88 protein-coding genes, 8 tRNA genes and 1 pseudogene (1 of these 97 running past the window's edge) are annotated in these 97609 nt (G+C 43.5%); 62 read left to right on the forward strand and 35 right to left on the reverse strand.

Annotated elements, in window-relative coordinates:
- Positions 1 to 1124: the 3' portion of an acyl-CoA dehydrogenase family protein gene (locus tag LOZ91_RS05695; protein ID WP_244782787.1), read on the forward strand. Its footprint begins 58 nt before the window's first position; only the last 1124 of its 1182 coding nucleotides appear in the window; its start codon lies beyond the left edge, outside the window; its stop codon occupies positions 1122 to 1124.
- Positions 1125 to 1189: 65 nt separating this feature from the next.
- Here LOZ91_RS05695 and LOZ91_RS05700 read toward each other — a convergent pair whose 3' ends face one another.
- The 4 genes from LOZ91_RS05700 to msuE form a co-directional block, all read right to left on the reverse strand.
- The gene (locus LOZ91_RS05700) at positions 1190 to 2605 is read right to left on the reverse strand and encodes a deoxyribodipyrimidine photo-lyase (RefSeq protein ID WP_244782788.1); all 1416 of its coding nucleotides are present in this window, start codon (positions 2603 to 2605) and stop codon (positions 1190 to 1192) included.
- Between the two features lie 120 nt (positions 2606 to 2725).
- Positions 2726 to 3346 (reverse strand): riboflavin synthase subunit alpha, encoded by a 621-nt coding sequence (locus tag LOZ91_RS05705; protein ID WP_100329499.1) that lies wholly within the window; start codon positions 3344 to 3346, stop codon positions 2726 to 2728.
- 182 nt (positions 3347 to 3528) lie between these two features.
- Positions 3529 to 4641: a dimethylsulfone monooxygenase SfnG gene (gene sfnG, locus LOZ91_RS05710; RefSeq protein ID WP_244782789.1), complete on the reverse strand. Its 1113-nt coding sequence runs from the start codon at positions 4639 to 4641 to the stop codon at positions 3529 to 3531.
- Positions 4642 to 4670: 29 nt separating this feature from the next.
- Positions 4671 to 5405: an FMN reductase gene (gene msuE / locus LOZ91_RS05715; protein WP_005095088.1), complete on the reverse strand. Its 735-nt coding sequence runs from the start codon at positions 5403 to 5405 to the stop codon at positions 4671 to 4673.
- Positions 5406 to 5782: 377 nt separating this feature from the next.
- Between msuE and LOZ91_RS05720 the strand changes: the two genes are divergently transcribed.
- Positions 5783 to 6433, forward strand: a complete 651-nt coding sequence (locus LOZ91_RS05720; RefSeq protein WP_004281370.1) for a response regulator transcription factor — start codon at positions 5783 to 5785, stop codon at positions 6431 to 6433.
- An 80-nt stretch (positions 6434 to 6513) separates the two neighbouring features.
- Here LOZ91_RS05720 and LOZ91_RS05725 read toward each other — a convergent pair whose 3' ends face one another.
- Both LOZ91_RS05725 and LOZ91_RS05730 read right to left on the reverse strand, forming a co-directional pair.
- Positions 6514 to 7275 (reverse strand): hypothetical protein, encoded by a 762-nt coding sequence (locus LOZ91_RS05725; RefSeq protein ID WP_005173201.1) that lies wholly within the window; start codon positions 7273 to 7275, stop codon positions 6514 to 6516.
- Between the two features lie 410 nt (positions 7276 to 7685).
- Positions 7686 to 11177: a PAS domain-containing hybrid sensor histidine kinase/response regulator gene (locus LOZ91_RS05730; RefSeq protein WP_100356969.1), complete on the reverse strand. Its 3492-nt coding sequence runs from the start codon at positions 11175 to 11177 to the stop codon at positions 7686 to 7688.
- A gap of 181 nt (positions 11178 to 11358) precedes the next feature.
- On the opposite strand from LOZ91_RS05730, the gene LOZ91_RS05735 reads away from it, so the two are divergent.
- The 4 genes from LOZ91_RS05735 (at position 11359) to betT (ending at position 16488) form a co-directional block, all read left to right on the forward strand.
- Entirely contained in the window at positions 11359 to 11691 is a 333-nt protein-coding gene (locus LOZ91_RS05735) for a DUF485 domain-containing protein (protein ID WP_159516474.1), read from the forward strand.
- 1 nt (position 11692) lies between these two features.
- Complete coding sequence (locus LOZ91_RS05740; protein ID WP_244782790.1) at positions 11693 to 13399, forward strand: cation acetate symporter; 1707 nt, start codon at positions 11693 to 11695, stop codon at positions 13397 to 13399.
- 229 nt (positions 13400 to 13628) lie between these two features.
- Positions 13629 to 14342 carry an ion channel gene (locus LOZ91_RS05745; RefSeq protein WP_005095099.1) on the forward strand — a complete coding sequence of 238 codons (714 nt, stop codon included), beginning with the start codon at positions 13629 to 13631 and terminating at the stop codon, positions 14340 to 14342.
- A gap of 175 nt (positions 14343 to 14517) precedes the next feature.
- Positions 14518 to 16488 (forward strand): choline BCCT transporter BetT, encoded by a 1971-nt coding sequence (gene betT, locus LOZ91_RS05750; protein ID WP_244782791.1) that lies wholly within the window; start codon positions 14518 to 14520, stop codon positions 16486 to 16488.
- 82 nt (positions 16489 to 16570) lie between these two features.
- On the opposite strand, the gene omp33-36 is transcribed toward betT, so the two are convergent.
- A complete protein-coding gene (omp33-36, locus tag LOZ91_RS05755; RefSeq protein WP_348519895.1) occupies positions 16571 to 17482 on the reverse strand; it encodes a porin Omp33-36 in 912 nt (303 codons plus the stop codon).
- Positions 17483 to 18596: 1114 nt separating this feature from the next.
- On the opposite strand from omp33-36, the gene LOZ91_RS05760 reads away from it, so the two are divergent.
- Positions 18597 to 20303, forward strand: a complete 1707-nt coding sequence (locus LOZ91_RS05760; protein ID WP_244782793.1) for a GGDEF domain-containing protein — start codon at positions 18597 to 18599, stop codon at positions 20301 to 20303.
- A gap of 392 nt (positions 20304 to 20695) precedes the next feature.
- On the opposite strand, the gene uvrA is transcribed toward LOZ91_RS05760, so the two are convergent.
- The 3 genes from uvrA to tenA all read right to left on the reverse strand — a co-directional run bounded on the left by uvrA (position 20696) and on the right by tenA (position 25186).
- Complete coding sequence (gene uvrA / locus LOZ91_RS05765; RefSeq protein WP_244782794.1) at positions 20696 to 23527, reverse strand: excinuclease ABC subunit UvrA; 2832 nt, start codon at positions 23525 to 23527, stop codon at positions 20696 to 20698.
- A gap of 181 nt (positions 23528 to 23708) precedes the next feature.
- Entirely contained in the window at positions 23709 to 24077 is a 369-nt protein-coding gene (locus LOZ91_RS05770; protein WP_005095110.1) for a hypothetical protein, read from the reverse strand.
- A gap of 437 nt (positions 24078 to 24514) precedes the next feature.
- On the reverse strand, positions 24515 to 25186 hold the full coding sequence (gene tenA / locus LOZ91_RS05775; protein WP_244782795.1) for a thiaminase II: 672 nt from the start codon (positions 25184 to 25186) through the stop codon (positions 24515 to 24517).
- A 222-nt stretch (positions 25187 to 25408) separates the two neighbouring features.
- Between tenA and LOZ91_RS05780 the strand changes: the two genes are divergently transcribed.
- The 7 genes from LOZ91_RS05780 to LOZ91_RS05810 all read left to right on the forward strand — a co-directional run bounded on the left by LOZ91_RS05780 (position 25409) and on the right by LOZ91_RS05810 (position 34102).
- Positions 25409 to 26497 carry a DUF475 domain-containing protein gene (locus LOZ91_RS05780; RefSeq protein WP_004647275.1) on the forward strand — a complete coding sequence of 363 codons (1089 nt, stop codon included), beginning with the start codon at positions 25409 to 25411 and terminating at the stop codon, positions 26495 to 26497.
- A 153-nt stretch (positions 26498 to 26650) separates the two neighbouring features.
- The gene (locus LOZ91_RS05785) at positions 26651 to 28015 is read left to right on the forward strand and encodes an MFS transporter (RefSeq protein ID WP_034608840.1); all 1365 of its coding nucleotides are present in this window, start codon (positions 26651 to 26653) and stop codon (positions 28013 to 28015) included.
- 51 nt (positions 28016 to 28066) lie between these two features.
- Positions 28067 to 28657: a single-stranded DNA-binding protein gene (gene ssb / locus LOZ91_RS05790; RefSeq protein WP_005095120.1), complete on the forward strand. Its 591-nt coding sequence runs from the start codon at positions 28067 to 28069 to the stop codon at positions 28655 to 28657.
- A 218-nt stretch (positions 28658 to 28875) separates the two neighbouring features.
- Positions 28876 to 30051 (forward strand): site-specific integrase, encoded by a 1176-nt coding sequence (locus LOZ91_RS05795; protein WP_005095121.1) that lies wholly within the window; start codon positions 28876 to 28878, stop codon positions 30049 to 30051.
- Positions 30032 to 31633, forward strand: coding sequence for a site-specific integrase (locus LOZ91_RS05800; protein WP_005095123.1), 1602 nt, complete (start codon positions 30032 to 30034; stop codon positions 31631 to 31633). Before LOZ91_RS05795 ends, LOZ91_RS05800 begins: the two co-directional genes overlap by 20 nt.
- Positions 31630 to 33633, forward strand: coding sequence for an integrase (locus LOZ91_RS05805; RefSeq protein WP_244782796.1), 2004 nt, complete (start codon positions 31630 to 31632; stop codon positions 33631 to 33633). The genes LOZ91_RS05800 and LOZ91_RS05805 overlap by 4 nt, the downstream gene beginning before the upstream one ends.
- Positions 33626 to 34102 (forward strand): protein kinase, encoded by a 477-nt coding sequence (locus LOZ91_RS05810; protein WP_244782797.1) that lies wholly within the window; start codon positions 33626 to 33628, stop codon positions 34100 to 34102. The genes LOZ91_RS05805 and LOZ91_RS05810 overlap by 8 nt, the downstream gene beginning before the upstream one ends.
- Positions 34103 to 34110: 8 nt before the next feature.
- Here LOZ91_RS05810 and LOZ91_RS05815 read toward each other — a convergent pair whose 3' ends face one another.
- Complete coding sequence (locus LOZ91_RS05815; RefSeq protein ID WP_244782798.1) at positions 34111 to 34590, reverse strand: hypothetical protein; 480 nt, start codon at positions 34588 to 34590, stop codon at positions 34111 to 34113.
- A gap of 102 nt (positions 34591 to 34692) precedes the next feature.
- On the opposite strand from LOZ91_RS05815, the gene LOZ91_RS05820 reads away from it, so the two are divergent.
- The 4 genes from LOZ91_RS05820 to LOZ91_RS05835 all read left to right on the forward strand — a co-directional run bounded on the left by LOZ91_RS05820 (position 34693) and on the right by LOZ91_RS05835 (position 37834).
- Positions 34693 to 34905 carry a helix-turn-helix transcriptional regulator gene (locus LOZ91_RS05820; RefSeq protein WP_244782799.1) on the forward strand — a complete coding sequence of 71 codons (213 nt, stop codon included), beginning with the start codon at positions 34693 to 34695 and terminating at the stop codon, positions 34903 to 34905.
- A 162-nt stretch (positions 34906 to 35067) separates the two neighbouring features.
- Positions 35068 to 35535, forward strand: a complete 468-nt coding sequence (locus LOZ91_RS05825) for a hypothetical protein (RefSeq protein ID WP_244782800.1) — start codon at positions 35068 to 35070, stop codon at positions 35533 to 35535.
- Positions 35532 to 36758, forward strand: coding sequence for an ImmA/IrrE family metallo-endopeptidase (locus LOZ91_RS05830; RefSeq protein WP_244782801.1), 1227 nt, complete (start codon positions 35532 to 35534; stop codon positions 36756 to 36758). Before LOZ91_RS05825 ends, LOZ91_RS05830 begins: the two co-directional genes overlap by 4 nt.
- A 44-nt stretch (positions 36759 to 36802) precedes the next feature.
- Positions 36803 to 37834 (forward strand): beta family protein, encoded by a 1032-nt coding sequence (locus LOZ91_RS05835; protein WP_244782802.1) that lies wholly within the window; start codon positions 36803 to 36805, stop codon positions 37832 to 37834.
- Here LOZ91_RS05835 and LOZ91_RS05840 read toward each other — a convergent pair.
- Positions 37779 to 38384, reverse strand: coding sequence for a sce7726 family protein (locus tag LOZ91_RS05840; protein WP_244782803.1), 606 nt, complete (start codon positions 38382 to 38384; stop codon positions 37779 to 37781). The two genes, LOZ91_RS05835 and LOZ91_RS05840, sit on opposite strands and share 56 nt — an antisense overlap.
- A 504-nt stretch (positions 38385 to 38888) precedes the next feature.
- On the opposite strand from LOZ91_RS05840, the gene LOZ91_RS05845 reads away from it, so the two are divergent.
- Positions 38889 to 39605, forward strand: a complete 717-nt coding sequence (locus LOZ91_RS05845) for an XRE family transcriptional regulator (protein WP_244782804.1) — start codon at positions 38889 to 38891, stop codon at positions 39603 to 39605.
- Positions 39606 to 40939: 1334 nt separating this feature from the next.
- A complete protein-coding gene (gene ahpC, locus LOZ91_RS05850) occupies positions 40940 to 41503 on the forward strand; it encodes an alkyl hydroperoxide reductase subunit C (protein WP_005095146.1) in 564 nt (187 codons plus the stop codon).
- 80 nt (positions 41504 to 41583) lie between these two features.
- Here the strand turns inward: ahpC and LOZ91_RS05855 are convergent, their stop codons facing one another.
- On the reverse strand, positions 41584 to 42507 hold the full coding sequence (locus LOZ91_RS05855; RefSeq protein WP_244782805.1) for a LysR substrate-binding domain-containing protein: 924 nt from the start codon (positions 42505 to 42507) through the stop codon (positions 41584 to 41586).
- 143 nt (positions 42508 to 42650) lie between these two features.
- A complete protein-coding gene (gene ycaC / locus LOZ91_RS05860; protein ID WP_005095149.1) occupies positions 42651 to 43277 on the reverse strand; it encodes an isochorismate family cysteine hydrolase YcaC in 627 nt (208 codons plus the stop codon).
- A gap of 308 nt (positions 43278 to 43585) precedes the next feature.
- On the opposite strand from ycaC, the gene LOZ91_RS05865 reads away from it, so the two are divergent.
- The 3 genes from LOZ91_RS05865 (at position 43586) to LOZ91_RS05875 (ending at position 47038) form a co-directional block, all read left to right on the forward strand.
- Positions 43586 to 44464 carry a pirin family protein gene (locus tag LOZ91_RS05865; protein ID WP_005095152.1) on the forward strand — a complete coding sequence of 293 codons (879 nt, stop codon included), beginning with the start codon at positions 43586 to 43588 and terminating at the stop codon, positions 44462 to 44464.
- A 414-nt stretch (positions 44465 to 44878) separates the two neighbouring features.
- Positions 44879 to 46186, forward strand: coding sequence for an FAD-dependent oxidoreductase (locus LOZ91_RS05870; protein WP_005173177.1), 1308 nt, complete (start codon positions 44879 to 44881; stop codon positions 46184 to 46186).
- A gap of 3 nt (positions 46187 to 46189) precedes the next feature.
- The gene (locus tag LOZ91_RS05875; protein ID WP_244782806.1) at positions 46190 to 47038 is read left to right on the forward strand and encodes a class I SAM-dependent methyltransferase; all 849 of its coding nucleotides are present in this window, start codon (positions 46190 to 46192) and stop codon (positions 47036 to 47038) included.
- An 89-nt stretch (positions 47039 to 47127) separates the two neighbouring features.
- Here LOZ91_RS05875 and LOZ91_RS05880 read toward each other — a convergent pair.
- The 3 genes from LOZ91_RS05880 to LOZ91_RS05890 all read right to left on the reverse strand — a co-directional run bounded on the left by LOZ91_RS05880 (position 47128) and on the right by LOZ91_RS05890 (position 48091).
- Positions 47128 to 47203, reverse strand: a tRNA-Thr gene (locus tag LOZ91_RS05880).
- A gap of 203 nt (positions 47204 to 47406) precedes the next feature.
- On the reverse strand, positions 47407 to 47634 hold the full coding sequence (locus LOZ91_RS05885; protein WP_179999596.1) for a hypothetical protein: 228 nt from the start codon (positions 47632 to 47634) through the stop codon (positions 47407 to 47409).
- Between the two features lie 366 nt (positions 47635 to 48000).
- Positions 48001 to 48091 (reverse strand) — tRNA-Ser (locus LOZ91_RS05890).
- Between the two features lie 121 nt (positions 48092 to 48212).
- Between LOZ91_RS05890 and LOZ91_RS05895 the strand changes: the two genes are divergently transcribed.
- Positions 48213 to 50093, forward strand: a complete 1881-nt coding sequence (locus LOZ91_RS05895; RefSeq protein ID WP_005095159.1) for a potassium transporter Kup — start codon at positions 48213 to 48215, stop codon at positions 50091 to 50093.
- Between the two features lie 78 nt (positions 50094 to 50171).
- Here LOZ91_RS05895 and LOZ91_RS05900 read toward each other — a convergent pair whose 3' ends face one another.
- Complete coding sequence (locus tag LOZ91_RS05900) at positions 50172 to 50750, reverse strand: hypothetical protein (protein ID WP_005173169.1); 579 nt, start codon at positions 50748 to 50750, stop codon at positions 50172 to 50174.
- 265 nt (positions 50751 to 51015) lie between these two features.
- On the opposite strand from LOZ91_RS05900, the gene LOZ91_RS05905 reads away from it, so the two are divergent.
- Both LOZ91_RS05905 and LOZ91_RS05910 read left to right on the forward strand, forming a co-directional pair.
- Positions 51016 to 52098, forward strand: coding sequence for a DNA/RNA non-specific endonuclease (locus tag LOZ91_RS05905; RefSeq protein ID WP_100329482.1), 1083 nt, complete (start codon positions 51016 to 51018; stop codon positions 52096 to 52098).
- A gap of 77 nt (positions 52099 to 52175) precedes the next feature.
- A complete protein-coding gene (locus LOZ91_RS05910) occupies positions 52176 to 52421 on the forward strand; it encodes a hypothetical protein (RefSeq protein WP_005095167.1) in 246 nt (81 codons plus the stop codon).
- A gap of 101 nt (positions 52422 to 52522) precedes the next feature.
- On the opposite strand, the gene LOZ91_RS05915 is transcribed toward LOZ91_RS05910, so the two are convergent.
- A complete protein-coding gene (locus LOZ91_RS05915) occupies positions 52523 to 53542 on the reverse strand; it encodes an AraC family transcriptional regulator (RefSeq protein WP_180190832.1) in 1020 nt (339 codons plus the stop codon).
- A 110-nt stretch (positions 53543 to 53652) separates the two neighbouring features.
- Between LOZ91_RS05915 and LOZ91_RS05920 the strand changes: the two genes are divergently transcribed.
- Positions 53653 to 54297 carry a hypothetical protein gene (locus tag LOZ91_RS05920; RefSeq protein WP_074383899.1) on the forward strand — a complete coding sequence of 215 codons (645 nt, stop codon included), beginning with the start codon at positions 53653 to 53655 and terminating at the stop codon, positions 54295 to 54297.
- Positions 54298 to 54893: 596 nt separating this feature from the next.
- Here LOZ91_RS05920 and hisF read toward each other — a convergent pair.
- Positions 54894 to 55652, reverse strand: a complete 759-nt coding sequence (hisF, locus tag LOZ91_RS05925) for an imidazole glycerol phosphate synthase subunit HisF (protein WP_005095173.1) — start codon at positions 55650 to 55652, stop codon at positions 54894 to 54896.
- Positions 55653 to 55765: 113 nt separating this feature from the next.
- Here hisF and LOZ91_RS05930 point away from each other — a divergent pair, with 113 nt between their 5' ends.
- From LOZ91_RS05930 to LOZ91_RS05940, 3 genes are read left to right on the forward strand one after another with little or no spacing between them, the layout of a single operon-like run.
- Positions 55766 to 56713 (forward strand): homoserine kinase, encoded by a 948-nt coding sequence (locus LOZ91_RS05930; protein WP_100356954.1) that lies wholly within the window; start codon positions 55766 to 55768, stop codon positions 56711 to 56713.
- A 36-nt stretch (positions 56714 to 56749) separates the two neighbouring features.
- Complete coding sequence (locus LOZ91_RS05935; RefSeq protein ID WP_100329475.1) at positions 56750 to 57376, forward strand: DUF1294 domain-containing protein; 627 nt, start codon at positions 56750 to 56752, stop codon at positions 57374 to 57376.
- 20 nt (positions 57377 to 57396) lie between these two features.
- Positions 57397 to 57792 (forward strand): hypothetical protein, encoded by a 396-nt coding sequence (locus LOZ91_RS05940; protein WP_005095179.1) that lies wholly within the window; start codon positions 57397 to 57399, stop codon positions 57790 to 57792.
- A 357-nt stretch (positions 57793 to 58149) separates the two neighbouring features.
- On the opposite strand, the gene LOZ91_RS05945 is transcribed toward LOZ91_RS05940, so the two are convergent.
- Positions 58150 to 58509 carry a helix-turn-helix domain-containing protein gene (locus LOZ91_RS05945; RefSeq protein WP_005095181.1) on the reverse strand — a complete coding sequence of 120 codons (360 nt, stop codon included), beginning with the start codon at positions 58507 to 58509 and terminating at the stop codon, positions 58150 to 58152.
- Between the two features lie 96 nt (positions 58510 to 58605).
- On the opposite strand from LOZ91_RS05945, the gene LOZ91_RS05950 reads away from it, so the two are divergent.
- On the forward strand, positions 58606 to 59937 hold the full coding sequence (locus tag LOZ91_RS05950; protein ID WP_244782807.1) for an APC family permease: 1332 nt from the start codon (positions 58606 to 58608) through the stop codon (positions 59935 to 59937).
- Between the two features lie 40 nt (positions 59938 to 59977).
- On the forward strand, positions 59978 to 61384 hold the full coding sequence (locus LOZ91_RS05955) for an FAD-binding oxidoreductase (protein WP_100329473.1): 1407 nt from the start codon (positions 59978 to 59980) through the stop codon (positions 61382 to 61384).
- Positions 61385 to 61452: 68 nt separating this feature from the next.
- Here the strand turns inward: LOZ91_RS05955 and LOZ91_RS05960 are convergent, their stop codons facing one another.
- From LOZ91_RS05960 to hisB, 7 genes are all read right to left on the reverse strand, one after another.
- Entirely contained in the window at positions 61453 to 62370 is a 918-nt protein-coding gene (locus tag LOZ91_RS05960; protein WP_244782808.1) for a DMT family transporter, read from the reverse strand.
- Positions 62371 to 62435: 65 nt separating this feature from the next.
- Positions 62436 to 63170, reverse strand: coding sequence for a 1-(5-phosphoribosyl)-5-[(5-phosphoribosylamino)methylideneamino]imidazole-4-carboxamide isomerase (gene hisA / locus LOZ91_RS05965; protein ID WP_005095189.1), 735 nt, complete (start codon positions 63168 to 63170; stop codon positions 62436 to 62438).
- A 145-nt stretch (positions 63171 to 63315) separates the two neighbouring features.
- The gene (locus LOZ91_RS05970) at positions 63316 to 63480 is read right to left on the reverse strand and encodes a hypothetical protein (RefSeq protein ID WP_171063336.1); all 165 of its coding nucleotides are present in this window, start codon (positions 63478 to 63480) and stop codon (positions 63316 to 63318) included.
- A gap of 8 nt (positions 63481 to 63488) precedes the next feature.
- Positions 63489 to 64148 carry a 3'-5' exonuclease gene (locus LOZ91_RS05975; RefSeq protein ID WP_244782809.1) on the reverse strand — a complete coding sequence of 220 codons (660 nt, stop codon included), beginning with the start codon at positions 64146 to 64148 and terminating at the stop codon, positions 63489 to 63491.
- A gap of 103 nt (positions 64149 to 64251) precedes the next feature.
- A complete protein-coding gene (locus LOZ91_RS05980; protein ID WP_005173134.1) occupies positions 64252 to 64785 on the reverse strand; it encodes a DUF805 domain-containing protein in 534 nt (177 codons plus the stop codon).
- A 161-nt stretch (positions 64786 to 64946) separates the two neighbouring features.
- Positions 64947 to 65564, reverse strand: coding sequence for an imidazole glycerol phosphate synthase subunit HisH (gene hisH / locus LOZ91_RS05985; RefSeq protein WP_086044210.1), 618 nt, complete (start codon positions 65562 to 65564; stop codon positions 64947 to 64949).
- Positions 65564 to 66157, reverse strand: a complete 594-nt coding sequence (hisB, locus tag LOZ91_RS05990) for an imidazoleglycerol-phosphate dehydratase HisB (protein ID WP_180085651.1) — start codon at positions 66155 to 66157, stop codon at positions 65564 to 65566. The genes hisH and hisB overlap by 1 nt, the downstream gene beginning before the upstream one ends.
- 96 nt (positions 66158 to 66253) lie before the next feature.
- On the opposite strand from hisB, the gene LOZ91_RS05995 reads away from it, so the two are divergent.
- The 7 genes from LOZ91_RS05995 (at position 66254) to tehB (ending at position 70274) form a co-directional block, all read left to right on the forward strand.
- Positions 66254 to 66631: a GNAT family N-acetyltransferase gene (locus LOZ91_RS05995; protein WP_004278652.1), complete on the forward strand. Its 378-nt coding sequence runs from the start codon at positions 66254 to 66256 to the stop codon at positions 66629 to 66631.
- A gap of 203 nt (positions 66632 to 66834) precedes the next feature.
- Positions 66835 to 66910: transfer RNA gene (locus tag LOZ91_RS06000), tRNA-Phe, on the forward strand.
- Positions 66911 to 67047: 137 nt separating this feature from the next.
- Positions 67048 to 67123 (forward strand) — tRNA-Phe (locus LOZ91_RS06005).
- Between the two features lie 236 nt (positions 67124 to 67359).
- A complete protein-coding gene (locus tag LOZ91_RS06010; RefSeq protein WP_244782810.1) occupies positions 67360 to 67863 on the forward strand; it encodes a hypothetical protein in 504 nt (167 codons plus the stop codon).
- 198 nt (positions 67864 to 68061) lie between these two features.
- A complete protein-coding gene (locus tag LOZ91_RS06015; RefSeq protein ID WP_244782811.1) occupies positions 68062 to 68811 on the forward strand; it encodes a hypothetical protein in 750 nt (249 codons plus the stop codon).
- Positions 68812 to 68921: 110 nt separating this feature from the next.
- Positions 68922 to 69194: a hypothetical protein gene (locus LOZ91_RS06020; protein WP_159138357.1), complete on the forward strand. Its 273-nt coding sequence runs from the start codon at positions 68922 to 68924 to the stop codon at positions 69192 to 69194.
- Positions 69195 to 69407: 213 nt separating this feature from the next.
- Positions 69408 to 70274, forward strand: a complete 867-nt coding sequence (tehB, locus tag LOZ91_RS06025) for an SAM-dependent methyltransferase TehB (protein ID WP_244782812.1) — start codon at positions 69408 to 69410, stop codon at positions 70272 to 70274.
- 95 nt (positions 70275 to 70369) lie between these two features.
- On the opposite strand, the gene LOZ91_RS06030 is transcribed toward tehB, so the two are convergent.
- The 4 genes and pseudogenes from LOZ91_RS06030 to fadB all read right to left on the reverse strand — a co-directional run bounded on the left by LOZ91_RS06030 (position 70370) and on the right by fadB (position 74939).
- A complete protein-coding gene (locus LOZ91_RS06030; protein ID WP_100329468.1) occupies positions 70370 to 70795 on the reverse strand; it encodes a hypothetical protein in 426 nt (141 codons plus the stop codon).
- 150 nt (positions 70796 to 70945) lie between these two features.
- Positions 70946 to 71545, reverse strand: a pseudogene (locus LOZ91_RS06035) (ImmA/IrrE family metallo-endopeptidase); the annotation flags it as partial.
- Positions 71546 to 71603: 58 nt separating this feature from the next.
- Complete coding sequence (fadA, locus tag LOZ91_RS06040; RefSeq protein WP_005095215.1) at positions 71604 to 72776, reverse strand: acetyl-CoA C-acyltransferase FadA; 1173 nt, start codon at positions 72774 to 72776, stop codon at positions 71604 to 71606.
- A gap of 12 nt (positions 72777 to 72788) precedes the next feature.
- On the reverse strand, positions 72789 to 74939 hold the full coding sequence (gene fadB / locus LOZ91_RS06045) for a fatty acid oxidation complex subunit alpha FadB (protein WP_244782814.1): 2151 nt from the start codon (positions 74937 to 74939) through the stop codon (positions 72789 to 72791).
- Between the two features lie 583 nt (positions 74940 to 75522).
- On the opposite strand from fadB, the gene LOZ91_RS06050 reads away from it, so the two are divergent.
- On the forward strand, positions 75523 to 75951 hold the full coding sequence (locus LOZ91_RS06050; RefSeq protein ID WP_244782815.1) for a PH domain-containing protein: 429 nt from the start codon (positions 75523 to 75525) through the stop codon (positions 75949 to 75951).
- Position 75952: 1 nt separating this feature from the next.
- On the opposite strand, the gene LOZ91_RS06055 is transcribed toward LOZ91_RS06050, so the two are convergent.
- Entirely contained in the window at positions 75953 to 77014 is a 1062-nt protein-coding gene (locus LOZ91_RS06055) for an AAA family ATPase (protein ID WP_244782816.1), read from the reverse strand.
- 224 nt (positions 77015 to 77238) lie between these two features.
- On the opposite strand from LOZ91_RS06055, the gene uvrC reads away from it, so the two are divergent.
- From uvrC to pgsA, 3 genes are all read left to right on the forward strand, one after another.
- The gene (gene uvrC, locus LOZ91_RS06060) at positions 77239 to 79038 is read left to right on the forward strand and encodes an excinuclease ABC subunit UvrC (RefSeq protein ID WP_005173083.1); all 1800 of its coding nucleotides are present in this window, start codon (positions 77239 to 77241) and stop codon (positions 79036 to 79038) included.
- Between the two features lie 115 nt (positions 79039 to 79153).
- Positions 79154 to 79948, forward strand: a complete 795-nt coding sequence (locus tag LOZ91_RS06065; protein WP_005095227.1) for a thioesterase family protein — start codon at positions 79154 to 79156, stop codon at positions 79946 to 79948.
- Positions 79949 to 80055: 107 nt separating this feature from the next.
- Complete coding sequence (pgsA, locus tag LOZ91_RS06070) at positions 80056 to 80643, forward strand: CDP-diacylglycerol--glycerol-3-phosphate 3-phosphatidyltransferase (protein WP_005095228.1); 588 nt, start codon at positions 80056 to 80058, stop codon at positions 80641 to 80643.
- A 599-nt stretch (positions 80644 to 81242) separates the two neighbouring features.
- Here pgsA and LOZ91_RS06075 read toward each other — a convergent pair.
- Positions 81243 to 81512 (reverse strand): oxidative damage protection protein, encoded by a 270-nt coding sequence (locus tag LOZ91_RS06075; protein WP_005095230.1) that lies wholly within the window; start codon positions 81510 to 81512, stop codon positions 81243 to 81245.
- Positions 81513 to 81541: 29 nt separating this feature from the next.
- A complete protein-coding gene (argH, locus tag LOZ91_RS06080) occupies positions 81542 to 82972 on the reverse strand; it encodes an argininosuccinate lyase (protein WP_171294103.1) in 1431 nt (476 codons plus the stop codon).
- Between argH and LOZ91_RS06085 the strand changes: the two genes are divergently transcribed.
- From LOZ91_RS06085 to LOZ91_RS06175, 19 genes are all read left to right on the forward strand, one after another.
- The gene (locus tag LOZ91_RS06085; protein ID WP_159516454.1) at positions 82963 to 84117 is read left to right on the forward strand and encodes a histidine kinase; all 1155 of its coding nucleotides are present in this window, start codon (positions 82963 to 82965) and stop codon (positions 84115 to 84117) included. The genes argH and LOZ91_RS06085 overlap by 10 nt on opposite strands.
- Positions 84118 to 84186: 69 nt before the next feature.
- Entirely contained in the window at positions 84187 to 84927 is a 741-nt protein-coding gene (locus LOZ91_RS06090; RefSeq protein WP_005095238.1) for a LytTR family DNA-binding domain-containing protein, read from the forward strand.
- A gap of 107 nt (positions 84928 to 85034) precedes the next feature.
- A complete protein-coding gene (gene hemC, locus LOZ91_RS06095) occupies positions 85035 to 85958 on the forward strand; it encodes a hydroxymethylbilane synthase (protein ID WP_244782817.1) in 924 nt (307 codons plus the stop codon).
- Positions 85958 to 86737, forward strand: a complete 780-nt coding sequence (locus LOZ91_RS06100; RefSeq protein ID WP_180050161.1) for a uroporphyrinogen-III synthase — start codon at positions 85958 to 85960, stop codon at positions 86735 to 86737. The genes hemC and LOZ91_RS06100 overlap by 1 nt, the downstream gene beginning before the upstream one ends.
- Positions 86734 to 87570 carry a hypothetical protein gene (locus LOZ91_RS06105; RefSeq protein WP_179999623.1) on the forward strand — a complete coding sequence of 279 codons (837 nt, stop codon included), beginning with the start codon at positions 86734 to 86736 and terminating at the stop codon, positions 87568 to 87570. Before LOZ91_RS06100 ends, LOZ91_RS06105 begins: the two co-directional genes overlap by 4 nt.
- 6 nt (positions 87571 to 87576) lie before the next feature.
- A complete protein-coding gene (locus LOZ91_RS06110; protein ID WP_005095249.1) occupies positions 87577 to 88770 on the forward strand; it encodes a heme biosynthesis protein HemY in 1194 nt (397 codons plus the stop codon).
- A gap of 8 nt (positions 88771 to 88778) precedes the next feature.
- Positions 88779 to 89207 (forward strand): thioesterase family protein, encoded by a 429-nt coding sequence (locus LOZ91_RS06115; RefSeq protein WP_005173055.1) that lies wholly within the window; start codon positions 88779 to 88781, stop codon positions 89205 to 89207.
- Positions 89208 to 89349: 142 nt separating this feature from the next.
- A complete protein-coding gene (locus LOZ91_RS06120; RefSeq protein WP_167381258.1) occupies positions 89350 to 89676 on the forward strand; it encodes an H-NS histone family protein in 327 nt (108 codons plus the stop codon).
- Positions 89677 to 89857: 181 nt separating this feature from the next.
- On the forward strand, positions 89858 to 90601 hold the full coding sequence (gene gspN / locus LOZ91_RS06125; protein ID WP_005095254.1) for a type II secretion system protein N: 744 nt from the start codon (positions 89858 to 89860) through the stop codon (positions 90599 to 90601).
- Positions 90601 to 91464, forward strand: a complete 864-nt coding sequence (locus LOZ91_RS06130) for a type II secretion system protein N (RefSeq protein ID WP_244782818.1) — start codon at positions 90601 to 90603, stop codon at positions 91462 to 91464. The genes gspN and LOZ91_RS06130 overlap by 1 nt, the downstream gene beginning before the upstream one ends.
- A 38-nt stretch (positions 91465 to 91502) precedes the next feature.
- The gene (gene gspD / locus LOZ91_RS06135; protein WP_180071880.1) at positions 91503 to 93755 is read left to right on the forward strand and encodes a type II secretion system secretin GspD; all 2253 of its coding nucleotides are present in this window, start codon (positions 91503 to 91505) and stop codon (positions 93753 to 93755) included.
- Positions 93756 to 93817: 62 nt separating this feature from the next.
- Entirely contained in the window at positions 93818 to 94477 is a 660-nt protein-coding gene (locus LOZ91_RS06140; RefSeq protein WP_005095259.1) for an FHA domain-containing protein, read from the forward strand.
- A gap of 78 nt (positions 94478 to 94555) precedes the next feature.
- Positions 94556 to 95224: a phosphoglycolate phosphatase gene (gene gph, locus LOZ91_RS06145; RefSeq protein WP_100329455.1), complete on the forward strand. Its 669-nt coding sequence runs from the start codon at positions 94556 to 94558 to the stop codon at positions 95222 to 95224.
- 108 nt (positions 95225 to 95332) lie between these two features.
- Positions 95333 to 96826 carry an anthranilate synthase component I gene (gene trpE / locus LOZ91_RS06150; protein WP_180190847.1) on the forward strand — a complete coding sequence of 498 codons (1494 nt, stop codon included), beginning with the start codon at positions 95333 to 95335 and terminating at the stop codon, positions 96824 to 96826.
- Between the two features lie 98 nt (positions 96827 to 96924).
- Positions 96925 to 97000: transfer RNA gene (locus LOZ91_RS06155), tRNA-Thr, on the forward strand.
- Positions 97001 to 97054: 54 nt separating this feature from the next.
- Positions 97055 to 97138: transfer RNA gene (locus LOZ91_RS06160), tRNA-Tyr, on the forward strand.
- 38 nt (positions 97139 to 97176) lie between these two features.
- A tRNA-Gly gene (locus LOZ91_RS06165) sits at positions 97177 to 97252 on the forward strand.
- Positions 97253 to 97269: 17 nt separating this feature from the next.
- Positions 97270 to 97344, forward strand: a tRNA-Thr gene (locus tag LOZ91_RS06170).
- A gap of 150 nt (positions 97345 to 97494) precedes the next feature.
- Positions 97495 to 97609 (forward strand): GTP-binding protein (locus LOZ91_RS06175; RefSeq protein ID WP_244782822.1); only part of this gene is annotated, 115 nt, incomplete at its 3' end.

Genomic DNA, 97609 nt, shown 5'->3' on the forward strand with positions numbered 1-97609 from the left:
CAGAACAATTTGCCCAAACTGCCGCAGTGCGAGACAAGCAGGGCGGTAATCCCAAGCATGAACGAGACCTGATCCGTAACAGTGGTCTGCTCGGCTTGTCTATTCCTGTTGCCTATGGTGGACAGGGGGCAGACTGGCGGACAATTTTTAAAACCATTCAGACCCTGGCGCAGGTCGATAGCTCTCTGGCGCATGTTTATGGATTTCATCATTTATTGATTGCCACCGTACAGCTATTCTCCCAACCTGAGCAATATGGCAAATGGTTTGCACAGACTGCACAAAATAATCTGTTCTGGGGCAATACTCTCAATCCGCTGGATCGTCGTACCACGGCAATTCAAGTCTCAGAGCATGAATATATTTTCCATGGTGATAAAAGCTTTTGTTCTGGTTCGATCGATTCGGATATGTTGCTGTGTTCAGGTTATAACGAAGCCGGAAAATTGCTGATTGGCGTGATTCCTACCCAGCGACAGGGGGTGAGCTTTCTAGGCGACTGGAACAATATGGGCCAGCGCCAGACTGACAGCGGCACCAGTCATTTTGAACAGGTCAACATTCACCGGGATGAATTGCTGCTCAATCCGGGGCCACTGAGTACGCCGTATTCCAGTTTACGTCCATTGATTGCGCAGCTGATATTTGTGCATATGTTTCTCGGTGTCGCCGAAGGGGCTTTTGAAGTTGCCAAACAGACCGTACAAACCCAAAAAGCCTGGTCAAAATCCTTGGCTGAACATGCAGTGAATGATCCTTTTACCCAAAAGCATTTTGCCGAGTTTTATGTGCAGCTGGAAAGCGTGCGTTTATTGGCAGATCAAGCCATTCAGACCTTGCAGAAAGCTTGGAATATCGGCCCTGATCTGACTGCCGAGCAGCGTGGTGAAGTCTCGATTGCGATTGCCACCGCCAAAATTGCCGCCACCAATAGCTCTTTATATATCACCCAGAATATTTTTCAGGTCATGGGTGCACGAGCAACGACTGCACAACTGAATCTGGACCGGTTCTGGCGTAATGTTCGGACTCAAACCTTGCATGATCCGGTGGATTATAAATATCAGGAAGTGGGAGAATGGGTGCTGACCGGAAAAGTGCCTGATCCAAGTTTTTATTCCTAATCCCAATATTAAAACAGCCTCTATATGAGAAGCTGTTTTATTATTTTTAAGATGATGGGTCTTTTTTAAAGCTGCTTAAAAGCCTCAATTGCCCGGACACGGGAAGATTTTAAATCCACAAGCGGTTTTGGATAGTTCAGTTCACGGTCAGGGTTTTTGGCATAGGGTTCATGAATGCTTTTGGCATCCAGATGCGCCAGTTCAGGCACCCACTGACGGATATAATCCCCATTCGGGTCGAACTTCTGTGACTGGCTGACCGGATTGAAAATCCGGAAATAAGGCACCGCATCCATACCCGTCGAAGCACACCATTGCCATCCGCCATTATTGGCTGCCAGATCACCATCAATCAGCTGCTGCATGAACCAGCTTTCTCCCAAACGCCAATCGATCAGCAGGTTTTTGCACAGGAACATTGCGGTAATCATGCGCACCCGATTATGCATCCAGCCGGTGGCCAGTAGCTGCCGCATCCCGGCATCTACAATCGGGATCCCGGTTTGGCCCTGTTGCCAGGCTGCCAAATCTTCAGGTGCATGCCGCCACTGGATTTTATCGGTATTTTCTTTAAACGGGCGATGTCTGGAAACGCGGGGAAAATCGAACAGGGTATGCTGATAAAACTCACGCCACAGCAGTTCATCCAGCCAGGTTTGTTGACCGAGATCATCGATCTGGAAATAGCCATGATGTTGTTTAAACAGCGCCTGAATGCACTGGCGGATCGAGAGAATGCCGATATTTAAATAAGGCGAGAGTTGACTGGTGCCATTAAGCGCTGGAATATCACGATCTGTTTGATAGCTGCTTAAGCGGTCTTCGATAAAATCATCCAGCATCTGTAGGGCATGAGTTTCATCTACGGGCCAAAGTTTTTCAGAATTTTCTATTGAATAGCGACCCGCAAACTTTTCCAGATCAAAATGTGTCAGCTCTGCAGGCAATTCGAGCAAGTCCTGAGACGCAATCACAGGATAAGCAGAAGGCACATCGAGAATCAGCCGCTCATAGCATTTTTTCTTAAAGGCACTATAGACTTGATAGGGTTGATTGGACTGATTGCGGATACTCGCCAATGGAAAGAGGGTACGATCATGATACAGCTCGACCCGAATCTGCTGCTGTTCCAGTCGTTGCTGAACCTTGAAATCACGCTGTAGTTCATTGACCCCAACTTCAATATGCGCATGCACGCTATCAATCTGCAAGTTTTGGCAGAGTGCTAACATCTCATCAGCAAGATTACGCCACAAGCCGACTTCTCGCACAATTAAAGCAATATTCAGTTGTTCTAGTTGCTGTTTAAGAACCTGTAGCCGTCGCAGATAAAAATCGATTTTAATCGGCGCATCTTGATGTAACTGCCATTGCTCAGGAGAAAGCACCACCAAAGCCACACAGGGGCCTTGTTGAGTGGCATGCCACAAAGCGGCATGGTCTTGAATTCGAAGGTCTTGGCGGAACCAGATCAGATGCATGGTACTTTCTTAAATCAGGGAGTTAGCCTGCATTTTAGGCAATCTGCTATCGATGGAATAGTATTAAAATATTAATATGATAGGAGACTGATTTTTGCACATACTAGTCTCTTTATACCATTAAGCTTTGGCTTGATAAATATTTTCCAGAGTATCCACCAAAGTACGGGTCATCTGGTCAATTTCATAATTCACTGTATCGCCCACCTGGATGTGCTTCCAGGTGGTCAGACGCAAGGTTTCTGGAATCAGGTCAATCGAAATTTCACTGTGGGCACGATCGACACGGTTCACGGTCAGGCTGCAGCCATTTAGCCCAATAAAGCCTTTTAGGAAGAAGTACTTGATATTACCCTCTGGAATCTGTAAATCGATATGCAGGGTTTCACCGCGAGCTTCAATCTGGATGACCTTAGCCCTGCCTTCAATATGGCCATACAGATTATGTCCACCGTTTTCTGCACCGACTTTGGCAGAGCGTTCAATATTCACTTCATCACCAATTTTTAAGGCTTTCAAGGTGGTAAGCGCCAAGGTGACATTGGAAATATCAAAATGAATCTGTTTCTGCGCCCGGTCAATCGTGGTCACCGTGAGACAGACACCATTTACTGCCACACTGGCGCCAATAAACACATCTGCAAAAAAGCCGTGCTGATCACTGACCAACAGGGTAATAAAACCATCGCCTTTGCGAATCTCGATGACCTGTTCCAGGCCTTGAACAATACCGGTATACATAGTTAAAACGTCTATTCTTGCAATTGCATCCCATTGTAGGCAGGAAAGCTAAATCCGGCTAGCGCTTTACTGGACTGCTTGGTTTTCTGTCCGGATAAAAAACCCCTCAAGCCGAGCCTTGAGGGGGAAATAGAGAATGTGCCGTCATTATTATAATATTTGGGCATAAGCACCACTTAGATTTAAGCGGATTTAGCCTGCACAACCTGCTGTTGTTGTGCTTCTAGCTCACGCACCAATGGCAACACCTTTTCTCCAAAATATTCAACTTCTTCAACACAGTGCAAGAAACCGGAAAGCACCAGATCGACTCCAATATTTTTTAACAGCACAATACGTTCAGCAATTTGTTGCGGTGTGCCAATTAAATTGGTCTTGAAACCGTCGTTATACTGGACTAAATCTTCAAAACTTGATTTTGCCCAGTTGCCTTCGCCTTCAGTTGTCGAGGCACCGGCTTCACGTGTCGCTTCAGCAAAATTTTTCACTGCTTTGATATTGGCCTTATCAATAATTTCCTGTAACACCGCTTTGGCTTGTTCTTCAGTATCACGTGCGATGATAAAGGCATTGACCCCAATTTTTACAGTGTGATTATTGGCCCGGGCTTTTTCGCGAATATCATCAATCTGTTTTTTCAGCTCTTCAGGGGTGTTGCCATTGGTGAAATACCAGTCTGAAACACGTGAAGCCATATCGCGCGCCGCACGTGAACTGCCACCCTGAAAAATCTCGACCGGTTTATCCGGGAGCGGTTGTGGGCGTAAGGTATAGTCTTTAAATTGATAGAACTTGCCATCAAAATTAAAGTGATCCGTATTCCAGATTCCGCGCAAACTGCGAATAAACTCTTCTGAACGGGCATAACGCTGGTCATGCTCTGGCCATGCTTCGCCAATCGCATCAAATTCGCCACGGAACCAGCCACTGACCACGTTAATCGCAATCCGGCCATTGCTGAGCTGGTTAATGCTGGCCAATTGTTTTGCCGCAAGCGCAGGTTTCCACGGCCCGGGTAAAATTGCTGCAATTAACTTGATCTTGCTGGTTTGTGCGAGCAAGGCATGACTGAAGCTGACAGATTCATGCTGGTTTTCTGCACCATAGCTTGACGCAAAACGAATCTGGGTCAGACCATATTCAAAACCGCTTTTTTCTGCTGCTTGTGCCAGACGCACGTTATATTCATAGCTCCAGTCGGTACGCTGTTCGATGGTACTGACGACAAAACCGCCACTGACATTCGGAACCCAATACGCAAATTTGATGTCTTGCTGTATTTGCTGTTGTGACATATTTCAACCCTCGAAGTGAAAATCGCTGATCAAGCAACTTGCGTTTGCGCTGATTTTTTACTGTGCAAGCGGGATTCTGCTGCATCCAGACTTGGTACAGCCGCAGAGGGCAACACTTCTTCTTGTTCGATTTGTTTATTGATGCTCAAGTTCTGGTTGGCCTGTTGGGTTTTTGCTTTAATGACTTCGGCACGTTGTCCTTTGGCCGGTGCCCATTCCAGAATAGGCAGGGCACGTGCTACTGCCAGGGTAATACGATCGCGGAGCAATTCACTGTGAATGGTATATTCAGGAGTGAAATCACGATCAGTCGCATACACGCCAATCGGTAAAGTCTGAGCCTGGAAAAAGCTGAATAATGGACGTAATTGATGTTCGAGCACCAGCGCATGTCGGTCACTACCACCTGAAGCCGCTAAAAGTACCGGTACATCGACCAGTGCAGTCTGCTCGACAAAATCAAAGAAATGTTTAAACAAGCCGGTAAATGAAGCGCGATATACGGGTGTACCAACAATCAGCGCATCTGCAGCTTCGACTGCGGCCAGATCATCCTGAACGCGCTGCGGTAATTGATTACGATAAATCGCACCACCCAGGAGCGAACCAATTTCACTAAATTTAATAAAATGTACATGAATTGGTGTCGCTTCACCCAGTTCATCAATAATGGCCTGAACCAAGGCTTCTGTTTTAGACGGATGATTTAAACCACCCGATACGGCAACAATATTTAAGGGTTTTTGCGCATTAAAATTAGACATGTTTAGAACCTGAAAAATAGGAGTAATCTCGGAATGTCCTTATTAATCCCGATTCAGTGCCGGGCTGTAAAATAACGAAAAGCTGAAAAGTTATCTGATTTTTCGATATATGAAAAAAGCCTGGTTTATAAACATTAATTTTAATATAAGTTTTTGATATGTAGATTTATATTGAATATAGCTAAGCTTTTTAATTTAGGAATACGTTATATATAAAAAAGTGATGAGAATTAAATAATTATTGAAATACCGCGAAAAATGGTGATTTTGAAGAAAAACTGCATATTATTTTAAAAATTGTAAAGTCTTGCATATCCTTAACCGGGTTGTGTGGTTAGAATAGGGTCTACCGTGCCAAGATCTCTCTCACGTTGCCTATGAATATTTTAATCGTTGATGATCATCCACTATTTCGTCATGCCTTGATTCAGGCTGTACGTTATAGCCTGCCACAAGCCCAGATTCATGAAACTGCGGCAGTCAATGAATTTTATGAACGTCTAGAAAATGGCCCCGAGCCTGATCTTGTGCTGCTGGATTTAAATTTGCCAGGCGCATCAGGTTTTTCTGCCTTGGTACACGTCCGCGCGCAATATCCGTCGCTGCCGATCATTGTCGTGTCTGCGCATGAAGAAGTCAGTATTATCCAGCGTGCCATTGCGCATGGTGCCATGGGCTATATTCCAAAATCTGCCCATCCAAGCCATATTGGTGAAGCGATTCGCGAAGTGCTGGAAGGTGAGATCTGGTTACCGCCAAATCTGCCAGCCAACATGAACTTTGACCCGCGTGCTGCCGATGAAACGGCTTTGGCGGAACGGATCCAGTCTTTGACCCCACAACAGTTCCGAGTATTGATGATGGTGGCCGAAGGCTTGCTGAATAAGCAGATTGCTTATGAACTGGACGTGTCAGAAGCGACCATTAAAGCGCATGTGACTGCAATTTTCCGTAAGCTTGGCGTACAAAACCGGACACAAGCGGTATTGGCCATTAATGCACTGAATATTGAAGACCGGAAAATGTAAGTTCTGTATATCCGCATGGAAAAAGGCCTCCTTGGAGGTCTTTTTTTATCTGAATAATTCAGTGAAAAAGCATGCATATATTAAGCAATATAATCCTGCTTGCGGGTGAAATCATCGCAGAATAACGGATTTAAAGCACATTGCAATTCATCGATCTGATCTTCGGTGACATAACCCTTGGATTTCAGATATTCGGCCACGCGATCATCTCGCAGGCTCAGGAAAGTCGCATCATAAACACCCAGATCGACAAAGAGTGCAGCCGTTTCCAGACTGTTAAAACGGTCTAGATAGACTTCATTGTCATACATCAGGAAGATATGATCATCGCGCGTGTTCGGATCGACATGTAAACGCTGCGCCAGCTCATGCGGGCAGGTTTTGATAAATAGTAAATCAGACAGCTCGTCAAACTGGCTGGTATCCAGACAGTTATCTTCGTTTTTGACTTTACCCAGCCAGGCCTTAAACACCAGGACGGCACCACCACGCAGCAACATGCTCCAGATCTGATGACGAGTTTGCACTGGCAGATCCGCCGTTTCAGCTTCTAAAGACTGAAGCAGTTTGTCTTCCTGCTCGGCAATCCGTTCAAACAGACCCAGTCCTTGCGGCTTGTAAGCATAAGGTTCAAAGACATCAAAATGTAATTCATCAAAGACTTGCAGTGCCAGGGGGACTGCACTCTGATACAGCGTTTCCAGCGCCTGATACTGTGCATCATTCAGCTTGCTGTATTTAAAGATCTGTGCCCAGTCAATGCTTGGCAATAAGGCATTGGCGCCATATTGACGGTGGAACTGCTGGGCCTGATTCAGGCCATGGTTTTGATCTATGTTCATGTAAAGAACTCCGATATGCAGAAAGATCAGCTACCCAAATAATCAAGGCATGTATGAGATGGAAACTGATCGTTTCTTATTCCTCTATTTTTAGAGCCAAGCATAGCTGATAAAAAATACGACTAAAGTTATAGTGCTGGAAAATTACCCTTTAATTATGAGTTAAAACAAATAGATAATTAATTGTAAATAAGTGTACTGCTGTACAGGTACAGATTGGTCATTTTTTGCCATGGTGAATTAGAAAATGAACATTTTGGTCAATTTATTCGGCTGTATTTTCGGCATATTTGCTGCTTTTAGCACATTAGAATAAATTTTATGCAAGCTAGGTAATTTTCTGTGGCAGTTGAGTATAAAAAATGCCCATTTTAAGCTTTAAAATGGGCATTCATGAATGCAATACAATCTTAGGAATCAGAAATTTTCAGTCCGGATAACCATGATCGTAAGGATGCAGGTTTCAGTGGTTTTTTCAGCAATACAATATTCAGCTCTTTCAGGCGCTGTGGCAATTCCGGATCGGAATCGGCAGTAATCAGCGCCACCGGAACATCATTGCGGCGCTGTTCCAGAATAAAGTCTAAACCGATCTTGTTCTGATTGAGATGCTGATCGACCAGCCAGACCTGAATATTTTCCTGCTGAATCAGCCTCAATGCCTGCTCTGGTTCGGTGGCTTTAAAGACTTGATAACCCCATTTGCTCAACAAGGTCGCCATCCCTTCCAGAATGGTTTCATCATTATCCAGACACAGGATTTTAAACGCCTTGGTTTTTAGTGGTACGGCCTGAACAGGTGCATCGACGACTTTGGGTGCTGCAATGACAGGCACTTCAATCATAAAACAGGAGCCTTTGCCCAGCGCCGAATACACATGCACAGGATAATCCAGCATGCTGGTCATGCGTTGCACGATGGCCAGACCCAGTCCAAGGCCCTGTTCACCCCATGGAGAGGTATGGCCGCAACGTTCAAACTCCTGAAACAGCTTGATACGTTGTTCTTCGGCAATCCCCGGTCCGGTATCCCAGACGCCAATGCGGATATGATTCGGTTTGGTACTGGAGCGTAAGACACCGACCATCACTTTACCTTTGGCGGTATAACGCAGCGCATTACTGACAAAGTTCTGGATAATCCGGCGAATCCATTGTGGATCGGTATCAATCCAGAACTGCGCATCATGCACACTGAATTGAATGCCACGTTGTGCCGCAATGGATTTAAACTGCAGTTCCAGATCACTGAGCAGGTCATGTAGCGGATAGGCCTGACGTTTCGGCTGAATGGTACCGCCTTCCAGTCGGGCAATATCCAGTAGCGCAGACAGCATGCTTTCTGCGCCATGCAAGGCACGATCCAGTTGCTGCAAGGTCTTGCGGTCTTCGTCATTTTGTACACTTTGTTCCAAGGCAGTACTGAACAGACGCGCCGCATGCATCGGCTGCAACAGGTCATGACTGGCGGCGGCAATAAAGCGGCTTTTCGACATATTGGCTTTGTCGGCCTGTTCACGCGCCAGTTGCTGTTCGGACAAGGCATCGGCCAGCTGTTGAGTACGATCCTGAACCCGGGCTTCCAAGACGGCTTCATTTTCACGGAAGGCAGTAATATCGGCGAAAGTGGTAACGAAACCACCCCCTTCGATCGGATTACCACGCATCTGAATGACCCGGCCATCTTTACGAATCCGTTCAAATTCATGGGCACTGCCGACCTGCATCCAGTGAATCCGCTTGCGGACATGTTCTTCGACCGAACCTGGTCCACATTCACCACGCTCGGCGTTATAACGGATCAGATCCGCGATTGGACAGCCGACATAGACAATATCGGTCGGATAATCGAACAGTTTTAAATACTGATTGTTCCAGGCCACCAGACACATGTTTTCATCGACTACGCTGACCCCTTGGGTCATGTGATCAATCATGGTCATGATCAGATTCTGGTTAAAACGTTGCCATTGCGAGGCCTGATCGAGAATATTGGCGACCTGACCCAAGGCCAGACCATTATTGACCATGGCCGTGGTCAGCAGGGTACGGGCCGAAGCTGCCCCGATGGTGCCGGCCAGATATTGTTCGGTAAAACGCCACCACATGCCATTGGCGCTGCTGTTTTCATTCAGTTCGACACTGTTTTGGGTGCAAAATTGCTGAAAAGCGCGTGTGGTCGGTCCTTCACCGGTAATCCGTTTGGCCAGGGTAATCAGATCGCCAACTTTTAAACGGGCCACATCCTGATGCGAATAACTGACTTCAGTTGAGGGACTCTGCGATGGCAGTGGCTTGGTTTCATAATAGAAGAAACTTTCAGCCTGAATCTGTTCGGCAATACTCGGACGAAAAATCCGCGAAACCCAAATATATAGGATTGTATTCAGGCCCAGTGCCCAGACTACCCCATGCGTCAGCGGATCAAACGATTCGAAACCGATCAGTGCTTCAGGACGTAACCAGTTCCAGCCAAAAGGGCCGTTAGTGAGCAGACTTTGGCTAAAGCGGTGATAGGCTTCTGGCAGGCTGCGCAGAATGGTGGGAAACAGCAGGGTATAGGACCACAAGGCAAAACCGGTCAACAGACCCACATATACGCCCTGCTTACTACCACCGCGCCAGTACAGGCCGCCGATCAGGGCAGGGGCGAATTGTGCTACCGCACTAAAGGCCAACAGGCCAAAAACAGAAAGCTGATCAATATCATTAAAGAAGTTGAAGAACAGGAAGCCCATTAACATCACGCCCAGAATACAGATCCGGCGGGTAAATTTCAGTACCAGCGGCAAGCGTTTATCATGTCGGGAAATCAGTTTCAAACGCCATAGCGCTGGCATAATCAGATCATTACTGAGCATGATGGAAAGTGCCACAGAAGACACCAGCAGCATCCCGGTAGATGCGGAAAAGCCGCCCAAGAATGCCAATAAAGTGAGCCAGTCCTGATTATAGCTGAGGGGTAAGGACAGGACCGCCACATCTGGAATTGCCAGATATTGCGGCGCCGCATGCAATGCCCAGCTGGCAATCGGAATAATCGCCAGCGTGGTCAGAATCAGATAAACCGCAAACCAGCGCCGTGCACCGCGGATATGTTTTTCATCACGCAGCTCCACCACTGCCACATGGAACTGGCGTGGCAGGCAGATAACTGCCAGGGCTGCCAGCAAGGTCTGAACCCAGAAACTTTGCGGAACCCCAAACAGCTGGACATCACGGAAGGTGGTACTGATATCTGTGCTGATCTGTGCCATATTTCCTGGTGCTTCAAACATAAAGAAACAGGCGACTGCCAGCAGGGCAAAGAGCTTGACAAAGGATTCAAAGGCCACGGCCAGCATCAGACCGCCATGCTGTTCAGTATTGGCAATCTGCCGGGTGCCAAAGATCATCGCCAGAATGGCCAGTACACCGGTCAAAAACAGCACCCCATTGGTGGTGTTGGCAATTCCGGCAGATGGTTCCAGAATGACTGCGGCACTCAGGGCAATGGCGCGTAGCTGTAAAGCCAGATAAGGCACAATCGCGACCACAGCCAGAATGGTGACCAGCGATGCCAGCGGGCCACTTTTACCATAGCGCGCCGCGACAAAGTCCGCGATTGAGGAAATCGCATGATGCTGTCGTACCCGTCCTAATCGGCGCCAGATATCATAACCGACGGCAACGAATAACAGCGGGCCAAGATAGATCGGCAGGAAAATAATGCCTTCCCGTACTGCAGCGCCGGTAGCGCCATAAAAGGTCCAGGATGAACAGTACACCCCTAAAGTTAAACTAAACAATAGCATGCGCCCACGGGTACTCAGCCGGCTGGCATGTTTTTCCCCGTAAAAAGCGCAGATAAAGAGCAATGCGATATAGAGGGCAAGTACCCCTATGATGAGCCAACTGTTCATATAGCCTGATGTGTGCTGAGCATGCCGCTATGATAGCGCATCATGAACGCTGCAGTTTAAATTGGTCATTTTTTAACGACCAAAGTCTAAATTACAAGAACATAGGATTCTTGTTAAGTTGTAATAGTGATAATTCGAATTAAAAATAGTCGGCCCAAGGTTGGGCTTCAGGAGAGTAATTATGGATGAGGTACAAGTAGATCGCATTCTACAAAATCCAAAATTCAAAGAAATGGTTGCCAAGAAAAGTCGTCTTAGCTGGACGCTTACGGCAATCATGTTATTCGTTTATGTCGGCTTCATGCTTTTGGTCGGCTATAACAAAGAGTTTCTATTGTCTTCACTTTCAGGTGGTGTGACCACGTGGGGTATTCCACTCGGTCTGGGCATCATTGTTTTGTCATTCATTTTGTGTGGCGTGTATTCCTACATTGCCAATAACAAACTGGATCAATTGACCGAAGAAGCAATCCGTGAAGTTGAAGCAATCGCTCATGAAAAAGGACCACGTTAAGATGAAATGGAATTCTCTTATTGCCCTGGCGACCACCCTTATGGCTTCAGGTATGGCTTTCGCTGGTCCTGACTTGGGTGCAGCAGAACAGCAACCAACCAACTGGCCTGCAATTATCATGTTTGTGATTTTTGTTGGGGCAACATTGCTTATTACCAAATGGGCAGCGAAACAAACCACCAGCACCACAGATTTCTATACGGCCGGTGGCGGTATTTCTGGTTTCCAGAATGGCCTGGCCATTGCCGGTGACTATATGTCAGCAGCATCATTCCTGGGTATTTCCGCGATGGTGTTCCTGTCAGGCTTTGATGGCTTGCTGTATTCACTGGGCTTTATGGTCGGTTGGCCGATCGTATTGTTCCTGGTGGCAGAACGTCTGCGTAACCTGGGTAAATACAACCTGTCAGACGTAGTATCTTTCCGCTTGCAGGAAAAACCGGTACGTACCTTGGCTGCTTTAAGTTCACTGGTTGTGGTGGCGTTCTACCTGATTGCACAGATGGTGGGTGCAGGTCAGCTGATCAAACTTCTATTCGGTCTGAACTATAACATTGCAGTCGTGATCGTTGGCTTGTTGATGATGGCCTACGTAATTTTCGGCGGTATGTTGGCAACCACCTGGGTACAGATCATCAAGGCGGTAATGTTGCTGTCTGGTGCGACCTTTATGGCATTCATGGTCATGAAAGGCGTGGGCTTCAGCTTTACCAACATGTTTGAACAGGCGATTGGTGTTTATTCAAAAGTACATGACTTGAGCCTGACAGATGCGACCAAGATCATGGGTCCGGGTAGTCTGGCGTCTAATCCGATTGATGCGATTTCTTTAGGTCTGGCATTGATGTTTGGTACAGCAGGTCTTCCACATATCCTGATGCGTTTCTTCACGGTAAAAGATGCCAAAGAAGCGCGTAAATCAGTAGTGGTTGCTACAGGTTTTATTGGTTATTTCTACCTGCTCACTTTCATCATTGGTTTCGGTGCGATTCTGTATGTATCGAACAACCCGCAATTCCTTGATGTTGCAAAAATGGCGGTGACTGGCAAGCTGGAGCTTGTTGGTGGTAACAATATGGCGGCGGTGCACCTGTCTGATGCAGTGGGCGGCGACCTGTTCATGGGCTTCATTTCTGCAGTTGCATTTGCCACGATTCTTGCAGTCGTTGCTGGTTTGACTCTGTCAGGTGCCTCAGCTATTTCGCATGACTTGTATGCCAACGTGTTGAAGAAAGGCCAAACTACGCCTGCCTCTGAACTACGTATGTCTAAGATTGCGACTTTAGGTCTTGCGATCTTTGCAATGATTCTCGGGATTCTATTCGAGAAACAAAACGTAGCCTTCATGGTCGGTCTGGCATTCTCGGTTGCAGCATGTGCCAACTTCCCGGTACTGGTATTGTCTATGTTCTGGAAAGGCTTGACGACACGTGGTGCAGTGATTGGTGGTGTTGCTGGTCTGGTAACCGCAGTAACATTAATTGTGCTTTCTAAAGCAGTATGGGTCGACACCTTGGGTATTTCGGATACGCCGGTGAACCCGTTCAATGGCCCTGCAATTTTTGCGATGCCATTGTCATTCCTTTGCTGCTGGTTGTTCTCTGTGACAGATAATTCAGCACAGGCTCAAGCAGAACGCAAAGCCTTTGATGCTCAGTTTGTACGTTCACAAACCGGTATCGGTATCTCAGGAGCATCAGATCACTAAGATTTGATATCCTATAAAAAAAGTCCCGTAAGGGACTTTTTTTTATGCCCTTATGCTCCAAATTTTTTAGAGCAAGCGCCGTACTGAATTTGGGTGCGCTAGATTTTGCTTTGATTTTTTCAATCTTTGCATACAAATCGTACAGCTATATACTGCTTTAATCATGCTATGTTAAGCCTGATAAAATAACAATACATGCGTGCATGACTAGACAAACAAGAAGGGCAGTATGAAGCAATCTTTGCAGCAGTTCTGGCACAGCTTTACCCATCTGCCCTCAGCATGGCTGCTTTGTTTACAATTGCTGATTTTGATCTTGTCCATGTTGAGTTATGAAAACCTGCCCTATCGGGCAATCACCTGGATGCTCGGTGTCCTGGTGTTACTGGTCATTGCCAAGGTCATTCGCCAGACGCCGATGTTTACCATTTTAGGACTCAGCTTTGTGGCCGGCGCAATTCTATTTTCTTCACTGATTGTTTTGGGCCTGCGCTATACCTGGGTCTATGTGACGGCGAATCTGTTTGAAGCCAGTGCATATTTTAGTGCTGCTTATGGCCTGTTGCGTTATATGTTTCATGACCGCTATCTTACCAAAGATGAACTCTTTGCAGCTGGAGCGGTATTTACCTTACTGGCCTGGGGCTTTGCTTTTCTTTATAGTGTCTGCCAGTTATGGGTGCCTTACAGCTTTTCAGATCCTGACTTGCAAGCCCATCAGCCTTGGCTAGATTTGATCTTTCTCAGCTTTAGTGTCCAGTCCGCCACGGGCTTGTCGGATGTGATGCCGGTCAGTCCGCTGGCACGGATGCTGGCAATTATCCAGATGTTTGTCGGGGTGATGTATCTGGCGCTGATTGTATCCCGCTTAATTGCCTTGCAATATATCGCACGTCTACCTCATAAAAAGAACGTGAAAAATAGAGAAAACCCGCCTGAGTAATGAAGTTCATCCTTTTATTGTATTGGTTACAGTAACTTAACGGCTTTATTTTGTGTAACATCCTAAAATAGCAGGAGATCTAGCTTCCATAGACTGAATCTGTCTGATCATTTTGACCTTACCAATAATTATTTGACGCTGTTTGTCGATCCAATTTTTAAAAAATGGAGGAGGTATGCCTTCCACAAAACCATCCTGGTTTGCCAATATCAATCCAAATGTTTTTATTAGTACTGTCGCCATTATTGCGATATTTTTAGCGTTGGTCGTATTTGCACCCAATGCTTTTTCAGTTTTCACCCAGCAACTGAACCAGTGGATTACCACCTCCTTTAGCTGGTTCTATGTATTGTCGGTGGCGATATTTCTCATCCTTCTAGTTTATATTGCCCTATCGGATATGGGCAAAATCAAACTGGGACCCGACCATAGCCAGCCGAAATATAGCAGTGCCTCCTGGTTTGCGATGTTATTCACCGCAGGAATGGGGATTGGACTGATGTTCTTTGGCGTGGCCGAACCGGTGATGCATTATGTCACGCCACCTGCCGGTGAACCGGAAACTGTACTGGCTGCACAACAATCTATGCGGGTCACCTTTTTCCACTGGGGCTTACATGCCTGGGCTATTTATACGCTTGTTGGCCTATCCTTGGCTTATTTTGCTTACCGGCATCAATTGCCTTTAAAAATCCGTTCGGCCTTGTATCCACTGATTGGTCAAAAGATCTATGGTCCGATTGGAGATGGCGTCGATACCTTTGCCACCATTGGTACGGTATTTGGTGTGGCCACCACGCTTGGTTTCGGGGTGACCCAAATCAATTCAGGTTTGAACTATTTGTTTGGCATTGAACAGGCACCCAGTACTCAGGTCATTTTGATTATTGTGGTCAGTGCCATGGCGGCGACTTCCGTATTTTTTGGATTAGACAAAGGAATTAAACGTTTATCTGAACTAAATTTGGTACTTGCACTGCTGTTGCTGATTTTTGTTTTTGTGGCAGGTCCGAGTATTTATCTGTTACAGACGACTATTCAGAATGCCGGCCAGTATGTTTCAAATCTGTTCAGTATGACCTTTAATCTGTATGCCTATCAGCCAAGTGGCTGGATTGGGGGCTGGACCATCATGTACTGGGCCTGGTGGATTTCCTGGTCGCCATTTGTCGGGATGTTTATTGCCCGGGTCTCGGAAGGGCGCAGTATTCGTGAATTTATCGTGGGTGTATTGCTGATCCCGACTGGATTTACCCTGATCTGGATGGGCTTTATGGGCAATGCTGCGCTGTATAGCATTATGCATGAAGCCAATACCAGCTTGCTAGAAGCAGTTCAACGTGATTCCTCTGTGGCTCTATTCGAATTTTTAGCTAATCTGCCTTTCAGCTCAGTGACCAGTATCATTGCGACTTTACTGGTGATGCTGTTCTTTGTGACTTCTGCCGATTCAGGAGCATTGGTGACTGATTATCTGACAGCAAAAAGTGAAAATTCACCGACCTGGCAGCGTCTGTTCTGGACCGTACTCATGGCTTTACTGGCTATCATCCTTTTACTGGCAGGAGGCTTAGAGGCTTTGCAATCGGCCACGATCATGAGTGCTTTGCCATTTACATTCATTATGCTGCTGATGTGCTGGGGATTAATCAAAGCCTTACATCTGGATGTCACCAAAATGCATGCGCTGCAAGCTGCACGGATCACCCCGCGTGCAATCCAGAATCCACGCAGCTGGCAACAGCGATTAGGCCTGATTATGCATTATCCGCACACTCAGGAAGAGGTGCAGCAGTATATTCACAATACAGTGAATAAGGCATTTCTCAGCTTTCAAAGTGAATTGAAACGGCGCCGATTACACGTGGCGATTAGCCCGCTAGAAGACGGTATACAGCTCCGTGTTGATCATCAGGATGAAATTAATTTTATCTATCAGGTCAATGCCACCCAGACTTTAAGTCCAAGCTTTATGTCTGAACTGGAGAATGCGGGCGTAGATTCCTATCAGGCAGAAGTCTTTTTAAGAGAAGGCGGGCAGGGCTATGATGTGATGGAATGGACGCAAGAAGATCTATTACAGGACATCATTGACCAATATGAACGTCATTTGCACTTCTTAAGTCTGGTACGTACACCGGAATAAGCGTATCTAAATCTGAAAATCAAGCAATAATAAAAAAGGACGCATCAAGCGTCCTTTTTTCTATTCAGCATCTAATTAAAAATTAGAAACGGAATTTAGCATTTACGCCAACAGTTTGTGTGTCACGTACTTGTGCATTTTGCGCAAGATTTGCTTCGTAGTTAGCATTTACATAAGTTGCGCCAACTGCAACAGCAGGAGTGATGAAGTAGTTTACGTTCGCACCCCAAGCTTTGTCTGGAGAACCAGCATAGCTAGATTCCATATAAGATGCGCCAACGCTTAACTGTGGGTTAAGGAAAAGCGTAGTACCTAGGTTGTAGGCAGTGTCTTCACCATAAACTAAACCAGATTCAAAACCAATTGACATGTTTGTACCGTCAATCGCGCCTACGTATTTAGTACGTGCAGTGATTGCGTCTTGGTCTTCATTAATTGTTGCAGATTCAAGAGCAGCTTTAGCAACGCCATTAGAAACGATGTTGAAAGCGTCATAAGAAGTCTGGTCAGCAACACTGGTATAACCCACAGCAACCAAGAAGTTAGGGATTAGTAATGCACCTAGTTCTAATGCATAACGGTCACCATTGCCGTCTGCTTTACCCGCTTTGTTATCCGCGATGGTATGGCTATAAGAAGCGCTTGCATAAACAGGCACAACTTTAGTTGGGATATAAGTTTCACCTTTCACGCCGTAAGTATGATTTACAGTACGTGAACGTCCAGCTTCTTCTTGACCATTTTCGCCATAGCTATACGCTAGAGCAACATTAGACGCTTGGTTTAGGAAACCAGCTTCAGCTAAAGGACCTTTAGACGCATCTACATCTTTGAAGTAATAAGTACCTTGAACAGCACCAGTGAAGTCTTTGTCATTTGCAGTGTTATCGATGTACTCTGACTGACCTTGAACTTCGAATTGATATGCTTGAGCACCGGTCATCGCTAATAATACAGCAGTGGCTAAACCTAGTTTTTTCATGATATTTACCATTTTGTTACAAAAGATGTACAACATAGAACGTATTGTATTGTAACAATTTATTAAGTCAATCCGCTTTGAATTTAGTATTTTTTCGTCTCAAAATAATGTATTAGTTTTGTGTAATATTCATCTATTTAGCTTGAAATTGAATTTTATGTAAAATTTGTTTTATAACAAAAAGCTAGAGCTTAAAAATAGAACACTACGTCAAAGATTAAGAAGAAAATGTGTGGATATTATTATTCATTAATTAAATTGATTATTGATTTTTTATCGTAAAATTCAATTTATGTTTTAAGGATAAATTCATAAATATGTCAAAAAATATAAGATGAATTATATAATTCATCACGCTTTATTATAAATTGTACAAATTTAATGCAGAATTCCTCTAGAATTGTAATAGGTGTCTCTTTTTTGAACCAAAATGTGATGCTTTTTAATCTCGACTAGGCCAATCGGCTTTACATTGTTAATAGATTTTTACATAATATCAGTATCAGGTTAAAGTTCATGTTTCATTATGATTTAACGTGATTCTCCACAATTTTTTTATTGGCCCAGCTTTCCCCAAGGTTGGGCTTTTTTTTATCCGCATTTTTTATTTACTTTCTATTCATCTTCTAAGATAGAAACTGTTCTGTAGCAATGAACTTCAGCAATAAAAATAGTAAAAATAAAGCACTAAAATGGTGCATATTAATTCATTAATAGATGACCTAAAAATATAAGCACTAAAAAAAACCCCAGTTTTCATAGAAAACTGGGGTTTTTTCGCCAAAATTTGCGGGTAAACTAAAATATCTGCTGAGGAATAATTTAACTCGCCCTAATGCGGTGCATTATGCACCCAATTGTTGCATGTGTAAATAGTGCGGAAAGCAAGTTTTGATATTTTTTTTAATGCTTAAAAGTCCTGTATTTGTGTTGTATTTTTTGTAGGATAAAACCCATAAAACTTTAGCCTGAATTTAAAAAGTAGCGCTTTTAAAAATTAAAATCAAAAAAATATAGAAAAAACATTAACTAAGTTGAATTACCTACTTTAAGAGTATTTCATTTTATTTGTATAATAATCAATCTATTTAGCTTTGCTTGTCATATTGGGGCGTAATACAACAGCATGAATACCTTACGCTCTGAGTGGATCAGTAAACGTTTGTACTGGTCGATGTCGATTATTATTTTATGTTTACTTTGTATCTGTATCCCCTTAATTGTGAGTAGCAGTCAAAGTTATTTAAAATCCAGACAAACCTATCAACAATTGAATGCATTGCAGCAGGTCGCTGACCTGGCAAATAAAATTTCGCGTGAGCGTGCGCCTGCCAATAAGGCCATGTCCAGTTCGGTGCAGGAATTTGCCCAGCATCAGCAAGAGTTAATCAGCTACCGTCAACAGGTGGATCGGCAGCTCTCCCAGACGGCTGATGTCTTGACGGAGGTCGGTTTTAACAACCTGAGTCAGCAACTTTCACAGCTTGAGAATAGTTTGAAAAAAGGGCGTGCACAGGTTGATGCTTATACCCAGATGCCGCGTCAGCTGCGCAGTGCTCAGGAACTTGATCAGGCGATTCTGGCGATGTTTGCTGCCTGGGAAAGTTGCCGTGAACTTTTGCGTGACGTGGCGGTGGCTTCAGATAGCTCATCGACCCCCCTGAATAACTATATTAGCCAGATTCTATTTTTATCAGATTTACGTGATCAGGCCGGTCGTGTGGCCTCGTCTATCATGGCACATGTGACTTTTGAAGCTCCGCTTCCCACTGAAAATATTACCCGCTCTTTACAGACCCAACATCAGGTGCGTTATTTGTGGGCCTTGATTGATACCATTCAACCTGTTCAAGATAAGACTGAGGAATTCATCCGTTTACATCGGCGGGTAGAAACCGAGTTTATTCAGCAAGGCTTACCGATTGTGAGTGAGCTGATCAGTGACAGTCTGGAGCAACGTGACTACCGTTTGAGCGGAACAGAGCTGACTGAAGCGATCGTAGATAAATTTGCGACTGTGGTAGACCTGCAAACTTATCTGCTGCAATACAGCAGAGATGCCGCTATTCAGGAAATGAACAGCAATATGCAGCGTTTGATCTGGAGCGTGTTGGTATCGTTGATTTCATTACTGACCGCGATTTCCACCATGATCTTTGCACGCAAACAAGTATTTTTGCCACTTATTCAGGCACGCCGCATGTTGTTGAGTTTGTCTAAAAACTCGGGTCGTCAGAAAATTGATATGCGGCTGCGTGAAGTGAATCATTCTGATTCCTTATTCGCTGCCATTCAGAAATTGCAACAAATGTTGCAAGAACGCGATGCTTTGGAATTCCGGTTAAAGAATATCGCGCATTCAGATGCTTTGACCGGATTATCAAACCGTTTTGCTCTGGAAGAATATATCCGTTTTCTGGAAAATCAACCGAGCCAACTGAGCCAAACCTGTTTGATGATTATCGATATTGATCATTTTAAACAGGTGAATGATCGGTATGGGCATATTGTGGGTGATCAGGTGATTCAACTGGTGGCCGAGCGGTTAAAGGCCAATGTTCGGGCGACGGATTTGCTGGTGCGCTATGGTGGCGATGAATTTCTGGTACTGATTGAAAATATTGAAATGGATCAGGCACTGATCGTTGCAGATAAAATTCGGGCTGAAGTGGCTGAGCGCTATATTCTGACTGCGCTAGGAGACGAGATCCAGATTTCGGTCAGTATCGGGGTGGCGATTGGGGCTGTTTCCTGGATGGCTTTGTTGTCAAATGCCGATGATGCTTTGTTTAAAGCCAAAGCGAAGGGACGGAATGTGGTGGCTGAGGTTTAGTCTAAAAGATTCCTTCTCTACTTTTGACTGCACAAAAGTAGCCAAATGCATTTGTTCGACTGATGCTAAGTCCCTTTAGCACAGTCAAACGGGCAACATCCATGTTGCCAGTCATGTGATTTAATTTGGATGATCTTTAGACTTAAGTTGGTCATGTTCATGCCAAATTATTTCCAATGCATCAGACTAAAAAGACGCATGAAAACTGGCAGCCAATTCATTCTTCAATAGATAAGTATTTTGATGCCTATGAAGGTTATATCTCATCTCATGATGCTAAAAAGGTAGATGATCAAATATTGGCACAATTGGCTGAAGAAATTCGTTCAATAGGATCATGAAAAATAAAAAGCCCTCCTTGATAAAAGAAGGGCTGATAAATCTTGGATAGCTTATTTCAACAACGCTTTCAAAAACTTACCCGTATGTGACGCTTTGACTTTTACCACCTGTTCAGGCGTTCCCTCAGCAACAATCATACCGCCTCCCGAACCACCTTCAGGGCCTAAGTCCACGACCCAATCGGCGGTTTTAATCACGTCTAGGTTATGTTCAATCACCACAATGGTATTACCCTTATCACGTAGCTGATGCAGGATGTCCAGCAGCTTGGCAATATCATGGAAATGCAGACCCGTGGTCGGTTCATCCAGAATATACAGGGTTTGACCGGTATCGCGTTTGGCCAGTTCACGTGCCAGTTTGACACGCTGCGCTTCACCACCGGAAAGCGTGGTCGCAGACTGACCCAGACGGATATAACCCAAACCTACCTGATGCAATGTTTCCAGACGACGGTGAATGACGGGAATGGCATCGAAGAAATGCATGGCATCCTCAACGGTCATCTGCAACACATCGGAAATATTCTTGCCCTTATAGTTCACTTCCAGCGTTTCACGGTTATAACGTTTGCCATGACAGGCATCGCAAGGCACATACATATCCGGCAGGAAATGCATCGCCACCTTGATCATGCCGTCGCCTTCACAGGCTTCACAGCGACCACCTTTCACGTTAAACGAGAAACGACCCGCGGCATAACCACGTGCTTTGGCTTCCGGAGTTTGTGAAAACAGTTCACGAATCGGGGTAAATAAACCGGTATAAGTGGCCGGATTGGAACGTGGGGTTCGTCCAATCGGACTCTGGTCAATATCGACGACTTTGTCGAGGAACTGCAAGCCATCAATCGATTCAAACTTTTCCGAAGTTAAAGTGGTAGCACCATTGAGCTGGGTCGCCGCCAAAGGTAACAAGGTACGGTTAATCAGGGTCGATTTACCTGAACCGGACACCCCGGTAACACAGGTCATAATACCTAAAGGAATGGTCAGATCGACTTTTTTCAGGTTATGCCCGGATGCTCCCATCAGCTTGATCTGTTCTTCAGGCTTAGGCGGTTGAATCCGTTTTTTCGGGACTTCAATTTTTAACTTGCCGGATAGATACTTTCCGGTCAGCGAGTCAGGATTCGCCAGAATTTCCTCATAAGTTCCTTCGGCAATCACATGCCCACCATGCACACCGGCACCCGGACCAATATCAATAATATGGTCAGCGGCACGAATCGCATCTTCATCATGCTCGACCACCAAGACGGTATTGCCCAGATCACGCAGACGGATCAGGGTCTGTAACAGACGGTCATTATCACGCTGATGCAGACCAATTGACGGCTCATCCAGCACATACATCACGCCCATCAGACCGGCACCGATCTGTGAGGCCAGACGAATTCGCTGTGCTTCACCACCCGACAGGGTTTCTGCAGAACGTGACAGGCTGAGATAATTCAGACCGACTGAGACCAGAAAATGCAGACGTTCACGGATTTCTTTAAAAATCTTGTCGGCGATTTCACCGCGTGCGCCTTCCAGGTTAATGTCCTGATAATAGCTTTCGGCATCGCCAATCGACATGCGGGTAATGTCCGCAATGGTCTTGTCCAGAATTTTCACATTACGCGAGATTTCATTCAGACGAGAACCATCACAGGCATCACAGGCAGCATTGGACAGATACTGTGCCAGATCATCACGCACATAATTACTTTCAGTTTCGCGGTAACGACGTTCCAGATGTGGCAAAATCCCTTCAAAAGGAATGACCCGATTGTGGCGACGGCCACGCTCGTCGATATAGCTCAGATCAATTTTTTCTTTGCCAGTACCGTACAGGAATTTCTTCTTGGTGTCGGCATCCAGTTCATTCCAAGGAGTTTCTAGCGAAAAACCAAAATGCTCGGCGACTTTCTGGATCATGCTGTAATAGTAAGGACGCTGACGGTCCCAGCCACGAATCGCACCCTGACTGACACTGACTTCAGGATTGGGAATCAGTTTATCGGCACTAAAATGACTGCGGGTGCCGAGACCATCACAGACCGGACAGGCACCAAAAGGGTTATTGAACGAGAATAAACGCGGTTCCAGTTCTGCGACAGCGCGGTCACATTCCGGGCAGGAATGCTTGGCAGAAAATACCCGATCATCATGTTCATCCTTCATCCAGGATAAAATCGCAATATCGCCACCGAGGCGCAGTGCAGTTTCAAAACTTTCTGCAATACGGTTGCCCAGATCATCACGGACTTTAAAGCGGTCGACCACGACTTCAATGGTATGTTTTTTCTTTTTGTCCAGTTCTGGTGGCGGATCAATTTCCATAATCTCGCCATCGACGCGGGCACGGACAAAACCTTGACTCTGTAACTGCTCAAATAAGGCGGTATATTCACCTTTACGCTCACGCACCACCGGGGCAAGCAGCATCAAGGCTGTGCCTTCTTCCAGCACTTTGACTGCATCGACCATTTCCGTGACGGTTTGTGCCACCATCGGCAGGTCATGTTCTGGACAGAAGGGCGTACCGACACGTGCATACAGCAGACGTAAGTAGTCATAAATTTCGGTAATAGTACCCACGGTAGAACGCGGGTTATGGCTGGTCGATTTCTGTTCAATCGCGATGGCTGGACTGAGGCCTTCAATCGAATCGACTTCCGGTTTTTCCATTTGTGAAAGAAACTGGCGTGCATAGGCAGACAGCGATTCTACATATCTGCGTTGACCTTCGGCATATAAGGTATCAAAGGCAAGCGAGGACTTACCTGAACCAGACAGTCCCGTAATCACCACAAACTTGTCGCGTGGTATATCAAGGTTCACATTTTTCAGGTTATGGGTACGTGCGCCTCGAATACGGATGTGGCTTTGGCTCATGCAAGGATCCTAGAATATTCATCAAAAACCCTTATATGATACCGGATGAAAAATGTTCAAGTGCAAATAAAAGTATTTTAAACGTCAAGTTATGTCGGTGATTGGTCAATTCATCACAATACCGAGAAATATCACAGTAGATCGCTTCACTGTTCAGAATGACTAGACGTGAGGGACGTTCTTAACAAGCCGCTGCATAGCGGCGTTCAAAGATCGATTCAACATCCTCAAAGCAGGTGTCACGTGGTATATCATGATGCAGTCGCGCATAGAAATTAACTTCATTTTCCAGAATTTGCAAAAAGCCCTCATAGTCTTGTTCGAAAAAATCCAGGTCGAGCAAATCATTACGACGGGCCTGATGACAGCGGTACTTTTCAATAAATTTCAGCAGATGTTTCTGGATATGCGTGTTGGTATGGTAAATCAGGTAAGTTGCTGCTGAACCACAATCCAGACAGCCCTGTTCCAGATAAATTTCTTCATTATTCAACCAGCAACATTGCACCGTAAAAAATGCCCGAATCGCCTCGGTACCTAAAGTGTCCATATCTGATGCCTCTTTCTGGGACCAAACTATTAAATGATAATTATTCTCATTTATTATGCGGCAATGTGTGGCGAATAGCTAGGTTTAGCTTACTCGCCACTCAGCAGTTTTGTTGTTCTTTTCCCAGACTAAGCCGTTTTTATAATCAATTGATGACAATAGATCCGATTTTAATCGATAAGATAAAGACGCCCAATCTTCAACAGTAATACTGATCAGTTAAGGCGTTTAGAAATAGACTCTTTAATTTTTTAGTCGTCCAGGGCGGAGTCTTAAGGTTTTAAATCAAAAACTTGTAAATCAGTTGTTACTTTGGTTTCGCCCAGCGGATGACTTTTCCAACTATCAAATATAATCATGAATTTTAAAAAGAAAATGCCAGTCAATTTCTTAACTGACTGGCATTGTGGTTTTAAACAGGGCTTTTTTTGTGCATCTTATTGGTCTAGGCCAGGCCACTGGCGTTGCTCAAAGGCACTGTCCCAGAACAACCATTCCAGACGGGCAGCATGGGTATAAGCTGCATGCATTTTTTCTAGTGTATCGGCATCAACACGCGCCGCAACACGGTCAACAGTCGCAATCACATTACGTACCGCAGTGTGGAACTCTTCTCCTGAATAGGTGTCCACCCAAGCCTGATACGGATTATTCGGCGCAGAGTTGTCGACAATATCTTTACCAACTTCAGCATAAATCCAGAAACAAGGCAGCAACGAGGCCAGTACTACTGGGTAGCTTTCTGACCAAGCGGTCGAAGTCAGGTAAGAAGTATAGTGATGACATGCCAGAGTCAGCGGGGTATTTTCAAACTGCTCTTTGCTAATGCCAAAATCCTGCATAAAGCCATCATGCAGGCTACGTTCCACCACAATCGCAATTTTGGCTGCCTCGGCAAACTGGATCACATCATCCGCTTCAAAAGCTTTGGCAGCACAGACTGCCAGTGCACGGCCATAGGCCAGTAAATAATGCGCATCCTGAATCACATAATGACTAAAGGCTTCACGGCTTAAAGTACCTTGCGCCAGTTGCTGATTAAAGGGCAGGGCCAGGGTCTTCTGATAAAGTCCGAGATTGCGTTGCCATAGCTCTTGTGAAAAACTCATGCTGAAAATCCTTCGCAGTTCAAGTTAAACCATGCGGCACTATAGCAAAGATCGGGCTGTTTAAAAGATCGGCAAATTTTAAAAACAGAAAATAAGATAAAACAGCTCAGGAAGTGCTTTGGTTTATGCGCTAAAAGTTTCATAATTAGCTTAACTTTTCCTATTCGTATTGCTGCTCTCTCGCAGCCATACATTTATTTAATTTATCCAAGGTCGTTGTGTATGTTGAAACATTTTGGTTTCTCGATTGCATTTTCGATCGTGTGTCTTGGTTTGTCTGCGTATTGGGGTTATACCCATGGTCCTGACGCAGGCCTGCAAACCATGCTCACAGCGCTGACCATTACCGCTATTCTGGCGATTATGGAAGTGTCGTTGTCCTTTGATAACGCGGTTGTCAATGCCTCAGTCCTACGGGGTTGGGATCATTTCTGGAAAATGCTGTTCCTGACAGTCGGTATTCTGATTGCAGTCTTCGGAATGCGTTTGATCTTCCCGGTGGTCATTGTTGCAGTGACTGCAGACCTGGGCTTTATGGAAGTGGTACGTCTGGCCCTGAATGATCCGAAAGAATATTCAGCACGTTTAATGGCACATCATCCCGAAATTGCAGCTTTTGGTGGTGCTTTCCTGTTGATGGTATTCCTGAACTTCTTCCTGGATGAAGAAAAAGACACGCACTGGTTCAGACGGGTGGAACGCCGTCTGTCCAATCTGGCCAATGTACCAGCGATGTCGGTGTTTATCGCACTGGTGGCCTTGTTAATCATGGCAGCCAATGTCGATGAAGCCAAGCGTCTGGCAGTGACTATGGCGGGAATCTGGGGCATCGTAATTTATATTGGGGTGCAGGTCTTGAGCCATATGCTCGGTGGTGAACCGGAAGTCGATGAAGAAGGCAATGCGATTCGTCATGATGAAAATGGCGTACCGACGGGTGTAGTGAAAGCCGGTATTGGTGGTTTCCTCTATTTAGAAGTCCTGGATGCCTCTTTCAGTTTTGATGGCGTGATCGGTGCCTTTGCGATTACCTCAGACGTGGTCATCATCATGCTGGGTCTGGCAATTGGTGCGATCTTTGTCCGTTCAATGACGATTTATCTGGTTGAACAGGGCACATTGGATGCCTATATTTACTTGGAACATGGTGCGCATTATGCCATCGGTGCACTGGCTTTTATCATGATTGCCAGCGGAACCGGTCTGCATGTACCAGAAGTGGTGACCGGTCTGATCGGTGTAGCCTTTATTGTCTGGGCAGTATTCGCCTCGATTCAATACAAAAAACGTCAGGCAGCTTTAGACAAATAAAGCGCTGTTCCTGAATAAAAAGCGTAGCTCCGGCTGCGCTTTTTTATTTTTAGATCAGCATCATCTTTATTTCAAATAAAATTCATGTCTTCTTCATGAGCTGAATGTCCTATAATCTGGGCTCCAGATTAATTAACCCAATCGCCATAATTTATGATGAATGCTTTAGAACGTCGTTCAACCTTTGCCCTGAGCAGTATTTTTGCACTGCGCATGTTGGGGTTGTTTATGATTATCCCGGTGTTTTCTGTGGCAGGGCAGGCCTATGACGATGCAACGCCTGCACTGATCGGTTTGGCGGTCGGGGTCTATGGTTTGACTCAGGCCTTATTACAGATACCATTTAGCCTGATTGCAGACCGCTACAGCCGTAAGCCTTTGATTGTTTTAGGACTGCTGCTGTTTGCCTTGGGTGGTGCGATTGCAGCCATGTCTGACAGCATTTATGGCGTGATTATCGGTCGTGCCATTGCCGGCGGTGGCGCAGTATCCGCTGTCGTCATGGCCTTACTGGCCGATGTCACGCGTGAAGAAAACCGCATGAAAGCCATGGCAATCATGGGCATGAGTATTGGTCTGTCTTTTGTGGTGGCATTTAGTCTCGGGCCTTGGCTGACAGGTCTGGTTGGCATTTCGGGATTGTTCTGGGTCACCACGGTGATGGGATTGGCTGCCATTGCGATGCTGTTTATGGTGCCTAAAGTCACGCGGCATCATAAAAACTTTCAACAGGGTTATCTGACCCAACTGAAACAGGTGCTCCAGATTGGCGATCTGAATCGTCTGCATGTATCTGTGTTTACCCTGCATTTATTGCTCACAGCCATGTTTATTTATGTGCCTTCGCAGCTGATCGAGTTTGCAGATCTGCCACTTTCCAGTCATGGCTTGGTCTATTTACCCCTGTTGGTGCTAAGTCTGTTCTTTGCTTTTCCGAGTATTATTCTGGCAGAAAAATACCACAAAATGCGCGCGATTTTTCTGGTGGCGATTAGCGGTATTATTCTGGGTTTAATGGTGATGGTCTTTGGTTTTGAATCCAAATATATCTTGCTCATTGGCCTGGGTCTGTTCTTTATTGCCTTTAATGTGATGGAGGCCTTATTGCCTTCCTGGCTGTCTAAAGCTGCACCGATCCAGTCTAAAGCGACGGCAATGGGCGTGAATGCTAGCAGCCAGTTTTTGGGTGCCTTCTTTGGGGGAATGATCGGTGGTCAATTGTTGCTGCTCAATAATACCTCGATGGGCTGGAGTATCCTGACCGGGATTGCGATTGTTTGGCTGCTGATGAGTTTCGGGCTAGCTCAGCCACGCTATCTTTCATCACTGGTGCTGCGTTTGCCGGAAAGCAGACAAACTGACGAATGGACTTCTCAGCTTTTGGCGATTCGTGGTATTGAAGAAGTCGTGGTGATGGCTGAACAGCAAGTTGCCTATATAAAAGTCGATAAACAGCAGATTGATGATGCTTCGCGACAACAATTAACGCACTTGTTAGGTAAAGAGGTAGCCATTTAAGCATAACTCTTATAAAGTAAAATACAGAAATATATAGGAAGTAAACAGCAAATGCGTGGTGTAAATAAAGTCATTTTAGTGGGTACTTTGGGTAAAGATCCGGAAACCAAAACTTTTGCAAATGGTGGTTCTCTCACTCAATTTTCGATTGCTACCAGCGATTCGTGGACAGATAAAAGTACCGGTGAACGTAAAGAACAAACGGAATGGCACCGTATCGTGTTGCATAACCGTTTAGGCGAAATTGCGCAGCAATATCTGCGTAAAGGTTCTAAAGTATATATTGAAGGTTCATTACGTACCCGTCAGTGGACTGATCAAAATGGTCAGGAGCGCTATACAACGGAAATCCGTGGTGATCAAATGCAGATGCTGGACTCGAATCGTTCACAAGGCGAGCAGGGCGACAACAGTTTTAACCAGCCACGTTTTAATAACAATAATCAGGCGAGTAACAACCAAAGTGGCGGTTATGGCAATAATCCGCAGTCGGGTTATGGTTCAGCGCCGCAGCAAGGCGGTTTCAACAACAATCAGGGTGGCGGTTATGGCAACAATAACCCGAGTGGTTTTGCACCGAAATCTGCACCTGCACCAACAGCAGCGCCTGCAGCTGATTTAGATGATGATCTTCCGTTTTAGATCATATATAGAGATAACTTGTTAAGTTATTAAAGATAATATTGTTTTAAATTTATTTTGATTCAAATATTTATCTAAAGAAATAGCTCCTTTTATTTTGTAAATAAGAGGAGCTATTTTTTTTAACTTTAAAAATGTTAAGTTAAAAGTGCATATATAATTTCTTTTGTTAAGTTAGTATGTTAAAAATAATCATATCTAATCAGGAAAAATACTATATGGATATAGAGGTTATCTTGCATGAATCAGGAGGAGAGCTTTTACCCATACTCTTAGATGATGAAGGAATGCCTATACCTTTACCTAATGAATTTATTTTGTCTAAACGGGCTTCTAGTTCTAATACATTGGTAAGAAATCTAAGAGAATTAAAATTATTTTATCAGTGGATGCAAATACATAAGATTGATCTGCATGAAAGATTGATTTACAAGAAACCATTTACAGAAGCAGAAATTGTTGGAAGTCTTGTTGAGTATCTAAGAAAGGATCATGAAATTAAACATAGAACTATTAAAATTGCTGTGAGACCAGATACTTTCAATCAAAGACTCATTACGATTAAGCAGTTTTTAAATTGGTATATTGAGACTTATATCGGTACGTTGCCTTTTACTTCAGATCATTACCAATATTACGTTGAGTATAAAAAAAGACTTATATCCTTGTTAGATCGTTGTTCTATAACCTCTCCTCCGACTAACAGAACCCTTTCAAAGGGGTTAACTGATAACGAGCAGTCTAATCTAATTAAATTAATCAAACCTAAAAAGGGAAATAAGAATCCCATTGAGCATAGAAACTATATTATGGTTATGCTCATGCTCTCATTTGGTTTTAGACCTGGAGAGGTGCTTAGTTTGAGAGTAGAAGATATACAGCTTGGGGGAATATCTTCTATACGAGTACACCGGCGACCACCTGACTCTCGGGATATAAGAAGACCTAGACCTCAAATTAAGAGAAATGGGCGGGTGCTCGCAATCAATGATAAGTCACTTGCGATAGCACTAGATCTCTACATTACAACATGGAGAGAGATGTTAGATGAAAGAAATCAGACAGATATTGAATGGGATTATCTGATTCTTAATAAAGAAGGCACTCCTCTTTCACATGCATCTGTTACCCAATATTTTCAAATCTTGAGAAAAAAGCATTCGAAAGTTCTGCCCCCTAATTTTAGTCCTAAATCTCTAAGGCATACTTTCTCTGCATCGATGGAGAGATTGCTAAGAGAAGCTGGTATTGAAGAGGAAAATAGGAAAAAAACCTTAGCTTATTTGAGAGGAGATAGTTCTTTATCTTCTCAAGATGTATACACATTTAAAGAAACTGAATTGGAAGCCAATAAGTATTTAGGACAGTATCAACGTGAAATTTTCGGCATCTAAAGCTGTGCAATATGAATTATTTGTAAATGAAAAGGGCTGGAGAGAGATTCCAGATTTTATTATTAGTCGTGAAGGGAAACGGGTAAATACAGCAGGTGATTTATGGAACTTACCCTATGCTATTGATACTTCTACTTCTAAATTGGATTTCTCAAAAATTCCAAATGAAAATTTAAAATGGGTATTAAAATCTTTCATCATTGAAAAGATTGAAAGAGTGTCTACTCATGCAGGTTTGCAGCATTTTCAAGATGTTTGGGGAAAGTTTTTCCGGAAAAATATAGAAGTAATAATCTCTGCTCAAGATATTGAAGAAACTCTAATTTCAGTAGTTGAAAATGCGATTAATTTGGGTCGAAAAGAGCAGAATCTTTGGACATTATATAGACCAATACAATGGTATTTTTACGGAGCTGAGCATTATCCTGAATTAGGTTTTTCAACAGCTTATGCTAGTTTGTTGGAAACTATGCCTATTCCTGCTAATCCTAAAGGCGAAGCTGTACGGATGGAAGATCCAGACTTAGGACCTTTAAATCATAGCTTGGAACTTCCTCTACTCATTCAGGCCTTAAAAAAAGATCAGAGCCAAGAATTCGAACATTTACAACAAAAAGCTGCTGTTGCTCTTTCTATTGCTTATGGCAGAAATCCAGCCAATTTAACTTATTTAAGACATTCCGATCTAGTTAATTTAACCCCTGAATCAGATGATCCTGTTTACGTCTTAAGAATTCCACGTATTAAAAAGAGGCTACTAAGTCCACGAGATGATTATGTCGAAGAGTTTCTTGATCGAGTTTTCGCAGGGTATATTCATGACCTAATCAAAGCTAATAATGAAATTGATGCGGTTCTCTACCATGAGGGTAAAAAAATACCAAATCCCCAGCCAATATTTTTAAATACAAAAGGCAATGAGGCAGCACTATTATCTGGCGATTATGAGAATGCTTATAATTTTTCCTCTTCAATGATTACTTATTTAATTAAAGGTTTTGTAAAAAGACACAATATTATTTCTCCTCTGACAAAGGAGTTAATGCATGTTACAACTCGAAGACTTCGCTATACCCTTGCAACAGGTTTAGCTGCTGAAGGAATCAGTAAAGCTGCTCTAGCTAAAATTCTGGACCATACTGATACTCAGCATGTCCAGGTATATTTTGAGCTAGCGGGTAAAATCGTTATTCAGCTTGATAAGGCAATCGCAAAAGGATTCTCTCAATATCTTAGCTATTTCTCTGGACATATTATTGACTCTTCAGAGGATGCTATTAATGGTGATAACCCTGAAAAATATTTAGTTTTTAAGGGAGATAAGATTGAAGATGAGATAGAAGATATTGGAGTATGTGGTAAATCTTCTATATGTCATTTAGATCCTCCCTTTTCTTGTTACTTATGTCCAAAATTCCAGCCTTATAGACATGCTGACCACGAATATGTGCTGGAAAGTCTCCTTAATAGCAGAAATGAGCGCTTAGAAAAATATGAAAATGCTCGTTTAGGAATCCAGTTGGATGAAGTTATTTTTGCTGTAGCCCAAGTAGCAGAAGTTTGTAAAAAGGAATATGTATGAGCAGTGGAAAAGTTCCAAGAAAATCAAAGGTTATTCCTTTCTTAACAAGCTTGCAAATCGACCGACAAGTAAACTTTAATAATCTTGTTGCTAAGGCAAAATTATTAAAGTTAGAGGGATTTGAACTTATTCAGTGGGATGAAGAAGTTTGGGAAATAACAGGTGGACGTTTATTGCAACAAAGCGGAAGAAATAGTCTTTCGGTTACAATGAGCTTTAGTTACTCACCAAAATTGGGTGGAGATAGAATTGGAGGAGATTGGGAGAAATTAGCAAAAGCTTTATTCCTGTTAAGGCTACACTCCAAACAACAAATCATATCGAATCAAAGAGAGTTTGTATTAGCTATTGGTTATATCGCTACTTTTGTTAATCAGCGTAAGGTTTCGATTTACGATATTACTAGAGAGGATCTGGAGCGTGCCTGTAATGAGATTGCAAAAGACTATTCACAATCAACAGCCTACAATTTACATAAGGCGGTTGCAGAGTTTGCAGCACATCTTGATGTAAATGGCCTATGTAAGAATTTCCTTAATTACAAATATTCCAAGCAAAAAAGACCAGAATCTGTAAATGCTGTTGGTACTAAACGATTAGATGATCCAGATACTTTGATAACCCATGAAAAGGTATTAGCACCAGTGGTCTTTAAAGTGCTGGGACAGCTATATCAAAATGTACCTAAAGATCATAAATACCGTTTTTACATATTGTTATTAACTTTCTTTGCTTGCACTGGTAGGAGATTCTCTGAGCTTTCTTTATTGCTTTTTCAGAAGGTTCAAACTGATAAGGATGGTGTGGCTTATTTGGAGTATTTCCCTCGAAAAACCTCTAAAGGCAATACATTCACACCTATAAAAAAATTATATTTACCCTCAGAGACATTAAATATCTTAGAAGATGTTATTTCAGAGGTTCATGCTCTTACTGAGAAATGCCGAGACAGTGCTCTTGAAATGCATAGATCTCAAACGGTAGATCTTAGATTTTTAAAAAATTGTCCTGAAAGAGTTTATAAAGAAGATTTAAGGAAACTACTTATAAATCCTAATATTTTGGATTGCACTAGTAGATTGACTAAGGATGGTTTGGTCTTCCCTGATTATGAAAAATTAACTTCTACAGGTCATAAGCCTAAGAGTCCAATACGTTATATAAACCATGAAGGGCTTAAAACTTACTGTGAATATAATTTCAATCGAAGGAGTCTTTTACCAATTCATACTGATCAATTCGGAAAAAAATATTATTTACACGATTTAATGTTTTTACGTTATTACACAATGTCTAGTGGTATGAGCGAAGCTTACTGGTTACCTGTAGAGTGTACCCATTCAATGCTCACTACCTTCTTGAGATATATAGATGACCTAGTAACTGAATTTGTTGGTATAGAAGATATTCCTGAATTCACCACCCATGATTTTAGGCATACTCTAAATACAATATTGGATGAAGGTGGTTTATCTGATCTTTTACAAACAGAATGGTTCGGACGCTCAGATCCTAAAGATACAAAAGCTTATCAACATACCAGTCCTGAAAAGAAAGCTCTCATTATTAGAGAGCAGATAAAAAATGGTGAAGCTGGAGGAATGCTGGCTGAACAGATAGTTAATTTGCCTATTAGCATACAAGATGCTGTGCTAGAAGCACGAGTTCAAGCTGTGCATGATGTAGGGACAGGATTATGCATCCATAACTTCTCACAATTGCCTTGTGAACGTCATTTACAATGTTCTGCTGATTGTAAGGATTATGTGTGGGTTAAAGACGATAAGAAGCGTTTAGAGGAGCAAAAGCGTATTCTGGCTATCACAGTACAGGCACAAGAGACAGTACTCCAGCAAAAACAATCAAAGCGTGTAAAGAAAGGTTTAGATTGGGAGTTGCATAATGAAAAGAAAATTGGTGTCCTGACAAAGCAGCTAAAAGATAACGGTGTAGTTGAGTTTGATCCAAAAGCTTATTTAGAGGAGCTCTCAAATGCCTAGTAAATTTCAGCGTATGACTGAGCGTGATGAGTCGAGAATCATTAGTGAACTCAAAAAATGGGGATTAGGCCATCATGGTTCAAAGTTAACTTGGGCAATTTTAGAAGATCGGTTCAAATTTTCTCGACAATCAATGCAAGCAAAGCCTGCAATTAAAGCAGCTTATGATGTGGCTAAACAGGCTTTATCCAAAGGTAATGTAACACCCAAAGAAGTATTGGACGAAACTATTGAGGAATTAAAGGCGGAAATAGCGTCCTTAAAGATACAGCTCAACAATTTCCAGGAGAAAGAACAAAAATGGAAAAAGAGATGGCAGCAGATTGCTTATCATATTCGGCAAAGAGGAATACAAATGATTGATGTTGATAAGCCTGTTCATCCTGAAACAGCCTTACCAAGCCATACAATTACCAAAAAAACTTTAAAAGAATTTGATAAAGAAATTCCATTTTCGGGACGTGTTTGATAGTTTTTTTAAGAAGCTATCACACTTTTTAGAGCAGACTGATATGCTCGTAACTCGATTAGTTGAGAGGAGCATTTCTCCTTTGCATCAAATATCTTGTTTTTGATATTTGGAAAACTTAGTTCTAATTTTCTATATTTCTCAACTTGTTTTTCTAAAAACATAATTTCAGAACTTACTTTCACTTCTTCTAACTTAATTTTAGAAACATCAGATTCTTCTTCGCTTAAGATTCTAATTTCATTAAGTTTTATTGTTTCTCGAAATGCAGAAAATTGAGGATTTTGTTTATTGATATCCTTTTCTAAAAAACCAAATTCAACAAGTTTTCGTAGTATTCGATACATACGTTGACGATTAAAGCGGTGACGTTCTTTTTTAGTCAATTTCATTTGTTTCCAAAAATCATTAGCAGTCCAGTTATGAATTGAATTTGATTGGATGACAGGGAGAAGTACTTCGAACAAAGGCATTTTAAGAAGTTGCATGGTGAAATATGCTTCAAATTTACAATAAAAGAGGATTATAAGCCGTGGATATATAATCCTCAAATAGTGATAGTTCTGTTTTTTGAGCAGTTGATTAAAAATATGTCAGAACTCACAGTTTCTTTTGGTTTGAAGGTTCGGGAACAGAGAAAACTAAAAAAGCTATCTCAAGAAAGGCTAGCGTTACTATGTAATATAGATCGTAGTTATATGGGGCGTATAGAACGTGGTGAAGTAAATATTACACTTGAAAAAATTTATGAAATATCAAAAGCTTTAGGGGTCTCAATTTATGAACTATTGCCTGAAAAGTAAAATTCTTAAATATAAAAAAGCTTCAATTTAGCCGGTTTAATATTCTCATTAATGCATGCTTGAATAATTTGTTATTAACAAAGAGCATTAAATTTCATTTTAATTTAAGAAGGAAATCATGGTATAATTTTTATAAGTTACAAATACTTATACTCAAAAAATATGATTCCAAGTTTTACATCTTTACCAGGGGCACCATGGGCGGTATTACCTCCTGGAGAACATTTAGCTACGTTTAAAGAAATAGAGAGTAAATTAGCTTTTAATCCTCATAGAAAGAAATTGTTTGATGGATTATTAAAAGCTGCGGAATTATTGGCAAAAGCAGGTTGCCAATATTTATATTTGGATGGCAGTTATGTAACAGAAAAAGAAAATCCTAGTGACTTTGATGGTTGTTGGGATGCAGTAAATGTAAATTTTGGAGCTTTGCATCCTATATTAAAAGATTTCAGCAATGGTAGAGAAGCTCAGAAAAATTTTTTTGGAGGAGAATTATTTCCAAATGGTCGTGAATCTGGTAGTGGGTTGTTATTCAAAGAATTTTTTCAGAGGGAAAAGAGAACAGGGTTACCAAAAGGAATTATAATAGTTGATCTAAAATCGGAATTCCCAGGAGAGTTCATATGATTTTAAATAATTTTGAGTTGACTTTAACTCAAGACTATATCCGGAAGATTGAAAAAGAAATTAAACAATTAGAATCAATCATTGATTTTAATGATTTCATGTCGATATTACAACTTGATGCAAGTAAAAGTCAGTTAGAAGATTTAATTTCTCAAGTTAACGTTTATGAAGATATTGTAAAAAATTATAATAAAACTCCTGATTTTAGCGAAATTTTGACAGATCGGAAAAAGTTATTATTCTATAGAATTGGGAATCAAATAGATCAAGAGGAAATAGCCAAGGAACTTAATATTTCTGTTGAGCATATAAAACGTTTAGAAGAAGAATGTTATGAAAATTTAAATCCTGAAGAATTGAGGAAAATTTATCAATATATATCTAATAAATCAATGGAGTTCAATATTCAAAAAAATGAATTATTAGATTGGAGCAAATTCCCTCTTTCAGAAATAATTAACAAAGGTTGGATTAAGGTTAAAGGGAATTTAAATCCTATTGAAGAGTTGAAAAGATTGTTCTCTAATATTTTAGAAGATAATAGTTATGAGTTAGCTTTTCATAGAAAAATGACCTTTAATGGTAATAGTGCTAAAGAATATTCACTTTTAGCATGGCAAATGAAGGTTTTGTATGAAGCAAAAAAAATAATAACTACTAGCGATTTACCTGTTTTTGAAAATGATACTTCATGGTTGCCAGAACTATTAGCACTTTCTACACATGAAAATGCTCCTCTACTAGTTAAAAACTATTTATTTAAAAAAGGGATAATTTTAATAGTTGAGCCACATTTAAAGTCTACTTATTTAGATGGTGCTGCATTATTATATCGATCAGTTCCTATTGTTGCCTTAACTCTACGTCATGACAGATTAGATAATTTTTGGTTTGTTTTAATGCATGAATTAGCTCATGTGTTTTTACATTTAACTAGAGAAGCTGAAATAAGTTTTGTAGATGAAGAAGTGGGTGAAGATAACGACATATACGAAAAAGAAGCAGATAAATTTGCATTAGATAATTTAATCAGTCCTGAAAATTGGGAGTCTTGTTTAAGCAGATTCTATCAAACTGAGAGTTTTTTGTTAGAAGATGCTGAACGCTTAGGAATTTCACCAAGTATTATTGCTGGAAGAATACGTAAAGAACATCAAAAATATAATATTTTTTCAAACTTTATAGGTATTGGAGAAGTAAAAAAATATTATGAGGTAAATTAAAAATGATAAAAAATTATCATTATGTTCCATTTATGAAATGGAGAATGGGTGAGTATCAAGCATTATTTAAATTAAAAAATGATGTTAAGGATAATATTATTCCATATATCATAATACCCCCTGTAGAATTTGATTTTGAAGAACAGAAGCCTAGAAAAACAGTTAATGATCATTTGGTGAAGTTTCCTGAAAGATTAAAACAAAAATGGGGAAACCGATTGGCAATATTAGATCTACATGAATCCTTAGAAAGTAGCTTAATGGATGATGGTAGATGCATTTTAAATTATTTAATAATTGAATCTAGAAATAAAGGGTGTAAGCTCATACCGACGATTGATATTGATAAATCTAAAAATTATGTTAATAGTTTAAGAAAGATTTATAAAGATAATGATTTAGGTATAGCTCTACGAATTAAATTAGAAGATCTAAAATTAAAAGATATTAATGATAGAGTTGATGATCTAATTAAAGAGCTAGATTCCAATATTAATGAAATTGATTTAATTATTGATTTGCAAAATCCTGATTCTTTTCAACCTTATAAATTATTCGCTAATTTAGTATATAGTTTTGTTTGCAAATTAAAAAATTGGGATGGGTATAGATCATTTATAATTTCTGGAAACTCTTTAAATTTAAGTGAAATATTCAAGCCTGGTGGACTTCCTATACGTCATGAGTGGATGTTATATCCTTATTTAGTTAATAAGTTTCAAAATAAAAAGATTCCGACATTTAGTGATTATACAGTTGAACGATTAGACTTTATTAATATGGATATGAGAGTTCTAAAACCTTCAGGAAAGTTAATCTATACTCTAGATAATCATTGGAGGGTATATAAAGGAGGCGCATTTCGAGGTAATGAAAGTCAAATGATTACACATTGCCAAGCAATTATATCTTCATCTGAATACGAAGGTGCTCACTTTTCTGATGGTGATAAAAGGATCAATGATACTGCTTTACGAATAGAAAGTACGGGAAACTTAGGAACCTGGAAACAAGTAGCAATTAACCATCATATGACAAAAGCAGTGGATCAACTCTCCATGTTTCACGTGATTTAAGCTTTATCTTAATAATTTCTATTAACTGTTTGCTTGGATAAGTATCTGCAATTATTCTGTAAAGGTCTTTTTTTGAGTAGGTAAGGGTCTTATTGGAAAATCCCTTATCTTTCAATAAATCAACAGCTTCATTTCTCCAGAGTAAATGAGCTAAAGAAAATGTTTCTATATTGGGATTCAAGAGAGCTCTGCGAATTTTTTTGAAATTGATCGCTCCTCTAGTACCTTTACAAACTAGAATAATTCCACACCATTGAGGAACTTCCTGAATTACTTGATCTAAATGATTCTCTGCTACAACGAAAGTAAGCTTTTGCATACTTTTAGAATAGATTTCTAATTGGGGTTGTAACCGTAATAAATTGTCTTGAGAACTTTTAATCTCATATCCATGAATAAATTTACTAAAAACAGCAATATCAATTCGATTTTTACCATGCTCTAAACAGAGTTCATCGATAACTAAGTCATCGGTTTTAGAGTGAAAGTCTTTCAAAATTTTAGAATGCAAAGCTTCTCTAATTTCGAAATCCTTTGTTCGATATAACATTACTATTTATTACAGCCTGTACATTTTAATCTAAAAATATTATCACGATTTGAGATCAAATTTTGTGATAAATGGAAGCTATAAATTAATTCTAGTTAGTAGAAAGCATCAATTTATTTAGTAACTTTGCAAGGTATTAGTCCTAATAATCAGGTCCCACTCTCGGTTAGCTTTAAGGTCTAAAAGTTATCATTTGGTGAATTTTAGTCATCAAGATAGTAACCAAGTTCTTCATCAGTCTGTACATGTAAACTTTGTTTTAGAAAGCTTATATCGTGAATCCACTTAAATCCATTCTTGATAAAAACTTCGCCACCGAAAGCTTTAGGATATTCAATTGAATCGTAGCATAATTCAATAGCGCGTTGTTTACTTGCAATCAGCCAATCTGCTTTTGCTATAAAATATCTGAATTTATCTAAAATTATCTTAATTCTATCACTTGCTTATAGTTACTTTTCACCTATATTTAACTTATTGATTAAATTAGATTCGGTTGTCACAATGAGTGAACAATTACAGCAAAAACCTAAAGCTCCTCGTAAAAAGTTCAAACTGACAAAGCAATTAATCAGAATTGCTTTGGAAAATGGGCATACTCAAATCAGCATACAAAAGATGTGTAGGTTGAGTAGTCAATCACAAGTAAGTGACTGGAAGAATGGGGTGAAATTAGCTTATGAAGATCAAATAAAGCCTCTTCTAGATTTATATGGTCATCAACTCAGAAAAGTTACCTCACAACTCTATCAGGTGCGAAAGTCTGATGAAGAAATGCGGTTGGAAGAAGAGAATGGTACTGACGATCCTTTTCCAATAAAGTTTGTTTTGGTTGAGGGTAAAGTGATTTTACGTGAAAAATTTATAAATCCCCAACGAGACTATCAAGGACGTATAAAGCGAAAAGATGCACAAGCTATCTTATCCATCCATGAGCAAGGTGATAACAAATTTAGATGTGTAGTCCAAAATTTAATTACATTCAAGCGTGGTAACAATCATCCTGCCCATCATGAGATGAATGCAAATTTTTTAGCTGAAATTACAGAGCCTTTAGATATTAATGAGTTAATTAAATTTGTGCGTGATTATCGGGAAGAGTCCCTAGTAAATGAAGAATACTTGGTAAATTATTTTACGATTGATTATCTATTATTAAATTCGTTAGTAATCAATGGTTATCAAGTAAAAGATGTTGAAGTACTTCCTGCAACTTGGTAATTTAAAGAAAACCTCAAGGTCGTAGGCACCTAAAGCCTCACAATGAGTCGTAATTGACTCACTTGATTTTACCGCCTGAGTCTTACAGGTTAGCCAATTCGCTCCTGTAACGCGATGGTAAAATCCATTCTGGCATAGATTTAGATTCTGGAAACAGAATAGGAAACGAAAGTCCCGAAAACTAAGTCTATGAATTAAGGGTTAGGGGTGGGTAAGAAAGGGCAGCCAACGAAAGTTTTGCTGCCCTTTCGTTTATAAACAATTTAAAAAAAGAGAGTATTAACTCCCTTTTTTATGCCTCTTAGTTTTATGTAACAGATTATCCAAGAATGGATCATCACAGTATTGCTTCATAATGTACTATTCCTAGTTCTCTTAGAATGCGTTTAATAGTGTTTTTAAATTCAATATAGCTTCTCTGTTTACTCGGAGTGGAAGGTATAGCTAACTTCCGCTGTTCGAATATACACAGTTGATCGTGTTTTTTACCGCGAATGATACGAAAGCTCTTATGTTTAAGTAGTCGCTTTATGTATGCATTGATGTCCTTATCTTTTGAGTAATACATAGCTGTCCCTAAAAAAATAGGAGATCGAAATCTCCTATTTACATAATGCTTTATCCTTGGTAGCGATCATTGTTTGGGTTTAATTGATCTGAATGGTTATCCAGAGAATCCCAATAGGCATCATTATTAGGATTCATGCTATCAGAGCGATCATCGTTAGGTGTTCTAGACATTCTATTTCTCCTATCAAAGTGGTTATCTAGTGATAAGAATCATAGAAGTTTTAAAGAAGATATTTTTGGATATAGAAAAGATATATTTAGATAATTCTAGATATTTTTATGGTAATGAATTTTGTAAAGTTAAAAAGAAGTGAGAGCTTATAAAGCAGAAAAAACTCTTCAGAATCGCTATTAACTTTACAAAAATACATGAATTTATGTTAAGTAATTGAATTAATTTACTTATATTTATGCATATATGGATTTCCATTCTAACTTATCAGAACGGTAAATCTTCATCCAAGACCCACCTGAATCCGGTGGGTTTTTTATGTCTTGAATTTGCTTTGTTTAGTTTTGATAGAGCTCAGAGCTTTATGATTGCTAATCTAAGTTGCAAAAAATTATATTTCAACTGCTCGGCTTATGTTCCAAATTCTAGGTTCCATATTGAGCAAATCAATCAGATCAGTAATTCTCATAGAAATCTTAAATCTAAAAAAACGATTATTTTTATAAAAACTTACGGTTTTACCTATTTAAGAAATTTTCGTATTCTATCTTCATCGAATGAACAATCTCACCAATAGACGAGGAAAGGTCTCATGAGTTTAATCAATACTGAAATCAAACCATTCAACGCCACTGCTTACCACAAGGGTCAATTTGTGGAAGTGTCCGAGCAGGACATGAAAGGTAAATGGTCGGTTGTATTCTTCTATCCTGCTGACTTTACTTTTGTTTGTCCAACTGAATTAGGCGATCTTGCTGATCAATATGCTGAATTCCAGAAAATGGGCGTGGAAATTTATGGTGTATCAACCGATACACACTTCACCCATAAAGCTTGGCACGATACCTCTGACGTGATTGGTAAAATCCAGTACCCCATGATTGGCGATCCAACCTGGACTTTGGCGAAAAACTTTGAAGTATTGATTGAAGCTGAAGGTCTGGCAGATCGTGGTACTTTCGTGATCGATCCAGAAGGTAAAATCCAGATTGTTGAAATCAATGCCGGTGGTATTGGTCGTGATGCAGCTGAACTGCTTCGCAAAGTGAAAGCAGCGCAATATGTACACGCTCACCCAGGTGAAGTATGTCCTGCGAAATGGAAAGAAGGCGAAGCAACTCTTGCTCCTTCAATTGACTTAGTGGGTAAAATCTAATTCGCTCACTTTATTTCGAAGCAAAAAATCCAGCACTCAGTGCTGGATTTTTTATTGGCTGCTCAGCATGACAGCGCAATTTAAATGGTATAGCCCTGATAGCCTTCTGCCCGGGCACGTAAGCCTTCGACCAGATGTTCAATCAGTTTTTCCATCACCAGGCGCTGACCTTTGCGTGAGGCATAGACCAGTTGTACGGTTCCCATATTGGAACACCAGTCTGGCAGCAGATGGATCAGGCGACCAGCTTTGAGATCTGCTTCTACGGTTAACAAGGGTAGATCGGCAATACCCAGGCCATCCAGGGCAGAATAGTATACGCCGGCCAGATCGTTGCTTTTGATGCGGGGTTCTAGGGGGATATCCATCTGTTCATGACTGTCGATACGATGCAGATGCCATTGATAGTGGTTTTTCTGCGTGCCTAAAACGATGGTCGGAAAGTCATTGATCTCAGTGGGGTAGTGTATCGAACGGCCTTGCAACAGCTCCGGACTGGCAACCAGACAATGCGTGGTTTTAATCACATCGCGAACGACAATGCTGGAATCTTCATTGGCTTCAAAGTTGGTGCGGATCGCCAGGTCAATCTCATCATGCAGCACATCGACACGCCGGCTGGTAATTTCCATTTCTACCTGAACCTTGGGATAAGTCTTGAGGAATTCATTCAGCAGGCTGCGGATCTGGTAGCGCATCATCACCGAAGGACAACTCAGCTTGACCAGGCCTTGTGGCTCACTTTTCTGCTTGAGCAAGACATTACGGGCACATTCCACCTGTTGAATCAGCTTTTCGCATTCCTCAAAAAATTCCTGGCCCAGTGAGGTCACCTTAAAATGTCGGGTTGAGCGTTGAATCAGGGTGACATTGAAACGGGCTTCCAGCTCTAAAATACGTCGGCTGAGTTTGGATTTGGTGATTCCGGAGATGTCACTGGCTGCACTGAAGCCGCCATGCTTGACCACCAGATAAAAATAATAATAGTCATCAAAAGAATGCACCTTTCACCTCAATCGCCCTGCGTTCATACAATGCCCATCATAGGGGAAATCCGGGCCAGGCTAAACTGTTTCCAAGCCAGATTAATTTAATTGTTCCAACAAAAAGCGACCCGAAGGCCGCTTATTTTAGAGATGTGTATGGTTTATTTCTGTGCAGTATTCTGGCTATAGCTATTCATCAGGTTGCGGTAGTCAGGAATATGATTGCTGAATAAGCTGCCGAGACCTTCGATATCATTACGCCAGTCACGGTGCAGTTCACAAGCCAGACCAAACCAGGTCATCAGCTGTGCACCAGCCTGTGACATGCGGTTCCATGCAGCATCACGTGTCAGGTGATTAAAGGTACCAGATGCATCTGTCACGATGAATACGTCAAATTCTTCTTCAAGTGCAGACAGCGCCGGGAAGGCAACGCACACTTCAGTCACCACGCCAGCAATGATCAACTGTTTTTTACCCGTGGCTTTTACCGCTTTAACAAAATCTTCATTATCCCAGGCATTAATTTGCCCTGGACGAGCAATATAAGGTGCGTCCGGGAATAGCTCTTTCAGCTCAGGAACCAACGGACCATTTGGGCCTTGTTCGAAGCTGGTGGTCAAAATGGTCGGTAAATTGAAATATTTTGCTGCTGCCGCAAGCGCCAATACATTATTTTTGAATTTATCTGGGTCAATATCACGAACCAGTGACAACAAACCAGTCTGATGGTCTACAAGTAATACGGCTGCATTGTCTTTGTCTAAACGTACATAAGGTTTTGCCATTTCTCTGTTGCTCTCTATAAAATTAGCATCCCGTCTTGGATCAAACCCAGGCTGTTCCGGGACGTGGTGATTTTTATATTAGAGCTAAAAACAGGACAAAATAAGCCCAAATTCTGGGATAAATAATCTTAAAAATAGGATAATTAAAATTTTAGACCAAAATTTTAGTTTATTTGTGTTGAATTCGGGAAGTTAAAGCAGAGATTGTCTTATATATAAGATACTGTATTCCAGCTTAGGACTATCAGCGCATCTTGGCCCGGCATAAAATGGCTGCATGTTCATCCTATCGTAATAGGAGTTAAAAGATGAAAAAAGTAATTGGTGTTTACCGTAATCAAAACATGCATTGGGTCGGTGATGGCTTTCCGGTCAAAAATCTGTTTTCCTATGACCGTTTAGGTCAGGCGATCAGTCCGTTTTTGTTGCTGGATTATGCTGCGCCCTATCATTTTGATCCGACGACTGTACAACATGGCGTGGGTTCACATCCACATCGCGGTTTTGAAACAGTGACGTTAGCCTATCAGGGGGCAGTGACGCATCAAGATTCAAGTGGCGGTGGCGGCACGATTCAGGCAGGTGATGTGCAGTGGATGACCGCAGGCTCAGGTGTAGTCCATGAAGAATTTCATTCTCCAGATTTTGCCAAACATGGCGGTCTCTTTGAAATGGTACAGCTCTGGGTCAATCTGCCGGCCAAAGACAAGATGACCACACCACGTTATCAGGCGATCACTGCGGCAGCTATTCCGCGGATTGAAATGGATGAAGAGGCGGGGCATATCCGGGTGATTGCAGGTGAGTTTGCTGGTCATCAAGGTCCTGCTCATACTTTTAGTCCGATCAATGTCTGGGATGGTGAACTGAAAGCGGAATATGAAACCACATTACATATCCCTGCCGGGCATAATGCACTGTTAGTCGTGCTGAAGGGTGAGCTGGTGGTCAATGCGAGCCAGAAAGTCCTGGACAGCTCAATTATAATGTTTGCCCGTGATGGAGATCCGGCGATTCAGTTGCAAGCCTATCAGGATACCCAGTTTGTGTTACTGACAGGCGAGCCACTCAATGAGCCCATTCAAGGTTATGGCCCGTTTGTAATGAACAGCAAGGAAGAAATTATGCAGGCATTTCAAGAGTTTAATCAGGGTAAATTTGGTGAAATTGCGGTGCAGGCTGAATAGTACACCGAGCGGTTAAACAAAGAAGCCTCTGCTTTCGCAGAGGCTTTTATTTTATAAGGCGCTGTAGTTTCTTGTCGTTTTAAATAATTTACGCATAAACTCATCTTGGTGGAATCTGATGGGTTTATGGTTTTATTATGCTGTGAATCATAGGTTTTTCAAGGGCGTTTGTCAACCAAAGGTTATAAAAATGGTTAATTAAGATGTTTGTTTTTAAAGTGATTTTTCTGGTTATATGGAAAAAATATGAATAAAATCCTGAGTTTGGTGAATTTTGTAACCTGTTCAAAAAAATAGTGAAAAGCAGATTTTATCCCGTCCAATTGCCTTTACGAAAAACATATATTCTGGAAGATTTTAATAACCTGTTTGATTGGCGCATGGTACATAATTTCTGTAGTTTTTCAATGACGGATGATCAGTTTGGATATCGCAGTAATTGGTAGTGGCATGGCCGGACTGGCAACAGCCAGAATTCTCCAGGATGCAGGACATCACATCACGATTTTTGAAGCACTTCCAGGTCGTGGCATGGACAGTCATAGCCTTGAATTTGAAGGGGGGCTAATTGATGCACCTTTACGTGTGATGAATCCTTATCTGTGGAAAAACACCCTGAGTCTGGCCACGTATCTGGGCATTAAAACTTATCCGGTGCGTACCTATATGGCCTGCAGCTGGTTATTTGAAGATAAAACTGAAACCTGGCTGACCACATCGCGTAGCCGTATCGGCAATATTCCAATTATCAATAACCGTAAAGGCTTGCAGCAGTACGGCTGGCGTCTGGTCAAGGGCCTGTTGCAGCTCAAAGTGGCATTAACCAAATTTTTTAAGTCGAAAAATCAGGACATCAGCCTGGCAGAATTTATCAATCGTAACGAGATTGAAGAAGTGTTCTGGCATGGCGCCGTAATGCCGGTACTGTATACCATTTGTACCTGCAATCCGAAAACCATTGGTGAATGGCCGGCGAAACCTTTATTGATTTTCCTGCGTCAATTGACTGATGGCGATGCCTTACTACGCCTGCAAGGCGGAACACCGGCGCTGGTCGACAAACTGGTTGAAGGTATTCATATTGAAGATGGTTCAGCGATTACACTGGTTCAAGAGCAGGGCGATCAGGTCAAAGTTGAAAATGCGGCCGGTTATTCAAAACTGTTTGATCGGGTTATTGTCGCGACGCCAACCACTAAAATTGAGCAATTCCTGGATCCAACCCAGTTTGCCAGTGAAATTGAATTATTGAAGAAATTCAAATTTGAACAGGGTGAACTGGTGATTCATACCGATGCCAGCGTGATGCCGCCAAAACGTAAAGACTGGGCTGTGCTCAGCTATATGATGGATCGTAAGTTTACCCGTCAGCAATTTACAGTGTGGCTCAACTCGATTGAACCTTCTCTGGTCGGCAAGTCGGCAGTGTTCCAGACTTGGCGTCCGGTGACCGAGATTGACCCGAAAAAGGTGATTACCTCGGTCATGCTGACGCGTGCGGTGGTCGATGCCAATACCGTGGCGCTGAACAAGGAATTACAGCAGCGTCATCTGGAAGCCAATCGCAAAGTCTTTTTCTGCGGTTCATGGTCATGTGACGGTTTGCCCATTCTGGAATCGGCTGTGACCTCAGCGATGAAGATTGCGGAAATTTTCGGTGCGCCTTTACCGTTTCAGGGTTTAAAACCTGTGGTCGAGGTTGCTCCGCAACTGGGTTATTAATTGATGCAATGGCTTCAGGCACTGCGTCAGCGCTTTCCTCAGCATAAATATGCAATTCATACAGCGGCGCTGGGGGATCAGGCGCAATTGCCTTGGAGTAATTTGGGCTATTGGCAGGCAGGACAGCAGGATTATGTTGCTGCCTGTCGCACGCTGGCCGATCAGCTCGCGCAGTGTGTCAATTTGAATTCAAAAGATAAATTACTGGATCTGGGCTGTGGTCAGGGTGCAAGTTTATTGCACTGGCAACAGCACTACCGAGTGCAATATCTAGCCGGTGTCGAATTACAAGCGGCTTGCGTGGCCACTATTCAGCAACATCTGCCAGAACTGAATGCCATCTATCAGGCCTCGTTTCTGCGTTTAAACGAATTACAATTTTCCCAGCGTTTTAATGTGGTGCTGTGTCTGGATGCAGCTTATCACAGTCCGGTTCCGTTACTTTTGCAACAAATCAGCAGTGTTTTAAAGCCAAATGCACGAATTGGTTTTCATCATCTGGTGTTATCGGAACGTTGGCAAAATTTGAATTCATTTCAAAAGCTTAAATATCAGCTGTTACTGAAATCTGCCGATATAGATTTAAAAGAATTAATGTCTGTTGGTGCACTGTATGCGTGTCTGGATCGTTTTGAATTTAAAAATATTCAGATTCAGGATCTATCCGAGCCGGTATTTTCTGGCTTTGCGGATTATGTACAAAAAACTTTGAATTCAAAACAAGCCGGTCATCATATTCAAGGCTCAGGCTTGGATCATTTTAAAATTCAAATGACAGCAAAGCTATGCCAAAAATTATATCAGGAAGGGATCGTGAGATATGTGCAGGTAACGGCACAATCGAAGAACTAAAACAGCGTAAGAAAACGTCGAAAAATTCAAGTTTGAAAAATACCAAGCCCAGAAACATCAAAGCCTCACTAAAAAGCGAGGCTAAGATATGGTGCCGGCACACGGATTCGAACTGTGGACCTACTGATTACAAGTCAGTTGCTCTACCAACTGAGCTATGCCGGCATGGTGGAGTGCATTTTACAGAAATTCATTCGCTACGCAAGCCAAAAAATAACCGTTCAAGCTATTTTGGTACGATTTACCGTTTTTCCGGTTCATTCTATCTAAACTGTCTTTTATCGAAAGATCAAGAAAACGCCCATATAGGCAGATATGGGCGAGGGTGAATGTACAGGGTTTGGCATGGGTCAATCGCTTAAAAGGGATTATCGCTTTTTTAGGATCTGGTCTAATTCTTGTGCACATTCCTCTAAAGTAAAGGCCATATCAAACTGCATTTGAGGTTTGAGTTCTTGAGCGAGGCTTCTCCACTGTTCGATGAGTCTCAGAGCTTTTTGAATTTTATGTTTATTGATGTCTTTGGCAATGGTTGGGGTATAACCGCCACGTTTTGCATTTTTGATCTGTTTTACATAGTTTGCGCTGTTATTCATGTTCGCTCTCCGAATAGCAGTGTATCTATTTAGCTGTAAGTTTAAATGGCTCGATCAATCCTGTATTTCTTTCTATTCTATGGTTTTTATTCTCCTCTCAGCACCTCTGTAGGCACCATAACATAGCTTTGATGACAATAGAATTAAGCTATTTTTATGCCAGTTTTTAAATTGAACCTAGAAAAGCACGGAAGCTTAAGAAAAATTTAAATATGGTGGAATAATCGTCTTAGAACAGCCATATTCCTTAGGTCATAGTAACTTTAATCATGGTGGTGATGGATTGTTTAATGATTCTAAGCAGATGCGAATTTGAATTTCAGGCAATAAAAAAACCCGAATCATGTGATTCGGGTTTTTAAATTCTGGCGGTGAGAGAGGGATTCGAACCCTCGAAACGCTATAAACGTTTACACACTTTCCAGGCGTGCTCCTTCAGCCACTCGGACACCTCACCATAGGCCGAGGATAATAGCGAAAAAAACCAGCTGTGCCAAGCTGAAACAATTGATTTGCAGAAAAACTTTTAATGTGGTGCTATGATTCGCAAAAATGCTTGTTAAAAACGAAGACAATATATGCAAAGCACTGCACAAAAAGCAGCTCTCCCGGTGATTACACTGGCTGCGCTTGGGGTCGTTTTCGGAGATATTGGCACCAGTCCACTCTATGCACTGCGCCAATGCTTCCTCACCGCACATCTCGCCATTAGCGAGGCCTCTGTACTCGGTATCCTGTCGCTGATTTTCTGGTGCATGATGCTCACCATCAGCTTTAAATATGTCACGGTCATCATGCGTGCCGATAACAACGGCGAAGGCGGGATCATGTCATTATTGGCATTAAATCTGCGTACCACACGAATTGCCGATCAAAAGAAAATTTTCCTGATTGCCTTGGGTTTTATTGGTGCATCGCTATTCTTTGGTGACGGTATTATTACTCCGGCAATTTCTGTGCTGTCTGCCATTGAAGGCTTGAGTATTGCGACACCTATTTTCAATCAATGGCTGGTACCGCTATCGATTGGAATTCTGGCGGGGCTGTTTATGGTGCAGCGTCACGGTACAGCCACCATGGGGAAATTTTTCGGGCCTTTAACCATGCTCTGGTTCCTGTCCATTGGCGGTTTTGGTTTGTGGAGCATTATCCAGACCCCGTCTGTCCTCTGGATGGTGAATCCGTACTGGGCATATCACTTTGTGGTTGATCAGCCCTACGTGGCTTTCCTGACCATGGGCGCGGTGATTCTGACCATGACCGGGGGGGAAGCAATTTATGCCGATATGGGGCATTTCGGTCGTCTGCCAATTCGTCTGGCCTGGTTTATTATTGTCTTGCCCTGTTTATTGCTGAATTATGCCGGACAGGGCGCATTGTTGTTGCGCAGTCCAGAAGCGCTGGCCAATCCTTTCTATATGCTGCTGCCAGAATGGGCTTTATTCCCGATGATTGGACTGGCCACGGCTGCAGCAGTCATTGCCTCGCAGGCGGTGATTACCGGGGTATTTTCGATGGTCAATCAGGCCATTCAACTGCGTTATTTGCCGCGTCTATCGGTCAAGCATACCTCGGCAGTCGAACGTGGCCAGATTTATCTGCCCTTTATTAACTGGCTGCTGTTTATTTCGGTCTTGATCCTGATTTTACTGTTTGAAAATAGTGCCAATCTGGCCAGTGCTTATGGTGTTGCAGTGACCATGACCATGCTCTGCGGTACTATTCTGATCTCGATTCTGGCTTATGGTTTATGGCGTTGGCCGGTCTGGAAAGTGGCATTGTTTGCTGTGCCATTTTTGGCTCTGGATTTGGTCTTTGTAGCCTCAACTTCTTTAAAAATCACCTCGGGTGGCTGGGTGCCGATTCTGATTGGTGCCGTGCTGTTTACCATTTTGATGACCTGGAAAGATGGACGCGCTTTGGTTTTGAAGCGTCTGGAACAGGATGCCTTGCCGATTGATCTGTTTATTAAAAGTATCTCAATGGGGGAAGGTACCAAATATGTGCCAGGTGAGGCCATTTTCCTGACGGGTACACCGAATATTGTCCCGCATGCCATGCTGCATAATATCAAGCACAACAAAGTCTTGCATGAACGTAATATTATGCTCACGGTCATTACCCGTGATGTTCCCTTTGTAGCTAAGCAAGATCGGGTTGAACTGGAACAATTGAGTGAGCATTTTTATCGGGTATTTATCTATTATGGTTTTAAGGATCAGCCCAATATTCCAGTAGCTTTACAACAGGCTTATCGAAAATGGGGTTTTGAATATGATCTGATGCAGATCAGTTTCTTTATTTCACGTGAACGGATTATGCATACTGTGGGTGAGGGTATGGCACCGTGGCGGGAAAAACTGTTTATTTCCATGCAGCGCAATACCAGTCCGGTCAGTGATTTCTATCAGATTCCACCCAACCGTGTGGTCGAGCTGGGCACCCAGATTCAGATGTAAATAAAATTAAAAAGCATAAAAAACCAGAGACACACTCTGGTTTTTTATGGGAGAAACAGTAAATAACTGAGCTTCGGATTATTGCTCAAGTTCTACGGCAGCCGGCACTTCAGGTGCAGCATTCAAAGGCTGCTCCATCAGCACTGGTTCTGCATCGGCTTGAGCTGCAATTTCAGTTTGTGCATTCATTGCATTGGCTTCAACTACAGCAGCTTGCTGTTGCTCTTCAAGCACAGGCTGTTGTTCTGGCGCAGCCATAGATGTGGTTGCTTCGACTTCAGTACTGTTGGCCGGTTCAGCCAGATTGGCCGGCATGTCTGATTGATTCATACCCGGTTCTGCCACAGGAGGTTGTGGCGAAACCATGTCTGAATTACCTGGTGCCTGCATCATCGCTGGATCATTTGGCATCGCTGGCTGCGTATTTGGCATTGGTTGCTGTGGCGCAGCTGTACGCGGATCGACAAGGCGGATTTGACCAGAGTTGACTAGAGTTTCTAGAGAGCCTTCCTGACCATTTACCGTGGTACTAATTTTAGCTTTAGACAAGCTTTCAAGTGTTTCACCCGGTTGAACCGGTGGCTCGGCAAATGCGCCTGCGCTGATTACACTTGTGAATAATCCTAAACCTAATATTTTAGAGAGTTTGGAATTCATGATTGACACCACTGCTAATAATTGTACGAATTGGGATAGGCGCTTAGCTTTACATACTCATCCGGCAGCTCCAATCAAAGCTACTCAAAGACTGCGAAACCTCATTTAAAATGAAATAAAAAATAGACAGTTTGTTACAGCTTTCGTGGCTTTTAAGCCATTATTGTTTATTTGTTAAGCGAATGGCAGGGTCAAGATATACTTCATATACACAGCTTGTTAAGCTCGGGAAAAATCGGTATTGATCTAAAAAGTACGTGTAATAATGGCCAAGAAGCAGCGTAAATCCAAGAACTCTCTTTTTCAGTTTTTAAGTAAAAATAGTACTAAAGTCATTCTGGGTGTGGTGGCTTCGAGTAGTTTTGCCATCGCCTTTGGTCAGGAAAAAATCAGTCAATGGGTGTCTCTGCCATCTTCATCCGATTCCGCCTGTCTGACACAGTTTTATCGTGATGTTCCGCCGTATCTGATGAAAGACAGCCTGAAAAAAGACAGTTATTCACTGTGCTTTAATGGCTTTAACGTTGGTTATTCCGGTGTTTCGAAAACCCCACTTTGGGTGGCTGAAGCACTCACACCGGCACGCTTAAGCCAGAAAATTCCGCGTCAAGATAATTTTCATGAAGAGACCCAGCTCAAACCTGCGCATCGGGCGACGTTGGCGGATTATCGTGGTTCCGGTTATGATCGCGGGCATATGGCGCCAAATGCGGATATGCCCAATAAGGCTGCACAGTCGGACAGTTTCTCACTGGCCAATATGGTGCCGCAAGCACCGAAAAACAATCAGCAGGTCTGGCGTGAACTGGAAGAAGCGACCCGTGCCATTGTAACCAAACAGAAGCAGGATGTTTATGTGGTTACCGGGCCGGTATTTGCGGCGAAAAAACTAAAAACCATTGGTAATGGCGTGATTGTACCGACGGCGGTGTATAAGGCAGTTTACCTGCCGAAAACCGGTGCGATTGGTGCTTATTATGCGCCGAATGATAATTCGCTCAAAGTACGTATTGTTAGTGTCTGTTATCTGGAAGAACAGCTCGGAATTAACCTGTTCCCACAGCTGACCGAAGAGCAGAAGCGCAATACCTATCGTTTGCCATTGACGGCCAAGGCGGTCAAAGCCAATCAGAAAATCGAATATTCTAACTGGGATGCAGAAAGCCAGTGTGCGGAAGACGTCTCTAAAGAAAACTTGCAGGCACTGCAACGTGAGTTTAAATCTTCAGGTTCAAATACCTCGACGTCCTCAGCGACTGGTGGTGCAATCGATAACGACACCCAAAATACGATTGTAAAACAGCTGATTGATGCTCTATTGCAATATATTTTGCAGTTATTGAAATAAACTTGCTGAAAAAAGTGGGATTCGAGTAGCATCGATCTCACCCATTATTGAAAATAACAAAGACAGGTGGAGAGGATATGTTTAAAGCATTTGAAAATGGCAGTGAATCCCATGCCATTCATGATCTGACCTTGGAAAATGATCTGGATTGCGTCAGCCTGTATGGAAACTTGCAGATCACCAAGGATCAGGAAGGTCTTAAGGCTGCCAAGGTTTTGCAGGCTTTTGTAAATGATGTGGTGCAGCAACTGGAAAATACTGTAGATCTGCCAGAAAAGCTGCAGCGGGATGATCTGGACGAAATCGAAAATCCATTTTTATAAGATTTTTTCATTTGTTTGAGAATGTTCCATCTGGAACCAGACACAAAGCCCAATATTCCTATTGGGCTTTTTACTGTTTTTAGTCTCAGCATTGCAGCGTCTCAAGCTGTCTGAGCCAAAGATTCTAAGCGCCATTGTTGTGGCGTCAGCTGGGTCCATTGCTTAAAGGCCCGCTGAAATGCACTCTGCTCGGAGTAACCAAGCAGCATGGAAATTTCCTGTAAGCTTAAATGCGGATCTTTTAAATATTGCATTGCCATCATAGAGCGGATTTCCTGCATGCATTGCTGATAGGTTTTACCCTGCTTTTGCAAATGTCGTTGTAACTGACGGACAGAGAATTTTATTTGCTGGGCAATATGTTCAATCTGGAACTGGTTTTTTTGCAGGCCCACCAGAATCGCCTGCTGTAACTGCTGGTCAACCTGGGTGGAATTGGGGAATTTTTCCAGTAAAGCTTCAGCTTGTTGTTTCAGAAGCTTTTGTAGGGTCTGATCACCCTGTTTTAAAGGCGTAGACAGCTCGCTGACCGGCATCAGGACTTGAGTCTTGGCTTGACCGAAACGAACCTTGCAGCGGAAATACTGTTCATACAATGCTATATTTTTGGGTGTTGGATGCTGAAAATGCACTTCATGCAGATGCAGATGCAGATGATTATTATCCAGAATATTCGATTTAATAAATTCGATCATGAGTGCAATCGCGATTTCATCGGTCAGTTGCGTACTCATCTTAAAAGGAACCTCACCCCAGGCAATCGAAAGATGATCTCCTTGCCCCTGGATTTGTAGCGGGCTACCATCATAGATCAGGCGATGGTAGTCATGATAGCGCATGAAGGCTTCACCCAGCGTGTCACTGGAAAGTGCCAGATAACCGATAATCCCGAGATGTTTAGTCTCGACCAGTTGCGCAATTTCCAGGCCCAAAGCCGGGCGCTGCAGCTGTTGATCAAGTGTCGTCAGCAGATCACGCCACAGAGTAAAATCAAAGCGTTCCAGATTTTGAATGGCCAATAATTTCTCAGGGACTTCGAGCTGTTTCAGCTGATAATAGTCCAAAAGTAAATGTCCTAAACCACCGTATATCGAGCCTACGTAGTTTTTTAGAACCAGCATTTTTTAATTCTTTTATTTTGTCGTATTTTGTCAATCATATTGAATATTTTGGTCAATATCTAGTCTTTTACTTAGCCTATATTGAAAAATAGACCAAGAGGTAAAAGATCATGTGGAAAGGTTTTCTGGCAGGACTCGTCGTTGCCAATGGATTTGAATGGTTTGCGCATAAATATGTGTTACATGGAATTCACCGCCAAGGACAGAGCCGCTATAGTCCGGTTCCAGAAAGCATGTGTTCGCATTGGGAACATCACCGCATTGTGCGTAAAACGGAATTTTCCGATTTCGGTTATGTAGAAGGACTGAACAACTGGCGTACCCGCAATGAAATTGCTTCTCTTGCCGTGGTTGCTACAGTCTTTGGATTGACGTTTTATCCTTTTTCCAAAGGGATGACGCTGGCCGTATTATATAGTGCAGGCAATTATTATTATCGGCATCGTCGTGCCCATCTGGAGCCAGAATGGGCCAAAAAAAAGCTGCCTTGGCATTATGATCATCACATGAATAGTAATCAGGATGCCAACTGGTGTGTGACCAAACCCTGGTTCGACTATCTGCTGGGTACCCGGGTGATTTCCTCCGCAGATTTACAGGAGCAGAACCCTTTAGGTATGGTATTGCCTGCACCGATCTCGAAAAAACTGAACTATTGGGCAGACCGTTATTTTCCAGCCAAGTGGGCAGAAACTCCGGCTAAAATTGCTAAAAATCCTGCGACCAATCACTTAAATAGGCCATTAAATCGCTAAAACCCGGTTCTTGTCGTGATTTGTCAATAAAATGCAGATGTATTGTCAATATTGTCCTTTTGATTTGGCCTATATTCACGGTTGTTGGTGAGTGAAGCCACATACTGATATGTTTTAGGTGTAATGAGTTATTTTGAATACCAAGCGCTGTGGTCTAATCTTGGTTTTTACAGGGAGTCGCGAGACTCCTTTTTTTTATTTAATTTTTACTTTTGAATATCGGTCAAGATAGAGCGATCTTGTTCATCCTCATACTGGGATGAATATTGAAAGAAAATAACATCCTTTACATTTAAGCTGCTCAGCACTGGAAAGCTTGGTCCTGTCCGGCGGCTATTGATCAATAACAATCCCTAAACATCATTTTGAACATACCAGCCCTTTTCTATTAACTCTTTCTTGTCGTGTTTGCTGTTCTACTTTAATCCACAGAACGATGGATATACTTTTTCAAAGCAGTCATCATTAGAGCAAACCCGGATGTGCCACAGATGATGAGAGTATTTTCCAAATGATTTATTGCCTAGGCTTATCCTGTAGAAATAAAAAAGAGCATCGTTGTGATGCTCTTTTTTAAATACCAATTCGTTTTTGAATTAAAGGCGCATTTCAATGCCTTGCGCTGCCATATAGGCTTTGGCTTCAGGAATGGTATGTTGACCAAAGTGGAAAATTGACGCTGCCAGTACCGCATCAGCACCGCCATGAATAATCCCGTCTGCCAGATGTTGTAAATTTCCTACACCGCCAGAGGCAATAGTCGGTACAGTGACGCGGTCATTGATGGCACGCATCAGGGCGATGTCATAACCGGCTTTGGTGCCGTCAGCATCCATTGAGGTAATCAGGAGTTCACCTGCGCCGTAATTGGCCATTTGTTCTGCCCATTCCAAGGCGTCAATGCCGGTCGGTTTGCGGCCGCCGTGGGTGAAAATTTCCCATTTATCTTCGCCGGTTTTTTTGGCATCAATGGCGACCACGATACATTGTGCGCCAAAACGTTGTGATGCTTCCTGGACAAATTCCGGATTAAATACTGCTGCCGAGTTGATGCTGACTTTATCTGCACCAGCATTGAGCAGCAAACGGATATCTTCGACTTTACGCACACCGCCACCGACCGTCAGGGGGACGAAAACCGATTCAGCCATACGTTCTACAGTACGGTAAGTGGTGTCGCGTCCATGATGTGTAGCGGTAATATCAAGGAAAGTAATTTCATCGGCACCTTGTTCGTTATAACGACGTGCGACCTCAACTGGGTCACCTGCATCACGAATATCAAGGAATTGAACACCCTTGACCACACGACCATTATCAACGTCGAGGCAAGGAATAATACGTTTAGCTAGCATAAATTTTTCCAATTATTACAGCCGATTATGAAACTCACCCACGCAAGCGCTACACCTTGGCAGATGGAAACGGTATTCTAGCAAAATTATGTAAGTTTTTTCGCAGGTTTTCTATGTCGGTTTATACCACTTTGACTTTAAAGGAAGTTCAGGATTTTGCAGCGCCCTACGGTTTAAAGGCGGTTGATCTGATTCCGATTCAAGGCGGTATTCAAAATACCAACTATTTTTTGGTCTGCGAAGACGCACACTATGTGCTGACCGTGTTTGAGGATATGGATGAGCAGGCGGCAGGGGAACTTGTGCCTGTATTACAACATTTGGGCAAAGCAGGCTTGGCCGTTCCGGTGCCTTTATCGCATTCAGGCAAGGCTATTCATAGTATTAAAGATAAACCGGCACAGATTGCACCGCGCCTGTTGGGTAAGCATCCCATGCCATCGACCGTGGCACAAGTTGAAGCAATTGCAGTGGCGCAGGCAAAAATGCATGTGGCATTGCAGGACTTCAAATTAGAACGTAATTTCGTGCGTGATCATGCGTATTGGCTGACCGTGTCCCAAGAAATCAAACCAAGTTTAAGTCCGGCCGATAAAGTATTGCTCGGCAAGCTTTTAGGCCTGTATGACGCTTTAACAGCAGTCTATCCAGATCGTCCACGTGGCTTTATTCATTCCGATCTGTTCCGGGACAATACCTTATTTGAGGGTGATCAACTCAACGGTATTCTGGATTTTTATGAACTAAACAAAGATGAATTTTTATTTGATATCGCGATTACTTTAAATGACTTTTGCACCAACTATCCGGATGTCACTTTAAACGAAGAAAAAGCCATTGTCTTTTTAAATGCCTATGAAAGCGTCCGCCCCTTAACAGCAGATGAAAAATCATGTTTAGAGTTGTACTTGGCCATGGCCGCAGGTCGCTTCTGGATGATGCGGTTACAGGTGGCACAGCGTAACGCGGCCTTGGGTCGTACTGGCGAAGATATTTTGCAAAAAAATCCAGTCGAGATGCGTAATATGTTGATTGAGCGATTAAAATTCGTTACAGCTTAAATATTTAAAATTTATAAAGACAAAAGGACAGGGGATATGCGCGATCAGGGGCGTTTAGTGGAGTGGTTTGATGACAAGGGTTATGGCTTTATTCAGCCCAATGATTCGGCCAAAGATCGCGTATTTCTGCATATCAAGGACTTTGCCAAGCAAGGTCCGCGTCCGATTGTCGGCTGTGCCTTAGATTACACGGTCATTTTAGATGAGCGCGGACGATACAAAGCACAGCAGGTCATGTATCTGAAAGCATCGCAAACCAAAACGTCTCAGGCTAAATTCAAACCCTCCAAGCAACAGCAGTCACAGAAATTACAACCGATGCAGATTGCCTGTGTGGTTTATATTCTGTTGCTGACCGCATTGACTTTGGGCGGTCTGCTCAGCGGACTGGTCTTGTTGCTGATCAGTTTGATGAATGCATTGAGTTACTGGTTGTATGCGCAGGACAAGGAAGCGGCGCAATCGGGTAAGCAACGTATTCCGGAAAATACCCTGCATCTGGTGGCTTTTTTAGGTGGTTGGCCAGCAGCCTGGTTAGCCCAGCAAAAACTGCGACATAAAACACAAAAACAACCGTTCCGGCAGATATATTTTTGTACTATAGCCTTTAACATCATTTTGATTATATGGCTAATTTCCCCATTTAACAGTTTAAATATTTAGGGGAAAGATCAGGAGGGGACGTGAACTATTCCATTGATAAAGACCCAAATCGCACACTGACTTTTGCACTGTACATTTTATATATTGTGGCTATTTTTAGTGCTGGCCTCTTGGCTGTCGTGGCGTTGATCATTAACTATGTCAAACGTCGCGATGTGCGTGGTTCAATTTTTGAAAGCCACTTCACCTGGCAGATCCGCAGTTTCTGGTGGTATCTGGTCTGGAATATCATTGCCTTTATTCCATTTTTGTTTCTGTTCTTTACTGGCGAAGATCCGAACCTGTTTGCAGGCGTGGCATTTGGTGCATCCGCTTTCTGTTTGTTGGTGGTCTTTCTGGCCTGGATCTGGATTGTGTATCGGGCGATTCGTGGCATCATGCGCTTGAATGACAATCGACCGATGTATAAATCCTAAATTTTATTGTAGAAAAAGCAGCCAAAGTGCTGCTTTTTTTATGCCTCATGTAATAGAACGGATTCCGGCTGTCCGCATAGGCTGAAAAAAATTACCAACTCGCACCACTTTTATTCAAGCTTGCTCTATTTTAGTGAGCAATTCTTATCATCATTGAACATAATGACGAACATTGCTAAATATTTTTAATTTTATAAATTTACATTTTTAATATTTAGACTTTACTTTTTTGTTTCATAAATTTACTTTATTAATAAATATAGTTTACGTTTTTAATAAAGAAAACTTACATTAATGTACATTTATTTTTTTAAATTTAACAGGTCGAATTATTTTATTGTCGGGCTCATTTTTAATTTAAGAATAAAAGCGACCACGACGGCGACGCATGCCTAAAACATGAATAGCACGCACCAGAACCGCATAAGAAACTGCATAACCAAAGCGCTGTTCAAATATTGGAACCAAATCACTAATATTTTGAAATTTTAAAGATCTTACAAACACTTGAAATTCATTCCAATCTTTAATATGGCCCGGTGCGCCGCGATTTTTTACAGGTTTCTGGACCAAGTCGCCAGTTTCTTCTTCAAGGCGGATCCATGCATCCAGAGTCACCCGAGAGATGCCAAATTCTTTACAGACAGCCACCTTGTAATCGGTCTTTTTATACATCTGAATGGCTGCAATTCGAGTTTCTAAATTGTACTTTGGCATTTTCTATCCTCACTCAATTTATTTATATTTTTATTATATGGCATAGTCATTGCAATTGAACAAATAACGAAAATAAATAATGTTCAGGTGACATCAATGGAAAAAGCACAAGTTGCTTTCAAAAAAATGTCTTTGTGGCAGGTCGTGATCATTGGTGTGGCATATATGACCCCGATGGTTGTTTTTGATACCTTTGGGATTGTTTCCGGCATCACTGAGGGACGTGTTCCACTCGCGTATATCCTTGCCTTAGGTGCCATGCTGTTAACGGCATTCAGCTATGCGCGATTTAGTCGCCAGACAGAAAAACCGGGCTCGGCTTATACTTATACGGCGGAATCTTGCGGGCCGAAAGCCGGTTTCTTTGTTGGCTGGTGTGCCTTAATGGATTATATATTGCTGCCGCTCGTGAATGCTTTACTGGCCGGGATCTATTTGGAAGCTCTGATTCCAGGCGTGCCATATTGGGTGTGGGTCTGTATCTTTACCGGTTTGGTGACCCTGATTAACTGTTTCCGCATTAATATCTTGGCGAACTTAAGCCTGGTTTTTGTGGTGGCTCCCTTGATTTTAATGCTGCTGTTTATCTATCTGGTGATCAAGGGTATTGGTACGGAGCAAGGTTATCATCACGTCCTGACCATGACGCCATTATTGAACGGCGATAGCAGTATATTGCCGTTAATTGCCGGGGCATCAATTTTATGTTTCTCGTTTCTGGGCTTTGATGCCGTGACGACGATGTCACACGAAACTAGAGACCCGAAAAAAAATATTCCACGTGCTGTAATGCTGACCACGTTGACAGGCGGGGTGATTTTCTTCTCGGCATCGTGGTTTATCCAGTTGTATTTCCCCAGCAATGTCCGCTTTAACAACCCCGATGAAGCATTGCCTGAAATTGTGATGTATGTCGGTGGGGCACTGTTTCAGGCGGTGTTCCTCTGCGCGCAAATCATGAATACCTTTGCTTCAGGTTTGGCGACTCATGCCAGTGCCTCGCGTTTAATCCATATCATGGGACGTGACGGAATTTTCCATAAAGGCACATTCGGTCAAGTGCATAACAAGTTGGGTACACCACTTTATGCCGTGCTGTTCATTGGCTTAACTTCACTCCTTGCCATCAGCCTTGATCTTGCGACAGTGGTGAGTATGGTGAGTTTTGGTGCCCTGATTGCCTTTACTGCAGTGAATTTCTCGGTATTTGTGAAATTCTTTGTTCAGGATAAACAGCGCCAAGGCTTAAAAAATATCTTCCTTAACTTGGTTTTGCCCCTGCTTTCGGTGGGCGTGATGTTGGGTTTATGGATCAACCTGGAAATGTCAGCTTTGATCTGTGGCTGTATTTGGCTCGCAGTAGGCGTGCTGCTCTATATGTATAAGCGTCTGCGTAAACAGAATATTGTGATTAGTAGTGCTTACTAAGATCGAATCAATTGTATTGAAGTAATAGTGAGAAGATGAAATGAATAAACCAAAATTTATTGAAGATGTCGAGTTTAAAGCCAGTATTAATACACAGAGTGGCAAAGAGTGGAACTGGATTAATCCCAAACATGGCAATTTTGAACATCCTGCCAATTACTATGAAAGCTCACTCGAAACTGGGCATGCGTTTCCAGGTTTAAATGCCGATCTTGAATGTGATGTGGTGGTGATTGGTGGTGGGCTACTTGGAGCATCGACAGCACTCCATCTGTCTGAACATGGCATAGATACCATTTTGGTAGAAAAAAATCGCATTGGTGGCGCTGCTTCAGGACGTAATGGTGGACAGCTCACACCGGGGCTAGCGCGTTGGGAAGCGTCAGAAATGATTGAGCATTTCAGCTATGCAGATGCAAAAAAACTCTGGCACTTTAGCTCTACTGAAGCGATGTCTTTAATCGATGACATTGCAGCAAAATACCAACTTGAGCTACAGCGTAAACGTGGACATATTACCGCAGCAGTGCATGAAGGGCACTTGGTTGGTTTAACTCAAGGGGCAGATGCACGTAAATTTTTAGGTGAAGACCACACCAAAATTGTCGGTGAGCATGAGCTGAAACAGCATATTGCTTCAGAGAATTATTGTGGTGGTCTAATTGACTCGCTGGGGGGACATATCCATCCACTCGCACTGAACCGTGGCCTCGTTTATGGCTTCTGCCAAAACGGTGGACAGGTGTTTGAACAAACTGAAGTGGTGTCAGTAGAAGAGCGTGAAGATGGGATTTATGTCACGACCATAAGTGGCGTAATAAAAGCGCGTAAGAGTGTGGTCATGGGCGTACATCATGCTTCGTTTAAACTGCTGCAAAAGAACAATCGAACCACAATTCCATTTTATACTTATGTATGTACCACAGCGCCTTTAGAAGTAAATTTAAAAGAGCTATTGCCAACCGATGCGCCTGTCTACGACACCCAGTTCCAGATTGATTATTACCGGGGTGTGTCTCAAAACCGAATTTTATTTGGTGGTGAAGGGACAGGTTCGTGTTGGAGTCCTGAAAAAACCCATCAGTATTTGTTAGGTCGAATTCAGCATGTATTCCCACAATTAAAACAGGTTGAGCTGGATTTTGTCTGGAGTGGAACCACGGATCTGACCATGAATGGTGCAGCCGACAGCCGTAAATTTGGCCATAAATTCCCGATTTATGCCGTGCAAGGCTGGAGTGGGCATGGTGTGGCGCAAACGGTGCGTATCGGTAAAGCAATTGCAGATGATTTCTGTGGCAAGGCAGATGATTTCAATATGCTGACCACTATTCAGCATCAGGATATGTTGTTTGGTCGCACACTTGCCCCTGTGGTGATTCCAATTGCCAAAACTGCCTATGGACTGGGAGCATTGGTGAATCCGGGCAAGATGGTATCTTTCTAAAATTAAATACAAATATAAAAAAGTCCCCTTTCTTAAAAGGGGACTTTAGGGGGATTAAAAAGAGGAAATTAAGTGATTTGTTCTTTTACTTTCCGCTTTAAAAACTTCGGTTTCCATTCACTGGCAATCACGCCAAGTACCACCATCAATCCGCCTAATAAAGCCAGTGACGGTAAGCGTTCTCCTGCCAGACGGCCAAACAGGGCTGCCCATACCGGTTCGCCGGCATAGATAATTGCCGCCTGTGATGGATCGACCATGCGCTGCGCCCAGTTCATCACCAGTTGGATCAAGGCACTGGCAATGCCTAAACCGACTAAAATTCCTGTCAGATGCCAGTGAAATTCAGGTAGCTGAGATTCACCTAATACGGGTGCAATCATAAAGCAGAACAGGGACGCAAAAATAAGTTGCAGCACCGTGACCCGGCGTACATTGACCTGTTCGGCAAAATAGCTGATAAAAATAATCTCCAGTGCAATCGCGATGGAACCGAGCAAAGTCAGGGTTTGCCCGAAACTGAGCTGAATTGCAGCAAAGCCATTTCCTGTCAAAAACACCAGACCGATAAAGGCAAACAATGCTCCGATCCAGGTCATGACATGCGGTTTTTTACGGAACATGAGCCAGAGCAGGATCGGAACCAGTGGAACATACAAGGCGGTTAAAAAAGCCGACTCACTGCTGCTGATGGTCTGCAAGCCCACAGTTTGGGTGCCGTAGCCGATGGCGATCATGACGCCAATCACCACACCAGCAAACACCTCTTTCAGGTTCATGCCTTTTAGCGACTTCAGTGAAATCAGGGTGACGGCAAGCGCTGCCGCAGCGAAACGCAGGCCGACAAACATAATCGGACTACTAAAATTTAGCCCGTATTGCACAGTAATAAAACTGCCGCCCCAGATAATGGTGATCAGGATCAGGGCGAGTTGCGGCGCTTTTACCATCCAGCCGGAGTGATTTTTGGAAATAAGTGTAGACATGCCAGGAGATCAGAAAATTAAAAAATAAAAAAGAGGTCCGAAGACCTCTTTTACAGCAGGCTTAATTATAGCGCCTGTTGCTCATCTAGCAATAACTGTGCTTCACGCAAGCTTAATGTACCTTCGTAAATCGCACGGCCGGTAATTGCGCCCAAAATACCCGGTTGGTCTTTCAGATTACGCACATCATCCAGATTGGTTACACCACCAGAGGCAATCACAGGCAAACCTGAGTATTGCGCCAGATTCACGGTTTGCTCAATATTCACACCCTGCATCATGCCATCACGCGCGATATCCGTATAGACAATGCTCGACACGCCAGCATCAGCAAAACGTTTCGCCAGGTCAGTAGCCTTGACATCAGTCACATTGGCCCAGCCATCTGTTGCCACCATGCCATTCATGGCATCAATACCCACAATAATGTGGCCAGCAAATTTTTGACATGCTTCTTCAACAAATTCAGGATCCTGAACTGCTTTGGTGCCAATAATCACAAAAGAAACACCGGCTTGCAGATAATGCTCGATGGTTTCCAGAGAACGGATACCGCCACCAATCTGGATCGGCAAATCAGGCTGAGATCGGACAATGGCTTCAACCACTGGCTTATGGATTGGTGTACCTGCGAAAGCACCGTTTAAATCTACTAAATGCAAGCGGCGAGCGCCTTCATTTACCCAATGCTGTGCTGTTGCGACCGGATCGTCTGAAAATACGGTATCGTCTTCCATACGACCTTGCTTTAAACGGACACATTTGCCATCTTTCAGGTCAATTGCAGGGATGATCAGCATGCTTTCGCTCCTTGCTTAATCTTTAGAATGAATTTGAGTGTATTCATCTTAGCAAATAAAGTCGAAATTTCTAACTCTTAAACGGTATGAATAAAGAAAACCTGTGCGTAGACAGGTAGCAGTGAGGTCATTTATTTTAATGGCATTAATGATTCATCTCTTGAATGGAGATCAGGTTTTCCATAACGGGTCGTGTACTGAGCTGGTCGATGATCGAAGCGGTAAGATCTGTTAAAGTCACAACCACCTCATCGATCGTGCTCATCACGGCTTTCATGCGTACATCAAGTTGCCAGAACCAATACGCCACTTAAACGCTTAAGCCGTCGATGAAGGACGGATTCTCAATTTCAATGAAGTATTGGGAATCTCTCTGGGTAATAAATCCCGACGTAGTAATTCTTCAAATACCAGCACGGGCGCGTAGGCATCTGCGGCTGCATAATCAATCTGTGCCGGGCTGAGCTTCTTGCTGGCCCAGTTCGAAGTACTAATCCGTTTCGATTTGGGGAAATTCAGTTGAAACAACAACGCCATGGCATTTTTTAATCCGACCGGATTATTTAAACCAAAAGCTTTAAAACATTTGGATAGTTCAATCACACTATTCAGTTCAATGCCTTTTTTACGGAACAGGTGCGCATCATTTTTCAGGCCAAAACCGACCTTGATCTGATCACGACTGGCAAAGATCGGTTTAAGAAAATCCCAGATCGCCGGACTCATTTGAAATAAATAGGCTTTGTCTAAAGTCGCCAGCTGAATCAAATGTGGCCCAGTGGAGACTTCACCGACTTTAAAGGTGGGCTTGGATTCAGAATCGAAACCCAGGACTGCATGGCTTTTTAGTTCCTGTTCAAGAGCATGACATTGTTCCAGGCTATTAATCACCTGAATCTGTTGCATCGGAAGATTTTGAAATACAGGAAAGGCCTGAATTTGTTCCTTGCTTGGTAAAGTGTCCAGCCGCTGTTGCATACGCATTAATCATGAAATGAATGCGTTCAGCTTAATCATTTTTCTAGCGCTAGGCAAAAATAAAGCCCATAAAGAATGAGCTTTATACAAAATTTAAATAGGATTAATCAGTGTGATAGCTACTCTGTTCCATCTGCGCCTGTTGAGCACGCGTCACATAGTCTTGATAAGCTGGGATTGCAATCGCGGCTAAAATACCGATTGGAAAAATAAGTACATAAATCAATCCCAACACCTTTTCCCAAGCTTTGGTGGTACGTCGCGGGCCGTATTGATTGCTTCTGTCATCACCTTTGGCAAAAATCAGATAAAGGATAAAAATCAGATTGAGTAGCGGAACCAAGATCAGCAGCGATAACCATCCAGTATGATTGCGGTCATGTAGACGGCGAATAGTAAAAACAAAACTAAAATAAAGCATGACCAAGTAAGCGAGTCCGATGAGAACAGTTGCAACCATGGATGAGCCTGCCAAGGCAGAGCTATCCATAAATAGGCCAGGTGAAAAAGCTGCAATGATCCCAATGATGATCAGGAGCGAAAAGGTCATTAGCATGTTCCAGCCGAGATAAGACAAGCGGCCAAAACGACCATTTGGGCTTAAAGCTGATTCATTGCTTGGATAGTGTGGATTCATTATTGTATTTCCCCTGAGTTTAATTATTTTTAAATATAATGAGTTACTTCAACATCATAACAATTTTAATGACTAAAAAATAGTCAGAATCACTAGCAGTGAACTAATCTAAATGAATAAAAAAAGCCCGCAATCTGCGAGCTTTTTAGGCGAAAGGAAAATCAGATTTTCCAGTCCACAAAGTTTTTCAATAACTGCAAACCGGCGGTATGACTCTTTTCCGGATGGAACTGGGTCGCGAACAAGTTTTCTTTATGAATCGCGGTGCAGAATTCAATGCCATAGGTACAAGTAGCTGCCACCAGGTCTGAATCTTGTGGCTCTACATAATAGCTATGTACAAAGTAGAAACGCGCATCCTGTTCGATATTGTTCCACATCGGATGCTCTGGATCAGCCTGATGCACCTGGTTCCAGCCCATATGTGGCACTTTTAAGCCCGCCATTTCCGGAAAGTGCTTGACCGCACCTTCGAAAATACCCAGTGCATCGGTACCACCATTCTCTTCAGAATGTTGCATCAAGGCTTGCATACCCACACAAATGGCCAGTACCGGCTTGTTAAATACGGCGTTGCGTACCACTTCATCAATTCCGGCTTCGTGCATGCCTTGCATACAGTCACGCATCGCACCTACGCCCGGAAAGACAATCTTGTCTGCTTGTGCAATCAGTTTTGGATCATTGGTCACATCAACCGTGGCACCGACATGTTCTAATGCTTTTGCCGCAGAGTGCAAATTTCCCATGCCATAATCAAGAAGGGCAATACGGGTCATTACAGTGTACCTTTGGTTGAAGCTACAGTATTGGCAGCACGTGGATCGACTTCACAGGCCATACGTAGCGCACGTGCAAATGCTTTAAATACGCTTTCGATCTGGTGATGGCTGTTTTTACCTTTCAGGTTGTCGATATGCACCGTTATCAAGGAATGGTTCACAAAGCCCTGGAAAAATTCAGAGAATAAATCCACATCAAAACGGCCGATCATGGCACGGGTAAATGGAATATCCATAAACAGACCCGGACGACCAGACAGATCCACCACGACACGGCTTAAAGATTCATCGAGTGGTGCATAGAAATGACCATAGCGTTTCAGGCCTTTTTTATCACCCAACGCTTGCGCGAAAGCCTGACCCAGCGTAATACCGCAGTCTTCTACAGTATGATGGTCGTCAATTTCCAGATCGCCCTCACAATGAATATCAATATCAAACAGGCCATGCCGCTTGATTTGATCAATCATATGATCTAAAAAGGGAATACCCGTGTTTAAGGTGCCTTGACCAGTACCGTCGAGATTCAAACGAACTCGAATTTTGGTTTCGTTGGTATTTCTTACCACTTCACTGATACGATCTGTCATAGACACGTTCCTCAAATACGTCAAAATGATTGATGTAGAAAATATTTTCGCCGTGACGAAGTCACCGCATATTAGATTGCTCAGGAGGGTTTATCAATGCCTATCACCGTACATGCTTATACTTCTTTAGAAAATGACGAAGTGCGCAGCCAGCTTGAGCGACTGTATGACACGAGCCCTGAATTTAGCGACGGGGCAGATGCCATGGAACAACTAGAGCAAAACCTTGCACAGTATACCTCAGTTTACAGTGCAGAATTTAATAGCAAAATTATTGGGGCAATCTGGTGCACCGGACAGGGGGAAAGCCGCATTCTGGAAAATATCGTGGTACATCCGGCCAACCGTGGCCGTGGCGTGGCAGAAAGGCTGGTGAGTGAGGTCTGCCGGATGGAAGAAGAAAAAGGTGTGAAAAACTTTGTGCCGGGTTGCGGCGCCATTCATCGTTGTCTGGCCAATCTGGAAAAAATCTGAAGATAGAGCAATATCAAGCAGCCGTTAGGCTGCTTTTTTATGTAAATAAGGGCTTAAATCTGTTTTATTGCTGAGGTCTTTGGTAAACACTGTTCGATTTATGACTCAAATTGACGCGAGTTGATGGAAAAGTAAACATTTGAAGAAAATTATTCTGTCTGCTCTTGACGATTTACAGCTGAAACTGTTTAATACGCGACATCGGCGTGATAGCTCAGTAGGTAGAGCAACGGATTGAAAATCCGTGTGTCCCCAGTTCGATCCTGGGTCTCGCCACCATATTTTAAAACGATTTCAAAGTTTTCAATCCCTGATCCCATCAGGGATTTTTTTTAGGCCAAAAATCAGCCACTCAAATATTTTTTTCATAATTTTGATTGACTAATGAGGCCAGATACGGCTTAATACACCGCATCGGCGTGATAGCTCAGTAGGTAGAGCAACGGATTGAAAATCCGTGTGTCCCCAGTTCGATCCTGGGTCTCGCCACCATATTCAAAAAATCCTCAAACCATGTTTGGGGATTTTTTTTTGCCTGTAATGTTTGCCTACAACAAAATCAGATCAGAATTAAATCTATATTTTCTTATTGTTCCTGCCGTATTTTTTTCTATTTTTTTATCCTGTTTATTCATGATTGACCGTTTATCAAACTTAACAATAGGCGCTTGTATTACTTGTAAGCTTTCAATCTGAAGCTTTCCTATTGTCCAAATGAGGGCTAAATCATGAATCTCCTAAAGCCGAGCATACTGGGCCTTCTTACGGCCTGTGCTGCCTTTACACTGCCGATATTCAGCCATGCTGCACCTGCCACTGTGTCTGATCCGGTGGTATTGCCGACACTCACTGTCATGGCCGAACCGGAACTGCGCGCCGTGACTGAAAAAATGATGCCTTATCAGGAACAGAACAGCCAACTTAAGGCCCTGCAAATGCGTCTGATGAAAATCGAACGTGATATTCAGGCCTATAGCGTAGATGGCGACATTGCTGCGAATATTGATGTAATGCGGTCGCCGGTCGCCCCCGATCTGGATAGTCTGCCTGTGGTATTTCGTGAATATGTATTGGCCATCGCACAGGGCTTACAGTCTTCAGACCCAAGAAATGGTGTGTATGTCTTGCTGCAACCCTTTGGTATTAACAGGGATGCCACCAACGTGCAAATCGTACGTGAACAATTTGACCCAAATCGACTCAGCCTGAGCTTGCCATTTGATTCCAGATAATCGTTGTTGACAGCCTGAAGGCTTGGGTCTGCAGGATCAGCCAGCAGAAGATTTCGGATTAAATTACTTTCCGGGCACGATGATTCTTGCCTGAGCAGGCCATATGAGCGGTCAAACCAAATCTCTTGAATTGGGTCTAAAAAATAAGCATAGTGTGTATTATCAATAAGATCTGACCGACAGAGCTGGAGCGTGTACATGCCGCGTGTTTTTATGATATTAGCCGCTGTTACGCTGGCAATTTTTATTGGACTGTTTTATCAAAATTCTGTCCAGCAAAAACATCAGGCCGAGTTGCTCGAGTATGAAGCCGTGCTGGAAGAAAAAACCCAGAGCATTGTAAGGCAAGCACAGGACTGGTCTAAGCCGATTGAGCTTGAGCTTGAAGATGACCGTCTGGATGGCGACTATGCCATCATGGCTGAATTCATGCTGGGTCAATTGCGCGACAGTGCCGAGGAGCGCAATCAGTATCTACGCGACCTGAAAGCGGCCAACTGGCAGAATTTTCTGGATATTGACCGTCTGGCCAAGGATCAGGCACAAGACTATAAAGAAACCGAAGCCATGCTCAAGCAAGTGCATCAAATTGTGAACAGCTATCAGCAGCAAATTCAGCAGCGTGATGCCGAGCTGATTAATAAGGCACAGCAACTGGATATTAAAAACCGTTATCGCCAGCAGCTGACCGCGAACCTGCAAGCTGATCAACAGCAAAGTAATGCCCATACGATCTTTGTGATTGAGAAACAAAGTCTGGCCAAGGCAGATGCCTTGTTTGCCGTATTGAAAAAGCATAAATGGCAAAAGAAAAATAAAACTTTTATGTTCTATGAAGATCAAGCAGTGCAAGAATTTAATGCACTGTATAAAGAAATACTGCACCTGAATAAGCAGATGCAACAGATTGCGACAGCAAACCAGAAAGCGGTTGAAAATAAGTTATAACCCTGTAGGCGATCACAGGATTGCCACATGACTGTCATCTGCTGTTCAAACTTAGTGCTTAAATTGAATGTGTCGCACAGATCACGACATAACATTTAAGCAGGTGAGTCATGCAAACAATTCAGGTTTTTGCTGATATTCAGCAGGTGTACGGTGAGTTTGTCGCAAATAAAACATGTCCAAAATTACAAAGTCTGAATAATGAGGGCAGGAGCCGATTTTTCTTGAATCAATATTTCAAGCTGATCGAGGACTGGCACTATACCGAACAGATTGTGATTCAGTTTAATCAGCAATATTTCAGTCTGGATCTGGAAGGCGCGCCGGATTTTATGGATCAGGAAAATTATATGCGCTGGCTACAATCAGAACTACTGCATTAATCCAGTCACCCTATTCATTCTCTGGCTAAACTCAAGCTGTCGATCGAGGCAGCTTTTTTATTTTCCAGATTTGGTCTGCATCTTGCTGCTGTATTGGCACAGCGTAAATAAGCGCTGATTCCAATTCCGGCCTGAACCAGCTATGCTGAAATGAATAAAACCGTCGCTATAAGCATGACAGGCGGCGCATGCATGAGATGGAGGGCGATATTGATGCAAGAACTGATTTGTTATAAGCAACTTCCGGTCTGGACAGAAAAGAGTATTCCTCAGGGCTTCAAGAATCAGCACAATACCAAAGCAGGGACTTGGGCCAAACTGACGTTACTTAAAGGTGAGTTGCGTTTTGCCATGCTGGAAGCATCCGGTGCGGTGCAATCTGAACATGTATTTACACCAGAACAGCAACCGCCATTTATTGAACCTGAGGCTTGGCACAAGATTGTTTCTGCCAGCGAGGATGTCGAATGCCAGCTGCGTTTTTATTGCCGGCCTGAAGATTACTTCATCAAAAAATATCAGTTGAATCCTACCCATTCTGAAGTACTGGCTGCCATGCCCTATTTAAAGGGTGGCCGTGCGCTGGACGTCGGTTGCGGTACAGGACGTAATGCGCTGTATTTAAGTCAGAACGGTTTTAATGTCGATGCTTGGGATGTCAATGAAAACAGTTTGCAGACCTTAAGACAGATTGTGCAGACGGAGCACATTGACCACTTGCAGATCCAGCGCCGTGATCTCAACACAGATACCAGTATTACAGGCCAGTATGACTTCATTTACTGCACCGTGGTGATGATGTTCCTCGAGGCCAAAACCATTGCACCCTTGATTGCGCAGATGCAGCAGGCCACCGTGCCGGGTGGTTATAACCTGATTGTCTGTGCGATGGATACGCCAGAGATTCCGGTACAGCCCGATTTTCCATTTAGCTTTAAGCCGGGCGAGTTACGGGCTTATTATGAGGACTGGAAGATTGTGAAATACAATGAAAATATTGGTGAGCTGCATCGGGTGGATGCGCAGGGCCAACGGATTAAACAGCATTTTGCGACCATGTTAGCGCAAAAGGTCGAATAAGTGCTTTAAGCTGCTGTTAAACTCTTGAATTAAAATGAGAGTGTTCAAAACAAAAAAAGATGTCGTAATGACATCTTTTTTATGCTCAAAAAATCTTAAGCAGCTTTTTTGAACCAAGAGAACCAGCCTTTTTTCTCAGCTTTTACGTCTGCTTGAGCAGCTTCGGCTTTCTCAGCAGCCGCTTCTTTTACTTCAGCAGCAGTTTCAACAGTTGCTTCTTTTGCTTCTGCTACTTCTGTTTTTGCAGCTTCAACTTGTTGTTCTGCGGTTGCTTGTGCAGTTTCTACTTGAGCAGTTGTTTCAGCTTTTACTGTTTCAACTTTCGCTTCAGTTGCTTGTTTTGCATCTGTAGCAGTGGCTTGAGCAGCTTCAACTTTTGCTTGCACAGGCGCAACCGCTTCTGTAGCAACAGTTTGAACTGTAGTGGTTGTAGCAGCAGGTGCTACTTGAGCTTCAGTTGCCATTGCAGATGCAGAAGTTGCTACGATTGCAGTCGCAAGCATTGTTTTAAGCATGTTCATATAAACCCCTTAAGGAAGTAGGAAAAAAGAGGCTTGATCATACACAGATAAAATTTAAGCGATTCATAATTAAGATTTTAATGGTGGAAAAATAAACCAATTTTACAAAGGGATAACATTCTAGTTTAAATAAAAAAGCTCCGAAGAGCTTTAACTAATGACATAAAGCTTTGGTCGAGGTTTAGATTCTTCATATTTAATTAAAGAATCAAATGTTAGTTCATTAAAGTCTTTTTAAGATATACGAATTTCATCGAGCATTTTCTGCTTACTAAATTTTGGATCTGAAGCTAATGTTAAAATTAATTTAGGAAGCATTACGCTTTCATCACGGTGAGTTTCGTTAGGCTCATTAATGTGATAACCTAAGGTATTAATTTTCATAGAGTTACTTCGATAAAACCAATCTGTTATACGTTGCAATTTATGCGATTTATAATTTATAGCCTTTAAACATGTTCGCCATACTTTCTTATAGTCGATCATATTTTCAATCGTTAAATAAGAAGGAACTGTACTTAAAAAACCTTCAGTAGGCATTAAAAATTCTGAAGCAAACTTATCTGCTTCAGTTTCTAAAATGCGATTGTCTACTTCATTGCGGACATATTTATTATGTGTGTGCATAACGGTGTGGCCTAATTCATGCGCACAATCGAATCTTACCCGTTCGGCAGATTTTGTATCATTCAAAAAAATAAACGGTGAGCCTGATTCATCATCAAAAAAAGAAAGGGCATCAATTTCTTTTTTTTGTATAAAAAACCCCGCACTAAGCGGGGTTTATTTTTATCTGAGTATTTAAGAATTAAACACGTTCGATAATGGTCGCAATACCTTGACCCAAACCAATACACATGGTCGCAAGACCAATTTGCGTATCTTGCTGTTCCATCACGTTAAGCAAAGACGTGGTAATACGCGCACCAGAACAACCGAGTGGGTGACCCAACGCAATCGCACCACCGTTATGGTTTACGATGTCCTGTTTGTCATAAATGCCTAAGCCCTTAAGAACAGACAGACCTTGTGCAGCAAAGGCTTCGTTCAATTCAAAAGTCTGAATATCAGAAATGGCAAGGCCAGCACGTTTCAAGGCTTTTTGCGTTGCCGGAACCGGGCCATAACCCATGATTGCAGCATCACAACCTGCAACTGCCATAGAGCGGATCACGGCACGTGGCTTAAGACCTAAGGCTTGTGCACGCTCATAAGACATGAGCAACATTGCAGAAGCACCATCAGACAAGGCTGAAGAGGTTGCCGCAGTCACTGTACCGCCTTTCGGATCGAACACTGGACGTAAAGCACGGAATGATTCGATATTGGCATCCGGACGGATCACTTCATCGATATCACATAGAACTTTATAACCATCAGCGTTGTGACCTTCAATGCCCACAATCTCGTTCTGGAACAGACCATTTTCAGTCGCAGCCCAGGCACGACGATGTGATTCCACACCAAAGGCATCCTGTTCCTCACGGCTAATGCCATTCATGCGACCCAGCATTTCCGCAGTCAAGCCCATCATGTTCGATGCTTTGGCATAATGCTTAGACGCTTCCGGGTTCAGGTCGATACCGTGCATCATGCCAACGTGACCCATGTGCTCGACACCACCAATGATGAAGATATCACCCTGATTGGTGGCAATTTGCGCAGCCGCAGTATGAATCGCCTGCATAGACGAACCACACAAACGGTTCACGGTTTGACCAGCCACAGTTTTCGGCAAGTCTGCCAGTAATGCGATATTACGGGCAATGTTCATCCCTTGTTCCAGAGTCTGGTTGACACAGCCCCAGATCACGTCTTCAACTTCATTCGGGTCGAATTCGTTACGTACCATCAGGGCACGGACAAGTTCAGCAGACAGGCTGTCCGCACGTACATTGCGGAACATACCGTTTTTGGTTTTACCCATTGCTGAACGTACGCCATCGACGATGACAACGTCACGTGGATTTAAAGTAGCCATTCACGTTGCTCCTTAACCGTAGAATTTTTTGTTGTTAGCAGCCATTTCACGCAACATTTCTGGCGCTTCATAAGCTTTACCAAGGTGCGCATACTTATTGCAAAGCGCAACATACTCAGCTACACCGGTTTGATCGATGTAACGGCATGGACCACCACGGAATGGAGGGAAACCGACACCCATGATCATTGCCATATCTGCTTCAGAAGCAGTCGCGACAATGTTGTCTTCCAGGCAACGAACCGTTTCGTTACAGAAAGCCAGCATCATACGGTCAATGATTTCCTGAGCGTCAAATTCACGTTTTTCCACAGTTGCAACAGAGGCCACAAGCTCATATGCAGTTGGATCAACCACTTTGGCTTTTTTGCCTTTACGGTCAAGCTCATACTTGTAGAAACCCACGTCGTTCTTTTGCCCCAGACGTTTGTTCTCATACATGGTTTGAATCGAACCTTTGAAGTCCGGTTTCATACGATCCGGGAAGCCTTCAGCCATCACTTCTGCACCATGCACGCCAGTATCAATACCGACAACGTCCATCAGGTAAGCAGGGCCCATCGGCCAGCCGAATTTTTCCATCACTTTATCAATTTGCTGGAAATCAGCCCCATCTTTAAGCAACAGATCAAACGCACCGAAGTAAGGGAACAATACGCGGTTGACCAGGAAGCCCGGGCAGTCATTCACCACGATTGGTGTTTTACCCATTTTCTGAGCAAGTACCACAGTCGTTGCAATGGCTTCGTCAGAGGTCTTCGCGCCACGGATCACTTCAACCAAAGGCATCATATGTACCGGGTTAAAGAAGTGCATCCCCACGAAGTTCTCAGGACGTTGCAGGCTTTCAGCCAGACGCGTGATCGAAATCGTAGACGTATTTGAAGCAATGATGGTGTTCTCACGTACTGATTTTTCAGTATCAGCAAGTACAGCAGCTTTGATTTTAGGGTTTTCAGTTACCGCTTCAATCACGATATCCACTTCTTTAAACTCTTCCAGGCTTAAAGTCGGACGGATACGTGCAAGCGTTTCACCCATTTTCGCTGGTGTCATTTTTTTGCGTTCAACCTGTTTGGTCAACAGTTTGTTCGCTTCAGACATACCCAATGCAAGCTGTGGATTACCAATATCTTTCATGATGATTGGTGTGCCTTTGCTCGCCGCCTGATAAGCAATACCACCACCCATGATCCCAGCGCCAAGTACCGCCGCCTGGTTCACCGGATGCGCACCTTTTTCGTAGCGCTTCGAGGTTTTTTTCACGATCTGATCGTTCAGGAACAAACCGATCAATGCACCTGCTTGTGGCGTAACTGCAGCTTTGGCAAAGCCTTCAGCTTCAACTTTTAACGCGTCATCACGATGCAGGCTCGCACCGGCCTGTAATGAATCAAGCAGTAATTTTGGCGCCGGATATTGAGCCGGATTGGCTTTGGCCAAAACTATGCCTTTCGATGAGTTAAACGCCATCATCTGTTCAATCGGGCTGAGTTTAACCGGATCCAGTTTTTCCTGACGCTTGGTTCTCCAGTCTAAACGGCCATGAATCGCTTGTTTGACCAGATCAAGTGCAGCATCTTTAAGTTTGTCAGCAGCAACCACCGCATCTACAGCACCGTCTTTTAGTGCAGCAGCAGGCTTTTTCGGGTTGGCCATGGCCATCCATTCTACCGCATTGTCGATACCGATCAGACGGCTTAAACGCACTGTACCACCGAAGCCCGGGAAAATGCCCAGCTTGATTTCAGGCAGACCGACTTGCGCCTGTTCTGACATGACACGGTAGTCACACACCAGACACATTTCAAAACCGCCACCCAGTGCCATGCCATTAATGGCCGCCACTTTAGGAATGTCGAGATCTTCAAAGCTGTTGAAAATTTCATGTACCGGCATCGCCCAGTCAACAATTGCTTGTTCACCCTGAGCAAAGTTATCGCCGAATTCAGTGATATCGGCACCGACAATAAATGTAGATTTGCCTGAAGTGACAATCAGACCTTGAATATCGGCATGGGAGACGGCTTCAATAGCAGCCTTGAAATCTTCAATCGTTGCACGGTTGAATTTGTTAACAGACTCACCTTGTAAGTCAAAGCGGAATTCTGCAATCCCGTCCTCTAGCATTTGGACGGTAATGGCATTGCCAGCGTGGATCATGCCCTGATCTCCTTTATTTTGGAGGACTTCTAAGTTGATGTTGTGAAGCAAATGCGCATATCCCGCGCACTTTTAGACTTCGCTAATCTTACGATAACTATATCCAAAAAGAACATAACAAGTTGTATCAAGCCGTGACGCAAGGGTCATCAATTTTTGCCGAATCGATTCCATCTGCGCTGTATTTTTGTTGCCGTTTTTGACCACAGCCTGAACTAAAGATTCTGTTTCAATTCATTATTTTTTATCGATTAGCCTGATTGATATGGAGCAGGGTGGACAATATTCAAGGGCAGGCTTTGCTGCTATTTGGTCAATTCAGTCAATTATCGCCCTGTGGAACAAGGAAAATCAGGGCTGAATCTCGCTCAGTACAGGGCGTGCAGGCATGTATAGATATTTTCGGATCAGCCTCAATAAAACTGTAGTTGATTGCTTTAGTCGAGGGTTTTCTGAGGATTTCAGCCCCAGCATGCCTATGTTGATGCTAGGCCTGAAATAACAGTGCTTCTGTTGAATATGACCTCTGTCATCTGGCACAGAATTGTTTATGATGATCAGGCACATAGATATGGGGATCTCGATGCAGGTATTTCGTTCCAAAAAAGACTGGTGGCTGGTCGCTTTTCTGATCTGTATGAGTGGCCTGTTACTGCAACTGCTGCTGACCATGCAGGCCAAAGGCACCCTGCAGCAATATCCACTGCACACCGCCATCTACATTCTGACCATTATTATTCTGTGGTGGCCGCTGTGGAGTACGCGCTATATGGTGGAAAATGGAGTGTTGAGCATTAAAAGCCTGTGGTTGAGCTGGCAGATTCCGTTGAGCGCCATCCAGTCCATTCAGCCGACGGATCATTCCATTATTGCACCGGCCTTGTCCTTAAAGCGTCTGCGGATTGACTATAGGGAAGACGGCGTGCAGAAATTTGTATTGGTTTCACCTACAGATCCGACCGCTTTTAGACAGGCAATTCAAGCAAATAAAACGGATAGTGAGTCTGCATGATTTAAGCTTTTGCTTGCTCAGGCAGAACCACAAATTGTCCATCGACACAGTCCAGATGCAGACTGAACTGCTCGGGCTGGCTTAAAAAATACAGCGCCAGAACCGGTTCCAGTTCGGTACGCAGCTTGCGGCCCAAATGCCGGGCGCCGTAACGAATATCATAGCCCTGATAGAAATAGGCTTTGGCTGCATCCGATAAATGTACTTGTCGGTTTTGATGTTGCAGGCGTTTATTGAGTTTTTCCAGTTCAATTTCGACCAGACGTGGCAGGGCATCATGCTGTACCGCCTGATAATGCAGGCTGCGGTCAATCCGGTTTAGAAATTCAGGATCGAATTTACGCTGCATGACTTTTTCAATAATGCGCTGGGTGGGTACATGTTTCAGGCACAGTGCCTGTATTTGCTGTGGCAGGTAGCTGAGTTTTTCCAGATATTGCTGTGCCGCCTGTGCGCCGACATTACTGGTCATAAAGATCATGCAGTTACGGAAATCAATAGTTTTGGTTCCAGCTGTCAGGGTCAATCTGCCAGTATCCAGCACATTCATCAAACCACGAATCACCTCGTTACTGGCTTTTTCCAGTTCATCAAACAGCATGATGCCGGGACGGGTATGGCTGCCGGCAATCGCCGTTTCATCAAACAGGCTGTGACCTTCTTTAGAACCGACATAACCTGGCGGCGCACCGGTGAGTGCCGCGGCATAATGTTCCTGTGCCAGAGTGTTCATGTCAATCCGGCAGAAAGCATCCGGACGACCATAAATCGCTTCGGCAATCAGACGCACGGTTTCAGTTTTACCCACGCCGGTTGGGCCGAGCATCAAGGTGACCGAGAGTGGACGCTCCGGACTGGAGAAATCGGCCTTGACCACATGCAGCATTTTTTCAATTTCATTCAGTGCGGCATCCTGTCCAATCATCCGTCCACGCAGCAATTGCATCACGTGATTCGGCTCGAAATGAAAACGCGGTTTGCCAATCCGGCGATCACGCTCAGAGGGGTGATGGGTGGAGCTGGATGGTTGAACAATATGGATGCCCGATTGCTGCATGGTCATGCGAATCATCTCAAAACTAGACCCTTTGAGCATAGCAAAGTTAAAGGTTGAAATTTAGAGCTTTTAGCAATCAGATCATGCGGAGAAAGCTATAGATTGCAAAGATGGCTGAGCTATAGTTTTAAATTGGGTGTCAAGTTGAGGGGAATTTTGTGTTTTCGCTTGAAAATAACCGAATAATCATCACATATATCTGCAGATTGCATGTAAAAAATAGGCTTTAGGTGAACGAAAACGCACGTCCTCATATCGAGAAAATTCTGGCCAATATGACCAGCCTGCCTGGGGTCTACCGGATGTATGGCAAAGACGGCGAACTGTTGTATGTGGGGAAAGCCAAAAATCTAAAAAACCGGGTCTCCAGCTATTTTGTCAAAACGCTGGATCATCCCAAAACCCAGGCCTTGGTGGCGCGGATTTATGATATTCAGACCTTGGTGGTGCGCTCTGAAACCGAAGCCTTGTTGCTGGAACAGAACCTGATCAAGCTGCATCATCCGCCGTATAACATTATGCTGCGCGATGATAAATCTTATGTCTATATCTTTGTTTCCGCAGATAAACCTTATCCACGACTGGCCAGTGGGCGCGGCAAGGGCAAGCATCAGGTCGGCAAGTTTTTTGGGCCTTATCCGAGTGCCTATACCGCCCGGGATACCTTGGTGGTGCTGCAAAAACTGTTTAATGTGCGTTCCTGTGAAAACAGCTTTTTTGCCAACCGAACCCGTCCTTGTCTGCAATACCAGATCAAGCGCTGTTCTGCGCCCTGTGTCGGATTTATCTCTCCGGAAGACTACAAAGCAGATGTGGATAACTCGATTCGCTTTTTGCAGGGCGATACCAAGGAGCTGAATCAGGAACTGATCGCAAAAATGGAAGCGGCAGCCGAAGCTCTGGAATTTGAAAAAGCCGTGTTCTATCGCGATCGGATGGCACTGTTAAGAGATGTGCAGTCACAGCAGGCAATTTATAAGCTCAAAGGCGAAGCCGATATCCTGTCTATTGCTTATCAGGCCGGGGTGACCTGTGTGCAGATCATGCATGTGCGCAACGGTAAAATGCTCGGCGGAAAAAGCTATTTCCCGGATATGCTCAGTGATGATCTAGGGCAGATGCTTGCCGATTTTATTGCCAATTTCTATTTTCAGGTGGCGGATGAAATTCCGGCCGAGCTGATTGTCAATGTCGAAGTGGCCGATCGCAAGGAACTGGAAGCTGCCTTGTCGCAGCATTTTGACAAGAAAATCCAGATCAAGTCCAAGGTTCGTGAAACCCGCGCGGAATGGCTGGAACTGGCACAAATGAATGTACAGCATGCGATTCAGGGCAAGCTGGCCAATCATTTTGAACTGAATGACCGTTTCCATCAGCTGGAACAGGTGGTCGGCCGCCCGGTGGACCGGATCGAATGTTTTGATATTTCGCATACCATGGGTGAAGACACTATCGCATCTTGTGTGGTATTTGATAGTGGTGGGGTACGTAAACGTGATTATCGTCAGTTTTCCATCCATGATATTCAGGCGGGCGATGACTATGCCGCCATGCGTCAGGCCTTAACCCGTCGCTATAAAAAAGCCATGCTGCCAGATTTACTCCTGATTGATGGCGGCAAGGGGCAACTGCATATGGCGATGGAAGTGATGCAGGAACTGGGACTGGAGGCCTTTATGGTCGGTGTGTCCAAAGGCGAGGGGCGTAAACCCGGTCTGGAAACCCTGCACTTTACCGATGGTCGCAAGATTCAGTTGCCAGAAGATCATAAGGCACTCCATTTGATTCAGCAGGTGCGGGATGAAGCGCATCGCTTTGCGATTACCAAGCACCGCGCCAAACGCGATAAAAAACGCGGTTCATCGGTACTAGAAGTCATTCCGGGCCTTGGGCCAAAACGCCGTCGTGACCTGTTGACCCATTTTGGCGGGATTCAGGGCGTACTGAAAGCCTCAGAAAGAGATCTGCAACTGGTGCCGGGATTGGGTTCAGTCATGGCACGGATGATCTATAAAGTGCTGCATGAATAATTATCAAGCCCAATGCAAGGGCAAAAGAGCACATTGACGCACGGGTCATTGATCATTCACAGCAGAGCAAGCTTGACTCAATATACTGAGGATCAAGACTCACTGAGGGATCAACATGTCTTTGCAGGCGCTTTATGCACAAATTTCCGAACAGGAATGGGTGGAATTTCCATCAGGATGGTTACAGGGGCGCACCCTGTATGGTGGTCTGGCTGCAGCAATGATGATGCAAAAAGCGGTTATTCAGATCAATGATCCGGCCAAACATCTGCTCAGTTGCAGCGTCACCTTTGTTGGGCCGATCCAACAGGCGAAAGTGCGACTAAGTGCTGAAATTTTGCGGGAAGGTAAGTCGGTCACCACCATCGAAGTGCGTCTATGGCAAGACGAGGTAGTACAAAGTATTCTGATTGCCAGTTTTGGTATCTCGCGTGACTCGGAAATTCAGGTGCAGCAAGAAGAACAGGCACCTGACTATGCTGCACCAGAGCAGTTGTTGCAGATTCCTGCTGGTTATGGCCTGCCAGAATGTTATGACCATTTTGAAATCGCCTGGGCGGACGTCAATCTGCCTTGTAGTGCCAGCTCACGTCCGGACTTTGGCGGCTGGTGCCGTTTTCATCCTGAAAAGCATAGCAATCGTGAATTCCTGATCGCTGACCTGATGGCAATTTTCGACATCTGGCCACCTGGTGTACTGCCGATGTTTAAAAGTATGGCACCCGCGAGTAGTCTGACCTGGAGCGTGACTTATGTGCATCCGCTTCAGCATCAACTGCATGATTGGTTTAAATATAAAGTATTTACGGATCATGCTGCGGATGGTTATGCAACCGAGCATGCCTATCTCTGGGATGCAGAAAATCGCCTGATTGCGATGGCAAGACAAACAGTGACGGTGTTTGCCTAGTGACACTGACAGCCAATTCGTATAAAGTGAAGCCTATTAATGATGGATCAAACCTCTAAAAAAGTGTGCATTTTCATCGTACATGAGGGGAACAATTGGCGGTGTCTATGACTACAGGTCGTATCCTGAATATTCCAAATATCTTGACCTTGGCGCGTATCGCTCTTATTCCGGTATTTTTATTGGTGGCTTACTGGCCGCCTGCAATGGGCTTTGAAGCCAACCATTCTGACATGACACGGCATATTATTTTGACCACGATTTTTGTAGTGGCTGCAGTGACGGACTGGTTTGATGGCTATCTGGCTCGAACTTTAAACCAGACCTCTGCTTTTGGCCGTTTTCTCGATCCGGTCGCAGATAAATTGATGGTCGCAGCTGCGCTGATTGTATTGGTGCAATGGCAACCTTCGATGTCGATGGCTTTTGCTGCGATTGTGATTATTTCACGTGAAATTACTGTTTCAGCATTACGTGAATGGATGGCAGAACTGGGTGCACGAACCAATGTTGCAGTATCAACCGTGGGTAAGTACAAAACGGCTTTTCAGATGATTGCGATTACCGTGTTTTTGCTGAACTGGCCACCACTGGAAATGCTGGCCTATGCCTTGTTGTACACAGCAGTCATCCTGACTTTATGGTCGATGTTTATTTATCTGAAAGCGGCTTGGCCCTATTTGAAACAGCCTTAAGCAAAATTAAAAAATAAGCTCCTTGAAAGGGGCTTTTTTTATGCTCCGAAATTATCAAAATTTGATAAATCACAGGCAAAAAAATACCCAGCCTTTGGGGGAAGAACTGGGATGAAATCGGGGTATTTGTTGCTTATTGTTATAGTTATTCAAAGATATCTCATCTTCTTAGAGCTCATTATAAAGAGACCATTTTACAAAATCATATGACTTCTTGTAGCAGATTGTTGTGTTTTGTGATCAGTCTGTATGTAGGATTTACAATCTATAATTTTGATACAAATATGAATGTTTTTCAGCAGGATAGTGGCTGACTATTGGCGGGGGATAGGCTAGGTAAAAATGCTTTTTAATCCTTCAACTTTTGTCTAAAAAGTACAGAATACCGGCCGCCGCCCAATCAAAACCCTGAATTCAAGACATCAATAACTTAGCTTGCTGCTATTACTCTGTTCTTGAAATTTGAAAGCGCTATTGGAAAGAAAGATTTATAATTTCAGAAATGAAAAAGAGCCTCAAAAGAGACTCTTTTAGATTAAAGCCTACGCGCAGCATAGCTGCTTGTCTTGCGTTCGGGTGGAGCAGCGCTCCACTAATCCTCACTCAGGCTTTAGCCCTTCAGCTTTTTCCAAAGTTTCGTCATTGCTAAAGAACTTTTCACGTTGTTCTTCTAGAAACTTTTTCGCGTCCGGTTCAAATACGTTTAAACGCTTTTCATTAATCAGCGTAGTCTGGTGTTTGAGCCATTCCTGCCAAGCCTGTTTAGACACATGGTCAAACAGTTCCTGACCCTTGGGGCCTGGGAAGGGTGCAAAGTCCAGGCCTTCCATTTCTTGTTGATACTTACGGCAAAATACTTGTCGAGACATATCAATACTCCGAATTTAAGCTAAAAAAGTTAAGCGTAAAGATTTTCTAAGCGAGTATAAGCACGGGCAATAGCAGCTTCGACTTGCGCAGGTGCAGTTCCACCAATATGGTTACGTGCATTCACAGATGCTTCAAGTGTTAACGCTTTTTCAAATACATCGGCCTGAATCAGGTCAGAGAACTGTTGAAGTTGCTCAAGTGTCAGCTCAGACAAATCTTTCGACTCTGCAACACCCAGTGCTACAGCTTTACCGACAATTTCGTGCGCATCACGGAATGCAACGCCATTTTTCACCAGGTAATCTGCCAGATCAGTCGCAGTAGAGAAACCACGTAGCGCTGCTTCGCGCATTTCAGCAATGTTTGGAACCAGTGCAGGAATCATGTCGGCAAATGCCATCAATGAACCACGTACCGTATCGATCGCATCGAACAAGGGTTCTTTGTCTTCCTGATTGTCTTTATTGTACGCCAGTGGTTGGCCTTTCATCAGGGTCAGCAGGCTCATCAGGTCGCCATAGACACGGCCGGTTTTACCACGTACCAGTTCAGGCACATCCGGGTTTTTCTTCTGTGGCATGATTGAAGAGCCCGTACAGAAACGATCTGGAATATTCACGAATTTGAACTGAGCAGATGTCCATAGAATCAGTTCTTCGGACATACGAGACAAGTGCATCATAATTAACGATGCAGCAGCATTAAATTCAATTGCAAAGTCACGATCCGATACTGCGTCTAAAGAGTTTTCAGCAACGGCTTCAAAACCTAACAGCTCAGCGGTGTAAGCACGCTCGATCGGATAGGTGGTTCCTGCAAGTGCAGCAGAACCCAGTGGCATACGGTTGACACGTTTACGGCAATCAATTAGACGCTCAGAGTCGCGTACCAGCATTTCAAACCAGGCCATTAAGTGGTGACCAAAAGTCACCGGCTGAGCGGTTTGCAAATGGGTGAAGCCCGGCATGATGGTATCGGTATTTTTAGCCGCCAAGCTTAAAATACCTTTTTGTAATTTTTCGAGTAATTTTAAAATCGCATCAATTTCATCACGTACATAAAGACGAATGTCGGTTGCGACCTGGTCATTACGGCTACGGCCAGTGTGTAATTTCTTGCCTGTGATGCCAATACGCTGAGTCAGGCGCGACTCAATGTTCATGTGCACATCTTCTAGGTCAATGCGCCATTCGAACTTACCTGCTTCAATATCGGCTTGAATGGCAGTCAGACCTTCGATGATGTCATCGCGTTCCTGTGCCGTCAGTACGCCTACTTTGGCCAGCATGGTTGCATGGGCAATCGAGCCTGCAATATCCTGTTTATAAAAACGTTGGTCAAATTGAACAGATGCTGTAAATTCAGCAACAAAAGCATCAGTCGCTTCAGAGAAACGACCACCCCACATACCCGAAGTCTGGGCTTGTGATGGATTAGAGGAATTAGAAGATGTGGTCATGTCGGCTCAATCAGATTAAAAGCAGTAGAACGAAAAAGAGTATAACAAATTCAAAGCCCATTGCCGAAGTCACATCTGCTCAATCTTTCGCATCGATAAACGGGCAAACACAAAGTTCCTATTTTTTTAGCCAGATTGGCAATCTTCGCTATTTGCTGGAACTGTTTGTCGGCGGCAATATTCTGGCCATGATTCTAGCGCTCGCAGAAGCACAGTCGTGGCAAGCTTTAAATGCGATGTATCTGCTGCAATATATGCTGTATATCAACTGGGTACTGTTATGTTTTGCAGCACTGGTGGAATTATTCCATCAGGCCTTTCAGCATATGGGGATTAAGCTGGCGCTCATTTCCGGTTTTTTGCTACTACAGGCCATTGTGGTGCTGACCACCATCAGTCTGAATGTTGTGATACATTTTGGAATGAATTTTAATTTTCAGGGCTTAAACCTGGCAATTGCCCTGGATCAGGTTGGGTTACATCTCAGTTTGGGTGTTTTGCTCGGTATGTTTTGTTTTCGCTACCTGTATTTGCGTGAACAATGGGAACAGCAGCAGCATAGTGAACTGAATGCCCGGATTCAGGCCATGCAAGCGCGGATTCAACCGCATTTTCTGTTCAATAGTATGAACAGTGTGATTAGCCTGATCAGCATCGATCCGGATAAAGCCGAACATATGCTGCTGAATCTGTCCCGCTTATTTCGTGCCAGTTTTCAGGAGTTGAAACTGGTCAGTCTGCAAGAGGAAATTGATCTGTGCCAGCGCTATCTGGAGATTGAGCAGATCCGTTTGGGTGAACGCCTGCAAATCGAATGGAAGTTAGAAAACAAAGACTTATACTCACAAGTACAAATCCCATTATTAACTTTACAACCCTTGTTAGAAAATAGTATTTTCCATGGAGTTGAAAAAATTCTCACAAAGAGTACGATAAGTATATTGGTTGAAATATTGCAAAATCAAATTAATATCATTATTACTAACCCTTATACGCAGGATAATAAAACTTTAAAAAAGGGGCATGGTATTGCAATAGAAAATGTCAGACAGCGTCTGCAAGCTTATTACGGACCCAGTATGACCTTTCAAACCTTTGCCGGCGAAGGGATGTTTACGACGGTAGTGCGATATCAATATAAATAAAAATAAATCAAAGAAATCGCAGTTAGCTTTATCATGTATTTGATCATGTTAACTGGGTAAGGAGGAGCAATGGACATCCTGATTTGTGATGATGAGCCTTTGGCTGTCGAGCGATTATCACGTTTGGTCTCTCAGCTGGGGCATGATGTGGTGGCGACTGCAAGTCATGGTCGTCAAGCGATTGATCTGGCTCACCAATACGAACCCGATGTCATACTATTAGATATTCAAATGCCTGAAATGAATGGTCTCGCTTGTGCGCAGTATTTGCGTCAGCTGGACCCGATGCCGGCAATTATCTTTTGTACGGCCTATGACCAACATGCGCTGGATGCATTTAAATCAAATGCCGAAGGCTACTTGCTTAAACCCGTGATGCAACAGGAATTGGCACAGGTTTTGGAGCACTTAACTAAACTTACCCAAGCTCAGATGAGCCAACTAAAACAAAAAGAAAATATGGACGAAATCAATATCAGCCGCCAGCAGATTGCGGCAAAGACCTATCGTGGTGTCGAATTGGTGCCAGTTGAAAATATCTATTATTTTCTGGCGGATCAGAAATATGTCACTGTACGTCATAAAAACGGCAGTGTACTGATTGATGAAACCTTAAAGGAGCTAGAGCAGGAGTTTGGGAACCAGTTTATCCGGATTCATCGTAATGCCTTGATCTCGGTGAATTATCTGGATGGTCTGGAAGTGGTCAGTTCAGGTCAGTATCAGGTGCGTTGTCGTGAGCTGGACGACCGTTTAGCGGTCAGTCGGCGACATTTGCCATTTTTAAGGGATCGGATTCAAAAGCTATAGCAGGAATCAATGAGAGCATTCAGTTGAAACTTGTATAAATTCACTTGCATTTTAAAGTGAGCAGGTTAAGTTTAGACTATTGTTCTCATTTACTATTATTGAAATTTATGAAGACCCTAAAAATTGCAACTCGACAAAGTCCACTTGCGCTTTGGCAAGCGGAACATATCCGTGCGCGCCTACAAGATTTGCACGCTGGTTTGCAGGTCGAGTTAGTCACTTTTGTTACACAGGGCGATAAAATCCTAGATACGCCGCTGGCCAAAATTGGTGGTAAAGGTCTATTTGTAAAAGAATTAGAAGCTGCTTTACTCGATGGCCGTGCCGATCTGGCCGTACATTCCATGAAGGATGTACCGATGGCATTGCCGGAAGGGCTGAGCCTTGCGGTGATCTGTGAGCGTGAAGATCCACTGGATGCCTTTGTCTCGAATACCTATGCCAGCTTTGATGAATTGCCACAGGGCGCCAAAGTGGGCACTTCCAGTTTGCGCCGTAAAACCCAGATTTTAAAACAGCGTCCTGATCTCGAAATCATTGATTTGCGCGGTAATGTCGGTACACGTTTGTCCAAGCTGGATGCCGGTCAGTATGATGCGATTATTCTGGCCAGTGCCGGTTTGAAACGTTTAGGTCTGGCAGAACGTATTCGTCATACTCTGACTCCTGAAATCAGTCTACCGGCCGTAGGTCAAGGTGCACTGGGGCTGGAATGCCGTACCCATGATCAGGCGGTACTGGACTTGATTCAGCCATTATTACATGCAGAAACGGATGCCTGCGTGCGTGCTGAGCGTGCCTTTAATGCCTATCTGGAAGGCGGATGTCAGGTGCCGATTGCCGGCTATGCCACGCTCCAGAATGATGTGATTTCAATCGAAGGTCGCGTTGGCAGTGTTGATGGAACGGTTTTGCTGCGTGCACAGCACATTGGAAAAATTGCAGAAGCTGAACAGTTAGGGGTGGAATTGGCCAAAAATTTACTCGATCAAGGTGCAGGCGAGTTGCTGAAAGCACTTTATTCAAACTGATGTTACTGATTAATACCCGTCCGAGTGAGCGTGCTGCGGGTTTGACTCAGCAGTTACAGGCAGCGCAGATTTCTGTACTAGAATTGCCTTTGCTGGAATTGCATGCACAGCCTTATTCCGACGAGCTGTTACGCTTGTATCGCCAGCTGGATCAGGCCAAAATCATTGTGGTGGTCAGTCCGACTGCCGCCCAGATTGGCATGCAATATTTACAGCAAGCGGAAATTATCTTATCGCGCTTGGCAGATGTGCAATGGGTGGCGGTGGGTAAAGCCACTGAGCAGGCGCTGGCTGGTTATGGTATTCAAAGTCATGTGCCTGAACTTGAAACTTCGGAAGGCATGTTGCAATTACCCGTGTTAAGGCAACTGCCTGCTGGCTCAGCTGTGGCCTTCTGGCGCGGAGAAGGCGGCCGTCAATTTATGATGGATCATCTGCGCGCAAATAATATCAAAATTTTGAATTTTATTTTATATCGGCGGCAATGCCCCGCAAGCACAGCAATGATTTTGGCAGAAAACCTGGCATTGCTTGAGACGCAGCAGCGCTTTGCCGTGCTAATCAGCAGTGAAGCAAGCTGGTTAAACTGGCTGACATTAATGCAGGATAATTCGGATTTAATGCATCAGGCCCGTTATTTGGTTTTGGGGCCGCGTTTGGCCACTCTTCTTGGGGAATATCAACAACAGCATCAGGCAGGGTTTGAATTTGTGCAAATTGATGATTTAGAGGCGAATACGATCTTGCAAAAAATGAGACTGATACTAGGGAACGCATGAAGAAACTATTTATTGTATTTTTCATTTTGAGTGTGGTGTGGCTCATCAAACTCAGCTATGACCTTTATGTTCTCAATGCAGCGCAGACTGGACTTCATCAAGGTGTTAAACAGTTGCAGCAGCAAAATGCCAATCTCAATGATCAGTTTGTGGCATTAAAACGCCAGTTTACCGCCCAGCAGCAAAATGCAGGCACTCCCTCAGCTCAGGCAGCAGCTGCAGTGCTAACTGCTGACATGCAGAATGATATTGCTCTCGTACAACAGCAGCTGGATCTGATTGAATTTGCACTGCAACAGCAACAATATGCCACCGCCATTGAAAAACTAAACCACCTGCAGAATGAGTTGGATGAGTATGTTTTGGCGCCTGCCTTGGTCAGTAGTCTGCAGCAAGTAATTGCGAAAGATCAGGACATGCTGAAAAAATTCGTCAATAGTCGCTTGGTGCAGCAAAATAAATTAAAAGAAGTATTGATGCAGATGGATGCTGAAATTGAAAAAGAAATTCAGGCTCCGCATCTTCAAAGTTTGGAAACTCAACGCTCTTTCTGGCAGCGCTGGATTCAGATCGAAGCTGCAGAGCAGCCGAGTACTGTATTAATGCAACGGCATCTGGTATTGAAAGAAGCTCAGTTGCGCTTGCTCATTGCACAAAATACGTTGCAGCAAGATCAATCTGTCGCCTTTCAGCAAGCGTTGAATGCGGTGATTGATGTCTTGGAGCAATTACCGGATGCACGTAGTCAGTACTGGATTCAGCAGTTGCATCAAATCAAGGCCACACCGGTCACTCCGACGCCTTTATTAAATACACGCACCTTAGTTGGCTAATTGCTTATGAAACAGATTTTGCTGGCCTATTTATTTATCTGCCTACTGGGTATAGCGGGGCTGAGCATCCTGAGTTATGGGCATGGGGCCGGCTATGTCTATTTATATTGGCGTGAGTGGCAGTTACAAACTAGCCTGTGGTTTTTGGCGGCCTCACTGGTCACGTTCAGTTTTTTGATCCATTGCCTCTGGTACGCGATCAAACAGTATCGCAGCCGTGAACAGCGTAAAAATGAAACCGTATTTAGTTTTGCCCATTTACATCCTTATGAACAACTGGCTGTAATCTGGTTATTAAATGCAGCTCAGGATCAACGGGATTTTATTCAGCAGTCTTTTAGCAAGTCGGGCTTACTCAAACATATTATTGATGCACGATTATCTTGGGGGCAACAGCAATATACAGATGCCTTGACTGCTTTAAATCAGTCTAACCCGATGGCATTTGAGTTGGCAGAATTGCAGCGAATTGAAATTTATTTATCGCAACAGCACGGTGAGCAAGCACTGACCCATTTAGAATTTTTAAATCAGCATGAATTATCACCATGGTTAATACAGGTGAAACCAGCCTATGAACATCGACTCACCACATTATGGGGTGTATTTGCCCTACAGTTTCCCTGGTTATATTTACGCTCGACTAAATATGGACATTTAGAACAAGAAGTAAAAAAAATATGGCTTGAACAATTATTATTGGCCTATGATCAAGCCACACAAGATGATTTAATTTATTTACAACAGCGTTATTTAGATTTAAAAAAGCAAGTATTTGATCGTGACTATACAGTCAAGTTATTATGGTTGAAATTATTATTCAGAATACCTGAAATGAGTGCCGAACATGAAACAATGGCAATTCATTTATTAGAGCAACAATTTAATCAGGACGTATTTTATTTGTGGTTTCAACAGCAATTGTTACGGCAGAATCCGGATTATGATCATATTGCACAGCAGATTTCGCATTGGGAAACCAAGTATCCGGCATTACCGATTTTGAGTTTTGCAAAATGGCATGTGTTACAGGCCACCGGTTATACAGAGGAAGCCCAGCATTTGCTTGACTTATATCCTGATGATATTCGTATGAGTTATTTGAGAATTAAAGCGGCCTTACAAGACCGTGAAGACTTGCTCCAGCAGTTAAATGCAGTATTTGAATCCAATGTAAACTTTATCGAAATTAAAATTTGAGAATCATCATGTCAGAATTACAACAATATCCAGTGGTTTATGCACAGAGCGTGGCATGGGGAGACATGGATGCATTGGGTCATGTGAATAATGCCATGTATTATCGTTACATAGAAAATGCACGTCTGGCTTATCTGGATGCATTGGATTTACTGAATGAATCGGTCTCTACGGTGGTCTCTTCAAATCAGTGCCGTTATTTAAAACCGGTGGTTTTTCCAGATCATTTAAAAATTGCAGCACGTATTGAAGAGATTCGAAATAGTGCATTCCGCATGCATTATTTATTATGGAGTGAAAAACAGCAAAGTATAGTAGCAACTTCTGAAGCGGTTATTGTTTGTATTGATCAAAAAACCCTGCAGAAAACTCAAATTCCAGAACATATCCGAAAGAAAATCGAAGCACTTGAATTAACAGCCGGACATGAAATCTAAAAAATGAATTGATTATTTAATTTTGTCATTATTTCTAAACTTTATTGTTATTGATTTAAATATTTATATTGAATGTTTTATTTAATATAAATATGATGGGGTATTATTTAACAAAACAAATAATATTATTTAATCGGAGAGCATTATGCCAGATATTACTCATTTATCAGTAGAAGAGTTAAAGCGTTTACAAGCCGAAGCAGAATCACTGATTGCTTCAAAAAAAGACCAAGAGATCGAAGATGCTTATCAGCAAATCTTGGCCGTTGCTGACAAAGTAGGTATGACGGTTGAACAGTTACTTGAATTTGGCGCGTCTAAACGCAAGAAATCATCACGTAAATCGGTAGAGCCACGTTATCGTAGCAAAAGCAACCCAGATGACACCTGGACGGGTCGTGGCAAGCAGCCGCGCTGGTTGGTGGCAGAGCTGGACAAAGGTGCCAAGCTTGAAGATTTCTTGATCTAAGCCTCGATTTGATCTCGTCATTAGGCTGTCATACAGACAGTCTAAGATTGCTGAACCAAGCATGATTGCTTGGTTTTTTTATATCTATGAATTGGCGTTGGGAAAAAAGTGTGCATAATGTGTCTGTATAAGGAAAACATTATAAATGGGGATTTAGACTTGAGATATTGGTCGTGGTGGGATGAGCAATAAACCTAAAACTTTAAGATGGTTCATCCTTGCTCTTGTGGCGTTTTTTGTCTTTGTGATCCTGCAAGTGCCAGCTGCCTGGTTGATTTCAAAATTTTATAAAAATAATCAGGCCTTGCACAATGTAAACGGGAATATCTGGCAGGGCAGTGCTGACTGGAAAAAAGGTAATTTGCGGGGCAGCCTGAACTGGAAAGTACGGCCATTGGACTTGCTGTTGCTGAGAGTTGGGGCAGATGTTGAATTGCATAGCGGCAATACTCAGCTTTCAGGGGTCATGGGCTATGGGCTGAATAAAGCCTTGATCGTCAAAAATCTTGAGGGTCAGCTCGCGCCGGAAACCTTAAAAAAAGTGGCAGACTGGCAATGGCCAGCGACTGCTATTCAGTTTAAAGAGGTGGATTTTAAATATAAACAGGAACAAGGCTTCAGTCAGGTGACCGGGCAAATGCAATGGGCGGGTGGTGAGCTGATTTATAGCTTTGCCCAGCGTCAGGAACGTATGAATGTACCGGCCATGACCGGACAACTGGCAGATGAGAGCGGACAGCTCTTACTCGACGTTCGGGATAACCGAGAGCAACGTATGCTGAATATCAAGCTTGATCCCAGTCTGATGCTCGATATCCAGCTTACCCAGCGCTTTTTAATGAATGCACCCTCCTATGAAGGTAAAGCTGGCCTGGATACTTATGTGATTAGTACCCGCCAACCCCTAATGGGAGGCTTGAACTAATGGCCATTTCTCTTGGCGATCTAAAAAATATCGATCTGAAACAGGCCAATCGTGTTGCGCCTGTCGTGTTGCTGTTGTTGATTCTATATTTATGCTGGAAACTGGCGGCCATGTTCTGGTTGCTGATTGCACCACCTCAAGCTATGCAGCTGGATCGGGTGGAACTGGGTTCACAACAGGCGCAAATCCCCAATATCAGTGCATTTTCGCTGTTTCAGGAAAGTGGACAAATAGTAGCAGGAGCAGAAGCTGCCAATATTCTTTTGCAAGGCGTGGTGGTTGCCAGTCCAAGCTATAACTCTTCTGCGGTGCTGAAAGTCAATGATCAGGTGGAACGTTATCGCGTTGGAGAAATGCTGGGCAACAGTGGTTTTGAGCTGGCCGAGGTCTATTGGGATCGGGTCATTCTGCGCAGAGCAACCGGTGCCACTCAGGAAGTGTTATTCAAGGGTCTGGAAAATGGCTTGAATCAGCCGATCGTGCCGGAAACTCCAGCATCTAATACGATGTCTGTTCCATCTTCGGCTATGAATAGCGTAGCTGAAGCACAAAATCTGCCTTCAGCGCAAAATGAAATCGGTCGGGCAATCCAGCAGATGCAGGAAAACAAGGATCAGTATTTACAGAATATGGGGGTCAGTGCGTCGGACGGAGGCTTTGAAATCACTTCCCGGACACCAGCTGCACTGCGTAATCGACTCGGTTTAAGACCGGGAGATCGGATTTTATCTTTAAACGGTCAGACGCTATCGCAGGGGCAAACCGAGGCGCAATTACTGGAACAGGCTCGACGTGAAGGTCAGGTCAAACTCGAAATAAAACGTGGTGATCAGACGATGACCATACAACAAGATTTGAAGTGATGTGTCATCACGCATAGGGTTAGGAAACACAAAAGTTTATGGCTTTATTTAATAATAATCGATCAGCATGGGCATGCTGTGTGGCCGCCCCGCTCGTAGCAATGATCAGTACGGCGGGTTATGCGCAAACCTGGAAAATCAACCTGCGGGATGCTGACCTCACCGCATTCATTAATGAAGTGGCTGACATTACCGGCAAGAACTTCGCAGTCGATCCGCGGGTGCGTGGTAATGTTACTGTTATTTCCAATAAAGCACTGAATAAAAATGAAGTCTATGACCTGTTTTTAGGTGTGCTCAATGTCAATGGTGTGGTGGCGATTCCTTCGGGCAATACCATCAAGCTGGTACCGGACAGCAATGTCAAAAGCTCGGGCATTCCCTATGATGCCAGAAGCCGTGCCAGTGGTGACCAGATCGTGACTCGGGTATTGTGGCTGGAAAATACCAATCCGAATGATCTGATTCCAGCACTGCGCCCTTTGATGCCGCAATTTGCCCATCTTGCAGCAGTGCCGGGCACCAATGCGCTGATCGTGTCGGATCGGGCCAATAATATTTATCAGCTGGAAACCATCATTCGTAATCTGGATGGCACCGGTCAAAATGATATGGAAGCGGTCAGTCTGCAATCGAGTCAGGCCGAGGAAATGATCGAGCTGATCGAGTCCATGACAGCCACGGGTGCAGCCAAAGATGTGCGTGGTTCGCGGGTACGTGTCATTGCAGATACCCGCACCAACCGGATTATTATTAAAGGTGATCCGACAACGCGTAAGCGGCTGCGTCAAATGATTGAAACCCTGGATGTGCCGGCGGCAGACCGTCTGGGCGGCTTGAAAGTCTTTCGTTTGAAATATGCCAGTGCCAAGAATCTGGCAGAGATCTTGCAGGGACTGGTGACAGGGCAGGCGGTGAACAGTAGTTCAAATTCTACTGGTACGTCTTCGGGTTCATCTTCCCTGAGTTCGAATAACAGTTTAAGCAATAACAACAGTAGCAACACCAGCGGAAATAATACTTCCTCCGCTATTCAGTTGAATACCGGCATGAACGCCGAGCAGGGTGGAATTAGCAGCTTTAGCGCAAACGGGGTGAGTATTATTGCCGATGCCACGCAAAACTCTTTGGTGGTTAAGGCCGATCCGCAATTGATGCGGGAAATCGAATCAGCAATTAATCAGCTGGATATTCGCCGTCAACAGGTACTGATTGAAGCTGCCATTATCGAAGTAGAAGGTACAGATGCCGATCAGCTTGGGGTGCAATGGGCCTTGGGAGATATCAGTAGCGGTATTGGGCTGATTAACTTTGATAATTTTGGTACCAGTCTAAAAAATGTGGCAGCCGGCTATCTCACCGGCGGTGGTGCAGGTGCTGCAAGTACCGTGGGAGCTGGGACTTCGTTGGTGCTCGGCGATTATCGTGAAGGCAGTGATGGTTCACGCCGTCTGTATGGTGCGCTGATTCAGGCCTTAAAAGAAAGCACCAAGTCCAATCTGTTGTCTACGCCATCCATTGTGACTATGGACAACGAAGAAGCCTATATTGTGGTCGGTGAAAACGTACCCTTTGTGACAGGTTCGGTTTCAACTGGCGCTGCTGGGGTGGCCAATCCCTATACCACGATTGAACGTAAAGATGTCGGGGTCACTTTAAAAGTGGTGCCGCATATTGGTGAAGATGGTACGGTGCGTCTGGAAGTGGAGCAGGAAGTATCGGCTGTTAATCGGGATCGTGGACAAGCGCAGGATCTGGTAACCAGCAAGCGTGCGATTAAAACTTCGATTCTGGCCGAAAATGGGCAAACCATTGTGCTGGGTGGTCTGATTTCGGATAACACCAGTTATGGCCGTCAGGCAGTTCCGGGTCTGGGCGCAATCCCTGGTCTTGGGCGTTTATTCCGTTCTGAAGGTAAATCTAATCAGAAACGTAATCTGCTGATCTTCATCCATCCAACGATTGTGGGTGATAAAAATGAGGTCAGTAAACTGACCCAGCAACGTTATAGCCAACTGTATAGTCTGCAACTGGCCCTGGATGCTGATGGTAATTTTGCCAAGCTGCCGGAACAGGTCGGTGATGTCTATCAACAGCGTATTCCGGTTTCGAAAACACCTTTACAAAATTCGTCTTATCAAACTGTGCCGACGGCTCCAGTGCCGACTCAGCCAGCTGCTGTGGTAGTCACGCCTGTCGCGATTGAGCCTGTGTTGCAGTCACAACCCGGACAACACGTCGAAAAGCGTAAAAATACCGTGACCACCACAACACTTAGACCGAAAAGCTAAGTGATGTAGCATGAACAAACAGCATGTTATGATAATGTCAAAGAGAAAAGAGAAGTAAATTCATGACTTGGAAAATACACGCGATTACAGGTGACTTGACAGGGCAAGAGATTAGCATTGACCGTGATATGCTGGTGGGACGTCATCAGGCCGCAGACATTGTGTTGCAGGCCGCAGAGATCTCGCGCAAACATGCTGCTTTCTTGCTCAAAGATGATGCGCTCTGGGTACAGGACTTAGGATCATCGAATGGCACTTTCGTCAATGATGTGCAGATTGCACAGGAAACGTTATTAAAACAGGATGATATCGTTCAGTTTGCCAGCCTGAAATTTTCCGTGTTGGCGCCTGTGGCTGCGGTAGAAGTTCCAGCAGAAATAGAAGCCACGGCAGAAAAAGTCGTGGCACAGGTTGAAGTGACTGAACCAACGCCAGCACAACAAATGAATGAGCAGGGTATACCGGAACTGACACAGCGAGATGCCTCAGTCCAGCTGACCCGAGATGGCATGCCAACCCATGTCGGGATTCCAAAACCAGCGCCGATTCCTGAAGGCGTCGATCTTGCTGCAGTGAAACCAGAACCTACGCCAATGCCGGTTGAGCAGCCTGTGTCACGGGTAGAGCAGGAAAAAGAAACCCAGAAAAATGTGTCTGTTGGTTTGATTTCAGTGATTGTATTGATTATTTTGGCAATTATGGCTTGGGTAATGTTTAAATAAGCCGATGATTGGTTACAATCAAGGCATGCACAGCGCATGCCTTTTTTGTGGCTGCGAATAATATAAAAGAGGGTCGGGATGTCTATTGCACAATTAGAACAGCGTGAACTGATCTTGTTTGATCTGGATGGTACTTTGGTTGATTCGGCGCATGACCTGTATCGTGCCATGAATATGAGCCTGAATGTGTTGCAATTGCCTTTGGTCACGGAAGAGCAGGTTCGTACCTGGGTGGGCAAGGGCACCTCGATATTTTGTGAAAGTGTATTGCTACATCTGGTCGGTGAAGTTACACCCGCACAGCATCAGGAGCTGCTGAATACTTTTCTGGATATTTATAATGTTGATCCTTGTGTCGACACGGTTCCATTTCCCGGAATTCTGAAGTTTCTCGACTGGGCCAAAGCGCAGGGCAAAACCCTGATCTGCGTCACCAATAAGCCGGAGCTTCCTGCTTGTGCTATTTTAGAGACATTGGATATGGCACATTATTTTGCCGAGACCATTGGTGGCGACCGTTTTAGCGAGCGTAAACCGCATCCGCGTCAATTATTACACTGTGTCGAACAGTATGGTGTAACGAAAGAACAGGTGTTACTGATCGGGGATTCTTCCAATGATGTGGAGGCCGCACGTCGCGCCGGGATTGATTGTATTGTGGTGAGCTACGGCTATAATCACGGTGAAAATATAGCAGACTGTCATCCTCAAGAAATTGTAGATGATCTACGTGAATTGCTTGCTTAATTAGGGTGTTAGGAAAATAAAATGAATAGTGATCAGGTTTTTCGATGGCGTCGCTCAGTTCAAGTCTATTTATACACTGAGTAAACCCAATTTAAAGAGAAAAACCGCATGACCACACAAGCACAATTCCAGCAACTTGCTGCACAAGGCTATAACCTGATTCCAGTGTACCGTCAGCGTCTGGCCGATACGGATACCCCACTTTCTATTTTCGCGCGTCTTAAGCAGCATCAGCAGGCTTATCTGTTTGAATCTGTCGAAGGTGGAGAAAACTGGGCACGCTATTCGATTATTGGGCTGGGCGAATCTACGGTATTTTCCTGTAATGCCGGTGAACTGACGGTACAGCATGCGGACGGCTCGATTGAAAAGCAGCACTGTGCAGATCCTTTTCACTATATTCGTGACTTTCAGGCTCAGTTTAAAGTGCCGACCCAACAGGACTTACCTGCATTGCCAAGCTTCACTGGCGGTCTGGTGGGCTACTTTGGTTATGATGCCGTGCGTTATATTGAACCCAAACTCAAAAATGTGCCTGAAGCAGATCCGGTTGGCTTGCCTGATATCTGGATGATGTTGTCTAAAACTGTCATTGTCTTTGACAATTTAAAAGATACCTTATTTCTGATTGTGCATGTCGATGCAGCTGACCCGATTGCTTATGAAAAAGCACATGAACAATTAAATGAATTAGAAAATATTCTGGCAACACCGATTAGCCTGAAAGCTGAAAAACATAGTCCACCACATTTTGAATCTCTAACCGGACATGACAACTTTATTGCCTCGGTTGAAAAGGTCAAAGAATATATTCGTGCCGGCGATGTGATGCAGGTGGTGCCAGGGCATCGCATGGTGTCAGATTTCGATGGTGATCCTTTGCAGGTCTATCGTGCGCTACGTCATCTGAATCCTTCGCCGTATCTGTTTCTGGTACAAGGGCAAACCTTGGAAAACAATACACCGTTCCATATTGTCGGTTCTTCACCAGAAATTTTATCGCGTTTGGAAAATGGCATTGCCACAGTGCGTCCTTTAGCAGGCACACGACCACGTGGCAAAACCAAGGAAGAAGATCTGGCCCTTGAGCAAGACTTGCTCTCTGATGAAAAAGAAATTGCCGAACATGTCATGCTGATTGACTTGGGGCGCAATGACGTCGGACGCATTGCAAAAATTGGTAAAGTTCAAGTGACTGATCAAATGGTGATCGAACGTTATTCGCATGTCATGCATATTGTCTCGAATGTACAGGGTGAAGTGCGTGACGATGTCGATGCCTTGGATGTTTTCAAGGCAACTTTCCCTGCCGGTACGCTTTCAGGTGCACCAAAAATTCGTGCCATGGAAATTATTGACGAAGTTGAGCCGGTAAAACGCGGAATTTTTGGTGGCGCTGTCGGTTATTTAGGCTGGCATGGTGAAATGGACATGTCGATTGCGATTCGTACCTGTGTGATCCGTGAAAATAAGGTCTATGTTCAGGCCGGAGCAGGGCTGGTTGCCGACTCAAATCCCGAATCTGAATGGAATGAAACCCAAATAAAAGCTCGCGCAGTGATCAAAGCGGTTGAATTATCATCAAATGGTTTGATTTTATGAGTTTTTGGGGTTTTTTTTGAAAAAAACACTTGCATGGTTTGTGAGTTTTGCTAAACTGCACACCGTTCCGATACGAAACGTACGAAACACTAAGAAACGCCGGCATAGCTCAGTTGGTAGAGCAACTGACTTGTAATCAGTAGGTCCACAGTTCGAATCCGTGTGCCGGCACCATCTTAGAGAGTTTCAAGAGTTGAGTAAAGAACAGCACTGATGTAAGTGTAAAATGGTGAGGTTCCCGAGCGGTCAAAGGGGGCGGACTGTAACTCCGCTACGAAAGTTTCGAAGGTTCGAATCCTTCCCTCACCACCAATTTTAATACTTCAATAAGTGGTTTGTACCAACATCGTGCGGGAGTAGCTCAGTTGGTAGAGCGGTAGCCTTCCAAGCTGCATGTCGCGAGTTCGACCCTCGTCTCCCGCTCCATTGAAGTGCTAATATTTGCTCTTATAGCTCAGTGGTAGAGCACTCCCTTGGTAAGGGAGAGGTCTCGAGTTCAAATCTCGATAAGAGCTCCAGATTACAGTTTAGCAATTTTTATTGCACAATATTCCAGAAGCAGGCTATTTAGTCTGCTTTTCAAGTATTTGGTATTTGGTTTTTTAAAACGACATGTCGGAACTGGGTTTTACTCAGAATTGTGTTCGACGTAAACGAGGAGTATTAACATGGCTAAGGCTAAGTTTGAACGTAATAAGCCACACGTTAACGTGGGCACAATTGGTCACGTCGACCATGGTAAAACAACTTTAACAGCTGCGATTGCAACTGTATGTGCGAAAC

It is taken from the genome of Acinetobacter sp. F-1, assembly GCF_022869025.1.
GTDB classification, from domain to species: Bacteria; Pseudomonadota; Gammaproteobacteria; order Pseudomonadales; family Moraxellaceae; genus Acinetobacter; species Acinetobacter pseudolwoffii.

What these genes read in the sequence shown, in the direction of transcription:
- LOZ91_RS06115 (WP_005173055.1), top strand. Translation starts at nt 88,779, where the DNA reads ATGTCAGAATTACAACAATATCCAGTGGTTTATGCACAGAGCGTGGCA.
- LOZ91_RS05780 (WP_004647275.1), top strand. Translation starts at nt 25,409, where the DNA reads ATGTTGAAACATTTTGGTTTCTCGATTGCATTTTCGATCGTGTGTCTT.
- hisB (WP_180085651.1), bottom strand. Translation starts at nt 66,157, where the DNA reads ATGACAGATCGTATCAGTGAAGTGGTAAGAAATACCAACGAAACCAAA.
- LOZ91_RS05875 (WP_244782806.1), top strand. Translation starts at nt 46,190, where the DNA reads ATGCAATGGCTTCAGGCACTGCGTCAGCGCTTTCCTCAGCATAAATAT.
- LOZ91_RS05745 (WP_005095099.1), top strand. Translation starts at nt 13,629, where the DNA reads ATGAAGCAATCTTTGCAGCAGTTCTGGCACAGCTTTACCCATCTGCCC.
- LOZ91_RS05915 (WP_180190832.1), bottom strand. Translation starts at nt 53,542, where the DNA reads ATGCTGGTTCTAAAAAACTACGTAGGCTCGATATACGGTGGTTTAGGA.
- LOZ91_RS05870 (WP_005173177.1), top strand. Translation starts at nt 44,879, where the DNA reads ATGATCAGTTTGGATATCGCAGTAATTGGTAGTGGCATGGCCGGACTG.
- fadB (WP_244782814.1), bottom strand. Translation starts at nt 74,939, where the DNA reads ATGATCCACGCTGGCAATGCCATTACCGTCCAAATGCTAGAGGACGGG.
- pgsA (WP_005095228.1), top strand. Translation starts at nt 80,056, where the DNA reads ATGACTACAGGTCGTATCCTGAATATTCCAAATATCTTGACCTTGGCG.
- gph (WP_100329455.1), top strand. Translation starts at nt 94,556, where the DNA reads ATGTCTATTGCACAATTAGAACAGCGTGAACTGATCTTGTTTGATCTG.
- LOZ91_RS06075 (WP_005095230.1), bottom strand. Translation starts at nt 81,512, where the DNA reads ATGTCTCGACAAGTATTTTGCCGTAAGTATCAACAAGAAATGGAAGGC.
- LOZ91_RS05840 (WP_244782803.1), bottom strand. Translation starts at nt 38,384, where the DNA reads ATGTTATATCGAACAAAGGATTTCGAAATTAGAGAAGCTTTGCATTCT.
- LOZ91_RS05740 (WP_244782790.1), top strand. Translation starts at nt 11,693, where the DNA reads ATGAAATGGAATTCTCTTATTGCCCTGGCGACCACCCTTATGGCTTCA.
- LOZ91_RS05730 (WP_100356969.1), bottom strand. Translation starts at nt 11,177, where the DNA reads ATGAACAGTTGGCTCATCATAGGGGTACTTGCCCTCTATATCGCATTG.
- LOZ91_RS06085 (WP_159516454.1), top strand. Translation starts at nt 82,963, where the DNA reads ATGTGGTCATGTCGGCTCAATCAGATTAAAAGCAGTAGAACGAAAAAG.
- LOZ91_RS05845 (WP_244782804.1), top strand. Translation starts at nt 38,889, where the DNA reads ATGAGTGAACAATTACAGCAAAAACCTAAAGCTCCTCGTAAAAAGTTC.
- LOZ91_RS05900 (WP_005173169.1), bottom strand. Translation starts at nt 50,750, where the DNA reads ATGAATTCCAAACTCTCTAAAATATTAGGTTTAGGATTATTCACAAGT.
- LOZ91_RS05810 (WP_244782797.1), top strand. Translation starts at nt 33,626, where the DNA reads ATGCCTAGTAAATTTCAGCGTATGACTGAGCGTGATGAGTCGAGAATC.
- LOZ91_RS05705 (WP_100329499.1), bottom strand. Translation starts at nt 3,346, where the DNA reads ATGTATACCGGTATTGTTCAAGGCCTGGAACAGGTCATCGAGATTCGC.
- LOZ91_RS05955 (WP_100329473.1), top strand. Translation starts at nt 59,978, where the DNA reads ATGAATAAACCAAAATTTATTGAAGATGTCGAGTTTAAAGCCAGTATT.
- LOZ91_RS05815 (WP_244782798.1), bottom strand. Translation starts at nt 34,590, where the DNA reads ATGCAACTTCTTAAAATGCCTTTGTTCGAAGTACTTCTCCCTGTCATC.
- LOZ91_RS05935 (WP_100329475.1), top strand. Translation starts at nt 56,750, where the DNA reads ATGCGCGATCAGGGGCGTTTAGTGGAGTGGTTTGATGACAAGGGTTAT.
- fadA (WP_005095215.1), bottom strand. Translation starts at nt 72,776, where the DNA reads ATGGCTACTTTAAATCCACGTGACGTTGTCATCGTCGATGGCGTACGT.
- LOZ91_RS05805 (WP_244782796.1), top strand. Translation starts at nt 31,630, where the DNA reads ATGAGCAGTGGAAAAGTTCCAAGAAAATCAAAGGTTATTCCTTTCTTA.
- LOZ91_RS05825 (WP_244782800.1), top strand. Translation starts at nt 35,068, where the DNA reads ATGATTCCAAGTTTTACATCTTTACCAGGGGCACCATGGGCGGTATTA.
- LOZ91_RS06065 (WP_005095227.1), top strand. Translation starts at nt 79,154, where the DNA reads ATGTCTTTGCAGGCGCTTTATGCACAAATTTCCGAACAGGAATGGGTG.
- betT (WP_244782791.1), top strand. Translation starts at nt 14,518, where the DNA reads ATGCCTTCCACAAAACCATCCTGGTTTGCCAATATCAATCCAAATGTT.
- LOZ91_RS05895 (WP_005095159.1), top strand. Translation starts at nt 48,213, where the DNA reads ATGCAAAGCACTGCACAAAAAGCAGCTCTCCCGGTGATTACACTGGCT.
- LOZ91_RS05920 (WP_074383899.1), top strand. Translation starts at nt 53,653, where the DNA reads ATGTGGAAAGGTTTTCTGGCAGGACTCGTCGTTGCCAATGGATTTGAA.
- LOZ91_RS05885 (WP_179999596.1), bottom strand. Translation starts at nt 47,634, where the DNA reads ATGAATAACAGCGCAAACTATGTAAAACAGATCAAAAATGCAAAACGT.
- LOZ91_RS06090 (WP_005095238.1), top strand. Translation starts at nt 84,187, where the DNA reads ATGGACATCCTGATTTGTGATGATGAGCCTTTGGCTGTCGAGCGATTA.
- LOZ91_RS05960 (WP_244782808.1), bottom strand. Translation starts at nt 62,370, where the DNA reads ATGTCTACACTTATTTCCAAAAATCACTCCGGCTGGATGGTAAAAGCG.
- sfnG (WP_244782789.1), bottom strand. Translation starts at nt 4,641, where the DNA reads ATGTCACAACAGCAAATACAGCAAGACATCAAATTTGCGTATTGGGTT.
- tehB (WP_244782812.1), top strand. Translation starts at nt 69,408, where the DNA reads ATGCAAGAACTGATTTGTTATAAGCAACTTCCGGTCTGGACAGAAAAG.
- tenA (WP_244782795.1), bottom strand. Translation starts at nt 25,186, where the DNA reads ATGAGTTTTTCACAAGAGCTATGGCAACGCAATCTCGGACTTTATCAG.
- msuE (WP_005095088.1), bottom strand. Translation starts at nt 5,405, where the DNA reads ATGTCTAATTTTAATGCGCAAAAACCCTTAAATATTGTTGCCGTATCG.
- ycaC (WP_005095149.1), bottom strand. Translation starts at nt 43,277, where the DNA reads ATGGCAAAACCTTATGTACGTTTAGACAAAGACAATGCAGCCGTATTA.
- LOZ91_RS05720 (WP_004281370.1), top strand. Translation starts at nt 5,783, where the DNA reads ATGAATATTTTAATCGTTGATGATCATCCACTATTTCGTCATGCCTTG.
- hisA (WP_005095189.1), bottom strand. Translation starts at nt 63,170, where the DNA reads ATGCTGATCATCCCTGCAATTGACCTGAAAGATGGCAAATGTGTCCGT.
- LOZ91_RS06110 (WP_005095249.1), top strand. Translation starts at nt 87,577, where the DNA reads ATGAAACAGATTTTGCTGGCCTATTTATTTATCTGCCTACTGGGTATA.
- LOZ91_RS05835 (WP_244782802.1), top strand. Translation starts at nt 36,803, where the DNA reads ATGGGTGAGTATCAAGCATTATTTAAATTAAAAAATGATGTTAAGGAT.
- LOZ91_RS06050 (WP_244782815.1), top strand. Translation starts at nt 75,523, where the DNA reads ATGCAGGTATTTCGTTCCAAAAAAGACTGGTGGCTGGTCGCTTTTCTG.
- LOZ91_RS06010 (WP_244782810.1), top strand. Translation starts at nt 67,360, where the DNA reads ATGAATCTCCTAAAGCCGAGCATACTGGGCCTTCTTACGGCCTGTGCT.
- LOZ91_RS05995 (WP_004278652.1), top strand. Translation starts at nt 66,254, where the DNA reads ATGCCTATCACCGTACATGCTTATACTTCTTTAGAAAATGACGAAGTG.
- LOZ91_RS05975 (WP_244782809.1), bottom strand. Translation starts at nt 64,148, where the DNA reads ATGCAACAGCGGCTGGACACTTTACCAAGCAAGGAACAAATTCAGGCC.
- LOZ91_RS05865 (WP_005095152.1), top strand. Translation starts at nt 43,586, where the DNA reads ATGAAAAAAGTAATTGGTGTTTACCGTAATCAAAACATGCATTGGGTC.
- LOZ91_RS05910 (WP_005095167.1), top strand. Translation starts at nt 52,176, where the DNA reads ATGTTTAAAGCATTTGAAAATGGCAGTGAATCCCATGCCATTCATGAT.
- LOZ91_RS05735 (WP_159516474.1), top strand. Translation starts at nt 11,359, where the DNA reads ATGGATGAGGTACAAGTAGATCGCATTCTACAAAATCCAAAATTCAAA.
- LOZ91_RS05905 (WP_100329482.1), top strand. Translation starts at nt 51,016, where the DNA reads ATGGCCAAGAAGCAGCGTAAATCCAAGAACTCTCTTTTTCAGTTTTTA.
- trpE (WP_180190847.1), top strand. Translation starts at nt 95,333, where the DNA reads ATGACCACACAAGCACAATTCCAGCAACTTGCTGCACAAGGCTATAAC.
- LOZ91_RS05820 (WP_244782799.1), top strand. Translation starts at nt 34,693, where the DNA reads ATGTCAGAACTCACAGTTTCTTTTGGTTTGAAGGTTCGGGAACAGAGA.
- LOZ91_RS05980 (WP_005173134.1), bottom strand. Translation starts at nt 64,785, where the DNA reads ATGAATCCACACTATCCAAGCAATGAATCAGCTTTAAGCCCAAATGGT.
- hisH (WP_086044210.1), bottom strand. Translation starts at nt 65,564, where the DNA reads ATGACCCGTATTGCCCTTCTTGATTATGGCATGGGAAATTTGCACTCT.
- LOZ91_RS06130 (WP_244782818.1), top strand. Translation starts at nt 90,601, where the DNA reads ATGGCCATTTCTCTTGGCGATCTAAAAAATATCGATCTGAAACAGGCC.
- LOZ91_RS05830 (WP_244782801.1), top strand. Translation starts at nt 35,532, where the DNA reads ATGATTTTAAATAATTTTGAGTTGACTTTAACTCAAGACTATATCCGG.
- LOZ91_RS05700 (WP_244782788.1), bottom strand. Translation starts at nt 2,605, where the DNA reads ATGCATCTGATCTGGTTCCGCCAAGACCTTCGAATTCAAGACCATGCC.
- LOZ91_RS06105 (WP_179999623.1), top strand. Translation starts at nt 86,734, where the DNA reads ATGAAGAAACTATTTATTGTATTTTTCATTTTGAGTGTGGTGTGGCTC.
- LOZ91_RS05785 (WP_034608840.1), top strand. Translation starts at nt 26,651, where the DNA reads ATGATGAATGCTTTAGAACGTCGTTCAACCTTTGCCCTGAGCAGTATT.
- LOZ91_RS05945 (WP_005095181.1), bottom strand. Translation starts at nt 58,509, where the DNA reads ATGCCAAAGTACAATTTAGAAACTCGAATTGCAGCCATTCAGATGTAT.
- uvrA (WP_244782794.1), bottom strand. Translation starts at nt 23,527, where the DNA reads ATGAGCCAAAGCCACATCCGTATTCGAGGCGCACGTACCCATAACCTG.
- LOZ91_RS05950 (WP_244782807.1), top strand. Translation starts at nt 58,606, where the DNA reads ATGGAAAAAGCACAAGTTGCTTTCAAAAAAATGTCTTTGTGGCAGGTC.
- gspD (WP_180071880.1), top strand. Translation starts at nt 91,503, where the DNA reads ATGGCTTTATTTAATAATAATCGATCAGCATGGGCATGCTGTGTGGCC.
- LOZ91_RS06015 (WP_244782811.1), top strand. Translation starts at nt 68,062, where the DNA reads ATGCCGCGTGTTTTTATGATATTAGCCGCTGTTACGCTGGCAATTTTT.
- hemC (WP_244782817.1), top strand. Translation starts at nt 85,035, where the DNA reads ATGAAGACCCTAAAAATTGCAACTCGACAAAGTCCACTTGCGCTTTGG.
- LOZ91_RS05930 (WP_100356954.1), top strand. Translation starts at nt 55,766, where the DNA reads ATGTCGGTTTATACCACTTTGACTTTAAAGGAAGTTCAGGATTTTGCA.
- LOZ91_RS05725 (WP_005173201.1), bottom strand. Translation starts at nt 7,275, where the DNA reads ATGAACATAGATCAAAACCATGGCCTGAATCAGGCCCAGCAGTTCCAC.
- LOZ91_RS06030 (WP_100329468.1), bottom strand. Translation starts at nt 70,795, where the DNA reads ATGAACATGCTTAAAACAATGCTTGCGACTGCAATCGTAGCAACTTCT.
- omp33-36 (WP_348519895.1), bottom strand. Translation starts at nt 17,482, where the DNA reads ATGGTAAATATCATGAAAAAACTAGGTTTAGCCACTGCTGTATTATTA.
- LOZ91_RS06020 (WP_159138357.1), top strand. Translation starts at nt 68,922, where the DNA reads ATGCAAACAATTCAGGTTTTTGCTGATATTCAGCAGGTGTACGGTGAG.
- LOZ91_RS06140 (WP_005095259.1), top strand. Translation starts at nt 93,818, where the DNA reads ATGACTTGGAAAATACACGCGATTACAGGTGACTTGACAGGGCAAGAG.
- LOZ91_RS06100 (WP_180050161.1), top strand. Translation starts at nt 85,958, where the DNA reads ATGTTACTGATTAATACCCGTCCGAGTGAGCGTGCTGCGGGTTTGACT.
- argH (WP_171294103.1), bottom strand. Translation starts at nt 82,972, where the DNA reads ATGACCACATCTTCTAATTCCTCTAATCCATCACAAGCCCAGACTTCG.
- LOZ91_RS05760 (WP_244782793.1), top strand. Translation starts at nt 18,597, where the DNA reads ATGAATACCTTACGCTCTGAGTGGATCAGTAAACGTTTGTACTGGTCG.
- hisF (WP_005095173.1), bottom strand. Translation starts at nt 55,652, where the DNA reads ATGCTAGCTAAACGTATTATTCCTTGCCTCGACGTTGATAATGGTCGT.
- LOZ91_RS05770 (WP_005095110.1), bottom strand. Translation starts at nt 24,077, where the DNA reads ATGGACACTTTAGGTACCGAGGCGATTCGGGCATTTTTTACGGTGCAA.
- LOZ91_RS05795 (WP_005095121.1), top strand. Translation starts at nt 28,876, where the DNA reads ATGGATATAGAGGTTATCTTGCATGAATCAGGAGGAGAGCTTTTACCC.
- LOZ91_RS06055 (WP_244782816.1), bottom strand. Translation starts at nt 77,014, where the DNA reads ATGACCATGCAGCAATCGGGCATCCATATTGTTCAACCATCCAGCTCC.
- ahpC (WP_005095146.1), top strand. Translation starts at nt 40,940, where the DNA reads ATGAGTTTAATCAATACTGAAATCAAACCATTCAACGCCACTGCTTAC.
- ssb (WP_005095120.1), top strand. Translation starts at nt 28,067, where the DNA reads ATGCGTGGTGTAAATAAAGTCATTTTAGTGGGTACTTTGGGTAAAGAT.
- gspN (WP_005095254.1), top strand. Translation starts at nt 89,858, where the DNA reads ATGAGCAATAAACCTAAAACTTTAAGATGGTTCATCCTTGCTCTTGTG.